Raw genomic sequence first — 112,066 nt, forward strand, 5'->3', positions numbered from 1 at the left:
TCAGCACCGTCATCAGCATGATGAGCTGGATGGCCTTGCCGGTCAGCGACCCGTCGCCCAGGCTGACGGTCGCGCCCTGCGCCAGCGCGGCGGCGGGGGTCAGCAACAGGGCCAGCGCTATGACATAGGCGGTCGGACGCACGATGCGGCGGTGCAGACGGGGGGGCAGGCGGTCAGCCACGATACCATTCCCCGTCCAGATTGGCGCACAGCGTCAGGTCCCGCGGCTGGGGCACGGATTCCTCGTCGCGGACGATGCGCGTTTCCAGCACTTCGGCGCGTTCCGGGGTCAGGACGAACAGATGCTCGCGATCGTCGCGGCGCAGCAGCACCACCGACCGTTTGGCGTCGATCGTGATCCGCTCGACCAGCTGGACGCGGCGGCCGGCGGCGGCGCTCAAGCGGCCGGGCAGCGCCAGGTCGAAGCGGCGCACGACCCACAATGCGCCGCCGAGCAGGCCCAGCACCACGGCCAGCCCGCCCATCGACCGCATCAAGGCGACCAGGTCCATCAGCCCTGTCCCTTGCGCACGACATGGTTGATCTCGATCGACATCTGGTCCTCGTTGACCAGCACCGTCCCCTTCGCGACCAGCTTGCCGTTGACATAGAGCAGGGTGGGGTCGTCATGGCCGCAGTCCAGCGCGATCATCGCGCCGCGCCCCATGCGCAGGATCTGCGAGATCGGGATCTGGGCCGAACCCAGCACGATGGATACGTCGATGGTAATATCGTCAATGGCGGACATGGGACGTCGCTCCTTTGCCTCCATTGTAGGAAGAATCTGCCGGGCCCCGACCGCGCCGGGCAATATTTGCCTAGAAAGGAGGGGAGGGCGCCAAAGACGGCGTCCGTCGGAGACGAACCATGGACCTCACCACGTCGATGCGCGTGTCCGCATCCGGCCTCAGGGCGCAATCGCTCCGGATGCGGATCATCGCCGAGAATCTCGCCAATGCGGACTCGGTGGCGGCCACGCCCGGTGGCGATCCCTATCGCCGACGCGTGGCCAGCTTCCGCGCGACGCTGGACAAGGATGGCGGCACCGGCGTGCAGGTCCGTGACATCGAACCCGACAAGTCTGCGTTCACCCGCGTGTACCAACCGGGCAGCCCGGCGGCGGACGCCAAGGGTTATGTGCTGACCCCCAATGTGAATTCGCTGATCGAGACCGCCGACATGAAGGCGGCACAGCGGTCCTACGAAGCCAATCTGAACGCCATCGAAGCGGCCAAGGGCCTGACGATGCGCACCATCGACCTCTTGAAATAAGGAATTTCCATCATGTCCATCGGAGCTTTGGATGCGGCCGGCGCCTATGGCCGCGCGCTTGGGGTCGGCCGGGACCCGACCGGTCGGGCCGGTCTCGTCCCCTCGACCCCCAAGACCGGCGAGACCGGATTCGGCGGGATGGTCGAATCGCTGGTCGGCAATGCCGCCTCGACGATGCACGCCGCCGAGGCCGCCAGCGCCAAGCAGATCGCCGGCAAGGGCGACCTGATCGACGTCGTCACCGCCATGGGCGCGGCGGAAACCGCGCTCGACACGGTGGTGGCGGTGCGCGACCGCGTGGTGTCGGCCTATTCCGACCTGATGCGGATGCAGATCTGACCGCCATGACGCCCGAGGACGTCATGGAGATCGCGCATGCCGCGATGATCGTGGTGCTGACCATCTGCGGGCCGCTGCTGCTCGCCTCGCTGGTGATCGGCATCGCGGTCGGCCTGCTCCAGGCCCTGACCCAGATTCAGGAGCAGACGCTCACCTTCGTCCCCAAGCTGATGGTGATGGGCGTGGTGCTGCTCCTGTCCATGCCGATGATCGGTCGGGCGATGGCGGATTTCACGCGGATCGTCGCCGATCACATCGTCCACCCCTGATCCCCACGAGGCGATTTCCCCCATGGATGCGCAGATGCTGCAGGCCCTGCCGGTGGAGGCGAGCGCCTTTTTCATTCTCTTCGCCCGGATCGGGGCGGTGCTGATGCTGTTACCGGTCTTTTCCGACGACGCGATACCGCAGCGGATCCGGCTGATGATCGCGTTCGGCATGACCGTCGCGCTGTGGGGCCTGTTGTCGCCCCCGGCGCTGGTCGCGGCGCGCGACGGCGATCGCCTGGTCGGCACCCTGTTGTCGGAAATGGTGGTCGGGCTGGCGCTGGGCAGCCTGGTCAGGATGATGTTCGCCGCGGTGCAGATGGCCGGATCGATCATCAGCCTCCAGATCGGCCTGACCTCGGTGCTGGTCGCCGACGCCTCGCAGGGCGGTCAGGCGATGCTGCTGTCCAAGTTCGTCGGCGTCGCCGCCTCGGTGATGTGCATGGCGATGCTGGTCCATCACCTGTGGATCGTCGCGATCGTCAAATCCTATGCCAGCTTCCCGATCGGCGGGATGCCGGCGGCGGGCGATTTCGCGCAGATCGCGCTCGCCACGGCGGGACGGTCGATGACGCTGGCGATCAGCCTGTCGGCGCCGATGCTGGTCTATGGCATCGTCTTCAACGTCGCGCTCGGCCTGTGCGCGCGATTGGCCCCGGCCCTCCAGATCTTCTTCGTCGCGCAGCCGCTCAACCTGCTGCTCGGCCTGGCGCTGTTCGCGACGATCGTCGGCGCGCTGCTCAGCGGCTTCGCCACCGCCATGGGCCAGTGGGTTCAGTCGGGCTGGGCGGGCTGAGCCATGGCGGACCAGGACAAGGACCAGAAGACACACGATCCGACGCACAAGCGGATCGAGGATGCGCGCAAGCGTGGCGACACGCCGAGCGCGCCGGAAATGCGCCACGCGGCGATCTTCGTCGCGATCCTGGTCGCCCTAGGCGGTGTCGGTATCCACACCTTCGCGTTGCTCGCGGGCACGCTGACCTCGATCTGGAGCCATGCCGAAGATGTGACCCTGACCGGCAGCGGCACCCAGTCGATGATGACCGGGCTGTTCGGCCGGCTGGCCGTGGTGCTGTCGCCGGTCTTCGCGGCCACCATCGCGCTGGCGCTGGTCGGCGGCATGGTCCAGGGCCTGCCAACCCTGTCCTGGTCGCGGGTCGCGCCCAAATGGAACAAGCTGTCGCCGATGGCGGGGGCCAAGCGCCTGTTCGGCAAGGACGCCTTTGTCGAATTCCTGAAGACCCTGGCCAAGCTGGCGGTGGTCATGACGATCGCGATCTGGACGATCTGGCCCCATGCGGTCGGCATCGCCGCGACGGTCGGTGCCGATCCCGCCCAGATCGTCCGCGCCACTGGCGCGATGGTCGTCGCGCTGGTCAAGGCGGTGGCGATGCCGGTCGCGGCGATCGCCGGCTTCGATTTCGTCTATCAGCGGCGCAAATGGTTCTCGAAGCTCAAGATGTCGCTTCAGGAGATCAAGGACGAGCATAAGGATTCGGAGGGCGATCCGAAGATCAAGGCCAAGATCAAGGCGATCGCGATGCAACGCTCGCGCCGCCGGATGATGGCCGCCGTGCCCGGCGCCAGCGTCGTCATCACCAACCCGACCCATTATGCCATCGCGCTGCGCTACGAGCATGGCCAGATGGGCGCACCGGTGGTGGTGGCCAAGGGCGTCGACGCCGTCGCGCTCAAGATCCGCGCGCTTGCCACCGAATCCGGTGTGCCGATCGTCGAGAACCGGCCGCTGGCCCGCGCGCTGCACGCCTCGGTCGAGATCGATCACTCGATCCCGATCGAACATTATGCGGCGGTGGCGGAGATCATCGGCTATGTCATGCGCCTCGCCAAGGGGCGGGCTTAGAATGCGGGCGCCCGCGCCTCAGCGACCGGCTTCGTGCTTCGCCAGCTCGACCTCGACCCGCAGCGCGATGTCGCGCGCCAGCGCGGCGAGATGGGGATCGTCGGGCACCTCGAACCCCTCCAGCCATTCGGAGAGCGCCTGGAGCGAGGCGGCATCGGCCTCGCCCGCCACCACGGCGCGGTGGAGCTTGTCGAGCAGGTGGACGCCGCGCGCGCTGTCCGACGCCATGCGGGCGCGGCGATCGCGCTGCGGGTCGGCGGAGGCCATCGCCATCAGCATCGCCACCGTGGTCGGGGCCTGCGCCAGGCCGGGGCTGACCGGCGGCGACGAGGGCGGCGGCGGCGGCGGCGGCGCGGCGGCGGGCGTGGGCAGGCCACGGTCGGACGCACCGGCCGCGGACTGGCGCTGCGGCCGGATCACTGGGCCAAGACGATCGATTTCCATGATTTCCGCCTTTCCCCCGGCACAAGACATGCTGGCATATCCTATAAGTAACCAACGGTCCACTGGCGTGGACCCTATCCCGGAACCTCGACCATGCGTCTGACCGCCTCATTGTTCGCCCTCCTTGCCCCTGGCCGCGCCCGTCGCGGCCCAGGCCGGGGCACGCGTCAAGGACATCGTCGATGTCGAGAATGTGCGCCCCAACCAACTGGTCGGCTATGGCCTGGTGGTCGGCCTGCCCGGCACCGGCGACCGCACCAACAACGCGCCCTTCACCGAGGAATCGCTTCAGGCGATGCTGGAGCGGATGGGCGTCAACGTCCGCGACGCCAAGATGAAGCCGCAGAACGTCGCCGCCGTCTCCGTCACCGCGACCATGCCCGCCTTCGCGCGCGCCGGCTCGACCATCGACGTGCAGGTCTCGGCGCTGGGCGATGCCACCAGCCTGCAGGGCGGCACGCTGCTGGTCTCGTCGCTGCGCGCGCTGGACGGGGAGATTTATGCGGTGGCGCAGGGACCGGTCGCCGTCTCCGGCTTCAAGGCGCAAGGGGCGGGGGCCAGCGTCAGTCGCGGCGTGTCGACCTCGGCCCGGATCGCCGGCGGCGCGATCATCGAGCGCGAGGTGCCCTATGCGCTGCGTTCGGCGACCAGCCTGAAACTGGCACTGAAGAATCCCGACCTGGCGACCGCGCGGCATATCGCGGCGGCGGTCAACGGCCTGTACGCGGGCACCGCCAGCGTGCTTGATCCGGGCACCGTGCAACTCACGCCCGGCGCCGGCTATCGCGGCAACATCGTCGACCTGCTCGGCGATGTCGAGAATCTGCCCGTGTCGGTCGACCAGGCGGCGCGCATCGTCATCAACGAGGCGTCGGGCACCGTGGTCATGAGCGCCGATGTGCGGATCAGCCCGGTCGCGATCGCGCAGGGCGGCCTGACGATCAGCGTCAGCGAGACCCCGGTCGCCTCGCAGCCCGCGCCCCTGTCGCAGGGGCAGACGGCGGTGCTGCCGCGCACCCGCGTCGCGGTGGACGATGGCGGCAACGCCTCGCTCGCGATGGTGGAGGGCGCGTCGCTGCGCTCGCTGGTCGCCGGTCTCAACACGCTCGGCGTCTCGCCGCGCGACCTCATCACCATCCTCCAGGCGATCAAGACCGCCGGAGCGCTGCAAGCGGAGATCGCGGTCCAATGATCGATCGAATGAGCCCCCTATCGCCGTCCGGCCAGGCCGCGGCCGTGGAAAGAGCCGATCCCGCCGCCGCCAAGGCCGCCCATCAGTTCGAGGCCGTGTTCATCGGCCAGATGACCAAGATCATGATGGAGACGGTGCAGAGCGACGGCCCCTTTTCCGGCGGGCATGGCGAGGAGATGTTCCGCGGCATGCTCGGCGAACAACTCGGCACGGTCATCAGCGCGCGCGGCGGCATCGGCCTTGCCCCGGCGGTGATGGACCAGATCATCAAGCTGCAGGGAGGCGGCAACGCATGACGGCGACACTGATCGACGCGCTGGCCTCGCTGGCCCAGATCGTCGACGAGGAAAATGACCGGCTGACCCGGCCGATCCATCATCCCGAACTGCCCGCCCTGGTCGAGGCCAAGACGCGGCTGGCGGCGACGGTCGAGGTCGAGATCGCGCGGCTGGCGCGCGAGCGGCCGGACTGGATCAACAGCGTCGAGGGCGAAGGCCGCGCCGCGCTGACCCAGGCGGTGGAGGTGCTGACCCGCCGGCTGGCGGTCAACAGCAAGCTGATCGAGCGGCGGATCGAACTCTGCGACGAAATCATGGAGGCGGTGGCCGACGAGGCCCGCCGGCTGAGCGGCGCGCGCAGCGCCGTCTATGGCGTCCATGGCACCCTGTCGCGCAGCGACCAGGCCGCGCCGATCGCGGTCAACAGCCGGATCTGATCGCCCCTTTCCGCCCCTCGTCCGACCCGCCGCCCGGATTGCCCATGCCGCATCACGACATCATCCGCGAACGCCCGTTCTCCCAGGAGATCGACGCCCGGCCGCGATCGGTACCGGCGGCGATCATGCGGATGGAGGGGCGGACAGGCGGCGCGGTTCACGGTCGGGCGTCGCGTTGCTCCCGCCATGCACCGGCACCCCGCGGCACGACCGGCACGCCGGTCCGCACATTACGGAATCGAATCGCCGCCTGACCTGTAAGTTTCCGATCGGAAACGATGGCCGTCACTGACCACCGCCACATCGGATCGTCTACATAGTTTGACGGCTCTCTCTGAGGGATATGATATGCAGTGGTTTACCGAGAATTCTCCGATCCGGAAGAAAATGGCCGTCGTCACGGCGGCGATGGTCGGCTTTTCGGTCCTGGCCATGCTGACGGGCGCGCTGGTCGCGGAGGTCGCCCCCCTATGGGTGGCCCTGCTGGCCGGCCTGGTGCCGGTCGGCGGCGCCTTCGTCGCGGCGCGGCTGATGAGCACGGGCGTCGTCGTCCCCTATGTCGCGACGGTGGAGCGCATGGAGGCGCTGGCGCGCGGCGACACGGACAGCCCGATCAACTATACCCATTTCACCGACTGTATCGGTCGGCTGACCAAGGCGATGTTCACCTTTCGCGAGACCGCGATCTCGCAGCGCAAGGTGGTGGTCGAGCAGCAGGCGATCGTCGATGAGATGAACACCAGCCTGCTCCGCCTGTCGGAAGGCGACATGACGCGCACGATCACCACCGATTTCCCCAGCGAATATGCCTCGCTCAAGACCAACTTCAACCAGGCGGTGCTCAACCTGCGCAACCTGATCGGATCGGTGTCCGAAAGCGCGGCGACCATCCGCACCGGCTCGGACGAGATCGCCCAGGCCTCGGAGGATCTGGCGCGCCGGACCGAGGCCAATGCCGCCTCGCTCGAACATACCGCGTCCTCGGTCACCCAGATGGACAGCCGGCTGAAGGCCTCGGCCTCGGCGGCGGCGCGTACCGTCGAGCGGGCCGATCAGGCGATCTCCACCGTCGGCGGCGGTCGCGCGGTGGCGGACGAGGCGGTGCAGGCGATGGGCCGCGTCGCCGACAGCGCCAAGGGCATCGACTCGGTGATCGAGGGGCTCGACAAGATCGCGTTCCAGACCCGCGTGCTGGCGATGAACGCAGCGGTCGAGGCGGGGCGCGCGGGCGATGCCGGGCGTGGCTTCGCGGTGGTCGCCGATCTGGTGTCGGCGCTCGCCATGCGGTCCGAGGAGGAGGCGAAGCGCGCGCGCGAGCAGCTGACCGCGACCCAGACCGATATCGTCACTGCCGTCCAGGCCGTGCAGAAGGTGGACGGCGCGCTGTCCGCGATCTCGGGCGACGTGGCGCAGGTGCACGAGCTGCTCGCCACCATGGCCACCGACAATATGGCGCAGTCGACGGCGATCACCCAGATCTCCAGCGCGGTCGGCAGCATGGACCGCGCGACCCAGCAGAATGCGGCGATGGTCGAGGAAACCTCGGCGGCGGCACGCAACCTGGCCAATGAAGTCGGGACGCTCGCGGAAAAGGCGTCGCACTTCAAGACCGACGCCCGACGTGGCGACGACCAGCGACCGGCGGTGCGCAAGATCGACATTGCGAGCTTCAACCAGCCGATCAGGCCGCTGCCCGCCGCCGCCGTCATGGCGCTGACGCCGAGCGGCGCCGACGACGACTGGAAGGAGTTCTGATCGCCCCGCCGTCCGTCACGCTGACGCCGGGAGGGCGGCGCGAGCGGACGGCGGGTCGATCCGATCGACGGAAGGATGACGGGACGGGCGTCGACGGACAGGCAAAGGCCGTCCCGATCGCCCCGCACCGTCACCGATAGGCGGGCACCCACATGCTGGCGGCCAGCGCCTCGGTCTCGTCCGCCTCGGCCGGGGGCGCGACCCCCTCGGCCCGGGCCTGGTCGGCCACTGCCAGCGCGACCTGCAGGGCCACGTCGCGGAGCGCCAGGATCGGCGGCAACAGGCCATCGTCCGGCCCGGCCAGTTCGCCCAGCTTGCGCGCGGCGGCCATGAACATGCCCTCCGTCACCCGCGTCGCCTTCGCGGACAGCGCACCCAGACCGACGCCGGGAAAGATATAGACGTTGTTCACCTGCGCCAGCGCCTGGGGCGTGCCCGACAGGTGCGGATAGGGGCTGCCGGTGCCGACGATCGCGCGACCCTCGGTCCAGGCGATCAGGTCGGCGGGGTTGGCCTCCGATCGCGAGGTCGGGTTGGACAGCGGGAAGATCACGGGATGCTCGACCGCCGCCGCCATGCGCCGCACGATCGGTTCGGCAAAGGCGCCGGGTTGGCCGGACACGCCGATCAGCACGCCGGGGCCGACCCGGTCGACCACCTCCGCCAGCGTGATCGCGCCCGGCGCCGACCAGCCGGCCAGCTCCTTCGGGTCGCGCGCCAGCGCCGCCTGGCCATCGCTCAGGCCCGCCATGCCGCGCACCACCAAGCCGAAGCGGTCGATCGCCCAGATTCGGCCGCGCGCCTCGATCTCGGTCAGGCCATCGGCGACCAGCAGCCGCACCAGCATGTCGGCGATGCCGCAGCCCGCCGCGCCCGCGCCGTACAGCACGAAGCGCTGCTCAGTCAGCGCATGACCGGTGCGGCGCACCGCCGACAACAGGGTGCCGACCGCGGTGGCGGCGGTGCCCTGGATATCGTCGTTGAAGCTCAGCAGCCGGTCGCGATAGCGATCGAGCAGGCGATAGGCATTGGTGCCGGCGAAATCCTCCCATTGCAGCAGGACATCGGGCCAGCGCGCCTGCACCGCCGCCACGAACTGCTCGACAAAGGCGTCATAGTCGGCGCCGCGCACGCGCGCGTGTCGCCAGCCGACATAGAGCGGGTCGTCGCGCCGGGCTTCGTTGTCGGTGCCGACATCGAGCAGGATCGGCAGCACCTCGGACGGGTGGATGCCGGCGCAGGCGGTGTAGAGCGCCAGCTTGCCGATCGGGATGCCCATGCCGCCCGCGCCCTGGTCGCCCAGGCCCAGGATGCGTTCGCCATCCGACACCACGATCACCTTGACCCGGTCCAGCGCCGGATCGGCGAGGATCTGGTCCATGTGATCGCGATTGGGCCAGGACAGGAACAGGCCACGGGGCTTGCGCCAGATCTCGCTGAACCGCTCACACCCCTCGCCGACCGTCGGCGTATAGACCAGCGGCAGGAAGCGCGGCAGGTCGCTCGCCACCAGCGCGTGGAACAGCACCTCGTTGCTGTCCTGCAATTCGCGCAGGAACGCGTAGCGAGCGAAATCGTCGGGCAACCGTTCCAGCGCCCGCCGCCGCCGCTCGATCTGGCTGTCGAGCGTGCCGACATGCGGCGGCAACAGGCCGTGCAGGCCGAAGGCGTCGCGCTCCGCCTCGGTGAAGGCGGTGCCCTTGTTGGTCAGCGGATCGGCAAGGAGCGCGCGGGCGGCGATATGCGAACTGGCGATGGGATGGTCTCCGTCAGGTCAGAACCGCAGGCTGAGCCAGCCTGCGAGGAAGTCCGAGCTCTTGTACCCGGCATTGGTCAGCGCCGGCCCGGCCATCAGATGCTCGTAGCGGCCGGTCAGGCTGACGCGTGGCGATACCGTGTAGACCGCCTGCAACCGCGCGGTGTCGGCGATCTTGCGCCCGGCGACCAGCTGCGTGCCGGCGAAGGCGGTGCCGTTGGCGCGGTAGACCGCGTCGGTCACCGTATCGCGCCAGCTCAGCTGATATTCGGCCGACACGCGCAGCTTGGAGAGGGGCGTGAAGGTGAAGGTCGGCGCGAAGGCGATCAGGTTGGTCGGCGTCGCATAGAGCTGGTAGCTGTAATAGATGTTGTTGCCGAACGGCGCGAGCGCGTTGCGCAGCTTGCCGGTGCCATAGGCGCCGCCGCCGGACGCATAGTCGAAGTGGAAGCCGACGCGCGGTGCGCCCTTGCTCTTGCCGATGCGGTAGTTCTGCGCGAGCAGCACCAGCCAGGCGTCGATCGAGCGGCCGTTGTAATTGCCGCCCTGGTAGTTGACCGTCCAGTCGAGATTGACCGGGCCGACATCGCCCAGCGTGTGCAGGCCGTAGAAGAACCGCTCCTCGCGCACGGTGGTCCGCCCCCAGGTGGCGTTGTCGTTGCGCAGACGCCACAGGAACGGGTCGAGGAACAGCTTCGAGCCGCCGAACAGCGTCTTGGGCAGGACGATCCCGCCCGAGATGCCCGAGAAGCGGCGGCCGCGCTCGCTGATGTCGTCGCCGGTGCCGCCGACGCCCAGCCGCGTGGTGCGGAAGTCGAACAGGTCGACGCGCACCGACTTGGCCCGCGCCCAGGCGCGCGTGCCGTTATAGACGAAGAAGATCGTGTTGTTGTCGCGCGGCACGACCATCAGGTTCGGGCCGTCGGCGAAGGTCTGGCGGCCATAGCGGACGCCGACATCGGCCTGGGCGACCGTACCGGTCACGTCGACGAACGATTGCTGCACGACCAGGTCGTTGCGCATCTGCGGCGTGATCGTGCCCAGGTTGCGGCCGGCGAGACCAGCATGGGCCAGCTCGCCGAACAGGCGGACATGGCGCCCCAGATGCAGGTCGGCGCCGCCGACGATGCGGGTGATGTCCTGGCGCTGCGCCTCCGCGTCGCGCAGGTTCGGGTTGGTCGTCTGGTTGACGCGCAGCCGCAGCTCGCCCGACAGCGTCAGATAGATATTGCCGTTGGCGTCGAAGGGGATGAACTTCAGCCGGTCGAGCGGGTCGTTGCGCTTGGCGGGATCGCGATAGCGGGTCCAGTCCTCGGCCCAGCGCGACTGGTTATAGCCGCCCGCCGTGTTCCCGTCGCCGACCGCCTCGGCCGGATAGGCCTCCTGCACGGGGGAGGCGATGGTCTGGTTGCCGCGCTCCTTGGGGCCCAGCGCCTGCGGCGTGGCGGGAGCGGCATCGGCGGGAGCAGCATCGGCGGTCGTGGCAGGGGCCGGGGCCGGCGGCGTTTCCGCCAGCGCCGGCGCGGCGGCGATCAGGGCAAGCGGGGCGGTGGCGAGGGCGAGGCGCGTTCGGGTCGGCATGGTCGTTACTTTCACTTGTCTGGCGGTGGCGGCGCAAGGCCGCCCCATGGAGGTCACGTGCCCGCATCACTCAGCGGGGACGGCACCAATCCCCATCTGATCCACGCGCAGGCTCTCTCCCTTCATAGCGCGATCGAGCTGTGCATGGTCGAGCACGCCCTCCCAGCGCGATACGACGATCGTCGCGACCGCATTGCCGATGAAGTTGGTCAGGCTGCGGCACTCGCTCATGAACCGGTCGACGCCCAGGATCAGCGCCATGCCCGCGACCGGCACGGTCGGCACGATCGACAGCGTCGCGGCCAGGGTGATGAAGCCCGCGCCGGTCACGCCCGCCGCGCCCTTGGACGACAGCATCGCCACCGACAGCAGCAGCAGCTGCTGGCCCAGCGTCAGGTCGACATTGCACGCCTGGGCGATGAACAGCGCCGCCAGCGTCATGTAGATGTTGGTGCCGTCCAGGTTGAAGGAATAGCCGGTCGGCACGACCAGCCCGACCACCGACTTCGGACAGCCGGCGCGCTCCATCTTCTCGATCAGGGCGGGCAGCGCGCTTTCCGACGAGGAGGTGCCCAGCACCAGGAGCAGTTCGGTCTTGAGATAGGAGATCAGGCGGAAGATCGAGAAGCCGCACAGCCGCGCGACCACGCCCAGCACCACGATGACGAACAGCAGCGCGGTCAGGTAGAAGGTGCCGACCAGCATCGCCAGATTGGCGAGCGTGCCGACGCCGTACTTGCCGATGGTGAAGGCCATTGCGCCGAACGCGCCGATCGGGGCGGCCTTCATGACGATGGCGACGACCTTGAACACGGCGGTCGACAGTTCCTCCAGCGCGGCGGTGATGCGCTCGCCGCGCTCGCCGATCATCGCCAGGCCGATGCCGAACAGGATGGCGACGAACAGCACCTGGAGGATGTTGCCCTCGGTCAGCGCCGACAGGAAGGTGTCGGGGATGATGCCGGTCAGGAAGCCGGTGATCGTCGTCTCATGTGCCTTTTCGGCGAACTCGGTCACCTTGCTGGTGTCGAGCGAGGCGGGGTCGATGTTCAGCCCCGCGCCCGGCTGCACCACATTGGCGACGATCAGGCCGACGATCAGCGCCAGCGTCGAGAAGAACAGGAAATAGATGAAGGCCTTGCCCGCAACCCGGCCGACCGAGGCGAGATCGCGCATCCCGGCGATGCCGGTGACGATGGTCAGGAAGATGACCGGGGCGATGATCATCTTCACCAGCTTGATGAAGGCATCGCCGACCGGCTTCAGCGCCGCGCCCGTGGTGGGATAGAAATGGCCGAGCAGCACGCCGGCGGTGATCGCGATCAGCACCTGGACATAGAGGTGGCTGTACCACGGCTTGGCAGCCGGGGGCAGGGCAGGTTGGGCGGCGATGTGCATAGCTTGAGCCTTTCATCCTCTCGAACGCGCTGCCGTATTCGGCTGGTGCGATAGGTTATCGAGGCCAGCATCCGCTTTCGGGACGGGCGATGCAATGCGCGGTCAAAGCCGTGGAAATCCGCCATTCCGCAATCGAATCGCAACAAATGTGAGTGAAATCCCGCACACGGTTCCGCCGGGCTTGGGCGGATGTCCGCCGCGGGGCACCCGTGATCCGTTTGGGTGGGGCGGGGGGCAGGGGGAGAAGGAATGTTCCCGTGGGTGCCGACGGTGGCGACCACCGGCCTGGCACGTCTTCGTCGGGCCGGCCGCCTGCCACCTGCCCGGAATGGCTTCCCGCTATTCCGCCCGGCGAAATGCGTCGAGCGACAGGCCGTGGCGCGCGACCTTGTCGTAGAAGGTCTTGCGGGGGATGCCGAGCCGTTCCAGTGCGGAGCGGACATCGCCCTGCACCTCCTCCAGCACAGTGCGGATGACATCGCCCTCGAACCGCTCGACTCGCAAGGGAAGCGGCTCCATCTCCGGGGCGGTCGCGGCCTGGTCGGCCAGGCCCAGCGTCACGCGCTGCGCATAGTTGCGCAATTCGCGGACGTTGCCGGGCCAGTCATGCGTGTCGAGCCGCGCGCTGATACCCGCATCGATGCTCGGCACCGGCCGCCCGAATCGCTCCGCCGCCTCGCGCAGGAAGGCCGCGAACAGCAGCGGCACGTCGCCGCGCCGTTCGCGAAGGGGCGGTACGCGCAGCCGCACCGCATCCAGCCGATAGAGCAGGTCGGCGCGGAACCGCCCGGCCGCCACCGCCTCGGCCAGGTCGGTCTTGGCGGCGGCGACGATGCGCAGGTCGACGACGCGCGGACCCTCGCCGCCGCCGCGCACCTCGCGCTCCTCGACGACGCGGAGCAGCTTGCCCTGGAGCGCGGGCGACATGCTGTCGATCTCGTCGAGGAACAATGTGCCGCGATCGGCGGCGATGATCCGCCCTTCCTGGCCGCGCCGACCGGCGGAGGGGCCCAGGCCGAACAGCTCCTCCTCCGCCACCGCATCGGGCAGGGCGGCGCAGTCGATCGCGACGAAGGGGCGGGCGCGGCGCGCGCTGGCGCGGTGGAGCAGGCGGGCGACCAGTTCCTTGCCAGTGCCCGTCTCGCCCTCGACCAGCACATCGACCTCGGCGGGCGCGACCTGGCGGATGGTGGCGCGCAACCGCTCGATCGCGGGCGACTGGCCGATCAGCGGCGAGGCATGGTCGGCATCCTCCGCCAATTGCCGCAGCCGTCGATTCTCCAGCACCAGCCGGCGCAGCTCCAGCGCGCGGTTGGCGCTGGCGACGAGCTGTTCGGGGGCGAAGGGCTTGGCGATGAAGTCGAACGCGCCGTCCTTCAGCATCGCGACCGCCATCGCGACATCGCCATGCCCGGTCATCAGCAGCACCGGGATCTCGCTGTCGATCGCGGCGGTGCGATGAAACAGCTCGGTGCCGGTCATGCCCGGCATCCGGATGTCGGTGACGAGGATGCCGGGAAAGTCCGCGCTCAACCGCGTGAGCGCGGTGCGCGGATCGGCATGGGCCTCCACCTCCAGCCCGGCCAGCTCGAATGTCTGGACCAGCGCGGTGCGCAAGCCGTCATCGTCATCGACCAGCAGGATCTGAAGCTCGCTCATGCGCGCGGCAATATCATGCGAAAGGCCGCCCCGCCCAGAGGCGAGGGGATCAGGTCGAGCGTGCCGCCGAATTCCACCACGATGTCGCGCGCGATGCCCAGGCCCAGGCCGAGCCCGTCGGGTCGGCCGGTGACGAAGGGGGTGAAGATCTCGCAGGCGCGATCCTCGGCGATGCCCGGGCCATTGTCGGCGACGGTCAGCGCCACGGTGTCCGCCGCGGTGGCGACGATCAGCGCGACGCGCGGGGCCGCCTGGCCAGCAAGCGCATCTAGCGCGTTGGTGAGGAGATTGACCAGCACCTGTTCCAGCCGCACCCGGCCCGCCACCACCATCGGCAAGTCGTCCGGATCGGGCAGGTCGAGCGCGACGCCGGCCGCGCGCAGCCGGTCGCCGACCAGCAGCATCGTCCCCTCGATCACCTCGGTCAGCGGGATCGGCCCCAGGCTGCGGCTGCCGCGCCGGGCGAAGCGGCGCATCTCGCTGACGATGCTGCCGATCCGCTCGGTCAGCGCGGCGATGGTGGCGAGGTTCTCGGCGGTGCGTTCGGGCCGGGCGCGGTCCAGGAACAGGCGGCCATTCTCCGCCAGCGTGCGGATCGTCGCCACCGGCTGGTTGATCTCATGCGCGATGCCGGCGGTGATCTGTCCCAGAGAGCCGAGCCGGTTGGCCTGGGCCAGTTCCTCGCGCGCGGCGCGGAAGCGCTGGTCGGCGGCCATCCGCTCGGTGATCTCGACGCGGAGCCGGTCATTGGCGAGGCGCAGGTCGCCGGTGCGCGCGGCGATCTCCGCCTCCAGCGCCTCGCGCCGGGCGGCGGCGCGCTCGCCCCGGCTGGTGCGCCACAGCCAGCCGGTGGCCAGCCCCGCCGCGATCAGCGCGAAGGCGAGCGTCGCGGTGTGCGACCAGGTGTCGGCCGTGCGCAGGGCCGGGGCCAGCGGCTCGACGTGCAGCAGGTGCCAGCCGGGCAGCGGCGCGGCCAGCGTCGCGCTCGCCATCGCCGCGCGCGCAGCCGTCCCCTCGCGCCAGCGCGCCAGGGGCAGGGGCTGGTCGGCGAACTGGCGGTGGATGCGGATCACCTGCCGCTCGGTCGCGGTGAGCGGGCGCAGGGTGGTGAATCGCTGCGTGGGGTCGCTCGCCACCACCACCACGCCGGTCGCGTCGGTGAGCAGCGTCATGCCCGCATCGCCGCGCCAGGCGCGCGCCAGGCGATCGAACTCCATCTTCACCACGATCACGCCGTCCGGGTTCGCCGCCAAGCCGATCCGGCGCGCCAGGAACAGGCCGGCCCGGCCGCTGGTCGTGCCGATCGCGAAATATTCCGCTGCGCCGTCGCGCTTGGCCCGGAGGAAATAGGGGCGGAAATCGTAGCGCTGGCCGGCGAAGCTGTCCGGCCGGTCGGCATTGGAGGCGGCGACGGCCAGGCCGTTGCGGTCGATCAGGTAGATGACGGGCGCGCCGGTCCGCTCGGCCAGCAGCTTCAGTTTGCCGTCGAGCCGCTCCGCCGCCGCGTCGCCGTCCGAGGCCAGCGCCGGGCGCAGTTCGGCGAATTCGCGCAGCACGATCGGCAACAGGCGGAACTTCTGCAACTCACTGTCGAGCAGCCGCATCTGCTGGCGGGCGGTCCGCTCCACCTCGACCGCCAGCGACGCACGCGCTTGGTCGCGGGCATAGCGGCCGGCGATCAGCGCGAAGATGATCGTCGCCGCCGTGACCAGCAGCACCGCGACGACCGCGCGACGGGCGGCGGGGCTGGCGAACGGGCTGGCGGGGACGGGCACCTGTGCGGATTGCCGCAAGGCTGGGCGGCTTGGCAAGCGAATCCCCGCACGCTCGATTGGCGCCTGTCCGCCGCGCGACCTTGGGAAATCCTTGCAACCGCTTGGCTGCGGCCTGAAAAAACGTGCCGCTTGCCGGGCGCGTCGATCCGGGGGAGCATGACGCGTCCCTGTCCGAATACGGCAGAAAAGAAACAAGGAGAGACATGATGGCCGGTGCCGTTTCCCGTGATCCGATCCAGATGGCGGGCGCGCCTCCGACATCCTCCACCGCCGGCCGGCTGAAATCGATCATCGGCGGATCGACCGGCAACCTGGTCGAATGGTTCGACTGGTATGTCTATTCGGCCTTCACCCTGTATTTCGCGCCGCATTTCTTCCCCAGCACCGACCGCACCGCGCAGTTGCTGAGCGCGGCGGCGGTGTTCGCGGTCGGGTTCGTCATGCGGCCGATCGGCGCGTGGATCATGGGCATCTATGCCGACCGGCGCGGGCGCAAGGCGGGGCTGACCCTGTCGGTGACGCTGATGTGCGCGGGCTCGCTGATCATCGCGGTGACGCCCGGCTTCGAGACGATCGGTCTGGCCGCGCCCGCGCTGCTGGTGCTCGCCCGGCTGATGCAGGGCCTGTCGGTCGGCGGCGAATATGGCGCCAGCGCCACCTATCTGTCGGAGATGGCGGGCAAGGGGCGGCGCGGCTTCTTCTCGTCCTTCCAATATGTCACGCTGATCTCGGGACAGTTGCTGGCGATCTGCGTGCTCCTGATCCTGCAATCCACGCTGAGCGAGGCGGATCTCGACGCCTGGGGCTGGCGCATCCCGTTCGCGGTCGGCGCGCTGCTCGCGGTGGTCGTCTTCTATCTGCGGCGCGGGCTGGCGGAGACGGAAAGCTTCAAGAACGCCAAGCAGGAGGGAGCGCCCAAGTCCGGCTTCTGGCAGCTCATCCGCCATCACCCGCGCGAGACGGCGACGGTGATGCTGCTGACCGCGGGCGGTACGCTCGCCTTCTATGCCTATTCGATCTACATGCAGAAGTTCCTGGTCAACACCTCCGGTTTCAGCCGCGAGGTGGCGAGCCAGATCAACGCGGCGACCCTGTTCGTCTTCATGCTGCTGCAACCGGTGGTCGGCGGCCTCAGCGACCGGATCGGGCGCAAGCCGATCATGGTGGCGTTCGGCATCGGCGGGCTGCTGTTCACCTATCCGATCTTCTCGACGCTGGCGACGGTGCGCGATCCGCTGACCGCCGGCCTGCTGGTCATGGCGGCGCTGATCATCGTCACCGGCTATACGTCGATCAACGCGGTGGTGAAGGCCGAACTCTTCCCCGCCCATATCCGCGCGCTGGGCGTCGCCTTGCCCTATGCGCTGGCGAACACGATCTTCGGCGGCACCGCCGAATATGTCGCGCTGAAGTTCAAGGCGGCGGGCTGGGAACAGGGCTTCTACTGGTATGTCACCGCGATGATCGGCGTGTCGCTGATCGTCTATCTGCGGATGCGCGACACCGCGCGGCACAGCCAGATCATCGAGGACTGAACGCGATCGGGGCGGGGGATCGCTCCCTCGCCCCGACGGTCCTGCGGCCGGCGCGACGGCGGTTCAGGCCGTGGCGGTCGCCCGGCGGGCGCGGCGGCGCAGGCCGACACCCATCATGCCGAAGCCGCCCAGCATCATCACCCAGCTCGACGGCTCGGGTACGGCGCTGGCGAGATAGGCGTTGATGAAGCCGGTATATGGCTTGACCCAGGTATCGCCCGTCAGCTCGCCGACCGAGGAGTTGGTGCAGTTGCCGCTCGCGGAGGCATAGGGATCGATGCTGCCCGTCCGGCCGCAGCCGCCGCCGAACACCGCGCCGGTCACGCCGAACGAGGTGATGCCGGCGATCTTGCCGTCGATGAAGATGGGGCCGCCCGAATCCCCCGGCGAGGAGGAGCTTTCTCCGTCGATGCCGGTCTGCGACGTGCCCATGCCGCGACCAAAGGCGTCATGCGTCGCCGTGCCGTCGTCGAAGTCGGACAGCAGGATGTTGTGCTGGGCGTCGCTGAACACGTCGTCGCCGTAGAATTCGTAGAGGTTCTTGCCCTCGCGCTGCTTATAGTCGTTGCTGACGCCGCCCGTGCCGGTGCCGGCGGGGCCGCCGACCGTGCCGGTGCCGACGCGCGTGAAGTCGCGCAGCGGATTGCCGTCATAGATGCCATAGACGTCATGGCCGGTCGCCGCCCGCGACAGCGAGAACAGCGCGATGTCGTTGCCCGCGCCGATGTCGGTCGCGTCGTAATCCTCATGGACCTTCCACGAGCCGGCGACGGCGGTGAAGGTGTTGGCGGCGGTGCGCTCGCCACGAGAGGGCAGGTAGAAGGTGACCGACGTCACCTTGTCCATCGAGCCGTCCTGCTTGTAGTCGGACAGGCAATGGGCGGCGGTCAGCACCGCGCCGCTCGACACCAGCGCGCCGGTGCACAGCGAGCCGAAACCCGTCGTCGCGGTCGATTCGAAGCTGATGAACAGCGAGCCGACGCCGGTATAGGACCCACCGGTCAGGCCAGCCGCGACCTTGTCGGCGGTGGTGTAGGTCATGGTCGGTACGGCCTGGCCGCCCAGCGTATAGGCCGCCTGCGCCGGCATCGCGCCAGCCACCATCGCCAGCGTCGCCGCGGCGAGCATGGTCCACGTCTTCGTCATTTTCCCCCCTGTTTTTGCTCAGTGCAAAAGACCGGCGCACCACGCTCGGGCGGTCGGCCCGGCGGCAAACGTGTCTTGTTTCGATGGGCTTAGCAAGATGGTGGTTAATGGAATATTATTCATGACCGAATAGTCATCTTGCCGATGCTGGCATGATCGACGCCATCCGTGCCGCGGATGCTGAAATATGCTTCCGGTATCAATATATATCATTGCAAATCAGCATGTTGTTGATGAACTTGGTCGAGACGCCGAACCGTCATCGATGTGAGACATGCGCGTCACAGGCCGATGCTAACCCGTCCTGATCCGGGACAGGGAAGAGCCATATGCGGATTGCGATCGTCACCGACGCCTGGACGCCGCAGGTCAACGGAGTCGTCCGAACGCTGCGCGCGACGCGGGCGCAACTGGAGTCGATGGGCCATCAGGTGATGGTCGTCTCGCCCGACCGGTTCCTGTCGCTACCCTGCCCGGGCTATGCCGAGATCCGGCTGGCGCTGGCGGGGTCGCGCCGGGTCGGACGGATGATCGCCGACTTCGCGCCCGAGGCGGTGCATATCGCCACCGAGGGGCCGATCGGCTGGGCGGCGCGCGCCTGGTGCCTGCGGCAGGGGCTGCCCTTCACCACCGCCTATCACACCCGCTTTCCCGAATATGTCGCCGCGCGCACGCCGCTCCGGGCCGAGCGGGTGTGGACGATCATCCGGCGCTTCCATGCCCCCGCCCATGCGATCCTGGCCGCGAGCGCCGGTGTCGAGGCGGTGCTGGCGGACCATGGCCTGACCCAGGCGCGGCGCTGGGGACGGGGCGTCGACCTGGAGCAGTTCGATGCGATCGGGCCGATCGACCAGGCGATCCGGTCGCTGGCGGGACCGGGCCGGCCGGTGCTGCTCTATGTCGGGCGAGTCGCGGTGGAGAAGAATGTCGCCGCCTTCCTGTCCAGCCACCATCCGGGCGTCCGCATCGTGGTCGGCGACGGACCAGCGCGTGCGGCACTGGAGCGGCGGTTTCCGGACGCGCATTTCCTGGGCGCGCGGCACGGTGCGGCGCTGGCCGCCGCCTATCGCGCCGCCGATGTGCTGGTCTTCCCCAGCCTGACCGACACGTTCGGGCTGGTGATGGTCGAGGCGCTGGCCTGCGGCACGCCGGTCGCGGCCTTTCCGGTGACGGGGCCGGTCGACGTGCTGGTGCCGGGCGTGGGCGGGATGCACGACGATCTGGACCGGGCGATCGCCATGGCGCTGCCCTGCGATCCCGCCGCCTGCGCCGCCTATGGCAAGGGGTTCAACTGGGCGGCGAGCGCCCGGCAATTCCTGTCCGCGCTCGCTCCGATCCCCGCCGAGCGGCGGTCCGCGACCATGGTTCCGGCGCTCGCCTGACGATTCGGCATGGACCCGGAGCCTCTGCGCCCTTAAGCGGCGCGCGGACAGCGAAGGAAGAACTGTGGCGAACGTAGCGGTCATCGGCGCGCAATGGGGCGACGAGGGCAAGGGCAAGATCGTCGACTGGCTGGCAAGCCGAGCCGACATGGTCGTGCGATTCCAGGGCGGGCACAACGCCGGGCACACGCTGGTGGTGGGTGACAAGACCTATAAATTGTCGCTCCTCCCCTCCGGCCTGGTGCGCGGCACCCCGTCGGTGATCGGCAATGGCGTGGTGCTGGACCCCTGGGCGCTCAAGGCGGAGATCGAGCGGCTGGGCGAGCAGGGCGTGGTCGCCACGCCCGAGACGCTGCGCATCGCCGATACCTGCCCCCTGATCCTGCCCTTCCACCGCGACCTGGACGGGTTGCGCGAGGATGCGAGCGGCGCGGGCAAGATCGGCACGACGCGGCGCGGCATCGGCCCAGCCTATGAGGACAAGGTCGGCCGCCGCGCCATCCGGGTGTGCGACCTCGCGCATCTGGGTTCGCTGGAGCCGCAGCTCGACCGGCTGCTGGCGCATCACGATGCGCTGCGGGCCGGTTTCGGCGTCGACCCGATCGACCGCGCGGCGTTGATCGCCGAGCTGGAAGAGATTGCGGGCTTCGTCCTGCCCTTCGCCAAGCCGGTGTGGCGCGACCTCAACGAGGCGCGGAGCGCGGGCAAGCGCATCCTGTTCGAGGGCGCGCAGGGCGTGCTGCTGGATGTCGACCACGGCACCTATCCGTTCGTCACCTCGTCCAACACCATCGCCGGGGCGGCGGCGGGCGGTTCGGGCCTGGGGCCCTCGGCGGTCGGCTTCGTGCTGGGCATCGCCAAGGCCTATACGACCCGCGTCGGCTCCGGCCCGTTCCCCACCGAGCTGGAGAACGAGACGGGCGAGCGGCTGGGCATGCGCGGCCATGAGTTCGGCACGGTCACCGGCCGCAAGCGGCGCTGCGGCTGGTTCGATTCGGTGCTGGTGCGCCAGTCGGCGGCGGTGGGCGGCATCACCGGCATCGCGCTGACCAAGATCGACGTGCTCGACGGGTTCGAGGAGGTGCAGATCTGCACCGGCTATCGTCTGCGCGGCGAGGTGCTGGACTATTTCCCCTCGCACGCCGCCGATCAGGCGCTGGTCGAGCCGGTCTATGAAACGATGGAAGGCTGGAGCGAGTCGACGGCGGGCGCGCGCAGCTGGGCCGACCTGCCGGCGCAGGCGATCAAATATATCCGCCGCATCGAGGAGCTGATCCGCTGCCCGGTCGCGCTGGTCTCGACCAGCCCGGAGCGGCTCGACACGATCCTGGTCCGCGATCCCTTCGCGGATTGACGACCCTCGGGGGCGGGGCGGCAGGGTGCCGCTCCGCCCCCGGCGACGACGGGATTCGGCTCCGCTCACGCTACGACGACGCTAGGTAGGTTCCGGCGCAATCCGCGCGCCTGAGGCTCCGGATCGTTTCGCTGCGCTCGCCATGACGATCCCGAATCCCAATCATGTCATCGGGTTCTCAAGTTCCGTCTCCGCCTCCCTGAGATCGGGGAAGCTGTAGCGCGACGGCGGATCGTCGCTCGTGCCGCGGGCGAACACGGCGATGTCGCCCGGCACGACGGCCTCTCTGGCCCAGACGTCCCAGCCGATATGAATGAAGTCCGGCGTTCCGAACACGCGGACGGCGCTGTAATATTCGTCACCCCGGAATGCGACGAAATGGACCGCCCGTCGCGGGGGCGGGGCACCCGCATGTGTCATGCTGGGTGCCTCCGTCGCGACGGAGTGGCAAGCCCGTCCGCCATGTCCATCTCGCTTATTGGTAGCCGCCGTTTTCCTCGCGCTCCTCGGCCGCGTCCTCCTGCACCTTCTCCATCTCTTCGGCTTCGTCCTGGTCCTGCGTGGTGTCGGGATCGATCATGATGCTCTCCTTCGCGGTAGGATCAACGCGAGATCCCGCCGGTCGGGCGCATGGTGATCGTCGAGGCGATCCATGAGGCATCATCATGCGTTGACCCGGCACCCAAGCCAACCGGCCGACCTTTGGAGATCATCATGCGGTTCGTTCAGATCGACATCCTTCCGTCCGGCAAGGCGCTGGTCGACATCGACAAGCTGACCCATGCCGTACCGGAGGGCGAAGGGTCGCGCCTGTTCCTGGGGGCGCAGCATCTCGACGTGCCGCATACGCTCGGCGAACTGGAGAATGTGCTGGCGGGGGCGCGATCGCACCGACAATGGCGAGCATAGCCGAGCCGGCTTCGGCACGGGCTGAACGCGATCTCCGCGCGCATGCCCCGATCGGAAACCACTTCAGAAATCCGCCGTCACGCTCGCGATGACGCGGCGGCCGGGCAGCAGCGTGTAACCGCCACCGCCCGACACCCGCCAGCCGAACGTATCGGCGACGTTGCGCACCTGTACCCGGAGCAACGTCGGCACATGGCCGATGCGGCTGCGATAGCGCGCGCCGAGATCGAGGATCGCACGCGCCGGAAGCGAGGCGGTGTTCGCGGCATTGGCGGTCCGTCGCGCTTCATAGGTGGCATGGGCGTCGACCGAAAAGCCGGAGAGGCCCGGAATCCGGTAGTCGGCGCTGGCATCGACGAGCAGCGGTGTTCGGCCGATCGGGCGCGGGCCGATCCGCCCGTCGTCGACCGCCTGGCCCGTCACGCGGGGACGCAGCCAGACCATGCCGACGATCATGCTGAGCCCCTCCAGCGGACTCCCGGACAGTGATGCCTCGGCCCCGCGATGGGTGACGGTGCCCAGCTGGCGAAACGCGCCGTCCCGCCGATCGAGGTCGAAATAGGGCTTGGCGATGTCGAACACCGCCGTCGTCGCGCGCCAGCCGCCGGGAAAGGCGTAGCGGGCACCCGCCTCATATTGCCGCGTCCGCAGCGCGGGCAGCGCCGCGCCGGGATTGCTCGCATTGCCCGGCGCGATGCCGCTTTCCTCCAGCCCGCGCGTCGTCGCGGCGTAGAGCGTCAGGCGTTCGGTCGGCAGCAGCGCGAGGGCGGCGTTCCATAGCCAGGGGCGATCGCGTTCCAGGACGACGGCCGCGCCCGGCACCGCGACCCCCTTGCGATAGTCGGTGCGCGTCAGGCCCAGATTGAGTTCGAGCAGCCTGGTCCAGCGCAATTCATAGCCGACCGCATAGCTGGTCTGCCGCACATCGTCGCGCGTCCGCTGGCCGAATACCAGTGTTGGTTGGGGGCGGGGGGTCGGGAACGCCGATCGTCGCGAGTCCCAGATCGGCGGTGGCCAGCCCGCCATAGCGCGCCGCCACATCGCGGGCCCGCACCGACACGAGCAGCCGGTGGCGACGCGGGCCGTCCTCGATCAGACGGCTGAGGCGCAGTTCGCCCGAGGTGGAGGCGGTCGTCTGATCCTCGCCCGCCAGCACGAAGGAACGGCCGACCCCGTTCGCATCGACGCCGCGATAGAAGGCGGTGTGATATTCGTCGCGGGCGAAGCGGCTGCGGAACGCGCCGGCAGCGACCTGCCACCGGCCGAGCGTCGCCTTGGCCAGCGCGCCATAGTTGAAGGCCTGTCCCGCCCAGTCGGCCCAGTCCTGTCCGAAGAAGCGGCGGCGCACGATGGGCTGCGGTACCCGGCCATCGGCGGTGAAGATCGTCGGCGCCTGTTCCTCGTCCGCGAAGCTGTAGCCGCCATAGAAGCCGGTCAGCTCGACCCCGTCGACCGGACGCAGGCGCGCGATCCCGCCATAGCTCAGGAACCGGCCACTGGCCCCGCTGACATATTGGTCGTCGTACAATCCCGCATCTAGGTTGATGCCGATCCGGTCGCCGATGGGGATCGCCGCATCGACGACCAGGTCGGTTCCCAGATAATCGCCGCTGTTCACCTGGACGCTGACGACCGGCTTGGGTCCCGCGCGACGCATCTCATGGTCGATGATCCCGGTCGGCGCGGGCAGCGGGTAGCCGAAGGCGCTGAGGCCGACGCGGGTCGTCGTCTCGCGGGTGATGACGCTGCTCAGCGTGGCCGCGCGATCCCAATATATGCCCTCGATCCGGTTGTTGCCCGCCTCGGTCGCGCTGAACCCGCGCACCTCGCCGCTGGCGTAGATGCCGATCGACTCGCTGCCCACGCTCTTGCCGAAGCCGTCCTCCGCCTCGCGCACCGTATTCTCGGTCGTGCGCTGGGCGGCAGCGGGCACCTGCCAGCCACCGGCGGCCAGCACCAGCCCCCATGCCAGCCGCTTCACAGCGCGAGGGCGATCCGGGCGCGGATCGTGCGCGGCGTGCCGGGCGTGATCCACACGTTCGAATAGCTGCTTTCGAGATAATAGGCGTCGAACAGATTCTCGCCATCGAGATGCGCCGACAGCCCCTTTGTCAGCCGGTAGGACAGGTTGAGGCGCGCGGTGGCATAGCCCGGCAAGCGGAACCCGCTGGCGACGTCGTCGCCCGGCCGCGAGCCGACATAGGTCACGCCCGCGCCGATGCCGACCGATCCCGGTCGCGTCCCGCGGGACTGCCAGAAGGCATAGGCCGCGCCGCTGTGATGCGGGATGTTCGACAGGGCGCTGCCGGTCAGGCCCGGCCGCGTATCGCGCGTCACCTTCGCATCGGTACAGGCATAGACGCCGGTCAGCGTCAGCCGCTCGCCGACGCGATAATTGGCGTCGGCTTCCACCCCGCGACTGCGCGCCTCGCCGGTCGCGATCGAGAAACCGGGATTGGCGGGATCGTTGACCAGGATGTTGCGCTTGGTGATCTGGAAGAGCGAGACGGTGCCGGTCAGCCGCTTGTCCAGCGCCGCGATCTTCACGCCGCCCTCCCATGCCTCGCCGCGTTCGGGGGCGAAGGGGGCGGCGGCGGCGTCGACGCCCTGGTTGAAGCGGAACGACCGGCCCCAGCTGATATAGGTCGAGACATGCGCGCTCGGCGCGATGGTGAAGGCGGCGCGGGGGCTGGTCGCCTGTGGGCGCTGCCGGTCGGTGCGGCCGGTCCGATAGTTCAGATTGTCCTGGCGTATCCAGTCGTGGCGGAGGCCGAGCAGCAGCGAGACGCGATCGTCGAACGTCAGCAGGTCCTGCGCATAGACGCTGTGCCCGCCCAGCCGTTCGAGCAGATTCTGGTTGAGCGGCGCGACCGGCTTGGGCTGGCCATAGACCGGCTTGGCGATGTCGATGGCATAGGGCTGCGCCGCGGTCGGGTTGAACCGGTAGAAGATGCGTCGCTGGTCGTAATCGAAGGCGTCGGCCCCGACGCGCATCTGATGACCGATGCCGAGCAGCGTGCGATTGGCGCTCAGTTCGATCCGCCCCGACAGATCCTGCCAGCGGTAATCGTGGATGCGCAACTGCCGCCACAATTGCGTGCCGACCAGTCGGCTATTGTGCGTCGACTGCCCCAGCAGCGCGCCGTCGCGATATTGGACGCCGCCCTCCAAAGCGACGCCGGGGCCGAGATCGACATAGGCGGTCGCCTGATGCTGCGACGTGCGCTGGGTCATCTGCCCGTCGTTCGGCTCGCCCAGGAACCGGCTGCGCGGCAGCGCGCGGCCATTGCCGTTCACCGCCACCAGCCCGCGATCATGGGTGAAGCCCACCAGATTATATTCGAGCTGGTAGAGCAGCCGCACCCGGTCGTTCAGCCGCCAGCCGATCGACGGCGCGAACAGCAGCCGGTCGTTATGCACGAAGTCGCGGAAACTGCCGCCGTCCTGATAGACTCCGATGACCCGCGTCGACAGGCCGTTGCCGACCGGGCCGCCGATATCGAAGCTGCCGCGCCACGTATCGAAGCTGGCATAGCCCAGCTCGCCGCCGGCATGGACATGGTCGAGCGGGGCCTTGGTCACGATGTTGATCGATCCGCCCGGCTCGCCCTTGCCCGATAGCGCCGAGGCCGGGCCCTTCAGCACCTGGAAGCTTTCGACCGTCGCCACGTCGCGGCGCGCATTGAAGCCGCGATTGGCGCTGAAGCGATTGACCAGCAGGTCCGGCCCCTGATTGATATCGCCGGAAAATCCCCGGATCGCATAGGCATCCCAGGCGCCGCCGAAGCTGTTCTGCCGCGACATGCCGCCCGCCAGATCGAAGAGCTGCGACAGGTCGGTGAAGCCCGCCCGCTCGATCAGCTGGTCGTCGAGCAGGCGGACATTCTGCGGCAGCAGTTGCGGGTCGATGTCGAGTCCGTTGATGCTGGCATTGGCGCTGCGCGACCCGGTGATGACGATGTCGTCGGTCGTTTCCTCGACCGACGATGTCTTGGGCTCCGCGCCTTCGTTCGCCCGCGCGGCGGTCGCGCTGGCCAGCGGCACGAGCATCAGGGCCGGCGCAAGCCGGCGCAAACAGATCGACATAAGGTTCCCCCCAAATGCGGATGACGTGAAATTTTACGCGCTCCAACCCGATCCACAAAAGCCTGTCAATGGAATGATACATCATCGCCCTTGACGATGGCGTTCGCCGGAGGGCAGTGGGCGGATATGTCGATGACGCACCAACCGCCCGCCGGCCTGCCCGAAATCGCCATTGACGGCGCCATCCTCCATTATGGCGCGCACCGCGTGCTCAATGGCCTGTCGCTCTCGGTGGCGAGCGGCGAGATCTATGCGCTGCTCGGTGGCAATGGCGCGGGCAAGTCGACGACGCTGTCGGCCCTGCTCGGCTTCGTCCGGGTCGACGGGGGCAGCGTGCGGGTCGGCGGGATCGACGCGGCCGCCGATCCCGACGCGGCCCGGCGGCGCATCGCCTATCTGCCGGAGAATGTCGCGCTGTACGAACATCTGAGCGCGGTCGAGAACGCCGATTATCTGCTCGCCCTGTCGGGTACGCCGCGCGACCGGCCGGCGATTGTCGAAGCCCTGGCGGCGGCGGGCCTGCAGGAGCGGGCGTTCGACCAGCGGCTCGGCGGCTTTTCCAAGGGGATGCGACAGAAGGTCGCCATCGCCGTGGCGCTGTTGCGCGAAGTCCCGGTGCTGCTGCTCGACGAGCCGACCTCCGGCCTCGATCCGCGCGCGACGGCCGATTTCAACAGGCTGCTCCATGCGGTGCGGGCGCGGGGCACCGCCGTGCTGATGGTGACGCACGACCTGCTCAGCGCCGCCGATGTCGCCGACCGTATCGGCTTTCTGGAGGGCGGACGCATCGTCGCGGCGGTCGCGGCGGAGGGCGAGGCCCGCTTCGACGTGCGCGCCCTGCATGACCGGTTCGCGGGGGCGGCGGCGGCATGAGCGCGATCTCGCTCATCGCGCGCGACGAGTGGCGGCTGATGCGGCGCAACCGCGTCGCGGTGACCGCCATCCTGCTGCTGCTGGTCCTGACGCTGGTCGCTGTCGCCACCGCCTGGACGCATCAACAGGGCATCGCCGACCATCGCGCGCGCAACCAGGCGGAGGCGAACCATGCGTTCGAGGCGCAGCCCGACCGCCACCCGCATCGCGTCGTCCATTATGGGCATTTCATCTTCCGCCCGCTGGGGCCGCTCGCCGCCTTCGATCCGGGCGTCGACGCCTTTACCGGCAACACCATGTTCCTCGAAGGACATCGGCAGAATACCAGCAATTTCGGCGATGTGCGGCAAAGCTCGGCGCTGGTCCGCTTCGGCCAGCTGACCCCGGCCTTCGTCCTTCAGGTGGTGGCGCCGCTGCTGTTGATCTTCCTCGGTTATGGCGCGGTCGCGCGCGAGACCGAGGGGGGAACGCTGCGCCCGCTGATGGTGCAGGGAGCCTCGGCACGATCGATCGTGCTGGGCAAGCTCGCCGCGCTGGGCGTGGTCGCGCTGCTGGTCGGGCTTCCGGCGATGATCGGCTTCGTGCTGATCGCCGGCCAGCCGGGCGCCTTTGCCGGGCCGATGATGGCCATCGCCCTGGGCTATGCCGCCTATCTGGCATTGTGGGTGGTGGCCATCATCCTCGTGTCGATGCTGGTCCGTCGCCGCCGTGATGCCCTGCTCGCCTTGCTGGCGGTGTGGGCGGTGACGGTGGTGCTGCTGCCGCGCGTCGCGCCCGACATGGCGAGCGCGGCCTATCCGCTCACCAACCGCCTGCAGACCGATGTCGCCATCGCCCGCGACCTGCGCCGGATGGGCGACAGCCATGATCCCGACGATCCGCATTTCGCCCGGTTCAAGGCGGACGTGCTGAAACGCTATGGCGTGGCCCGCGTCGAGGATCTGCCGGTCAACTATAAGGGCCTGCTCGCGCTGGAAGGCGAAGCGCTGACCAGCAAGTTGTTCGACCGTTATGCCACGGCCAGCTTCGCGACGCAGGCGCGGCAGAATGCTTGGGTCACCGGGATCGGCCTGCTCAGCCCGACCATCGCGCTGCGCCAGGCGTCGATGGCGGCGGCGGGCACCGATTTCGCCGGCCATCGCCGCTTCCTCGAACAGGCGGAGGCCTATCGCTACGCCCTCGTGCAGCAGTTGAACCGCTTGCAGGCCGAGGCGGTCCGCTATGCCGACGATGTCGCCAAGGACGCCGGCGCCGACCGGCGCAAGCGGATCGGCGCCGACCATTGGCGGGGGATTCCCAAATTCGCCTTCGTCCCGCCCGATGCGGCGACCTTGGTGCGGGCGAGCCTGCCGGGGGTGACCATCATCCTGGGCTGGCTGGTGGTGGTCGGGGCCGCGCTGGCATGGGCGACCCGCCGGCTGGGAGCGAAGTGATGGCACTGTGGAAGCATGAGCTACGGCTGCTGCTGCGGTCGCGCATGGCGAGCATCGCGCTGGTCCTGCTGGCGGTGCTCAGCGCCGCCGCCGTCGCCGCCGGGATGACCGAGATGGCACGGCAGCGCGCCGCCATCGATGCGATCTCCACCGCGCAGGCGGAGGATGTCGAGGCGATCGCCCGCTATGTCGACCGGGAGAAGGACGCCGGGAGCGCCGCCTATTATACCTTCCACCCCACCTGGGACGCGCCCGCGCCGCTCGCCTTCGCCGCGATCGGCATGCGCGATGTCGCACCCTATATCCTGCGCGTCCGGGCGTTGGGGCTGGAGGCGCAGATCTATGACGGCGATACCTTCAATCCCGAACTGGCGCTGCCGGGGCGGTTCGATTTCGCCTTCGTGCTGGTGTTCCTGGCGCCGCTGTTCGTCATCGCGCTGTTCCACGACCTGAAGTCGGGTGAGCGCGAGGCGGGACGCGCCCGGATGCTGGGCGCGCTGCCGGGGGCGGGGCGGCTGTGGCTGCGACGTGGGCTGCTGCGGTTCGCGCTGTTGCTGGCGGCCCTGGCGGTGCCGTTCATGATCGGTGCGCTTCTGTCTGGGGTCGAAGCCTGGGCGATGCTGCTGGTCGTCGCGGTGGCGGGTGCGTATCTGTTGTTCTGGATCGGCCTGGCCGGGCTGGTGTCGCGGCTGGGCCATGGATCGACCGCCAATGCCGCGACGCTCGCCGGACTGTGGCTGGTGCTCGTGCTGGTCATTCCGACGCTCGCCAATGTCGTCATCAATCGCGCCATTCCGGTCGACGAAGGTGCCCGGATCGCGCTGGCGCAGCGCGAGAATGTCCACCATGCCTGGGAAATCCCGCGCGAGGACACGATGCGGCGCTTCTATGCCCGCCATCCCGAATGGGCGGACTCGCCACCGCTGCCCGAGGGTTTCCATTACAAATGGTATTTCGCCTTCCACCAGAATGGCGACGACAGCGTGGCCGATCGGGTCAAGGCCTATCGTGAGCGGCTGGAGCGCCGCGCCAGCGCCGCCGACGCGCTCGGCTGGCTGCTTCCGTCGGTGGGCGTTCAGGCGCTGCTGACGCGGCTGGCGCATACCGACCTGACGGCGCAACTCGCCTATCAGGACCGTATCCGCGCCTTTCACCGTCGGCTGCGCGACTTCTATTACGGCTATATCTTCCGCGACCGGCCCTTCGGCAAGGCGGACTTCGCCAAGGCCCCCGGCTACTGAGCCCATGTCCGGGGATGCGGCGCGCGACATGCGACGTATCCGGACGGGCCTGAGTGATGGCCACAATGGTGCGTGACGGCGTCGCCGACGCGTCCGTGCTTGCGATGCTTGCCGAGCGGGTCATCGGGCGGGGCCCGTCCGTGCAAATCTCGTCGGACCAGGGCAGGCATGACTATCCGGGCGAAAAGAACCGGTTTTCCTATAAAACCGGACCAGAATTGTTTCGAGATTCGGCAAAGACCGATTGGCGCTTAGCGTATTCGCCAAATTATGATAGTAAGACCTATCGTCGACAGCCTCTCTCGAAGCGTCGACGGCTGAGAGACATCGTGCTCCCGCTTCCACATGCCGGGAATTATCATGTCCGATAGTGCATTAGATTATCGTTCGCGCGCGGCCGATTGCCGGCGCACGGCTGGCGCCGCCATCTTGGAAAATGTCCGCCTGCGCTGGGAATCGTCCGCCTTGAACTGGGACGCACTCGCCGAACGGGCCGATCGCACGGATGCCGAGCGTGACAGGATCAAGGCCGATCGCATCACTGCGATGGCGCGAACCTAGCCATGGCCGCCTCGCCATGCCCGGTGCTGGTGAGGGTGCATGGAACGGGCGGCGGTTGCGGGAAGCCCCGCGGCATCACCGCTCGTGAACTCGCGCCTTCCGTGGCGGAGTAGGGGCCGACCGTAGCCGGCCCCGACAGGCTTTAGGCGAACGCCAGCTTGCGACGACGCATCGCATAGCCAACCATGCCGAAGCCGGCGAGCATCAGCGCCCAGGTGGACGGCTCGGGGACATCCATGGGCTCGAAGCTGGCCTGGCCGCCATAGGCACCGTTGCCGCGCGAGAAGCCGGTCACGGTGATCGTGTTGAGCTGTCCGGCGGTGATGGGGATCAGATTCTGGAAGGCCGATTCGAACACGCCGCCGCCCGCGACGAAGATCTGCGCAGCCACACCGTTGATCAGGACGGACGTGAAATCGAGATCGTTCGCGTTACCGAGGAAGTTCGCGCTCGTCGTCACCGTGCCGCTGCCGAAGCCATTGGCGGGGATCGTGAAGGTGAAGGTGTCGGTGAACGCACCCGACGCGATGCCCGTGTTGAAAAAGGCACCGGCGAAGGTACCGTTCGGGCCAGCGGAGGCCTTGAAATTGGCACTGCCCACCGGGAAGGTTGCCGCTTGCGCCGACGAAGCGGCAATAAGGCCGCTCGTCGCAATCGCTGCGGCGAGTAAAACCGTTTTCATCTCAATTGTCCCTGTTGGCGAAACTGCCGCACGGCCTGTGCGCGTAAAGTCTCTGATAACCAAGGGAAATTTGCATAGTTAATCGTAGGTTAATGTAATTTTGGGTGTGTCGTCCGACACCCTGCGCCGTGTCTGGTAAGGATGTGTTGCGGCCTGTACGCGACGAATGGCTGATCCGTACCGCCGTCAAACCCCGTAGCGCTTGTTCCCGTTGCTGGTGATGCAATATCGGCCGCCGCGCGGGCCGACACAGACATTGCCGCCATTGCACGGGCATTCACCGCTTGTCGTGCCACGCAACGGCGTGAAGGTGCGGGCGCGTACACTGTGCTTCCGGCTCTTATACGTCGACGATCGGCGGGCGTCACTCGGCACCGTGCCGACCGCCAGCATCGAAAGGGCGGCACAACCGAGAATCACCATGCGTCTCATAGACGTCCCCCTGTCGGGGCACCTAATCTCCCGAGACGGGCCGCGTCCACGACTCCTTGGTCGGTTCTGGATGTATCCGCTGCCGAAAAGTCACCGGCGAACAGGCTGTTAGTCGGCTCGACGGAGCCTTCACCGCACGATGGCGTTGCGCGCCTGCAACGATAGGGGATTCGCCATGACCGGACTATGGGCCGCCGGCTTCTGGGGGCTGGTGGGAGGATCGGCGTTGGTCCTCGGCGCGGTCGTGGCGTGGTTCGCGACCCTGCCGCAGCGCTTGATCGCCGCCGTGATGGCGGTCGGCGCGGGCGTGCTGATCTCCGCCGTCGCCTTCGACCTGATGGATGAGGCGTTCCACCAGGGCGGCTTCGATGCCACGGCGATCGGCTTTCTCGGCGGAGCGATCGCCTATACGGCGGCGAACATCATCGTCTCCAGGCGCGGAGCCCGTCACCGCAAGCGGTCGGGCTCCAACCCCGACGAACGCCAGTCCGATGCGCACAGCGACTCCGGTGCCGCCATCGCGATCGGCGCGCTGCTCGACGGCATTCCGGAATCGGTCGTCATCGGCGTCAGCCTGCTCGGCGGCGGCGGCGTGAGCGCGGTGACGGTGGCGGCCGTGTTCCTGTCGAATGTGCCGGAGGGCTTATCGAGCGCGGCCGGCATGAAGGCGGCCGGCCGCTCGCCCCAATATGTGTTCGGCGTCTGGGGCGGCATCGCCATCGCCTCCGCGATCGCCGCGATGATCGGCAATGTGGCGCTGGCCGGCAGCAGCCCGGACCTGATCGCGGGCGTCACGGCGGTCGCAGCCGGCGCGATCCTCGCCATGCTGGTGGACACGATGATCCCGGAGGCCACCGAAGCCACGCATGACTATTCCGGCCTGATCGCGGTCGTCGGGTTCCTGCTGGCCTTCATCCTGACGAAAAGCGGTTGAAACCGATCGAGCGACCGCATCCAGAAACTTGCATCCGGCAGAACCGCCGGCGCGGCCGGGGGACCGTCAGACCGGCACCGGCAAACGGTAAAAGGCCGCTAGCCTTTCGGCCGGCGGCCTTTCTTGAAGCCGTACAGAGATGGAAGTTCAGGCTTCAAACCGGATATGGGTTTACGCCAGGGCGATCTTGGTCGACCGGCGGCGATAGCGGGCTGCGGCTCCGACCATCGCAAAACCGACCAGCATCATCGCCCAGGTCGTGGGCTCGGGAACCGCCGCCACCGTCAGCTGCGCGACCTTGAAGAAGTCGTTGCGATCGTCCGGCCCGTTGAACGAACCGCCCACGATCCAGACGTTCGACGCTTTGGCCAGCGGCAGGGCATAGGTCTGGAGAGCGGTCTTGTAGGCGTCGCTGTTGCTGTTGAAGCCACCGAGGCGGGTGTCGAACAGCTTCGCGGCATCCGTGCCCGTCAGCGCCGTGCCGAGGCCGAGCGTCGAGGAGTTCCAGCCGATAAAGGCGTCATTGTCGGTATAGTTGCGGTCGTCGATGCCGAAGCTGTTCAGCTTTGCCGATTGCAGCGTCACGGCCTCGCTGAACTGGAGGACGAGGAATTCCCAACCATTGATGTTGTCGATCTGGTGATAGCCGCCGTCGCGACGTTCACCCTGCTGGTAGATGCCGAGACCGTCCGAGCCGAAAGACGCGATCTCGCCGGCCGTGAAGCGCACCATCGAAGCCACGCGACCAACCGGTCGCCTTCATCGTGATCGACCGCGACCCGTCGCTGCCGGAGTAAGTGAAAGCATTGCCGTAGCCCGAGCCGGTAACTTTACCGGAATTGACCGTGTTGAACACGAAATCTGCGGCCTGCGCCGACCCGGCGCTAGCAAAGGCTCCAAATGCTGCCGTTGCGGCGATGATCTTCTTCATGTCGTTCCCCGTAATCTGATGAACAATCTCCTAATGTGGATTTCCGTTATCGCGCAACAGGTTGTTGAGGGCAGCTTTGTGTCAATATGAAGCCCGTCATGGTTAATCACTATATTAACCATGATTTGCGGGTGCTGTGATCGTGCTGGATGCACTCTGCACTTATAGGGTTTCGTGCGGTTTGAGGATTTGATTCGACGCTGGAACATCATTGGCGATGTCGGCGACGACGCCTATCGCGTCGCGGTTCGCGACCAAAAGGTGCGGATCACGAAGCACGACGCTATGCTGGAACGCGCGATCAGGGCGTCCCGGCAGCCCGGTGCGGCAGTGTGCAAATCTGAATGGAAATGGCGCACCCGACAGGATTCGAACCTGTGGCCTCTGCCTTCGGAGGGCAGCGCTCTATCCAGCTGAGCTACGGGTGCCTGGAGGGCTCGCCTAGCAAAGCCTTTGGCGGAGCGCCAGCCCTAACGTGCAGGGAATCGTCGCGTCGGCGTCAGGGTGACGGGCTGGAAGGGGGCCAGGCCGCAGGCGGCGCCGGTCTGGATCGGCGCGCTGGTGATGACCGTCAGGATGTCGGTCGAGCAGAGCCGGTTGCCGATCGGGCGGTAGCTGATCCGCCGCTCATAGCCGAGGCCAGGACAGGCCTGCGCCAGGATGGTCCGGAAGACGCGGCGGTCGCGCATCAGGAAATCGATCACCCGGTCGCTGCGGACCTGGCTCTCGCGGATCAGATGGGCCGGGATGCAGTCCACCGCCGCGCCCGTCGGCTCGGCCGGGGGCGGGGTGCCATGATCGCGGTCCCTGGCGGAGGCGGCGAAGGCGGGGGCGATCGCCAGCAGCAGGAAGAATCGTTGCCAGGATCGCGTCATCGCCTCGCCTCCGTCAGGCCGCCCGCACCGCCTTGGTGGCGGGCGGCGGGGTCTTGGGCTTGAACGCACAGAGATCGGCGACGATGCAGCGCCAGCATTCGGGCCGGCGCGCCTTGCACACATAGCGGCCGTGCAGGATCAGCCAGTGATGGGCGTGCTGGCGGAACGGCGCGGGCGTCGCCTTGTCCAGCTTCAGTTCGACCGCCAGTGGCGTCTTGCCGGGGGCGAGGCCGGTGCGGTTGCAGACCCGGAAGATATGCGTGTCGACCGCGAAGGTCTCCGCGCCGAACGCGACGTTGAGCACGACATTGGCGGTCTTGCGGCCGACGCCGGGCAGCCGCTCCAGCGCCTCGCGCGTGGCGGGCACCTCGCCGCCGAACGCATCGATCAGCATCTGCGACAGGGCGATGACGTTCTTCGCCTTGGCATTGTACAGGCCGATCGTCTTGATATGCTGTTTCAGCCCTTCCTCGCCGAGCGCCACCATCTTCTCGGGCGTGTCGACCGTCTCGAACAGCGCGCGGGTCGCCTTGTTGACCGACACGTCGGTCGCCTGCGCCGACAGCGCCACCGCCACGACCAGCGTGAAGGGGTTGCGATAGTCCAGTTCGGTGACCGGATGCGGGTCCGCCTCCGCCAGCCGATGATAGAAATCAAGGACGTCGGCGCGTTTCACGCTCAGAGGCCCAGCACGTCGCCCATGCGATAGCGGCCGGCGGGTTGCCGGGCGAGCCACAGGGCCGCCTTCACCGCGCCGCGTGCGAAGATGCTGCGATCCTGCGCTAGGTGGCTGAGTTCGATCCGCTCGCCCTCCGCCGCCAGGATCACGCTGTGATCGCCGACCACCGATCCCCCGCGCAGCGCCGCCAGGCCGATCGTGCCCTCGCTGCGCGCCCCGGTCAGTCCGACGCGGCTGTCGACGCGCAGCTCCGACAGCGTCGAGCCGCGCCCCGCCGCCGCCGCCTCGCCCAGCAGCAGCGCGGTGCCGGAGGGGGCATCGACCTTGTGGCGATGGTGCATCTCGACGATCTCGATGTCCCAATCGGGTCCGAGCCGGGCGGCGGCCTCCTGCACCAGCATCGCCAGCAGCGTGACGCCGAGCGAGGTGTTGCCGGTCTGGAGGATGGCGATGCGGGTGGCGGCGGCGTCGATCGCCGCATGGTGCGCGAGCGACAGGCCGGTGGTGCCGATCACGATCGGCGTATTCGCTGCGACCGCCGCGTCGAGATGCGCCTCCAGGGCGGAGGGGGTGGAGAAGTCGACCAGCACGTCGGCGGCGCGGGCGACGATCGCGGGATCGTCCTTCGCCTCCGACCCGCCGGCGAGCCGTGCGCCCGCCTCGACCAGCGCGTCGGCGATGGCGCGGCCCATGCGGCCGGCACTGCCATAGATGCCGATGGCGGTCATGCGAGCGGGTTCCGATATTGGGGGTGCGGCATGCGCTTCCCTTGGCACGAAGCGCGTTCGGCCGGAACCGGGAATCGGAGCGTTTGGCAGGGGGCGGGCGGTAAATGGAGGAAAGCCGCCGGCCCTGCGATCGACGGCTTTGCTGCGTCCGGGGGTCGGACCCGTCATCCGTTCCAGGCGAAGCGGACGGCCGTGTTGCAACGACGGTGGCGTGTCGTGCCGGTGACCATGCCGAAGGCGAGCCGCATCTGAGTCGATCAGGCTTTATCGTCAGCCATGGTGAAGTTCAGGCGTGCATGCGGCTTTCGCCTGTTCACCCGTCGGCGATGCTTCTATCCAGGCCGGCATGGAACGGCCTCGCGCGATCGTCATCCTGACCGGAGCGGGAATCTCCGCCGAATCGGGGATCGCCACCTTTCGGGGGCCCGGCGGCTTGTGGGAGGGCCACCGGGTCGAGCATGTGTGTACGCCGGAGGCGCTGGCGGCGGACCCGGCGCTGGTGCATCGCTTCTACGACCTGCGGCGCGCGGGTTTGGCGGAGGTCGCGCCCAATGTCGCGCATATGGCGCTGGCGCGGCTGGACCGCCACTGGCCGGGCGAATTGCTGATCGTGACGCAGAATGTCGACGACCTGCACGAGCGGGCGGGCGCGCGCCGGCTGCTGCACATGCATGGTGAACTGATGTCGGCCCTGTGCGCCGCCTGCGGGGCGCGGGCGCCGCATCCGGGGCCGCTGCCGCCGGGCGAACACTGTGCGGCGTGCGGGGCGGCGGCGCTGCGGCCGGACATCGTCTTCTTCGGCGAGTTCCCGTACCGGATGGACCGGATCGAGGCGGCGCTGACGGCCTGCGACCTGTTCGTGTCGATCGGCACGTCGGGCGCGGTCTATCCGGCGGCGGGGTTCGTCGCGCAGGCCGCCGCCTATGGCGCGCGCACGCTGGAACTCAATCTGGAGCCATCGGCGGGCAGCCGCCGGTTCAGCGAGACGCGGCTCGGCCCCGCCAGCCGGCTGGTGCCCGAATGGGTCGAGGAGCTGCTTCAGTCGACCCAGTCGAGCCCGATGTCGCGATAGAGCGTCCGGTCCTCGTCCCAGCCGGGGCGGACCTTGACGTGGAGATAGAGGTGCACCGGCCGGTCGAGCAGTACCGCCAGTTCGGTGCGCGCGCGCGCGCCGATCTCGCGGATGCGGCTGCCGCCCTTGCCCAGCACGATGGCGCGCTGGGTCGGGCGCTCGACCAGGATCTGCTGGTGGATCTCGACCGATCCGTCCTCGCGCTCCTTGAACGCTTCGGTCTCGATCGCGCTGGCATAGGGCAGCTCGGCATGGAGCTGGAGATAGAGCTGCTCGCGCGTCACCTCGGCGGCCATGGCGCGCTCGGTCGCGTCGGACACCTGGTCCTCGGGATAATGCCAGGGGCCGACCGGCATCGCCCCGGCTAGGGCGCGCTTCAACTCGGGCAGGCCGTCGCCGGTCTGGGCGGAGACGAACCAGGTCTCGGCAAAGGGCAGCAGCGCGTTCAGGCGCTCGGCATGGATCAGCAGCTTGGCCTTGTCGGCCAGGTCGACCTTGTTGAGGATCAGGTGCTTGGGCTCGGGCCGGTCGCGCAGGCTTTCGGCGATGTCGGTCACCTTGCTGCCCAGGCCGCCCTTGGCGTCGACGACCAGCGCGAGCACATCGGCCCCCTCGGTTCCGCCCCAGGCGGCGGCGACCATCGCGCGGTCCAGCCGGCGCTGCGGCTCGAAGATGCCGGGCGTGTCGACCAGCAGCAGCTGCGCCTCCTCCTCGATCGCGACGCCCATCAGGCGCGCGCGCGTCGTCTGCGCCTTGGGGCTGACGATCGCCACCTTCTGCCCGACCAGGGCATTGACCAGGGTGGACTTGCCCGCATTGGGCGCGCCGAGGACGGCGACGAGGCCGCAACGTTGTTCGCTCATCTGCCTCGCCTAGAAGCGGGACGGGGGGCGGGGCAAGCCCTGAGCATCGTAAGGTGGTGCGCGCGAAGCCGCGAGGCCCTGAAGAGAAGGAAGCCGCGCGTCGGCGCGTGACCATCAAAGGCGCGTCGGATCAGGATCATCGGCGCGAAACGGGCGATCGCCCCCTCCCCGGACAGGGGAGGGGGCGAAGGTCTTACAGGAAGCGGTTGATGAGGTTCTCGATCCGCTCCTGCTGGCCGGACCGTGGGCGAGGATCGATGTCGCGCTCCACCGCCAGTTCGGCGATGCCCGCGAGATCGAGGCCGCCGACCTGCTGGCCGAACGCACCCTCCCAGCCGGCATAGCGCTCCGCCTTGATCGAATCGAGGCGTCCGTCCTCGATGATCGCCGCGGCGTTGAGCAGGCCCTTGGCGACGACGTCGATGCCGCCGACATGGCCGTAGAACAGGTCGACCGGCGCCATCGACTGGCGACGCACCTTGGCGTCGAAGTTGAAGCCGCCGGTGGTGAAGCCGCCCGCGCGGATGATCTCGATCATCGCCAGCGTCAATTCCTCGACCGAGTTGGGGAATTGGTCCGTGTCCCAACCATTCTGCGGATCGCCGCGATTGGCGTCGATCGAGCCGAACACGCCCAGCGCCGCCGCCGTCGCGATCTCATGCTCGAAGGTGTGGCCCGACAACGTGGCGTGGTTCGCCTCGATATTGACCTTGACCTCATTCTCCAGGCCATAGCGCTTGAGGAAGCCGTACACGGTCGCGGTGTCGAAGTCGTACTGGTGCTTGGTCGGCTCGTGCGGCTTGGGCTCGATCAGGATCGTGCCGGTGAAGCCGATCTTGTGCTTGTGCTCGACCACCAGGCTGAGGAAGCGACCGAAATTGTCCAGCTCCCGCTTCAGGTCGGTGTTGTGTAGCGTCTCATAGCCCTCGCGGCCGCCCCACAGCACATAGTTGCTGCCGCCCAGGCGATGCGTCGCCTCCAGCGCGTCGCGGACCTGGAGCGCGCCGAACGCATAGACCTCCGGATCGGGATTGGTCGCGCCGCCGGCGGCGAAGCGCGGATGGCTGAACAGATTGGCGGTGCCCCAGAGCAGCTTGCGGCCCGACGAGGCCTGGAGCGTTTCCAGATGGTCGACGGCCTCGGCGAAATAGCGGCGATGCTCGGTGACGTTGGCGGCGTCCGCCATCACGTCCACGTCATGGAAGCAGTAGTAGGGCACGTCGAGCTTCTGGAAGAAGTCGAACGCGACCTCGCGCTTCTCGGCGGCGGCGGCGCTGTCGTTCGCGCCGCGATGCCAGGGGCGGTTGAAGGTGCCGCCGCCGAACACGTCGGAGCCGGGCCAGCAGAAGGTGTGCCAGAAACAGGCGGCGAAGCGGAGATGCTCCTCCATCGTCTTGCCCATCACGACGCGGTTCTTGTCGTAATAGCGATAGGCCAGCTCGTTGGTCGAATCGGGACCTTCGTAGCGGATCTGGGGAATGTCGGCGAAGAAATCGGACATCAGGCGTTCCTGTCGAGAGGGGTGGGGGTGATGCGGGGATAGGCGTCGCGGAAGGCGGCCTTCTTGGCGGCGAGCCGGTCGACCAGTTCGGGTTCGGGGGCGATGCTGCGCGCGACCGGCGGGGCGGCGCAGACGGTGGCGGGATCGCCGCCATCGACGGCAAGCTGCGCGAGGCGGGCGGCGCCCAGCGCCGGGCCGACCTCGCCGCCCTGGAGATAGACCAGCTCGACCTCCATCGCGCTGGCGAGGATGCGGCCCCAATAGCCGGAGCGCGCACCGCCGCCGATCACCGCCATGCGGTCGACCCGCGTGCCGGCATCCTTCAGGGCGTCGAGCCCGTCGGCCAGCGCGAAGGCGACGCCTTCCAAGACCGCCTGCGCCAGCCGGCCGCCGTCCGTGTCATGGTCGAGGCGGAGGAAGGCGCCGCGCACCTCGGCATCGTTGTGCGGCGTCCGCTCGCCCGACAGATAGGGGAGGAAGAGTTCGGGGCCGCAGGCGGGGCCCGCCGCCTCGGCACGGGCGAACAGTTCCGCCGCGCCGCCGGCGGCCGTGATCCGCGCCACCCAGTCGATGCACGAGGCGGCGGACAGGTGGACGGACATCTGGTGCCACAGGCCGGGCAGGGCGTGGCAGAAGGCATGGACGGCGCGCGCCGGATTGGGGCGGAATTCCTTCGTCGCGACGAAGATCACGCCCGAGGTGCCGAGCGACAGCAGCGCGTCGCCATCCTGCACCACGCCGACGCCGACCGCGCCCGCCGCATTGTCGCCGCCGCCCGCCGCGACCGGCACTTGGGGCACGCCCCACAGTTCCGCGACGTCCGCCAGCAGCGTGCCGGTGACGGCCGATCCCTCGTGCAGGCTGGGCATCTGCGCCTCGCTCAGCCCGCAGGCGTCGAGCACCGCATCGCTCCACCGCCGGCCGGCGACGTCCAGCCAGATGGTGCCGGCGCTGTCCGACAGGTCGGACGCCTTGTCGCCGGTCATCTTCAGCCGGACATAGTCCTTGGGCAGCAGCACGGTGCGGATCGCGGCGAACACGTCCGGCTCATGGTCGCGGACCCATAGCAGCTTGGGCGCGGTGAAGCCGGGCATCGCCAGATTGCCGGTGATCGCATGGAGATCGGGCACCGCCGCCTCCAGCGCGCGGCACTCGGCGGCGCTGCGCCCGTCATTCCACAAAATGGCGGGGCGCAAGGGGCGGTCGTCCGCCCCCAACAGGGTCGCGCCGTGCATCTGCCCGGCGAGACCGATGCCGCGCACCGCGCGCCGCACCGCCGGGTCGATCGCCTGGACGGCGGCGGTCGTCGCCTTCCACCAGGCGTCGGGGTCCTGTTCCGACCAGAGCGGATGGGGGCGCTGCACGGTCAGCGCCGCCGTCCCCTGTCCGGCGACCGCGCCGCTGTCGTCGAGCACCACCGCCTTGACGCCGGAAGTGCCGATATCGATGCCGAGAAACATGGGGGGATCAGTCCTTGAACGGGTTGATCGTCTGGATCGTGCCGTCGGGGTTGAAGCGCAGCTCGGTCATCTTGGCGGAACGCAGGTGGTTCTTCCCGGACAATTGCGTGTCATGGTAGAAGAGATACCAGCGACCCTTGAAGTCGATGATCGAGTGGTGCGTCGTCCAGCCCTGCACCGGCTCCATGATCCGGCCGGTATAGCGGAACGGGCCATAGGGCGTGTTACCGATGGCATAGGCCAGGTAATGCGTGTCGCCGGTCGAATAGGTGAAGTAATATTTCCCGTTCCGCTTGAAGAGCCAGCTCGCCTCGAAGAAGCGGCGGTCATGGTCGCCGCCCAGGATCGGCTTGCCCTGGTCGTCGACGATCTGCACGTCGCGCGGGGCCTCGGCGAAGCTCTTCATATCGGGGGACAGGCGGGCGATCTTGGCCGACAGCGCCGGCTGGTCGTCGCGCTTCAGGTCGGTGTCGCCGCCGTTCGCGTCATAGCGGCCGGTCGCCCAGCGCTGGAGCTGACCGCCCCAGATGCCGCCGAAATACATGTAGCTCTGGCCATTGGTGTCGGTGAACACCGCCGGATCGATCGAATAGCTGCCGGCGATCGGCGTCGGTTCGGCCTTGAACGGGCCGGTCGGCGACTTGGAGGTGGCGACGCCGATCCGGAACACGCCCTGTTTGTCGCGCGCCGGGATATAGAGATAATAGGTGCCGTTCTTGTACGCGGCATCGGGAGCCCAGGTCTGCTTGGACGCCCAGGGGATGTCCTTCACGTCGATCGCGACCGGGTTCACCGTCACCGGGCCGCCGGGCCGGTCCATGCTCAGCACCTGATAGTCGTGCATCGCATATTGGTTGCCGAGATCGTCGTCGGGAATGCCGGCATCGACGTCATGGCTGGGATAGACGTAGATCTTGCCGTTGAAGACATGCGCGGACGGGTCGGCGAAGAACTGGTTCCGGACCAGCGGCTGGGCCAGATAGCGCTTGCCGTCCGGGCTGCGCGGCTCGGCCGCCGCCTTGGCGGGCGCGGTCTTGGGCTGTTGCGCGATCGCATAGCCCCCGCCGGCGAGCGCCAGCGTGGCGGCCGCGAGAAGGGTGGAGAAATGGCGTGGCACGACCTTCCGATCCTTTCCTGTCTTTTTAGAGCCTTCTGCTGAGGCATTTGCGCGGCGGGAACCGCATCGATAGCGCTACCATATGGAAGCGGAGGGGCGGGGGCAAGCGTCGCCGCGCGTAAATCACCGCATCCACCGAAATGGATTGCGATCGCAGGCTCTTAACCTTCCCCTAAGGCCCGTCGGCCTAGGATTTCGCCAGCTTCGCAACGGACCTCTGGCTTGCTGTCATCCCCCTCTCGCTCCACGACCGGCCGGCCGCGCTCCGAACGGTACAAGATGGCGGTCGCCATCGCGGTCTTCGGCACCATCGTCGGCGGCTATGTCGCGGTCGCACAGGTGCAGGCGGCGCGCGCGCCGCTGCCCGACGCGGACCAGCCGACGGGGGCGTGCAGTCTGTGGTTCATCGGCTCGTCGACCGTTTTCAAATGGCGGACGCTGGCACGCGACATGGTGCCGTGGCAGGCGCATAATCGCGGCATCGACGGCGCGGTCATCCCGCGCATCGTCCAGGCCTTCCGCCACGAACCTCCTGGCCCGGCCCCGGCCGGCATCGTCTATTATTCGGGCGAGAACGACATCGCGCGCGGCGCCACCGCCGGGCAGGCCATGGCCGATTTCCGCGATTTCCTGGCGGCGAAAACGCAACGTTATGGCGCACTGCCGGTCATCGTCCTCGCGCTCAAGCCCAGTCCCACGCGCTGGAGCAATCTGCCCGCACAGACCGCGTTCAACGACGATCTGCGCCGGCTGGCGACGACGCGGCGCGATCTCCATTATCTCGACCTGCGATCCCTGCTGCTGGTCGATGGCCGGCCCGGTCCCTATTATGTGGAAGACGGCGTGCACCTGAACGCGCAGGGCTATGCCCGCTGGTCCGCCCGGCTGCGGCCGGCCCTGGCGCAACTGCTGCCGGCCGTGCGGGTTCGATACTGCGTCGGCGCGCAGCCGGCGTGACCCCGTCCCCCGCTCAGCCGATCGGGTTCGGCGGTGAGGGCCCGGATCGAGGGGCTGTCCCTGTGGCGGGCGCTGCTGATGCTGGCCGGCATCGCGCTGCACGCGACGATGGGGCGGGAGGACTATCCCCCCTTCGCCGCGATCAACATCGCCTCCGCCGCGTTCCGCATGGGCACCTTCTTCACGATCTCCGGCCTGTTGACCGGCTTCGCCCTGTTGCGGCGGTCGGACTCCCGGCCCTGGCTGAGGACCAGGCTGGTCCGGCTCGGCGTGCCGCTGATCGTGGGGCTGGGGCTGATCTTCCCGGCCATGGCGCTGGTCACCGGTGCCGGGCTGGGCCGGCTGTGGACGTGTAACCCGCACCATCTCTGGTTCCTGATTGCGCTGATCCTCTACACGCTGGCGGGTCACGCCCTGTGGCGGAGCAAGCGGGTTTCGCGCCTGTTCGACCGGATCGAGCGGCACGTGGCAGGCGGCGGGCACCTGCAGGCGCGTCTGGTGCTGCTGGCGGGATTGCTGTCCTTCCTGCTGATCATGCTGGTCATGCCCATCCGGATGCGCGTGCCGCCCGAGTGGCAGCCGCTGGCCCGGTCGCTGCCGCTGGTCGCGGGCTATGCGCCCTTGTTCCTGCTGGGGCTGGCGATGGCGCGCGCGCCGGTGCTACGCCGCGCGCTGGTCGGTGACCGGCGACTGCCCGTCGCGATCCTGCTGGGGGGCGCGGCGATCACCATGGCCTGGCACTGGGGTCTCTGGCCCGCCATGTCGGACACGCGGCTGTTCTGGTGGGGTGGTCTGATCGAACTGGCCTGCGCGGCCTGGTGCCCGCCCGCCGCCACCGCGCTGATCCTGCGCTCCGCCCTCGCGATCCGGCGCGTGCCGCCGCTGCTCGCGCAACTGGGCGAGGCCTCGTTCACCATGTACCTGCTGCATTATCCCATCATCCTGGCGGTCAAGACGGTGGCGCACCCCTGGCATATCGGCCCCTGGATCGAGTTCGACCTGGCGCTGATCGTCGGCGGCGGCCTGTCCTATCTGGTCCATCGCCTGGGGGTGGAGCGGTCGGCGACGCTGGCCTGGCTGTTGAACGGCCGGGGGATGCCAACCCGCCCGGCGGCCGGTCCGGCGGTCATGGCGAAACCGGTCTAGCCCTTCCCCAAGCGACGGCGAGCGCGTACCGACAGCATCATGGCTGCCGAACCTCCTTCGCCGATTGCTGTCTCCACTCCGCCCAAGCCGTCCACCCGCACCGCCCGCCGCGTCCGGTCCGCGCCGACGATCAGCGACGTGGCGCGCCATGCCGGCGTGTCGCCGATGACGGTGTCGCGCGTCATCAACGGCGAGGCGAGCGTCCGCCCCTCGACGCGGGAGACGGTGAAGGCGGCGATCGCCGCGCTCAACTATGCGCCGAACCCGGCCGCGCGCAGCCTGGCCGGCGCGCGCCAGTTGCGTGTCGCGATGCTCTACAGCAACCCGTCCGCCGGCTATCTCAGCGAGTTCCTGCTCGGCAGCCTCGACCAGGCGTCGCGATCGGACGTGCAGATCGTGGTCGAGAAATGCGAGCTGGGCGATCATGAGATGGAGGTCGCCGCGCAGGTGGTCGCCAGCGGCATCGACGGTGTCGTCCTGCCGCCGCCGCTGTGCGAATCGGAGCCGCTGCTCGACCTGTTCGCCAAGGCCGGCGTGCCGACCGTCTCGGTCGCAACCGGCCGGCCCGCCGCCGACATGCTGGCGATCCGCATCGACGACCGCGCCGCCGCGCTGACCATGACCCGGCACATCATGTCGCTGGGCCATCGCCGCATCGGCTTCATCATGGGCAATCCCAATCTGACCGCCTCCGCGCGTCGCTTCTCCGGCTACAAGGCGGCGCTGGAGGAAGCGGGGATCACGGTGGACCCGGAACTGATCGTCCAGGGACTCTATACCTATCGATCGGGTCTGGATGCGGCGGAGCAACTGCTCGACCGGGCCGATCCGCCGACCGCGATCTTCTCGTCCAACGACGACATGGCCGCCGCCACCGTCGCGGTCGCGCATCGGCGCGGGCTGGACGTACCGGGCGACCTGACGGTCTGCGGCTTCGACGACACTACCCTGTCGACCGCGATCTGGCCGGAGCTGACCACCATCCATCAGCCGATCGCCGACATGGCGCGCGCGGCGGTCGAGCTGCTGGTCGCGGTGCTGCGCCACAAGGATGGCGAGGTGGCGGACCGGCACCTGTTGCTCGACTATACTTTCATTCGGCGTCAATCGGATGCGCCGCCCCGGATGCGGCCGAAGGTGCTTCCGGCTTGACCGCCAACGGTTAACTGATAGCGATAACAATATTGGGGCGGGCCGGTCGTCGGCGACGCGTCATCAGGAGAGGGTCCCATGACCGATAAGATGCGGGGGACGGGAAGTGCGGGCGAAGCCGCCACCGTCAACCATGGTTTCATCGCCGCGATCGTCGCCGTCGCGACCATCGGCGGCTTCATGTTCGGCTATGATTCGGGCGTCATCAACGGGACGCAAAAGGGGCTGGAGGCGGCCTTCGACCTCGGCCGGCTCGGCATCGGCGTCAATGTCGGCGCGATCCTGGTCGGCTCGGCGATCGGTGCGTTCGGTGCGGGCCGGCTGGCCGACCGGATCGGCCGTCGCAACACCATGATGCTGGCGGCGGCGCTGTTCCTCGTCTCCGCGCTGCTCGCGGGCGCGGCGACCAGTTCGGCGATCTTCATCATGGCGCGCATCATCGGCGGCCTGGGCGTCGGCGCGGCGAGCGTCATCTCGCCCGTCTATATCTCCGAGGTCACCCCGGCCTCGATCCGCGGACGTCTCACCAGCGTGCAGCAGGTGATGATCATCACCGGCCTGACCGGCGCGTTCGTCGCCAATTTCGCGCTGGCCCGCTATGCCGGCGGCTCGACCGCGCCGTTCTGGCTCGACTATCCGGCCTGGCGCTGGATGTTCTGGCTCCAGGCGATCCCGGCGTTCATCTATCTCGTCGCGCTGTTCGTCATCCCGGAAAGCCCGCGCTTCCTGGTCGCCAAGGGCCGCGATGCGGAGGCGCACGTCGTGTTGACCCGCCTATTCGGCCGCGCCGAGGCGGACCGCAAGGTCGTCGAGATCCGCAACTCGCTCGCCGTCGACCATCACAAGCCCAAGCTGTCCGACCTGGTCGACAAGACCACCGGCAAGATCCGTCCCATCCTGTGGGCGGGCATCGGCCTCGCCATCTTCCAGCAGCTGGTCGGCATCAACGTCGTCTTCTATTACGGCGCGACCTTGTGGGAGGCGGTCGGCTTCTCGGAGGATTATGCGCTCCAGACCAACATCCTGTCGGGCGTGCTGTCGATCGCGGCCTGCCTGTTCACGATCGCGACCGTCGACAAGATCGGCCGCAAGCCGCTGCTGCTGATCGGTTCGGCCGGCATGGCGGTGACGCTGGCGCTGGTTGCCTATGCCTTCTCCACCGCCGTGACCGGCGCCAACGGAGCGGTGTCGCTGCCGGGCAATAACGGCATCCTGGCGCTGGTGTCGGCGAATCTCTACGTCATCTTCTTCAACGCCAGCTGGGGCCCGGTCATGTGGGTGATGCTGGGCGAGATGTTCCCAAACCAGATCCGCGGTTCGGGCCTGGCGGTGTCGGGCTTTGCGCAGTGGATCGCCAACGCCGCCATCTCGGTCAGCTTCCCGGCGCTCGCCGTGTCGCCCGGCCTGGCGGTGACCTATACCGGCTACGCCTTCTTCGCGGCGATCTCGTTCTTCTTCGTCAAGGCGCTGGTCAACGAGACCAAGGGCCGCGAGCTGGAGGACATGGCCGGCTGATCCCCAGTCCGTCAGCGACGCAAAAGAGAAACGGCGCGGGGAGCGATCCCCGCGCCGTTTCTCTTTGTGCTGTTGCGAAGACGCTTATTGGCAGAGCCCGGCCAGCGGTCCCTTGAGCACGGCCGGCCCGTTCAGCGTCGCGGTCGGCCCCGGCCGACGCGGGTCGAGCGCGGCGGCGTAGAAGGGGTCGGCCTCCGCCTGGGCCAGCGTGGTGAAGCGGAAGCCCATCGCGCGATATTGCGCCAGGATGCGGGGCAGGAGCCGCGCGTCGAGCGCCCCGACATGCATCAGCAGCACATAGGGGATGTCGTGCCCGACCTGCGCCTGCGCCCGCGACCGGGCGGCAAGCGCCGCCACCCTGGCATCCGCCAGCATCCCGGTTTCCAGCCGTGCGATCGCGGCCTTGTCGCCCTTGGCGGCGCAGGCGGCATAGACGGGGTTCCAGGCGAAATCGTCGAAGCTCATCGTCACGCCGGCGATGCGATAGCCGTCCGCCGCCAGCCGGGCGCGGACCGCATCGCGCGCCGCCGGATCGCGCCCCTCCGCCAGGAAGGGATAGCGGAACCAGTGCCAGTCGCTCCGCCCCGCCGCCATCGCCAGCGGCCCCTCGTTCCTCTTCACCGAAGCGAGGAAGGCGTCCGCGCCGACCTGGTCGAGATTCTCATGCGCATAGCTGTGGTTGCCGAGCGGAAAACCTGCCGACCGCCACGCCCGGATCGCCGCCGCCGAGGTCGGGTCGTCCAGCCCGAACCCGGCATTGAGGAAGCCATGGGCCGGTGCGCCCGCGGCGCGCAGCGCGGCGGTGATGCGGCGGATCACCTCCAGCCGGGTCATGCCGGGCGGCAGGGGGCCGTGCGCGGGAATATCGTCGAAGGTGATCGCGATCGTCGGTGCCGGCGCGGGCGCGACCGGCACCGGGGCCAGCGCCGCCGCGACCGCGACCGGCCGCGGCCGGGCACTGAACAGCGTCAGCGGCACCGCATCGCCCATCGCCTTGTAACCTGCCTCGGACGGGTGGAGATGGTCGCCCGAATCATAGGCGGGCCGCAGCCGGTCGGGATGCGCCGGGTCGCGCAGCAGCCGGTCGAAATCGACCACCGCGTCGAACGTCCCGCTGGTGCGGATGAAGGCGTTGATCGCCTGCCGGTCCGCTTCCGTCTCCGGCCCCGGATGATAATAGCCGTTGCCGCCAAAGGGCGTGATCGTGCCGCCGATCAGCGTGATGCCATGCGCATGGGCGCGGTCGGCGAGCTGCGCATAGGCGGCGGTGATGTGCTGCACGATCGCGCGGTGCGCGGCCGGGGTGGCGGGCGCCTCGCGAGTCAGCACGCCGAGATCGTTGACCCCCTCCAGCAGGATCGCCCAGCGCACATCGGTGCGCGCGATCACGTCGCGGTCGAAGCGCGCCATCAGATTGGGGCCGTTGCCGTCGAGCAGCACGCGCCCGCCGCCGATGCCGGCATTGACCATGCCGATCCCGCGCGTCGCCGCATCGGCCCGCAGCCGCCCGGCCAAGATATCGGACCAGCGCGTGTTGCGGTTGCCGGTGACGCCATAGCCGTCGGTGATCGAGTCGCCGATCGCGACCAGCGTCCCTCGCGTCGCCGGCCCCGCCACCTCGACATCGGCGATGCCGTACCAGCGGGTCATGGTCGTCGCATCGGCCAGCTCGGGGTCGGCGACATGGTTGCCGGCGACCAGGAAATTCGCACCCCGTGCGCCGGGATGGCCAGTCTGCACGCCCGGTATGTCGGGCCAGTAGAGGCTGATTGCCAGGTCCGCGCCGGGCGGCAGCGGCAGGGCGACGGGATCGGACCAGATTTCCGCGCCGGGCGGAATCACCGCCTGCGCCTGTCCGGCGAAGCGGAGCGGCCGGCTGGTCCCGATCCGCGCGGTGCCGGGGGCGAGCGCGGGCGCGACGCTGGCCGCGCCGATGGTCAGCGGCGTGGTGCCGAACAGGTTGGAGAAGCGGACGCGCAACCGCTCGCCCCCCGCCGACAGCCGGACGATCTGGCGCAGCGTCACCGCCTTGCCCCGATCGGCCGGCAGGGCATTGTCGCCATCCGCCACCAGTTGCGCCGACCCCCAGCTGCCGACCCAATGGGCGGTGCGGTCCCGGGCGGGTACGGCGGCGGTGAGGGCGGTGGCGGCGAGCAGGGCGGCGAGGGTCGCGAAGGGACGCATGATCGTCAGCTCCGTTGGGCGGCGGAAAAGGCGGCGGCGAGGCTGTCGCGCATAGGCTTGGGGTTGAAGCGATCGTCATAGGGGCAGGGGCGGCGACGCGCGCCGTCCTTGCGCGGCTCGAACCTCTCGATCCAGCTATAGCGGTCGCTCATGCCCCAGGCGAGCACGTCGCGAAGCTGGGGATAGCTGAACATCAGATCGCAATAGGCACGGGTATAGTCCGCCACCGCGCGGTCGCGCACCTTCGGGTCGGCGGGCAGATTATTGTCGCGCACGTCCAGTTCGGTGATGACCAGGCCATATCCCATGGCCGTCACCGCATCCAGGAAGCGCCGCCACTCCGCCTCGCGCTTCGTCGCGTCGCTGCCCGCCGGCTGGGTCATGATATGCGACTGCACGCCCAGCGCGTCGACGGGCACGCCCCGCGCCTTGAACCCCTCGAGCAGTGTCAGCACGCCCGCCCGGTGGCGGTCGTTGCCGGGCTCCCAGCTCATATAGTCGTTATAGACGAGCTGGGCGTGCGGGGCGGCGGCGCGCGCGGTGCGGAAGGCGAGGTCGAGCGTCGGCTCCGCGCCACCGATCGCCCTGGACAGGGCGGTGTCGTAGAGCGCGCCGGTCGCGGGCGTCACCGCCTCGTTGACCACGTCATAGCTGCGGATGCGCGTGCCGTAGCGGCGGCACACCGTCTCGATATGGCGGACCAGCATCTGTTCGCCGGCCTTGCGCGCACCGGTGCCGAAGTCATGCGTCGCCATCCAGCGCGGCAGCCATTTGTCCTGGTGCCACAGCAGATTATGCCCGCGCATCTCGAGATGCTGGCGATCCGCCCAGTCGATCATCGCGTCGAACCGCGCGAAGTCGAACCGGTCGGGCGCGGGGCGCAGCGCCTGCCACTTCATCTCGTTCTCGGCGACGACCAGCCCGCACTCGCCGGTCAGGAGCGCGGCATAGGCCGGGTTGGCCCAGGAACCGCTGTCGGTCCCCGCCGGCCGGCCATTGACCGCCGAGCCGAAGCGCATCCCCCTGGCCTTGGCCAGCGTGTCGAGCGAGGGGCCGGTCGCGACCGCCGCCGCCGCGCCCGTGCCGACCAGCGGGGCGCTCCCCATCGCGGCCAGGCCAGCCAGCATCGTCCTGCGTGTCAGATGATCGGTCATTGCGGGTTCCCCGGTGCGAACGGAAAGCGTTGTTGCTTGTACCAGTCGAGATCATGCGCTGGCGGTGCCATGCCGGTGGGCAGCGGCAGATGGTTGACCGACATCCAGTAGGACAGGCTGGCGTCGCGCCACCAGCGCGCCTCGCGCTCCTGCACGGCGAGGAAGGTCGCGGTCTTCGCCCAGCGCTGCGGATCGACGCGCCCGCGTAACGCCTCCCATTCGCGGCGCATCGCGGCCACCGTGTCGACGCCCCGGTCGTAGCGCCGCGCCAGCGTCTCCCACAATGTCTGCCCCGAGGCCATGCGATAGTCCCAGGGCAGGTGATGAAACCACAGCAGCTCGCTCTCCGGCGTGGTGCGCGGATCGGCCAGCCTGGCGGCGAGCGCCGGCGCATATTGCGCGACGGCGTTGCTGCCCGTCTTCGTCCGGTCGAAGCCGATGCCGCCCCGGTCGGCGCGGTGGTAATAGACCGGGTTCCATTCGGGCCGCTTGAGGTCCGAAACCCAGGGGGCGGGGCCGTAATGGTGACCGGTGGCCATCAGATGGGCGAGGCCCAGCGCGCCGGTATAGTCGACCACGGCTTCGCGCGATCGCATCAGCATGTCGGTGACGGTCCGCATCACCTGGGGATCGCGGCCGAAACTCTGGGCGGTCCATTCGCGGGCGATCGCCTCCGGCGTCAGGCCGGGGTCCCAGGCGAGCCGGCCGAAGGCGTACCAGTTGGCCTGGTTGAACGGCGACCCGGTCCAGTCGCGACTGTCGCCGATATTGGCGACGCCGGCCATGCCGGTCAGCCTGTGCCCCTCCAGCGAGCCGTCGACGACCCGCGCCACGGTCGCGCCGGGCGCGGTGCGGGTCTGGGCGTCCAGCGTCTCGGCGAACAGGGGGGCGAGATAGGCGAGGTGGGTGGCGAAGCCCAGATATTCCTTGGTGATCTGGAATTCGATCATCAGCGGCGTCCGGGGCATCGCCCCGAACAGCGGATGGAAGGGCTCGCGCGGCTGGAAGTCGATCGCGCCGTTCTTCACCTGCACCACAACATTGTCGGCGAAACGACCGTCGAGCGGCTTGAACTCGTCATAGGCCTGTTTCGCGCGATCGTCGGGATCGGTATCGGCATAGACGAAGGCGCGCCACATCACGATGCCGCCATGCGGCTTGACCGCCGCCGCCAGCATGTTGGCGCCGTCCGCATGGGTCGCGCCATAGTCGCGGGGGCCCGGCTGCCCCTCGCTGTTCGCCTTGACCAGGAAGCCGCCGAAATCGGGGATGGCGCGGTAGATCTCGTCCGCCTTGGCGCGCCACCAGCGCCCCACGGCGGGATTGCGCGGGTCGGCGGTCTTCAGCCCGCCCAATTCGATCGGCGCGGAGAAGCGCGCCGACAGATAGACCTTGATGCCATAGGGGCGGAAGATATCCGCCAGCGCCGCCGCCTTGGCGATATAGGGCGCGGTCAGGCTTTCCGCCTTGGCGTTGACGTTGTTGAGGACGGTGCCGTTGATCCCGATCGCGGCATTGGCGCGCGCATAGTCGGTGTAGCGCGGGTCCTTATAGTCGGGCAGCGTCCACCAGTCCCACAGCGACTTACCCGCATAGCCGCGCTCGACCACGCCATCCAAATTGTCCCAATGGTCGAGGACGCGCAAGGCGACGCGCGGGCGCGAGCGAAGGTCGATGGCGGCGGAGGCGCCGTCCGTCGCCACCTGCCGCAGCAGCGCGAAGGCCCCGTAGAGCACCCCGCGTTCGTCATCGCCGGTGACGACGACGGTCGCCCGCCCGCCGATGCTGGCGCGGCGGACGACATAGCCCTCCGGCCCCGGCGAGGGCAGGCGTAGCGCCTGGATGTGCGGGTCGCCGGCGGTGGCGAGGAGGACCGGGCCGAAGCCGGCGGGCAGGCCGCGGCGCAGTTCGGCAGCGGCGGCATCGAGCGTGGCGGAGCGGCCCCGGACCGTCACCGCATCCGGCGCGATGGTCCGGGCGGGATAGCGCATCCACAGGCGATAGCCGTCGTCGGGCGCAAGCTGGTCGCTGGCGGCAGGGGCCGTGCCCGATTGCGCGAGCAGCGGAGTCGAGGCTCCGCCCAACAGCAGAAACAAACCCAGCCGCAACGCCTTGGCACGCATCCTTCTCTCCCGATCGGGCGGCGGCTGCGAGTTGACAGTCCGGGTTCGCCCTCTTCATGATACCGCTATCACCTGAACGGCGTCGGTAGCAACGCCGGACCAGGGGTACGGGAGAGATTTGATATGACACGCCGATCCGCCGCCCAGACTGGGGCGACCCGCCGCGATTGCCTGCGCTGGTCGGGCGTTTCGCTGCTGGCGCTGATGCCGGCCCCGCTCCTCGCCGCGACGCGGTCGGCCGCCCCGCTCTACAAGGATGCCCGCGCGCCGATCGACCTGCGCATCCGCGACCTGATGGCGCGGATGACGCTGGACGAGAAGGTCGCGCAGATGATCGCGCTATGGGCGACCAAGGCGCAGGTGATGGTGGAGGGCGGGCTCGACTTCGACCCCGCCAGGGCGACCCAGGCCTATCCCAACGGCTTCGGCCAGATCACCCGGCCCTCCGACAGGCGCGGCGGCCCGCGCGTGGCGGAGGTGGCGGGCGGCACCGGCGCGCAATATCGCGACGGCGCCTCGACCATCCGCTTCGTCAACGCGATCCAGCGCTGGGCGCGCGAGGAGACCCGGCTCGGCATCCCCGTGCTGTTCCACGAGGAGTCGCTCCACGGCTATATGGCGCCGGGCGCGACCATGTTCCCCCAGGCGATCGGCATGGCCGGCAGCTTCGACCGCGACCTAGTGGAGCGGTGCCAGTCGGTGATCGGGCGCGAGGTGCGCGCGCATGGCAGCCAGCTGGCGCTGTCGCCCGTGGTCGACATCGCCCGCGATCCCCGCTGGGGCCGGATCGAGGAGACGTTCGGCGAGGACCCCTATCTCTGCGGCGAGATGGGCGTGGCGGCGGTGCGCGGGTTGCAGGGCGACAGCGCGACGCTGCAACCCGGCAAGGTGTTCGCGACGCTGAAGCACATGACCGGCCATGGCCAGCCCCAGGCCGGCAACAATATCGCACCCGCGCCGATCGCGATCCGCGAGTTGCGCGAATCCTTCTTCCCGCCGTTCCGCGCGGTGGTGGAGCGGACCAAGATCGCCGCCGTCATGCCCTCGTACAACGAGATCGACGGCGTGCCGAGCCATGCCAATCGCTGGCTGCTGGGGCAGGTGCTGCGCGGCGAATGGGGCTTCGACGGCGCGATCGTCAGCGATTACGGCGCGGTCGAGGAACTGGCGACGATCCACCATGTCGCCGCCGATCGGCCGGCGGCGGCGCGGGCGGCGCTGGCGGCGGGGGTCGACAGCGAACTGCCCGACGGCACCGCCTATCGCACGCTCGCCGATCAGGTCCGCGCCGGCACCGTGTCGCAGGCGGCGGTCGACCGGGCCTGTGCACGCATCCTGACGCTCAAGTTCCGCGCCGGCCTGTTCGACGCGGGCCCGACCGATCCCGCCATCGCCCAGCGGCTGACCGGCAATGCGGAGGCGTGCGCGCTGGCGCTGGAGGCGGCGCGCAAGTCGCTGTGCCTGCTGACCAATGACGGCACGCTGCCGCTGAAGCCGGCGGGGCGGATCGCGGTGATCGGCCCCAATGCGGCGATCGCGCGACTGGGCGGCTATTCCGCGCCGCCACGCCGGAGCGTCAGCCTGCTCGACGGCATCCGGGCGCTGGTCGGCGGATCGGCACAGATCGTCCATGCGCAGGGGGTGCGGATCACCCAGAGCGAGGACCGCTCTGCCGACGAGGTCCTGCTGGGCGACCCGGCGGAGAATCGCCGCCTGATCGCCGAGGCGGTGGCGGCGGCGCGCGAGGCCGATGTGATCGTGCTCGCGATCGGCGATACCGAACAGACCAGCCGCGAGGGGTTCGCGCGCAACCATCTGGGCGACCGTACCACGCTGGACCTGGTCGGCGACCAAAATGCGCTGTTCGACGCGCTCCATGCGCTGGGCAAGCCGGTGGTGGTCGCCGCCATCGCCGGTCGTCCGCCGAGCTGGCCGAACGTGATCGCGCGCGCCCATGCGGTGCTGCTCTGCTGGTATCCGGGGCAGGAGGGCGGCACCGCCATGGCGGAGGCGCTGTTCGGCCGGATCAATCCGGGCGCCAAGCTGCCGGTGACGGTGGTGCGCGAGGTGGGGCAGGTGCCGATCTACTATAATGCCAAGCCGTCGACCGGGCGCGGCTATCTGTTCGCGGACGGCACGCCCTTGTTCCCGTTCGGCCATGGGCTGAGCTACACCCGCTTCGAGATCGGCGCGCCGCGCCTGTCCGCCCCGACGATCGGCCGTGCCGGCACGGTGACGGTCGAGGTCGATGTCGCCAATATCGGCGCGCGGGCGGGGGACGAGGTGGTGCAGCTCTACGTCCATGATCAGGTCGCCTCGGTCGCGCGGCCGGTCAAGGAGCTGAAGGGGTTCGAGCGGGTGACGCTGGCCCCGGGCGAGCGGCGCACGCTCCGCTTCGTGCTGGGGCCGGAGGCATTCCGGATGATCGACGCCGACCTGCGCGAGGTGGTGGAGCCGGGCCGCTTCACGATCATGGCGGGCGGCAATTCGGTCGAGCTGAAGACGGCGGAACTCGACATCGTCTGACCCCGCCGCCGGCCATGCAGAAGCCGCCGCCGGGTGATCCCCGATGGCGGCCTCCATCGACCCTGGGGGCTGCAGGATCAGGCGAGGCGGAGCGTGGTCGCGACCCAGCCGCCCATCGCCATGTTTTTCCGTGATCCTGCCGACCTGCGGATTTCCCTTTTCGGTACGGGTGGAAAGAGATGCTCGCATAATCAACGATATGGCGATGGTCGCCGCGACGCGCCGGTCGCCGCCGCTTCAGGCCCGGTTCACCCGTATGTCGCCAAGCGCCATGCCCGTTGATCCCCCATGGTTTTTCGCGGATAGCTGCCCCTATGAAGCGTCCCACCGCTCGCCTGGCCGCGCTGGCCGCCGCGCTCCTCGTCTGGGTGCAGCCGGCGGCCGCACAATCGATCCTGCGCGATGCCGAGACCGAGGCTATGTTCCACGACATGTCGGCGGATATCGTCAAGGCCGCCGGCCTCAACCCGCGCGACGTGCAGATCGTCCTGATCAACGACGGGTCGATCAACGCCTTCGTCGCGGGCGGGCAGATCGTCTATATCCATTCCGGCCTGATCGAGGCGGCGAGCAACGCCAATGAGGTGCAGGGCGTGATCGCGCACGAGGTCGGCCATATCGCCGATGGCCATGTCCTGTCGGGCGAGGCGGCGATGAAGCCGGCGATGGGCATGACCATCCTGTCGATGGTGCTGGGCCTGGCGGCGATGGCGGCCGGATCGGGCGATGCGGGGGCCGGCATCATGGCGATGGGCCAGCAGGCGGCGATGGGCAAATATCTGTCGTTCAGCCGCACCCAGGAATCGACCGCCGACGCCTCCGCCGTCCGCTATCTCGACACCGCCGGGGTCAGCGGCAAGGGGATGCTGACCTTCTTCAAGAAGCTGGCGAATCAGGAATATCGCTACGGCACCGCCAATATCGACCCGTTCATGCAGACCCACCCGCTGTCGGGCGAGCGCATCGCCAACCTGACCGCCGACATCCAGAAGTCCAAGTCCTATAACGCCAAGCCCGACGCGGCGCTGGAGGAGCGGTTCCGCCGGGTGAAGGCCAAGCTGCTCGGCTATGTCGCGGAACCGTCGCGGACGCTGGCCGAATATCCGGAGACCGACCAGTCGCTCTACGCGCATTATGCGCGCGCCTATGCCTATCACAAGGGCGGCTATCCCGACAAAGCCGATGCCGAGGCGGCGGCGCTGATCGTCGCGCAACCGCACGACCCCTATTTCCAGGAGATCCAAGGCCAAATCCTGCTGGAGGCGGGCAAGCCGCGCCTGGCGCTCGGACCCTTGCGGGCCGCGACCGAGGGATCGCGCAACAATCCGCTGATCGCCACCACCTATGGCCATGCGCTGATCGCGACCGAGGACAAGGCGAACCTGCCCGAGGCGATCCGCGTGCTGCGCATCGCCACGCAGCGCGACGACGACAATCCCTGGGCGTGGATGCAACTCGGCACCGCCTATGAACAGAGCGGCGATTCGGCGCGGGCCGCGCTCGCCACCGCCGAACGCGCGCAAATGACCGGCGACCAGCGAACCGCCGTGCAATCCGCGCGTTACGCCATGGCCAATATCCCCGCCAACACGCCCGACTGGATCCGCGCGCAAGATATTGCGATGACCTCCGGCGACGCGATGGCCAGCGACAGGAAGAAGAAAAAACGATGAGGATCCTGACGCTCGCGCTGGTGGCAGTGGCCGGCGGGCTGATCGGTGGCGGCGCGGTGCATGTGCTGGACGCGCGCGACGGCGCCGCGTCGGGCGAGGCGGTGCGGACCTATCTGCTCGCGCATCCCGAGGTGCTGCCCGAGGCGATGGCGAAGCTGCAGGCACAGGAATCGGGCAAGTCGGTCGCCGCGAACCGCGCCGCGATCACCACGCCGTTCGGCAGCGCCTATGCCGGCAATCCGCGCGGCGATGTGACACTGGTCGAATATTACGACTATAATTGCGGCTATTGCCGCGCCAGCCTGCCCGCAATCCGCCAGTTGGTCGCGAACGATCCTAAGCTGCGCGTGGTGTTCCGCGAACTGCCGATCCTGGCGCCCACCAGCCGGGATGCGGCGCGGATGAGCCTGCTCGCCGCCGCGCAGGGCAAGTTCGCCGCCTTTCACGACGCGCTCTATGGCGGTGGCCGGGTGACGCCCGACAGCATCGCCGCCGCCGCCGCCAAGGCCGGGGTCGACACCCGCCAGCTCGCCGCGCTGACGCCGAAGCTGGATGCGGAGATCGCCGGCAATCTGGAGATGGCCGGGCGGCTGGGCTTCACCGGCACGCCGTCTTGGGTGGTCGGCGACCAGGTGCTGTCGGGCGCGCTGCCGCCCGAGGAACTTGCCAAGGCGATCGCCGCCGCGCGCAAAGCGGCATGACCGACTCCATCCTGCGCCTGTCGGGCATTTCCAAACACTATCGCGACGGGCCGACCGCGCTGCATGCGGTCGATCTCGACATCAGACGGGGCGAGATTTTCGCGCTGCTCGGGCCGAACGGCGCGGGCAAGACGACGCTGATCTCGATCGTCTGCGGCATCGTCACCCCGTCCTCGGGCACGATCTTGGTCGACGGGCATGACGCGCTGGTCGATTACAAGGCGGCGCGGCGGCGGATCGGGCTGGTGCCGCAGGAACTGGCGACCGACGCGTTCGAGACGGTACTCGCCACCGTTTCCTTCTCGCGCCGGCTGTTCGGCCGCGCTGCCGACCCCGCCTATGTCGAGCGGCTGCTGCGCGACCTGTCGCTGTGGGAGAAGCGGTCCGCCAAGATCAAGGACCTGTCGGGCGGGATGAAGCGGCGCGTGCTGATCGCCAAGGCGCTGGCGCACGAGCCCGAACTGCTGTTCCTCGACGAACCCTCGGCCGGCGTCGACGTGGCGCTGCGCCGCGACATGTGGACGTTGGTGCGGTCGCTGCGCGAGCGCGGCGTGACGATCATCCTGACCACCCATTATATCGAGGAGGCCGAGGAAATGGCCGACCGGGTCGGCGTGATCGCCAAGGGCCGGCTGCTGCTGGTCGAGGACAAGGTCGCGCTGATGCAGAAGCTGGGCAAGCGCGAGCTGGACCTGACCCTGGTCGAGCCGCTCGACGCGGTGCCGCCGGAACTGGCCGAGTGGAACCCGACGCTGGTGCATGACGGCCATGTGCTCCGCTATGTCTTCAACGCCACCGACGAGCGGACCGGCATCCCCGGCTTCCTCCGCCGGGTCGGCGATCTCGGCATCCATTTCAAGGATCTGGAAACCGCCAAGTCGAGCCTGGAGGACATCTTCGTCGACCTGGTGGAGCGCGAACGGTGAGGGCGGCCATGCCCGCGACGACCCCTCCGTCTCCTCCTGCCACCCCATTCCATCCCGGAGCCCATCCATGAATCTCCACGGCATCTGGGCCATCTACCGCTTCGAGATGGCGCGGTTCGGGCGGACGATCTGGACCAGCCTGGCGGTGCCGGTCATCACCACCTCGCTCTATTTCATCGTCTTTGGCTCGGCCATCGGATCGCAGATGCGCGAGGTGTCGGGTGTGCCCTATGGCGCGTTCATCGTGCCGGGGCTGATGCTGCTCGCGATCTTCTCGGAAAGCATCCTCAACGCGTCGCTGGGCATCTACATGCCCAAATTCACCGGCACCATCTACGAGATCCTGTCCGCGCCGCTGTCGCCGATCGAGACGGTGATGGGCTATGTCGGCGCGGCGACGACCAAGTCGCTGCTGATCGGCCTGATCATCTTCGCCACCGCGCATCTGTTCGTCGACCTGCCGGTCGCGCATCCCTTCCTGATGCTGCTCTACCTGGTGCTGGTCGCGGCGGCCTTCTGCCTGTTCGGCTTCGCGATCGGCATCCTGGCCAATGGCTTCGAGCAGTTGCAGGTCGTGCCGCTCCTGATCGTCACGCCGATGACCTTCCTGGGCGGGGCCTTCTACTCGGTGCAGATCCTGCCCGAGCCGTGGCGGACGATCACGCTGTTCAACCCGGTCGTCTATCTGATCAACGGTTTCCGCTGGACGTTCTTCGGGCAGAGCGATGTCGGCGTCGGGATCAGCCTGGGCGTCTCCTTCGCCTTTCTCTGTGCGTGCCTGGCTTTCGTCACGATCATCTTCCGGACGGGATGGCGTCTGAAGGCCTGAGGGCGGGCCAGATCACCAGCCCGTTCAGGTCGACCAGCATGTGGAGCAGCACGACCAGCCACAGCGCCCCGCTCGCCAGATAGACCCAGGCCATGACCGCGCCGAACAGGGTCGTCGCGACCATGCCGCGCCAGCCCTGATAGCGGTGCATCGCCCCGAAGATCAGCGTCGCCAGGCCGAACCCGACCCAGGCGCTGCCCGTGGCGAGCGTGATGAGCAGCGGCAGGAGCAGGCGGAAGAACGGCTCCTCGCTCGCCCCCGCGACGATCGCGACGACGATGCCCCAGGGCAGTTCGCGCCGGTCGCGCGGCATCAGCGCGCCGGGCCGCCCGATAGGCCGTCCGCCGGTCCGCGCGCGCCACGCCGCGACCGCCAGACCCAGCACCGTGCCGCCAAGGGCACCCGCGACGATCTCGCCGGGGGCGAATCCCGGCAGGGCGTCTCGCACCGGCTGGAACACCAAAGGCAAGCCGGTCAGCACTCTCCAGCCGTCCAGCACCGCCAGCGACACCAGAACCGGCAGCCAGAACGCCGCCAGCGCCCGCATCACCCAGGCCCGGTACATCGCGTCGCGATCCCGGGCGCGGTCCTTGGGGCGCACGAACCAGCCCGCCGCCGCCAGCGATCCGGCCAGCAGCAGCAGCGCGAGCAGCCGGCTCACCCCAGGCGATGCTCGCCCTTGACCCAGCGCACCGTACCGGAGGAGGCGCGCATCACCACGCTCTCGGTGGTCATCATCCCGCCCTTGCGCTTGACGCCCGCCAGCAGCGATCCGTCGGTCACGCCGGTCGCGGCGAAGATGCAGTCGCCCTTGGCCAGATCGGTCAGGTCATATTGGCGGTCGAGATCGGTCACGCCCCATTTGGCGGCGCGGGCGCGCTCGTCGTCGTTGCGGAACAGCAGCCGGCCCTTGAACTGCCCGCCGACGCAGCGCAGCGCCGCACAGGCCAGCACCCCCTCCGGCGCGCCGCCCGAGCCCATATAGATGTCGATCGTCGTGTCCGGATTGGTCGTCGCGATCACGCCCGCCACGTCGCCATCGCCGATCAGCACCACGCCGCAGCCGATCGACCGCAGCTCGGCGATCAGCGCCTCGTGCCGGGGCCGGTCGAGCACGCAGGCGACGATGTCGCTGGGCTTCACGCCCTTGGCGGCGGCGACGGCGGTGACATTCTCGGTCACCGACTTGTCCAGGTCGATGATATTGTCGGGCAGGCCCGGGCCGACCGCGATCTTGTCCATATAGACGTCGGGCGCGTTGAGCAGGCCGCCGCGCTCGGCGATCGCCAGCACCGCCAGGCTGTTCGGCCCGGCCTTGGCGCAGATCGTCGTCCCCTCCAGCGGGTCGAGCGCGATGTCGATCTCCGGCCCGGTGCCGGTGCCGACCTTCTCGCCGATATAGAGCATCGGCGCCTCGTCGCGCTCGCCCTCGCCGATCACCACCGTGCCGTCCATGTCCAGTTCGTTGAGCGCGGCGCGCATCGCCTCCACGGCGGCGGCATCGGCGGCCTTCTCGTCGCCGCGCCCGACCAGCGTCGATGCGGCCACCGCCGCCGCCTCGGTCACCCGGACCATTTCGAGGACGAGCACGCGGTCGAGGACGTTGCTGGCAGTCGCGATCATTGGGGTCTCCGTGGCGGACGATGCGTTGAACACGTTAAACACGGGAATAGCCCGGCTGGTTGCGACGGGCAAGGGCAGTGCGTGCGCGGATCATGCGCGGGCTGTTTTCGCGGGCGGTTTGGCGGGGACGAAGAGTATGTGGGAACCGCCATCCACCCCGGCGAAGGCCGGGGTCCAGTAACGGAATGTTCTGAAGAGATTGTGACGGTCACCCCGCTGGATTTCGGCCTTCGCAGGGCCTCCACAAAAGTTGGGCAACAGGGGCGACAGGCCCGTGCTCCTGCGAAAGCAGGAGCCCAGAGTCCGATGCCATGACTTGGGTTCGTCATTGCGAACAGAGCGAAACAATCCACGGCCGCGCGCGTGACGCTATGGATTGCTTCGCTGCGCTCGCAATGACGGCTCGGGGTGATCCGCTGTCCTCCGGCTTGAGAGTCCAGCCAAGCAACGTCTTGTGGGTATCGGCAACCCTGGGCTCCTGCGTCCGCCGGAGCATGGTGGCGACCTTCGCGAAGGGCCCATCTTTGCCGGAACGGTCATCGGGGCTCATGCTTCGGGCGCACAAAAAATCCCGGCGACGATGCGGTGAAGCATCATCGCCGGGACGGTTCGTCTGGTGATCGGCCGCCCCACGCCGGAAAGGGCGGGGCGGCCGGATCGGGTCAGGCGCCGAAGGTGCGCTGCCACCAGCCGCGACGCGGGGCGTCGCCCGATGCGGGGGCGGCTTCGGCCTCCGGAGCTTCCGCGACCGGCTCTTCCGCCACCGCTTCCGGCTCAGGAGCGGGCGCAGGCGCCTCGGCCTCGACCTTCTTCTTGCGGACGCGCTTGGGCTTGGCCGGCACCTCCTCCGCGACCGGTTCGACGACCGGGGCGGGGGCTTCGGTCTCGACCTTCTTCTTGCGGACGCGCTTGGGCTTGGCGGGGGCCTCGGCCTCCGCCTCGACCGCCGGTGCCGGTGCCGGTGCCGGTGCCGGTGTCGGCTGCGGCGCGACAGCCACTTCGGCGGGAGCCGGTGCCGCCGTCTCGGCGACCGCCGCGCGCGCACGCGGACGACGACGCGTCTTCGGCGCGGGCGCGGCCTCCTCGACCGGGGCTGCCGGTACGTCGGCCTCGACCTCGGGCTCGACGATGGCGAGCGCGATCGGATCGGTCACCGGGCCCGAATCGCCCGCATCGGCGGCTTCCTCGACCTCGACCGCCTGGTCGGTCGATCCCTGCGTCTCGACACCGTCCTGGCGACGGCCACCGCGACGACCGCGGCGACCGCGACGACGACGGCGACCGCCTTCGCCCTCGGCATCGCCCTGCGCCTGGGGCTCGTCGGCCTCGGTCGTCTCGGCATCGCTATCGGTCTCGTCCTCGACCGACTCCGGCTCGACGCCGTTCTCGTCGGTTTCCTCCTCGGACTCGGCACCGGTCTCGTTCGAGTCCTCGCCCTCGTCGCCCCGATTGCCACGACGCCCGCGACGACGACGGCGGCGCTTGCCGCGACCCTCACCCTCGCTGTCGTTGCGCGCCGGACGCGGAGCGGGCTCGGCCTCTTCCAGCTCCTCCTCTTCCTCGATCTCCTCCTCCTCGATGAACTCCTCCTCGTCTTCCTCGACGACGAGTTCATCGATGCGCGGCGCATAGGCCGGCGGCGGGCCGGAGACGTCGACCGTCATCCGCGCGCCCTCTTCCTCGCGATCGGGCAGCACCTCGATCGAGACGCCATAGCGCTCCTCGACCTCGGCGATGTCGGCGCGCTTGCGGTTGAGGACGTAGATCGCCGCCTCCTGCGACGCGCGCAGCGTCAGCAGCGAGCCACGGCCGCGCGCCGCCTCTTCCTCCAGCAGGCGCAGCGCCGACAGGCCCGCCGACGAAGCGGTGCGGACCAGCCCGGTGCCCTCGCAATGCGGGCAGGCGCGGGTCGACGCTTCCAGCACGCCGGTGCGCAGGCGCTGGCGGCTCATCTCCATCAGGCCGAAGCTGGAGATACGGCCGACCTGGATGCGCGCGCGATCGTTCTTCAGCGCCTCCTTCATCGCCTTCTCGACCTTCCGGACGTTGGACGAATGGTCCATGTCGATGAAGTCGATGACGACCAGGCCCGCCATGTCGCGCAGGCGGAGCTGGCGCGCGATCTCCTGCGCCGCTTCCAGATTGGTCGCGGTCGCGGTCTGCTCGATATTATGCTCGCGGGTCGAACGGCCGGAGTTGATGTCGATCGACACCAAAGCCTCGGTCGGGTTGATGACCAGATAGCCGCCCGACTTCAGCTGGACGACCGGATTGTACATCGCGGCCAGCTGGTCCTCGACATGCGCGCGCTGGAACAGCGGCACGGCGTCGGCATATTGCTTCACCTTGCGCGCATGGGCCGGCATCAGCAGCCGCATGAAGTCCTTGGCGTGGCGATAGCCTTCCTCGCCCTCGACGATGACTTCGTCGATGTCCTTGTTGTAGATGTCGCGGATCGCGCGCTTGATCAGGTCGCTGTCGCCATAGACCAAAGCGGGCGCGGAAGAGGTCAGCGTCTTGTCGCGGATCTCGTCCCACAGGCGCGCCAGATAGTCGAAGTCTCGCTTGATCTCGACCTTGGTGCGCTGCAGCCCGGCGGTGCGGACGATGCAGCCCATCGACGAGGGTAGCTGCAGATCGGCCATGATCGACTTCAGCCGCTTGCGATCGGCGGCGTTCGAAATCTTGCGGCTGATGCCGCCGCCATGCGACGTGTTGGGCATCAGCACGCAATAGCGGCCGGCCAGCGAGAGATAGGTGGTCAGCGCCGCGCCCTTGTTGCCGCGCTCTTCCTTGACGACCTGGACCAGCAGCACCTGGCGGCGGCGGATCACGTCCTGGATCTTGTAGCGGCGGCGCAGGTTCATGCGACGCTGGCGCAGCGCCTCGACCTGATCGTCATTGGCGCCACCCTTGGCGGGACGGCGGCGCGGGCGCTCGGCCGACTCGCCGCCCTCTTCGTCCTCGGACTCGGACGAGTCGTCGTCATAGCCCGACTCGTCGTCGAACTCCTCGTCCTCGTCATGATCGTCGTCGTCATGCGCATCCTGCTCGGCGCGCAGCGCGGCTTCCTCGGCGGCGTGCTCGGCCTCTTCGCGCAGCAGCGCGTCGCGATCCTCCTTGGGGATCTGGTAATAATCCGGATGGATTTCGGAAAAGGCCAGGAAGCCGTGGCGGTTGCCGCCATAGTCGACGAACGCCGCCTGCAGCGACGGCTCGACGCGCGTCACCTTGGCGAGGTAGATATTGCCCTTGAGCTGCTTGCGCTCGGCGGATTCGAAATCGAACTCTTCGATCCGGTTACCTTGTACGACGGCGACCCGGGTCTCCTCCCGGTGGCGTGCGTCGATCAGCATACGCGTGGTCATCAAACGGTCTCCACGTGCGCGTCGGGCCGGGCCCTCGCGCGCGATGATAATGCGCGCCCGGGCCGATGGCGGCGGGGGCGCGAAGGTGGCGATAAAGCGCGTCTGCTCGCTTGGCTTGCCGGGGCATCTGGCCCTGCGGCGGGCCCGCCACCGCGACGCCGCCGGCAAAAGCCGGGCGGATCAGCGGGAACGGGAATTGCATCATGCGAGCGTCAACCTGGATTGGCCCGTCGGGATCGACGGGCGGGCACGCCGGTGGCGCTCAACGGGTTGCGAGACGACACACGGGTACGGTACAGACGCTAGCATCGCGCGGCGCGCTTCGCAACCGGTCGTATCCTGCGTTACTCCGGGGTCGACAGGGGTCTTCAGGCCGGGTTAACGCCGGTCGGTCGATGGGGCGCAACGCTCGCAAAATATTAAGCATATCCATCACAGGGATGGAATGGTGCGGCGCATCGCCGCAGCGCCCTTCATCAGGCAAGGGCCGGTGACGAAAGGGGTTTGGTGACGATGGTTTTGCGCTGGACCTCGGCAGGCGGGATGCTGGCGATGGCGACGCTCGGCTGGCATGCGCTGCCGGTGCACGCCGCCCCGCCGCCCGGCGCGCGCGTGTCGGTGACGCTGCCCAAGGTCCATGCCGCGCCGCTGCCCAAGGTGCGCGGCGAGGCGGGACGGCCGCTGGTGGTGATCGATGCGGGTCATGGCGGCGTCGATCCCGGCGCGATCAACCGCGCCAACGGCCTGCGCGAGAAGGACGTGACGCTGAAGATCGCCAAGGCGATCCGCGACGAACTGCTCGACAGCGGCCGGGTGCGGGTGGCGCTGACCCGGGACGACGATCATTATCTGGTGCTGCGCGAACGCTATGGCATCGCCCGCCGGCTGCGCGCCGACCTGTTCATCTCGATCCATTGCGACAGCGTCGGCGTGGGCGATGCCACCGGCGCCTCGGTCTATACCCTGTCCGAGGTGGCGTCCGACAAGGAAGCGGCGCGGCTGGCGGCGCGCGAGAACAAGGCGGACGTGATCGCCGGCGTCAATCTGGGCGAGGCGGGCGAGGACGTGTCCTCGATCCTGATCGACCTGACCCAGCGGGAGACGATGAACGCCTCCGCCAATTTCGCCCGGCTGTTGGGTCGCGAGGCCAAGCCGCTGGTGCCGATGAAACCCAATTTCCACCGCATGGCCAGCCTGATGGTGCTGAAGGCGCCGGACATGCCGTCGATCCTGTTCGAGACGGGCTATATCTCCAACCCCGTCGACGCCGCCTTTCTCGACAGTAGCGAGGGGCGGCAGCGCATCGCCGAGGGGGTGCGCCGCGCGGTGGAGGTGCATTTCGCGCGGCGGATGGTCACGCGCTGATCCCTATCACCGGCGGACGGCTGGCGTTCAGGTGGAAAGCGCGATTATGCTGTCCGCTTGAGCGGATGGGGATTGGGATATGGACGGCAATCGGCGCGCGCTTCTGACGGGCGCGGGCGCGCTGGGACTGACGGCGGTGCTGCCGCGTGGTCTGGCGCGGGCGCAGGGGACGGCGGCGGCGGCACCGGGCGATGCGGAGGCGGAGACGCTGCTCGCCGGCCTGGCGGAGGAACTGCTGGCCGACTGGCCCGAGGCGGCGCTGAGCCTGGGGCTGGACCGCGACGCGCGCGCGCCGCTCCGCGCGAAGCTGGCGGATCGCAGCGCGGCGGCGGACGCGGCGCGACGCGACCGCTGCACCGCGCATCTGGCGCAGCTTCGCCGGATCGACCGCCGCCGGCTGTCGCCCTCGGTCGCGATCGATGTCGACACCACCGACACCGCCTATGCGCTGGCGCAGGAGGGCTGGCGGACGATGCCGGTCGGCGAGGTGGCGGTGCTCGACCCCTCCGCCAGTTTCCGCAGCACGCCCTATATCGTCTCGCAGCTTGGCGGCGCCTATGCCGATGTGCCCGACCTGCTGGAGACCAAGCATGACGTGGCCAGCGCAGCAGATGCGGAGGCCTATTGCGACCGGCTGACCGCCTATGCCCGTGCGGTGGACGGCGAGACCGGCCGCATCCGCGCCGATGCCGCGCGCGGCGCGATCCCGCCCGTCTTGGTCATCGACCTGACCGCCGGACAGTTGAAGGGCATCCGCGCGACGCCGGCCGCCCAATGGGGGATCGTCACCAGCTTCGCCGCCAAATGCGCCAAGGCCGGCCTGCCGCCGCGCCATGCCGAACGCGCCGCGCGGCTCTGCGCCGAGATGGTGGCGCCGGCGCTCGACCGGCAGATCGCCGCCTTCGCCGCGCTCCGCCCCCAGGCGAGTCCGGAGCCCGGCCTGTGGCAACGGCCGCATGGCGAGGATTATTACCGCTGGCTGGTCCGCGCCGGCACCACCACCACCGAGACGCCGGAGGCGATCCATGCCCTCGGCCTGGAGCAGAACCGCGCGATCAATGCCGAGATCGACACGCTCCTCAAGGCGCAGGGCCTGTCCAAGGGCACGGTCGGCGAGCGGCTGACCGCGCTCAGCCACCGGCCCGACCTGCTGTTCAGCAATGACGATGCCGGGCGCGCCAAGCTGCTCGCCTATCTGAACGGCCGCATCGCCGATGTGCGCACGCGCCTGCCCCGCGCGTTCGGCACGCTAGTGAAGGGCAATCTGGTGATCCGCCGCGTGCCGCCCGCGATCCAGGACGGCGCGCCCAACGGCTATGCCGGCCCGGGCTCGATGGACGGGTCGCAGCCCGGCATCTATTACATCAACCTGAAATCGACCGCGACCTGGCCGCGCTATTCGCTGCCGACGCTCTGCTATCATGAGGGGATACCCGGCCATGTCTGGCAGGGCGAATATAGCTATCGCCTGCCGCTGATCCGCTCGCTGCTCGCCTTCAACGCCTATTCGGAAGGCTGGGCGCTTTATGCCGAGCAGCTGGCCAGCGAGCTGGGCGTCTATGACGACGATCCGCTGGGCAGGATCGGCTATCTCCAGTCGATGAACTTCCGCGCGTGCCGGCTGGTGGTTGATACCGGCCTCCATGCCAAGCGCTGGAGCTTCGACCGGGCGGTGTCCTGGTTCCAGGGCGCGACGGGGATGCCGGTCGGCCAGCTCACCGCCGAGGTGCAGCGCTATTGCGCGATGCCGGGCCAGGCCTGCGGCTACAAGATGGGGCATAACGAGATCAACCGGCTGCGCGCCAAGGCGCAAGCCGCGCTGGGGCCGCGCTACGACCTCAAGGCGTTCGACGATGTCGTGGTCGGCACCGGCAATGTGCCGCTGACCCTGCTGGAGCGGGTGGTCGATCGCTACATCGCGTCGGCGCGCGCCTGATCAGTAGAAGCGCCGGAGCACCAGCTTGCGGGGGCGGCCGCTACACGGCGTCAGCATCACGACCGTGCCCGGCGCCCCCGCCGACCAGCGGGCGAGCGGGCTGCTGGTGTAGTCGGGCCCGATCGGCTGGCCGTCGACCGCGCAGATCGTGTCGCCGATCGCCCAGCCGCTCGTCTCCGCCGGGCCGCCGCGCATGACGTGCAGCACCTTCAGCCGGTCGCGCTCCAGCCCGAGCAGCAGGCCGCTGGTCGAGCGCAGCACCGGCGGCATGTCGGGCCGGGGATTGAGCACCATCCGGCCCGCGCGCGGGTCGAGCAGCACGCGGTAGCGCGACAGGAAGCCGGTGCCGATCCGCCCGGCGACGCCGATCGTCTCCGAAAAGCCGCCCGCCGGCTCGATCCGCATCTCGACATCCTGCGCGTTCAGCTCGCCCAGCCGGACCGAGGGGACGATCGCCAGCCCCGTCACCACCGGTCCTGCCAGGCCGAAGGCGATGGCGGTGGTGCGGGGCAGCTTGGCCAGGCCGGCGCTGCGCCACTCGCCCTCGGTGATGGTCATCGACGATCCGTCGCCGGTATCGACGATCATCGGTGAGAAGCGCTTCGTCCCCAGCGTGATCGCGCTTTCATAGACGTTGCGCGCGGGCGAGATCGACAGCGGCGCGATCTTGCCGGGAAAGGGCATCCGCCCCGACCGGATCAGGCGGAAGCGGTTGGCGGCATAGTCGATGTCGAGCGCCTGCCCCGCCAGCAGGTCGCGCCCGACCAGCAGATCGACCGATTCGGCGCTGCCGGTGGCGAGCGCGGGCAGGGTGGCGACCGCCAGCCCGCCGCCGCGCCGGGTCAGGCCGCCGAGCGTCAGCGACCGGGTCGGCATCCAGCCGATCGGCACCGCGCCGCCGATCGCGCTCGCCTGACCGCCCGGTGCGATCGTCGTGCCGCGCGTGACGGGCGACGTCCGCGACAGCAGCGAGAAGGACACGCCAGTGTCGAGGATCGCGGTCACCGGCCGGCCGTTCACCGTCATGCGGAAGCGGATCTGGTTGCCGGGCGTCAGCGTGAAGTCGACCCAGCGGGCCTGCGCATCCGCCGCCAGCCGCACTACGCCGGGATCGCGCGAGGCGACGGGGACCGGGGCATCGGCGAGCAGCAGCAGCGCGGCAAGGGCTAGGATACGCATGGACGGCCGCTCCTATCGCAGCCGGCGGGCGGCGTCGTGGCGAAAATCATGGGATGGGGGGCGTTCGGCGAGCCTTTCCCTCCTTGCTGTACCCCGGCGAAGGCCGGGGCCCAGTTGGGGGACGATCATGACGACGGGCAGCGCTCCGTTACTTCAGCCTTCCCAACTGGGCCCCGGCCTTCGCCGGGGTACAGGAAGGGGAGCCGGCAATAGGAAACAGTCCCGGCTCCGTCCTACAGGCACGCCTCCAAAAACGCCTGGTCGAACCCGAACTGCCGCGCCTTGTCGAGCGTATAGGGACGCAGGCCCATCGAGCGATATTCGCCGATGATCTTCCCCTCGGCCGATTCGTCCAGATATTCGAACTTGAACAGTTCCTGCGTGACGATCACCGGCCCTTCCATGCCGATCACCTCGGTGACGTTGGTGACGCGGCGCGAACCGTCGCGCAGGCGCTTCACCTGGATGATCAGGTCGACCGAATCGGCGATCTGGCGGCTGATCGCCTCCTTGGGCACCTTGATGTCCGACATCATCACCATGTTCTCCATCCGCGCCAGCGCCTCGCGCGGGGAGTTGGAGTGGAGCGTGCACATCGAGCCGTCATGGCCGGTGTTCATCGCCGCCAGCATGTCGAAACATTCCGAGCCGCGGATTTCGCCCAGGATGATCCGGTCGGGCCGCATACGCAGCGCGTTCTTCACCAGGTCGCGGATCGAGATCTCGCCCTGGCCCTCCAGATTGGCGGGGCGCGTCTCCAGCGGCAGCCAGTGCGGCTGTTGCAGGCGAAGCTCGGCGGCGTCTTCGATGGTCAGCACGCGCTCGCCCGGGTCGATCATCTTCGACAGGGCGTTGAGCATCGTCGTCTTGCCCGAACCGGTGCCGCCGGAGATGACGATGTTGAACCGGCTGGCCCCCGCGATCTTCAGCGCGGTCGCCATCTTGGGGCTCATGCTGCCGAAGCCGGCCATCATGTCGAGCGTGATCGGCTTGGCGGAGAATTTGCGGATCGAGATGGCGGTGCCGCGCAACGACAGCGGCGGCACGATGACGTTGACGCGGCTGCCGTCCTTCAGGCGCGCGTCGGCGAGCGGCGTGGTCTGGTCGACGCGGCGGCCGACCGAATTGACGATGCGCTGCGCGATCTGGAACAGATGCTCCTCGTCGCGGAACTGGATCGGCGCGATCTCCAGCCGGCCCTTGCGCTCGACATAGGTCTGCTCGGGGCCGTTGACCATGATGTCGGAGATGTTGGGATCGGCGAGCAGCTCCTCCAGCGGCCCCAGGCCCAGCAGCTCGTCGACCAGCACCTTTTCAAGCGCGAACTGCTCGCGTCGGTTGAGCGTCAGCTTCAGCTCGGCCAGCACCTCGCCGATGATCGGGCGGAATTCCTCCGCCAGCTCGTCCTTGCCCAGGGTCGCGGCGGCCTCGGGGTCGACGCGCTCCAGCAGGCGCGGCAGCACCTGTTCCTTGATCTTGTGGACCGAGGCCTCGAACCCCTCGACCCGGCTGGTGCCGGCATCGCCCGACGCGGCCTGGCGGTCAGCGAGTCGTTGCAGCGCGTCCGCCTGTGCGGCGGGGACGGTGGCGGTGCCCTCGGCCTCGCCACCGGCAGGGGGCAGCGAATCGAGCGGCGGGAATTGCGCGCCGCCCTCGCCCGTGCCGGCCGGATCGCGGACGGGCGCGCCGCCCTGCATGGGCCGCGCCACGCCAAAGGCCGGGCGTGCCGGCTGGCCGATCCCGTTACGACGCCCGAACGCGCTCATGCAGCCTGGTCCCTCATGCTTCCGAACGACTTAGGCGCAAGAATTTACCATTCTCCTAACCACGCCGCCCGACGACACGGCTCAACCGGCATCGCGTTCGCGTGCGAGCAGCGCCGCCTTGCGCGCCGTGCCATAGGCATAGCCGCCCACGCCGCCGTCGCTGCGCACCACCCGGTGGCAGGGGATGGCGATGGCGATGCCGTTCGCGCCGCAGGCCGATCCCGCCGCCCGCGTCGCCCCCGGCGCGCCGGCCAGCGCGGCGAGTTCGGCATAGCTGCACGTCTCGCCCGGCGGGATGGTGCGCAGCGCCTGCCAGATCGCCTCCTGAAAGGCGGTGCCGCGCAAATCGAGCGGCAGGTCCGCGTCGCAGCCCGGCGTCTCCACCAGCGCGACGACACGTGCGGCGAGATCGGCGAGGGCAGGGCCGCCGGGCAGCAGCTCGGCATGGGGGAAGCGGGCGCCGAGGGCCGCCCCGTCCTCGTCGAAGGCGACGCGGCACAGCCCGCGCGCCGTGGCGGCGATCAGCAACGGGCCGAGACTGGTCGCGGCCAGCGTCCAGTGGATGGTGACGCCGCGCCCGCCCTTGGCCCAGGCGCTGGGCGCCATGCCCAGGCGCGTCGCCGCGTCGTAGAAGCGGCTGGGGGCGGCATAGCCGGCGGCATAGAGCGCGTCCGTCACCGTCGCGCCCCGGGTCAGGGCGGCGCCCGCGCGCTCCAGCCGTTTCGCGCGGGCATAGGCGGCGGGCGTCAGCCCGGTCGCGCGCTTGAACAGCCGGTGGAAATGATGCGGCGCATAGCCGACCGCCTGGGCCAGCGCCTCCAGCCGGGGCGGGGCCTCCGCCGCGTCGATCCGCGCGATCGCCTCCGCCACCGCCGCCCGGTCGCGGGCGACCGCGTCGGGTCGGCAGCGCAGGCAGGCGCGGAAACCGGCGGCGCGTGCCGCGGCGCCATCGGCATGGAAGCTGACCTGTTCGCGCCGGGGATGGCGCGCCGGGCAGCTCGGCTTGCAATAGATGCCGGTCGATCGCACCCCGACGACGAAGCGGCCATCGGCGGAACGGTCGCGCGCCTCGAAGGCGGCCCAGGCGGCATCGGGATCGATCATGGTCATGCCGCCATCCTGCCCGCCAGCCGCGCGCGGCGCATCCCGAAGCTTGCGGTCAAAGCGGCGCCATATGCTTCACATCCTCGGCCCCCGCGGCGAGCGCCGCGACCCGTTCCAGGCCCCGGCTGATCGCATCGCCCGCCCGGGGCGCGAAGACGCGGGCGCGGGTGTAGAGCGCCGTCGCCTCCGCATAGCGGCCGGCCGCCTCCGCGCAGAGCGCCTGGTTGAACAACGTGGGCCCGTGATCGGGTGCCGCCGCGCCGATCGCCGCGAAGCGGGCGCAGGCTCCCTGTTCGTCCGGCCTGGTCTGGTGGACAGCGCTGCGGAATTGCTCGGCCAGGTCGGGCGGCAGGCCGTCGCGCTCCTCGCGGATGCGCACCTTGTAGTGTTCGCGGTGCGGCGCGAGGTCGAGCCGGACCTGGTCGGCGATCGATTCGACCATCGACTGGACCGCCAGGTCCGCGCCCAGGCCGCCCGCCTCGTCCTCGCACCAGCTGCTGGTGTCGCTGCGCGTCGGCATCCACGCGTATAGGATGCGCTCGTCGCGCTGCCGGGTCAGGCGCAGGTCCGCATGGAGCGTCACCGTGCGCTGGATGCAGGGCACCGTGTAGCGCACGCGGCGCACGCATTTGTCGTCCTTCTTCTCGACGCAGCGCTCGCGACTTTCGGTATAGCCCGCCTGGTCGACCGAGGACGCGGCGCGGCCCGACACCAGGCCGTCGGGGCGCAGCGACGGGGCGACGAGCTGGGCATGGGGCACGCCGTCCCGGCCGAGCGTCGCCAGCCGCCGCTCGATCGCCACGCCCAGCGCGTCGCCGGCCGGCCCGTCGAACAGGTCGACGCCGATCGTCGGTAACAGGCTCGCCTCGCGCGATCCGGCCGCGAAAATGCCCTCGACATGGATCACCTCGGCGGCGGCGGGGGCGGCGCAGACCATCGCGACGACCGCCACCAGCACCCATTCGCGCATCCAGCCGTCCCTCCTGTCGAACGGAGCATCGGTACGTCGCCGATCCTGAACCGGACATGCCTGAACATCCGGTAAAGGAAAGTGACAGGATGGACAGGTTCGCTTGCATCCTCTGCACCCTCATGCTAGCCGCCCGAAAGCCCAGCGACAGGCGCGGTTCCGCGCCCCGTTCCCTATGGGCTACCCGTTTTGAAATGCTGAGGGACATAACGCTCCGTGGAGACATCCGGCGGTATTCAGGCCAGCTTAAGTGGGCGCTACGCGCTCGCCCTGTTCGAGTTGGCGCGCGACGCCCGCAGCATCGACGCGGTGGAGGCGAGCCTCGCCACGGTGCGTGACGCCCTGCGGGATTCGGACGATCTGCGCTCGCTGATCGGCAGCCCGGTGGTGGCGCGCGGCGCCGCGACCAAGGCGGTGCTGGCCGTCGCCGATCATCTCGGGCTGGACCCGGCGACGCGCAGCTTCCTGGGCGTGCTCGCCGAGAACCGCCGCCTGGGCGCGCTGCCGGCGATCATCCGCGCCTATCGCACCCTGGCGTCGCGCCATCGCGGCGAACTGACCGCCGAGGTGACGAGCGCGCATCCGCTGACCGAGGATCAGGTCGGCGAATTGAAGCAGCAGCTCCGCCAGCGCGTCGGTCGCGAGGTGACGGTCGACCTGTCGGTCGATCCGGCGCTGCTCGGCGGGCTGGTCGTCCGCATCGGTTCCCAGATGATCGATTCGTCGATCCGCACCCGTTTGAACGCGCTCGCGCACGCAATGAAAGGCTGACAGCGAACGCTGTTGGGAAAAGGCTGAAGTGATGGACATCCGCGCCGCAGAAATCTCCAAGGTCATCAAGGACCAGATCGCCAATTTCGGCACCGAGGCCCAGGTTTCGGAAACCGGCCAGGTGCTGTCGGTCGGCGACGGCATCGCGCGCATCTATGGCCTCGACAACGTCCAGGCGGGCGAGATGGTCGAGTTCGCCAATGGCGTGCAGGGCATGGCGCTGAACCTCGAGGCCGACAATGTCGGCGTCGTGATCTTCGGGTCGGACTCGGAGATCCGCGAGGGCGATACCGTCAAGCGCACCGGCACCATCGTCGACGTGCCGGTCGGCAAGGGCCTGCTCGGCCGCGTGGTCGATGGCCTCGGCAACCCGATCGACGGCAAGGGTCCGATCGCCAGCGACCAGCGCAGCCGCGTCGAGGTCAAGGCCCCCGGCATCATCCCGCGCCAGGGCGTGTCGGAGCCGATGCAGACCGGCCTGAAGGCGATCGACGCGCTGGTGCCCGTCGGCCGTGGCCAGCGCGAGCTGATCATCGGCGACCGTCAGACCGGCAAGTCGGCCGTCGCGATCGACACCTTCATCAACCAGAAGACGGTCAACGCCGGCACCGACGAGTCGAAGAAGCTCTACTGCGTCTATGTCGCGGTCGGCCAGAAGCGCTCGACCGTCGCGCAGCTCGTCCGCACGCTGGAGGAGAATGGCGCGATGGAATATTCCATCGTCGTCGCCGCCACCGCCTCGGACCCCGCGCCGCTCCAGTTCCTCGCGCCCTATACCGGCACCGCGATGGGCGAGTATTTCCGTGACAACGGGATGCACGCGCTGATCGTGTTCGACGATCTGTCGAAGCAGGCGGTCGCCTATCGCCAGATGTCGCTGCTGCTGCGCCGTCCGCCGGGCCGCGAAGCCTATCCGGGCGACGTCTTCTATCTCCACTCGCGCCTGCTGGAGCGCGCCGCGAAGATGTCGGATGCGAATGGCGGCGGCTCGCTGACCGCGCTGCCGATCATCGAGACGCAGGCGGGCGACGTGTCGGCCTATATCCCGACCAACGTGATCTCGATCACCGACGGCCAGATCTTCCTGGAGACGGACCTGTTCTTCGCGGGCATCCGCCCGGCGATCAACGTCGGCCTGTCGGTCAGCCGCGTCGGCTCGGCCGCGCAGACCAAGGCGATGAAGAAGGTGTCCGGCTCGATCAAGCTGGAGCTGGCCCAGTATCGCGAGATGGCGGCGTTCGCGCAGTTCGGCTCGGACCTCGACGCCTCGACCCAGCGCCTGCTGAACCGCGGCGCGCGGCTGACCGAGCTGCTCAAGCAGGCGCAGTTCAACCCGATGCCCTTCGAGGAGCAGACGGCGTCGATCTTCGCGGGCACCAACGGCTATCTCGACACGATCGCGGTGCAGGACGTGGTGCGCTACGAGAGCGCGATGCTCGCCGATCTGCGCGCGAACCATTCGGGCGTGCTCGCCAAGATCCGCGACACGCGCGACCTGGGCGACGAGGCCAAGGCGGGGCTGAAGGCCGCGCTGGACAAGTTCGCGAAGACCTTCGCCTGAGGACGGGCCTTGCCCCGGCCGATGGTCGGGGCAGGGCGATAACGGGGAGACCCCGGTTCCGGCCGGGGTGACGATAGGAAGAAGATGGCGTCACTCAAGGCCCTCAAGATCCGCATCGGCTCGGTGAAGTCGACGCAGAAGATCACCAAGGCGATGAAGATGGTCGCCGCCGCCAAGCTGCGCCGGGCGCAGGACGCGGCGCAGAACGGCCGTCCCTATGCCGAGCGGCTGGAGCGGGTGATGGCCAGCCTGGCGACCCGCGCCGGCGGCCCCGGCGCGTCGCCGCTGCTGGCGGGCACCGGCAAGGACCAGGTCCACCTGCTGGTCGTCGCGACCTCCGAGCGCGGCCTGGCGGGCGCGTTCAACTCGAACATCGTCCGCGCCGCGCGCCGCAAGGCCGAGGATCTGTCGGCGCAGGGCAAGACCGTGCGCTTCTACATCGCCGGCAAGAAGGGGCGCGTGCTGAAGCGCTTCTTCCCCGATGCCATCCTGGCGGACCGCGACATGTCGGCGATGAAGGTCGCCGGCTTCGACGATGCCAAGGCGATCGCCGACGACCTGATCGCGCGCTTCACCGCGGGCGAGTTCGACGTGGCGCATCTGTTCTTCTCCAAGTTCCAGTCGGCGCTGGCGCAGGTGCCGACCGGCATCCAGATCATCCCGGTGCCGCTGGCCGAGCAGGTCGTGCTCAAGGATGCGGCTCCGGCCGCCGCCGCCGTCACCGAATATGAGCCCGACGAGGAATCGATCCTCGCCGAACTGCTGCCGCGCAACATCGCGGTGCAGATCTTCCGCGCGCTGCTGGAAAATGCGGCGTCGGAGCAGGGCAGCCGCATGACCGCGATGGACAATGCCACGCGCAATGCCGGCGACATGATCAAGCGGCTGAGCATCCAGTACAACCGCGCGCGTCAGGCCGCGATCACGACCGAGCTGGTCGAGATCATCTCGGGCGCGGAAGCGCTCTAAAAGTTTCGAAGCAGGAAGAATCGCAATGGCAACCGCCGCTGAAGACATCCGCCCGACCCAGTCGACGGGCAACACCAACACGGTCGGCCGGATCGCGCAGGTCATCGGCGCGGTCGTCGACGTGCATTTCGACCAGCAGCTGCCGGCGATCCTGTCGGCGCTGGAGACCGACAATAATGGCACCCGCCTGGTGCTGGAGGTCGCGCAGCATCTGGGCGAGAACACGGTCCGCACGATCGCGATGGACTCGACCGAGGGCCTGACCCGCGGCCAGACCGTCCGCGACACCGGCGCGCAGATCTCCGTGCCGGTCGGCCCGGCGACGCTCGGCCGCATCCTCAACGTCATCGGCGAGCCGATCGACGAGCGTGGTCCGGTCGCCACCGACCTGCGCGCGCCGATCCACGCCGCCGCGCCGCTGTTCGTCGACCAGTCGACCGAGAGCGCGATCCTGGTCACCGGCATCAAGGTCATCGACCTGCTCGCCCCCTATGCCAAGGGCGGCAAGATCGGCCTGTTCGGCGGCGCCGGCGTCGGCAAGACCGTGCTGATCCAGGAGCTGATCAACAACATCGCCAAGGGCCATGGCGGCACCTCGGTGTTCGCCGGCGTGGGTGAGCGCACCCGCGAGGGCAACGACCTGTATCACGAGTTCCTCGACGCGGGCGTCATCGCCAAGGATGCCGAGGGCAATGCCATCAGCGAGGGGTCGAAGGTCGCGCTGGTCTATGGCCAGATGAACGAGCCGCCGGGCGCCCGTGCGCGCGTCGCGCTGTCGGGTCTGACGATCGCCGAATATTTCCGCGACCAGGAGGGCCAGGACGTGCTCTTCTTCGTCGACAACATCTTCCGCTTCACCCAGGCGGGCGCGGAAGTGTCGGCGCTGCTCGGCCGCATCCCCTCGGCCGTGGGCTATCAGCCGACCCTGTCGACCGACATGGGCGCGCTGCAGGAGCGGATCACCTCGACCAACAAGGGCTCGATCACCTCGGTCCAGGCCGTGTACGTGCCCGCCGACGACTTGACCGATCCGGCCCCGGCGACCTCGTTCGCCCATTTGGACGCGACGACGGTGCTCAACCGCGCCATCTCGGAGCTGGGCATCTATCCGGCGGTCGACCCGCTCGACTCCACCAGCCGCGTGCTGGAGCCGCGCATCGTCGGGCAGGAGCATTACGAGACGGCGCGCGCCGTCCAGTCGCTGCTCCAGCGCTACAAGTCGCTGCAGGACATCATCGCGATCCTGGGCATGGACGAGCTGTCCGAAGAGGATAAGCTGACCGTGACCCGCGCGCGCAAGATCCAGCGCTTCCTGTCGCAGCCCTTCCACGTCGCCGAGGTCTTCACCGGCATCTCGGGCAAGTTCGTGCAGATCGAGGACACGATCCGCAGCTTCAAGGGCGTGGTGAACGGCGATTACGACCACCTGCCCGAAGCGGCCTTCTACATGGTCGGCGGCATCGACGAAGCGGTCGCCAAGGCCGAGAAGATGGCCAAGGAGGCGTAATGGCGCTCCACTTCGAGCTGGTCACTCCCGAGCGGCTGGTCCGCTCGGAGTCGGTCCACATGGTCACCGTTCCCGGCACCGAGGGTGACTTCGCGGTGCTGGAGGGCCATGCCCCCTTCATGTCGACGATCCGCGACGGCATCCTCTCGGTCTATACCAGCGCCAATGGCCAGCCCGAGACGATCGCGATCCGCGGCGGCTTCGCCGAGGTCAATGCGCAAGGCTTAACCGTCCTCGCCGAGCATATCAGCTGATCTTCCCGGCGGCGGGGCGGTGATCCGCTCCGCCGCCGTTTCGCTTTTGCTGGACCGACGCGCGGCCACCGGGCAAGGAGGCGGCGGAAATCGGCCCTTTTCAGCCGATTGCGTTCGACGAACGGGAGATCGGCTTGGCCTTGTCGCTCAAGATCACGCGCAAGCTGGCGCATCTGCTGCCCCGGCGCGATCCACATTATCGCAGCACGCCCGCGCCGCAGGGCCGGCCGAAGGTGCTGGTGGTCGGCGTCTATGTCGGCAACAAGCCCAGCCTGATCGACCATATCGTCGAACAGCTCGCCACCGCCACGCAGGTCGATCTGGTCCAGCGCTGGGCCGCGATCGGCGGTGCGTCGCCCAGTCCGGCGGTGGATGCGGTCACCGTCGAGCGGATCCAGGGCTATGAGCCGAAATGGCTGCTGCTCGAACGACTGGTGCGCGATGCGCCCGACCAGGGCTTCGACTATGTGCTGTTCTGCGACGACGATATCTGGATGGGCCGGGGGTTCCTGGATGCGCTGATCGGCCTGCAACAGGCGCATGGCTTTGCGATCGCGCAGCCGGCGCGAACCTGGCGCAGCTATACCGACTGGCCGATCGTGCGTCGCCGCCTGGGGCTGACCGCGCGGCAGACCGGCTTCATCGAGAGCGGGCCGGTGGTCAGCATGAGCCATGCATTCTTCGACCTGGCGACGCCGTTCAGCACCGACAGCCCGATGGGCTGGGGATATGATCTGGTCTGGCCGAAGACGGCGGAGAAGGCCGGCCTGACGATGGGAATCATCGACGCGGTGCCCGTCGACCACAGCTTCCGCCCGCGCAGTCAGCTCTATAGCTATGACAAGGAGATCGCACGGATGGCCGACTATCTGTCGACCCGCGATCATATCCGCGAGCATGTGACCTACCGGAAGATCCGGTAGCAACGGGGCGGGATTCGCATTTCTGACGGCTGAGTCCGGCCTCCGCAGGGGTTTCTTAAAGATCGAGCAGACAGAGCCGTGCTCCTGCGAAAGCAGGAGCCCAGAGCCAGGCAAGGGGCACTTGCAACCCTGGGCTCCTGCGTCCGCAGAAGCACGTTAGCGATTTCTGCAACTGTCTTGCCTCCGCCGGGGCGGAGCGTGACGGACGGGTAAGGTCGTCTTTCCGACCGTCTCACCAAAGCGGCGGCGTCGATATGGCCGGCCGGTCGATCGGCGTCAGACGGTCAACCGTTCCGCATCGCCATCCGCCGCCAACAGGTGCAGCACACCGGGGCAGGGACGTGCCACCGCCGTCACGCCGAGCGCGATCAGCTTCGTATCCTCCACCCCGCCAGCCTCCCGCAGCGCCACGCGCAGGCGGCCGCCATGGACGCTGGCCCGCTCGACATTGGCTTCGCCGCCCAGCGCGCTCAGCAGCGGTGCAGGAAGCCGTACCGGCTTGGCGGTCGCATCCGCCACGGCGGCGACCGGCGCGGCCGTCACGCCGCCCTGGGCCAGCGCGTCGCGGATCTCGACCGCCACGACATCGGCGATCGGCCCCAGCACCACTTGCAGCGCGGTGGCGGAGGGGCGGATCAGCCCGCGCGCGCCGAGCGCCTTGAGCGCCGCCTCGTCGACCGCCGCCTGGTCCTTGACGACCAGCCGCAACCGGGTGGTGCAGGCCCCGACCGTGGTCAGGTTCGCGCCGCCGCCCAGCGCCCGGGCGAAGGCCGCGCCCCGCTCCGCCACCGGCGTCGCTGCCCCGGTCGCGGGGACGGCGTCGTCGCGGCCCGGCGTCTTCAGGTCGAATCGGCGGATGAAGACGCGGAACACCGTGTAATAGACCGCCGCATAGACCAGCCCGACCGGGATCAGCAGCAGCGGCCGCGTCGCCTTGCCGAAGTTCAGCACATAGTCGAGCAGGCCGGCGGAGAAGCCGAAGCCCAGCTTCACGCCCAGAAGCGACATCAGCGTCATCGACAGGCCGGTCAGCACCGCATGGATGGCGTAGAGGACGGGGGCGAGGAACATGAAGCTGAATTCGATCGGCTCGGTCACGCCGGTCAGTGCCGAGGTCAGCGCCAGGCTGAACAACAGGCCGCCGACCGCCTTGCGCCGGTCGGGCAGCGCCTCGTGATACATGGCGAGGCAGGCGGCGGGCAGGCCGAACATCATCACCGGGAAGAATCCGGCCATGAACGCGCCGGCATTGGGATCGCCCGCGAAGAAGCGGCGCAGGTCGCCGGTCGCGCCGTGATAGTCGCCGACCACGAACCAGGCGATGTTGTTGAGCAGATGGTGCAGCCCGGTGACGAGCAGCAACCGGTTGAGCAGGCCGAACACGAACAGCCCCGCGCCGCCCGCCCCGATGATCGCATAGCTGAGCTGGTCGATGCCCGCGTTGATGCTGGCGAAGCCGAGACCCGCAATGGCGGCCAGCACCAGCCCGGCCAGCCCAGCGACGATCGGCACGAATCGCCGTCCGCCGAAAAAGGCGAGATATTCGGGTAGCTTGATCGCCGAGAAGCGGTTGTAGAACAGGCCGCCGACCAGACCGGACAATATGCCGAGCGGCACGTCGAGCCGCGCCATCGCCTTCGCCTTCCACGCCGCCTTGGCGAGGTCGAGGCTGGCGGGGGCCAGGCCGGCGCCGATATCGCCGGGCACCGTCATCAGCGTCTTGCCCGCCTCGGTCGCGATCAAGAAGCAGGTGACGCCGGCCAGGCAGGCCGCGCCATTGCCGTCGCGCGCGAAGCCGGTGGCGACGCCGATCGCGAAGAGCAGGCCCAGATGGGTGAAGATCGCATCGCCCGCCGCCGAGACGAAGCCGATGTCGAGCAGGTCGGGCTGGCCGAGCCGCAGCAACAGGCCCGCGATCGGCAGCACCGCGATCGGCAGCATCAGCGCGCGGCCGAGCGGCTGGAGCGCTCCGAGGATCGACTTCATGCGGCAAACTCCCGGGCGAGGCGGCGGACTTGGGCGGCGCTGGAACAAGCGAGCGCGGCCTGGGCATGGGCGCGGGCGGCGGGCAGGGTCAGCCCGGCGACCAGCGCCTTGATATCGGGGACGACCGCCGGGGCGGCGGAGAGTTCGGTGACGCCCAGGCCGATCAGGATCGGCACCGCCAGCGGGTCGGAGGCCAGGCCGCCGCACACGCCGGTCCAGCGGCCATGCGCCGCGCCGCCCCGGCACGTCTCGCCGATCAGGCGCAGCACCGCCGGGTGCAGGCCGTCGAGCGCGCTGGCGACGCTGGCATTGCCGCGATCCATGGCGAGCGCATATTGGGTCAGGTCGTTGGTGCCGATCGACAGGAAGTCCGCCTCGCGCGCCAGCAGATCGGCGGTGATCGCCGCCGCCGGCGTCTCGACCATCACGCCGAGCGGCACGCGGTCGGTGCGCCCCAGTTCGGTGCAGAGCCGGTCGAGCACGGTGCGGACCTGGCGCAGTTCGTCCAGGCTGGCGATCATCGGCACCATGATCTTGCACTGTTCGACCGGGCGCACCGACAGGATCGCGCGGAGCTGGTCTTCCAGGATTTCGGGCCGGGCGAGGCCGACGCGGATGCCGCGCAGGCCGAGCGCCGGATTCTCCTCGGCGGGAATGGGGAGGTAGGGGGCGGGCTTGTCGCCGCCGATATCGAGCAGGCGGATGATGAGCGGGCGGCCCGCCAGCGTATCGGCGATCGCCTGGTAATCGGCGGTCTGCTCGGCCACGTCGGGCGCGGTCTCGCGCTCCAGGAATAGGAATTCGGTCCGCAACAGGCCCGAACCCTCCGCGCCGTTCGCCATCGCCAGCGTGGCGTCGGCGACCGAGCCGAGATTGGCGAAGACCTCGATCCGCTGCCCGTCCTGGGTGTGGCAGGGGGCGTGGCCGCGCGCCAGCGCCTCGGCGCGGCGGGCGGCGGTGGCGGCGATCCTGGCCTCGGCCGCCGCGATCTTCTCGTGCGGCGGGTCGAGATGGAGCAGAGCCTCGCTCGCGTCGAGGATCACCCGTGTACCCTCCGCCACGTCGCGCAGGGCCGGACCGATCGCGACCAGCGCGGGCAGGCCCAGCGTCGCCGCCAGGATCGCGACATGCGAGGTCGGGCCGCCACGCTCCACCGCGATGCCGGCGATGGTCGCGGTGTCGAGGCCGAGCAGCTGCGAGGGGAGCAGATCGTCAGCGAGCAGGATCGTGCCGGGCGCGAACACCGGGGCGGTGGTTTCCAGCCCCATCAGCCGGGCGATCAGCTGCCGCTCCAGGTCGCGCATGTCGTCGGCGCGTTCGGCCAGCCGCGCATCGCCGGTTGCGCGCAATGCCTCGCCCTGGGGCCGGATCGCGGCGCGCCAGGCGGCGGCGGCGCTGGCCCCGCGCGCGATGCCGTGGCGGGTCGCCTCCAGCAGCGCCGGATCGTCGAGCATCGCGGCATGGGCCTCGACGATCGCACGCTCGGCCCCGTGCGCGATTCGCGCGCGGGTGGTGAGGGCGGTCGCCAGATCATGGCGGGCGGCGTCGAATGCCGCTTCCTCGGCGGCGATGCCGCACCCCTCGGCCGGGACGTCGCAGTCCGTCGCGCGCAGCCATCCGACGGGTCCGACCGCCAGCCCCGGCGCGGCGGTGACGCCGGCCAGCGCGCCCTCGACCGCCACGGGGGCGGCGGGCGGCGGGGCGGGAGCGGGGGCAGGGGCGGCGGCGTCCGCGCCTTCGCCCATGCCGCTCAGGATCAGCGCGGCGACCGCGTCGACCGCGGCCTCGGCCTGTGCGCCGGTGGCGGCGACGGTGACGGTCGAGCCATGGGTGATCCCGAGCGTCAGCACGCCGATCGGGCTGCGCACGCTGCTCGACCGGCCGTCCTTCTCCAGCAGCACCTCGGCGTCGAAGCTCCTGGCGCATTCGGCGATTCGCGCGGCGGGGCGGGCATGGATGCCATGCGCCAGCGGCACGACGATGTCGCGCGCCCGACGCTCGCCCTCGCTCGCGGCGGTCGTCACCTCCCCGTCCCGTGCCACCAGCGTCATCAGCGGCGCGCCGACCGCGACCAATCCCTCGGCCCGGTGTTCGATCGCGAAGCGGTCGCCATTGGTGACCAGGATCGGGGTGATGACCGCGCGGGCCTCCTGCACCAGCAGGTCGAGGTCGAAGCGGATCAGCGCGTCACCCGTCGCCACCCGGTCGCCGACACGTACGACGGGCGTGAAGCCGCGCCCGTCCAGCGCCACCGTGTCCAGCCCGATATGGATCAGCAGTTCCGCCCCGGCGTCGCTGCGCAGCGTGATGGCATGGCCGGTCGGCTGCACCCCGATCACCTCCGCGGCGCAGGGCGCGTGCAGCGTGTCGCCGGTCGGGTCGATGGCGATCCCGTCGCCCAGCATCCGCTCCGCGAACACCGCGTCCGCGACCTTGTCCAATGCACAAGCCCAGCCCTGCATCGGCACGGTCAGCACGGTGTTCGCCATGGCGGTTCCTTCATGGGGCGGGCCGGGGAAGGGGAGCGGCCCGGTAGAGGTCAGGTCAGGTCGGGTCGGTGTCGCCGCCGATCGTGGTGGCGACCGGCCGCAAGTCGGCGGACAGCTGCACCCAGTCGGCGCGCTGACCCACGGCCAGGCGGCCGCGCTCGTGCGACAGGCCCAGAAAGGCGGCCGGGCTGGTCGCCGCCATCGCCATCGCGGCCTCGGGCGCCAGGCCCAGCCGCTCGACGGCATTGCGCACCGCACCGGTCATGTCGAGGTCGGAGCCGGCCAGCGTCCCGTCGACGCCGACGCAGCGGCCATCCGCGACCCGGATCGCCTGGCCCTGGAGCACGAAGTCCTTATCGACCGCGCCGACACAGGGCATCGCGTCGGTCACCAGCATGAACCGGTCGTGCGGCCGCGCGCGCAGCGCCACGCGCAGCGCCGCGTCGTCGACATGGAAGCCGTCGACGATGATCCCGCACCAGGCCGTCTGGTCGTCCAGCGCCGCGCCGACCACGCCGGGCTTGCGATGGACCAGCGGCGACATGGCGTTGAACAGATGCGTCACGCCGGTCGCGCCCGCCGCGAAGGCGGCGGTGGCGGTGGCGTAATCCGCCTCGGTATGGCCCAGGCAGACGCGCACGCCCGCCGCCGCCAGCGCGCGGATGCTGTCCATCGGCACCTGTTCGGGCGCCAGCGTCACCATCACCACGCCGCGACGGGGGCGGGTCAGCAGTTCGAGCAGGTCGTCGTCCAGCAGGCGGAAGCGTCCGGCATCATGGATGCCCTTGCGCGCGGTGTTGATCACCGGCCCCTCGACATGGATGCCGACCACGCCGGGCACGCCGGCCTCGATCGCGGCATCGATCGCGTCGAGCGCCACCGCGATCACATCGGCGGTGTCGCTGATCAGCGTCGGCATCATCGCGGTGGTGCCATAGGGGCGATGCGCGGCGGCGATCGCCGCGATCCCCTCGACGGTCGGCGTGTCGTTGAGCAGTACGCCGCCGCCGCCATTGACCTGCGTGTCGATGAAGCCGGGCGACAGCCAGCCGCCGTCCAGGTCGATCGCATCGGCGTCGGCGGTCGGTTCCATCGCGACGATGACGCCGCCCTCGACCGTGATCGTCGCCTGCGTCCATACGCCGTCCGCCGTGGCGATATGGCCGTTGGTGAAGCCGTGGCGGGTCATAGCGTCTGGGTCACCTTCTTGAGGTGGAGCGGAGTGTCCGGGTTCAGGCCGCGCTCGGCCGACAGGCGGTTGGCCATGCGGTAGAAGCTCTGGATCATCAGGATCGGCTCGATCGCCGGATGCGCGGTCAGCGCCGGTACATGGCCGCCGCCGTCGAGCACCGCATCGGCCAGGCAGACCGTCGCGCCGCGCCCGGCGAACTCGGCCGCCGCCGCGCGCACATCGTCGCCCGCGACATCGGAGGTGGCGAGCGCGATCAGCGGGAAATCCTTGCCGACGATCGCCATCGGGCCGTGCCGCACCTCGGCCGAGCTGAACGCCTCGGCATGGAGCGCACAGGTCTCCTTGAGCTTCAGCGCCGCTTCCTGCGCGATGCCCAGACCCAGGCCGCGACCGATCACGAACAGGTTGTTCGCGCCCTTCAGTGCCTTGACCACCGGCGTCCAGTCGAGCGCCCAGGCGCGCGCCAGATCGTCCGGCAGCGTCTCGATCGCCTGGGCCAGCTTGGCATCCTGGGTCCAGGCGGCGGCGATCGCGGCGAGGCCGGCGAGCGCGGCGATATAGGATTTGGTCGCCGCCACCGACGTCTCCGGCCCCGCCATCAGCGGCACCAGCGTGTCGGCCAGCCCGGCGAGCGGCGAGCCGGCATCGTTGACCAGGGCGACGACATGCGCGCCCGCCGCGCGCTGCGCGGTGACGGTGGCGAGCAGGTCGGGGCTGCGGCCGCTCTGCGAGATGGCGATGCAGAGCGTCGCGCGGGCGGTGGCCGGGGCCTTGTAGACCGAAGCGACCGAGGGGGCGGCGGAGGCGACCGGTACGCCGGTCATCGTCTCGATCAGATATTTGCCATAGGTGGCGGCATGGTCGGACGAGCCGCGCGCACAGGTGACGACCACCGCCGGCGGCGACTGGCGCAACCGCTCGCCCAGCTCGGCGATGACGCGGGCATTGGCGGAGAGCAGCCGGCGAACCGCCTCGCCCGCCTCGGCCGCCTCGCGGTGCATCAGGGTGGCTTCGACGGCGGGTGCCGCCTGAAGGTCGTTGTCGGTCACGCTGCCCATGTCCTCTTCCCCCGCTGACGCGAGCCGGCCCCGCGGCTCTCTGATGGCGTCTTTATTAGGTAATAAATTGGTATTATTCAAGCGAGGCATTGGCACGAAGGTCACGGACCAGTCCGGCGACCGTCTCGACATCGGTGCCGCCGATCTGCGGACCGATGAAGCCGAACCGGCGTTCCGGCGAATCATCAGGAACGGCAAGGGTTTGTCGGCACGAGGCATGGACTTCGCCGATGCCGGTGGCGAGCAGCGCGGGCAGCGTCGCGCGATTGACGCCGCTGCCCGCCAGGATCGTGATCCGGCCATCGGCCCGTCGGTGCAGCCGTTCCAGCATCGCTGCGCCATCGACCGCGCGGGGCGCGCCGCCCGAGGTCAGCACCCGGTCGAATCCGAGCAGGATCGCATCCTCCAGCGCCGCCGACAGGTCGGGGCACAGGTCGAAGGCGCGGTGGAGCGTCAGCGACAGCGGCGCGCCACGCTCCGCGCCCAGCACGCGCGCCTGGCCCACCCATTGCGCAAGCAATCCGACGTCCAGCCGCCGCTGCCGGTCGCTCGCGCCGATCACCACGCCGGCCAGACCCGCCTCGGCGGCAGTTCGGATATCCTCCGCGACCAGCATCGCCTCCACCCGCGAATAGACGAAATCGCCCTCGCGCGGGCGGGCGAGCAGATGGACGGGCAGGGGGGAGGCGGCCGCGACTCGGATCAGCGAGACGGGCGGGGTCAGCCCGCCCACCGCCAGCGCGGCGCAGAGTTCGATCCGGTCCGCGCCGCCCGCCGCCGCGGCGGCGATGCCGCCGACATCCTCGACGCAGACCTCCAGCCTGCGCGGCATCACGCCCGGAACAGCGACGGCGCGGGCAGCACCCGGGTCCGTCCCGCCGTGTCGGTGACCGCATAGGTGAAGCCCGGCAACAGGCAGAAGGCGCCCACCCGCCCCCGGGGATCGAGCGCGAGGAAGCCGACCTGCACGCCCTTGATCGCGTCGCCGCGCAGCGCCGCGATATGCTTCACCACCTCTTCGCACGCCGCCTGGGGCGACAGGCCGGCGCGCATCGACGCGACGACGCGGGCGCTGCCCGACACGCGCGTCACCTCCTCGCCCAGCCCGGTCGAGGTCGCGCCGCCGACGCCCGCCTCGACATAGAGCCCCGCGCCGACCTGGGGCGAATCGCCGACCCGGCCCCGCATCTTGAACGCCATGCCCGATGTGGTGCACGCCCCCGCCAGATGCCCGGCCGGGTCACGCGCGAGCAGGCCGATCGTGTCATGGTCGGGCGCGCCGCCGCGCGGCAGTCGTGTCGATCCGGCATTCTCGCTATTGGCGACCGGCTGGTACTTGGCGGTCTTCAGCCAGTCGCGCCACGCCTTCTCGGCAGCGGGGGTGAGCAGGTCGACCTTGGGGAAGCCCTGGTCGCGCGCGAAGCGGGTCGCGCCCTCGCCGACGATCAGCGTATGCGGCGTCTTCTCCATCACCCGCCGGGCGACGGAGATGGCGTGGACGGTATCCTCCAGCGCCGCGACCGCGCCGACATCGCCCCGGTCGTCCATGATGACCGCGTCCAGCGTGACATGGCCGTCGCGGTCGGGATAGCCGCCATAGCCGACCGAGTGGTTCTCCGGGTCCGCCTCCGGCACCATCGCGCCCGCCTCGACCGCGTCGAGCAGCGATCCGCCCGCCTTCATCCGGGCGAAGGCGGCCTCATTGGCGGCCGCGCCGAAATCCCAGGTCGACACGATCAGGGCCGGGGCTGCCGCCGTCGCCTGCGCCCTGGCCGCCGTGGCGAAGGGCATTGCGCCGCCGATCGCGCCCAGCGCCGCCATCACATCCCGTCTGCTCGTCATTGCCGGTCCTTCCGCCCCCTCGGTTCCGGCCATCATGCCATGGCAAAGGTCATGTGCAAGTCATGGTTCGGTATTGCGCCATTATGGACCTTGGAGCCGGTCGGATGGCGGCGTGGCCGCGCGCATGACGCCCTGGATCGCTTCGCTCCGCTCGCAAGGACGATGCCGGTCGAGGTCATGTCATTGAGCTCAAAGGCGTTGCTTTGCTTGGCCCTGGGCTCCTGCGTTCGCAGGAGAACAGGCTTTTCCGGCCTGTGTGTCCGATTTTTGCGAAGGTCGTGGCCTTGGCCGGGGTGATGGAGGGGGCGTGGCAATCCCCTCAGGGAAGCGCGATCACCGCGTGAGCCGTTCGCCGGCAATTCCCTGATTCGGCCGGCCGGTCCTGATGCGCTGCCCCCTGAACGGCAAAAAGGGGACGCGCCGGTCCATCGGCGCATCCCCCTTTCCGGCATCGCGACGACGCGGGCGATGGCCGCCCGCGCCGGTCGGACGTCACGCCTTGACGTGCGCCGAGATGTACTTGTTCATTTCGAACATGGTCACCTTGTCCTTGCCGAACACCTTCTTCAGGTTGTCGTCGGCCAGGATCTCGCGCTTGTTCTCGGGATTCTGCAGGTTGTGGGCCTTGATATACTCCCACACCTTGCTGATCACCTCGCTGCGGGGCAGCTTGTCGTTGCCGACGACGGCGCCGAGTTCCGGCGAAGGCTGAACCGGCGCGTGGATGCCGGTGCCGGCCTTGGTCTGCTTGGTGGCGGCCTTTGCGGCGCCGGCTTCCTGCTTGGCAGTGGCCATGTCTGTCCTTCCTGTGAATCGTCATGCCCCCGGCTACGAGGGACTCACGCCTTCTTGAGCGCTGACGCCTTGTGCGCCGCCTTTCCGCCGTTGTCACTCTCTACGAGATATTGCGGATCGTCCTTTGACGCGCGGACCTTATGGCCCTTGATGCTGGTGTCGCTGGTCAGCGTCTTCTCGACCTCGCCATGCGCGGTGCCGCCATGCGAATTCCAGCTCACCTTGTCGCCCTTCTTCAGATCGGCCATCGCATCCTCCTTAACTTGTGGCACCAAGCGCCCGACATGCGGGTTGGTTGCAGGAGATGACGATGTGTGACGGCGGAACCCCGGCGGATGGCGACCTGGTCGCGGCGGATGGCAAGATCGCCGTGCCCCCCCATGTCGCGGCCGCGATCCGCACCCTGATCGAATGGGCGGGCGACGATCCCACGCGCGAGGGGCTGGTCGACACGCCCCGCCGCGTGGCGCGGGCGTGGAAGGAATATTGCGCCGGCTATGGCGAGGACCCCGCCGTCCATCTCGGCCGCGTGTTCGAGGAAGTGGGCGGCTATGACGAGATCGTGCTGCTGAAGGACATCCCCTTCCAGTCGCATTGCGAGCATCACATGGCCCCGATCATCGGCAAGGCGCATATCGCCTATCTGCCGCGCGACCATGTGGTCGGCATCTCCAAGCTGGCGCGCGTGCTGCACGGCTATGCCCGGCGGCTCCAGGTGCAGGAGCGGCTGACCGCCGAGGTCGCCGACTGTATCTGGACCGGGTTGAGGCCGCTGGGCGTCGCGGTGGTGATCGAGGCCAGCCATGCCTGCATGACCGCGCGCGGCGTCCGCACCCCCGGCGTGGCGATGACGACCAGTCGGATGATGGGCGTGTTCCGCGACGACGATCGCAGCCGCAAGGAAGTGCTGGCGCTGATGGGGCTGGGCGGATGATCGTTCTGGTCACGGGCGCGGCCCGACGGATCGGCGCGGCGATCGCGCGCGGGGTGGCTGGTGCGGGGCACCGGGTGGTGATCCATTACCACCGGTCGCGCGACGAGGCGGAGGCGCTGGCCCGCGCGCTCGATGGCTGGACGGTGCAGGGCGACCTGGCCGACACCGCGTCGCTGCCGGCGCTGTTTGCGCGGGCGCGCGACGTGGCGGGCGCGCCGATCGGGGCGCTGGTCAACAGCGCGTCGCTGTTCGAATATGATTCGCCCGGCACGGTCGATCCGGTGCTGGCGGCCAGGCTCCATGCGGTGAACTGCACCGCGCCGACCGTGCTGGCGAGCGCGCTGGCGACGCAGCCGGATCTGGCGGACGGGGCGGTGGTCAATCTGCTCGACCAGAAACTGGCCAATCCCAATCCCGATTTCTTCTCCTACACCCTGTCCAAGGCGGCGCTGGCGGCGGCGGGCGAACTGATGGCCCAGGCTTTCGCGCCGCGCCTGCGGGTCAATGCGGTCGCACCCGGCCTGACCCTGCCCAGCGGCGACCAGAGCGAGGAGGAATTCCACCGGGTCGCGACGCAGAACCTGCTCCGGCGGCCGGTCGGCGCCGGCGCGGTGGCGGAGGCGGTGGTCTATCTGCTCGGCGCGCGCAGCGTGACGGGGCAGACGCTGTACGTCGATTCGGGCCAGCGTTTCCTGCGATCGGACCGCGACGTGATGTTCGAGGGGCGCGCCGATGGCTGACTATGCCATCCTGATCGACGATTTCGATGTGGCGATCCGGCTGGGTATCCACCCGCATGAGGCGGCGCCCCAGCGGGTGCGGCTGTCGATCCGGCTCGACCTCAGTTATCCGGCCGCGCCGATGGCCGACCGGATCGACGAGGTGTTCGACTATGACCAGGTCCGCGCCGCGGTGCTGGCGCTGGCGGCGGGGCCGGGCTTCGCCTTGCAGGAAAGCCTGTGCGATTCGATCGCCGTCATCTGCCTGGCCGATGCGCGGGTGCGGTCGGTCCGGGTGCGGTCGATGAAGCTCGACATCTATCCGGATGCCACCGTCGGTTGCGAGGTGATGCGCGGCCGGTAAAGCCATCCCTCCCCGGGCGGGGGAGGGATGATCCGGGTCAGCCCCGATTGGCGGCGCTGAGGACGGCGCGCACGCTGGCGGTGGCGATGTCGGTGTCGAGCCCGACGCCGAACACCGTGCGCCCGTCGGCCAGCCGGCATTCGACATAGGCCGCCGCCTGTGCGTCGGCGCCGTGGCCGATCGCATGTTCGGAATAATCCACCACCTCCAGCGCCGGACCCGTCGAGCCGGCGAGCGCGTCGATCACGCCCGAGATCAGGCCGTTGCCACGACCCGAGATCGACCGCTCCTCGCCATCCACCGCGACCCGGCCGACGAAGACGCGCTGCCCCGCCTGGCCCGTCTCCTCATAGTCGCGCAGCATGAACCGGTCACCGGCGCGGGGCAGATAGGTCGCCTCGAACCGGCCCCAGATGTCGGCGGCGTTCAGTTCGCGGCTGGTCTCGTCCGCCAGCGCCTGGACGTGGCGGCTGAAATCGGCCTGGAGCCGCTTGGGCAGCTTCAGCCCCTTGTCCTGCTCGATCACCCAGGCGACGCCGCCCTTGCCGCTCTGCGAGTTGACGCGGATCACCGCCTCGTAGCTGCGGCCGAGATCGGCGGGGTCGATCGGCAGATAGGGCACCTCCCACAGGCCGTCATTGCGCTGCGATTGCGCGGTGAACCCCTTCTTGATCGCGTCCTGATGGCTGCCGGAAAAGGCGGTGAAGACCAGGTCGCCGGCATAGGGGGTGCGCGGATGGACGGGCAGGTTGGTGCAATATTGGATGGTGTTCACCATCGAATCGATGTCCGACAGGTCGAGGCGGGGATCGACCCCTTGCGTGTACATGTTGAGCGCGACGGTCACGAGATCGCAATTGCCGGTCCGCTCGCCATTGCCGAGCAGGCAGCCCTCGACCCGGTCCGCGCCCGCCATCAGCCCCAGCTCGGCCGCCGCGACGCCGGTGCCGCGATCGTTATGCGTGTGGAGCGAGATCACCACCGAATCGCGGTTGCGGATGTGGCGGCCGAACCATTCGATCTGGTCGGCATAGACATTGGGCGTCGCGCATTCGACGGTGGCGGGCAGGTTGAGGATGATCGGCTGGTCCGGCGTGGGGCACAGCACCTCCATCACCGCCTCGCAGACCTCGACCGAGAAATCGAGCTCGGCGGTGGAGAAGGTCTCGGGCGAATATTCGAACTGCCAGCGCGTGTCGGGCTGCTTCGCCGCCTCGTCGCGCAGCACCTTCGCGCCCTCGACCGCGATCCGCTTCACCTCGTCGCGGGTCATGCCGAACACGATCTTGCGCCAGGCGGGCGAGACGGCGTTGTAGAGATGGACGATCGCGGTGCGCGCGCCCTTCAGGCTGGCGAAGCTGGTTTCGATCAGGTCGCGGCGCGACTGGGTCAGCACCTGCACCGTCACATCGTCCGGAATCCGATCCTGCCGGACCAGGCCGGAGATGAAGTCGAACTCGGTCGCGCCGGCGCTGGGGAAGCCGACCTCGATCTCCTTCAGCCCGACCTTGCAGAGCAGCTCGAACAGCCGCGTCTTCTTTTCGGCATCCATCGGATCGATCAGCGCCTGGTTGCCGTCGCGCAGGTCGGTCGACAGCCAGCGCGGCGCCTGGGTGATCGTCCTGGACGGCCAGCGGCGATCGGGCAGGGCGATGGTGGGGAAGGGGCGGTATTTGGTCGACGGATCGCGCAACATGGCTCTTCACTCTCGTCTTGGCAGGGCGGCGGGCAGACCGCCGGATCGGGGGAGGTCGGTCGATCGGGCCCTTAGGCGCGGCGCACGCCACGGGCGCACGAGCGGAATGACGCGCCTAAGGGCGCGTAAGTCGCAGGGGAAGGCGTGCGGTCCGCATCATCGCCGCCTTCCTAGGCGTTGCGGCGGCGACTTGTCCAGAAGGCACGGAAATCCTGACACAGATTAGCGCGCGTCCGTGGGCAGGCTCTAAGGGAGCAAGCCCTTGAAAGGGTGTCGATGCGTCAAATTCTCTATATCAGTTCGAAAACGCCGGGGCAGGAAATCAGCGTCGGCAACATCCTGATCCAGTCGCGCCGCAACAACGATGCGGCGGGCGTGACCGGCCTGCTCTACACCGACGGCACGCGCTTCCTCCAGGTGCTGGAGGGCGAGGCGGCGGCCGTCACCGCGACGTTCGATCGAATCCGGGCCGACGCCCGGCATCATGCGGTGGTGGTGCTGTCCGACATGGTGGTGACGGAGCGGAGCTTCGGTCGCTGGGCGATGGCGCACCGCCTGCCGACCGATCCCGCCGACGAGTTCGACGCGCGGGTGACGCGGATGCTGGCCGGGGCGTCGGACAGCGTGCGCGGCACCTTCCAGGGATTGATCGCGGTGCGACGCTGACGGGCTGATCCGATCAAGTCTATAGGAAGATTAGCCATTGCCTGGCGCGGTTTCGCGGCGTTCATGATTGGCTAAGCCTGTCACCTGATCGAACCTTAATAGGATAGCCCTATCCTGGACCCATCATTGATCCAGAAAGGGGTACGGATAGTTGCGCCAGATCATCTATGTCAGCACGCTGCGCCAGGGGGTGGTTCCGGACACGGCGGCGATCGTCGCGACCTCGCGGCGGCGCAATGCCGAACACCGGCTGACCAGCATGTTGTTCTTCGACGGCAACCGCTTCCTCCAGGCCCTGGAGGGGGAAGCCGGGGCGGTCGAGGCGACCTTCGCCCGCATCGCCGCCGATCCGCGCCATCATGCGCTGATCCAATTGGCCAACCGGCGGATCGACCGGCGCGAGTTCGGGACGGAGGGCATGGCCTATCGCGCACCGCTCCAGGCCGATCTGGCGGTGATGGCGCGGATGGCGATCCTGGCGGCACATAGCGGCCCGGCGGGGGAGGCGGGCTTCGCCAGCTTCGCGGCCCCCCTGATCCGCGCGGCCTGAACGGACGACGCCGCGCCGGGTGATGATCCCGGCGCGGCGCCTGCCGTGATGGAAGGCCTCAGTTGGCGGCGAAGGCGGCGTTGATCGTCAGGTCGACCTTGTCCGACACGACCGGCACCGCCATGCCCAGGCCGAAATCGCTGCGGTTGATCGCGCCGGTCGCGCGGAAGCCGAAGTTCAGCTTCTTGTTCATCGGGTTCGTGCCGGCACCAACGAAGGTCGCCTTCAGCGTCACCGGCTTGGTGACGTTCTTGATCGTCAGGTTGCCGGTGATCGTCGCGCTGTTGCCCGACGCCTGGACCGAGGTGGAGACGAAGCGCGCGGTCGGATAGGTCGCCGCGTCGAAAAAGTCCTTCGACTTCAGATGGTGGGCGAAGGGCTCCGCGGTGACCGACAGCTTGTCGACCGGGAAGGTCACGTCGACCTTGGTGGCGTTAGGCTTGGCCGGGTCGATGGTGATCGAACCCTCGGACGCGCCGAACTGCCCCTCCAGCATCGAGAAGCCCATATGGTTGACCTGCCAGGTCACCTGGCTGTGGTTGGGGTCGAGCGGATAGGTGCCGGCCTTGACCAGCGCCTTGTTCGGGCTGCCCGGCAGGCCCTGCGCCAGCACGGGCGCGGCGGCGGGGGCGAGGGTGGCGAGCATCAGGACGGCGGCGTAGATGGGGCGCATGGTGGTTCTCCCTGTGGATGCGCCATGGGTGCCGCGTGGCGGCGGCCGCGTCAAACCGCCAAGGCGGCAACGGATCGTTTCGCAGGCTGCGCCCAGGGACTTGGATGCGTTGGGAAAAAAGGCCGCCGATCCGATGATCGACGGCCCTCTTCCGATAGCTTGCGCGGACGGGTCAGGCGGCGCGCAGGGTCGTGGCGCGGCGGCGATAGCGGGTCGCGCCGCCGACCATCGCGAAGCCGACCAGCATCAGCCCCCAGGTCGCCGGCTCCGGCACCATGCCGACCGCGCGATAGATGTCGGCGGTGGTCTCGCGATAGCCGCTGTTGGTCAGGGCATCGAAGCTTGTGGTCCAGCCGATCGCGTCGAAGGCGGCGATGTCGAGCGCGGTCACGTCCTGCATCTGGCCACGGCCGGAGGTGGGGTCCATCACGCCGGTCTGCGGCACGCCGGCCGGGCTGTCCTTGAAGTGCGAGGCCTGGCGGCCGTCGCCGTTGCGCACGCCGGTGGCGAAGCGCGAGTCGCCGAACAGCTGCGTCTGGCCGCCATCGATCGAGAAATAGGGCACGCCCTGGGTCGACCAGTCGAGCTCCCCTTCCTGGCCGTAGCGGAACAGGTCGAGCGGCGTGGCGATGTTGATGAAATTCTCCAGCGAGCGAAGGCCGGTGCCCGACGCCCCCGGCGCGGTCGCGGCATCGTAGGAATCGACGCCGCTGCGGAAGCCCAGCGCATGCCCGATCTCGTGGATCGCGACGCCGACGAAATCGAAGGCATCGGCGGCGATGCCGTCGGTCGGGTCGAAATCGAATGTGAAGGCGTCGCTGAAGGTGATGCTGCCGTCGACCCGGCCATAGTCGATCGCATTGCCACGCCAGTCGGTGGTGATGCCCAGCGCCTTGAGGACCGAACTGTTGACCGCCAGGCCACGATTATTGGCGGATTCGTCATTGTCGACCCGCGTCGCGGTATCGACATAGCCGACGCCATTGGCGGCCAGCGCGTTCGTGCGAACGGTCAGCGCCCCCGCCGAGGACAGCGGACGGAGCGACGCGACCGCCGCCTGGTCGACGCTGGACGTCACGCTGTTCCCCAGGGCCGTGTAGAAGGCCGGGTTGAGGATCGCGGAGGTGGTGCTGCCGGTCGAGCCCAGGACGCCGGTGCCGAGCGTCGAATAGCCGATGTTCAGCTTGATCGTGATGTCGTTGGTCAGGACCGACGACCAATAGGCGGCGGCGGCCTCGAACCCGGCGCGGGCCTGGGTGCCGACGGCGGTGCCGGCACCGGTGCTGACCAGATCGAAGACGACGGCATGGGCCGGAGCGGATGCCAGGCCGGCCGCAACAGCGGCGCCGAGAAGCAGCGAACGAATCGTCAAAACCTCACCCTTTTCCCTGATCCGCGCTCCCGCACCGTGTCGGCGTCAGGATGGACGGATTAAGAGGAGGTTAATCAACTTTCCTCACTTGGGTAGGGAAAAGTGAAGGCTGCATGACGCAAATGTCATGACCACACCGGTGCCGGCGGTGCTTGGCGTAAGGAAATTCTTACCGGATCGTGCGACAGGTCGGACCTGAGCCGAAGGGAAGCGGAGGAGAAGGCCGAGATGCAGGCACGTCGATCGTCCAACGACAATCGCCGCGAGCCCCGGTTGCCGGTCGCCTGTCGGGCGACCGCGCGGATCGCCTTGTCGGTCGAGGTGCTGGATGCCTCGCGCTCGGGGTGCCGGGTGCGCATCTCGATGCCGCTGCCGGTCGGCACCACGCTCAAGATCGCGCTGCCCGGCGGCACCGAACGCCATGCGCGCATCGCCTGGGTGCAAGACGATGTCTTTGGCTGCGAGTTCATGGCGCCGCTGGGCAAGCCCGATTTGGCGTCGCTGGTGGTGGCCACACCCGTGGCGCTCCCCTGTAGCTGACGGCGTTCGGGCTTCTGCGTCCACGGCATCGCCGGAAAACCCCGTCCGCCGAACGGCAAAACGCCACCCCGACCTCCGCCGGGGTGGCGCTTCAGCTTGCCGCTATCGCGTCAGGCGTCAGTTCTTGGCCTTGTCGACCAGCTTGTTCGCACCGATCCAGGGCATCATCGCGCGCAGCTCGTTGCCGACCTTCTCGATCGGATGCGCCGCCGCCGCCTTGCGCGCGGCCTTCAGCTCGGGCTGGCCAGCGCGGTTGTCGAGCACGAAGTTCTTGACGAAGCGGCCGCCCTGGATGTCGGCGAGCACGCGCTTCATCTCCTTCTTCGTCTCCTCGGTGATGATCCGCGGGCCGGTGACGATGTCGCCATATTCGGCGGTGTTGGAGATCGAATAGCGCATGTTGGCGATGCCGCCCTCATAGAGCAGGTCGACGATCAGCTTGGTCTCGTGCAGGCACTCGAAATAGGCCATTTCCGGCGCATAGCCGGCCTCGACCAGCGTCTCGAACCCGGCCTGGATCAGATGGGTGATGCCGCCGCACAGCACGGCCTGCTCGCCGAACAGGTCGGTCTCGCACTCTTCCTTGAAGTTGGTCTCGATGATGCCCGAGCGGCCGCCGCCGACGCCCGACGCATAGGCGAGGGCGACGTCATGCGCGTTGCCGCTGGCGTCCTGATGGATCGCGATCAGGCAGGGCACGCCGCCGCCGCGCACATATTCGCTGCGCACCGTATGGCCGGGACCCTTGGGCGCGATCATGATGACGTCGATGTCCGCCGGCGGCTCGATCAGGCCGAAATGCACGTTGAGGCCGTGCGCGAAGGCGAGCGCGCTGCCCGGCTTCATATTGCCCTTCAGGTCGGCGTCCCAGATCGCCGCCTGATGCTCGTCGGGGGCCAGGATCATGACGATGTCCGCCCAGCCGGCCGCCGCCTGGTTCGACATGACCTGGAAGCCGGCATCGAGCGCCTTCTTGGCGGTCGGCGAGCCGTCGCGCAGCGCGATCGCGACCTGCTTCACACCCGAATCGCGCAGGTTCTGCGCATGGGCATGGCCCTGCGAGCCATAGCCGATGATCGCGATCTTCTTGTCGGTGATCAGGTTCAGATCGGCGTCGCGATCGTAATAGACACGCATGGGAGACTCTTCCTTGGCTTGATAATCGATAAAGGAGTGGCGGAAACCGGGTCAGGCGGCGTCGCGGCCGCGCGCGATGGCGACGATGCCGGTGCGGGCGACCTCGATCAGTCCGACCTCGCCCATCAATTCGACGAACTTGTCGATCTTCTCGATCCCGCCGGTCACCTCGAACACGAAGCTGGTGGTGGTCGCATCGACGACGCGGGCGCGATAGACATCGGCCAGCCGCAGCGCTTCGATCCGGTGGTCGCCGGTGCCCTGCACCTTGACCAGCGCCAGCTCGCGCTCGACATGCGGGCCCTCGGCGGTCAGGTCGCGGACCTTGTGGACGGGGATCAGCCGGTCAAGCTGCGCCACGATCTGCTCCAGGATCGCCGGGCTGGCGCTGGTCACGATGGTGATGCGGCTGACCGTCTTGTCGGCGGTCACCTCCGACACGGTCAGGCTTTCGATATTATAGCCGCGCGCGGTGAACAGGCCGGCGATGCGGGCGAGGATGCCCGGTTCGTTGTCGACGATCACCGCCAGCGTGTGGCGTTCGGCCTTTTCTTCACGGATATGCACGTTCGCGTCACCCCGGCGGCGGCCGGGGGCTCCCTGTTGAGATGGTGTCCTGGGGCCGTCCGCCCCGACCGGGGCCGGGGCGGGGGGACGGGTCAGACCAGCGCCTTGGCCTCGTCGTCCATCGTGCCCGACACCTCGTTCGCCTGCAGGATCATGTCGGTATGCGCCGCCCCGCTGGGAATCATCGGGAAGCAGTTGGCGAGCTTCGCCACCCGGCAGTCGACGATCACCGGGCCATCATGGTCCAGCATCGCGGCGATGCTCGAGTCCAGATCGTCCGGCTCCTCGATGCGGATGCCCTTCCAGCCATAGGCCTCGCCCAGCTTCACGAAATCGGGCAGCGCGTCCGAATAGCTTTCGGCATAGCGGCTCTCATAGGTCAGCTCCTGCCACTGGCGGACCATGCCCATATATTCGTTGTTCAGGATGAAGATCTTGACCGGCAGGCGATATTGCGTCGCCGTCGCCAGCTCCTGGATGTTCATCTGGATCGAGGCTTCGCCGGCGATGTCGATGACCAGCGCGCGCGGGTTGCCGAGTTGCGCGCCGATCGCGGCGGGCAGGCCATAGCCCATCGTGCCGAGCCCACCCGAGGTCAGCCACTTGTTCGGCGATTCGAAGCCGAAATGCTGCGCGGCCCACATCTGGTGCTGCCCAACCTCGGTGGTGATGATCGGGTTGCGGGCGTGCGTCGCCTGCCACAGCGCGCGGATCGCGCGTTGCGGCATGATCTCGGTGGTCGATTCGGGGAAAGACAGGCAGGCCTTGGCGCGCCACTGCTCGATCCGGTTCCACCAGTCGCGCGTGTCGGGCTTGGGATGCTGGCGCGCCTTCCACACACGGACCATGTCCTCCAGCGCATGGCCGACATCGGCGACGATCGGCAGGTCGATCCGCACCGTCTTGTTGATCGACGAGCGATCGATATCGACATGGACCTTGCGGCTGTTCGGGCTGAACGCGTCGAGCCGGCCGGTGACCCGGTCGTCGAACCGGCTGCCCAGCGCGATCACCAGATCGGCCTGGTTCATCGCGTGATTGGCCTCATAGGTGCCGTGCATCCCCAGCATCCCCAGCCATTGCGGCGAAGAGGCGGGAAAGGCGCCCAGGCCCATCAGCGTCGAGGTGACGGGCGCGCCGGTGATCCGCGCCAGCTCGCGCAGCAGCTGCGACGCGGCCGGACCCGAATTGATGACGCCGCCGCCGGTATATAGGACCGGGCGCTCGGCGGCGGCGAGCATGTCGACCACCTGCTCGATCGCGCGCGGATCGGCCTTCACCGTCGGGCGATAGGTCTTGTGCTGGATCGGGCCGGGCTTGGCATAGCGGGCGGTGGCGACCTGCACGTCCTTGGGGATATCGACGACGACCGGGCCGGGGCGGCCGGAGGTGGCGATATGGAACGCCTCATGGATCACCGGGCCCAGCTTGGCCGGGTCCTTCACCAGATAGTTGTGCTTGCTGCAATGGCGCGTGATGCCGACCGTATCCGCCTCCTGAAAGGCGTCGGTGCCGATCAGCGCGGTCGGCACCTGGCCGGTGATGACCACCATCGGGATCGAGTCGAGCAGCGCGTCGGTGATGCCGGTGACCGCATTGGTCGCGCCGGGGCCGGAGGTGACGAGCACGACGCCCGGCTTGCCGGTCGAGCGCGCATAGCCCTCCGCGGCATGGGTGGCGGCCTGCTCGTGACGGACGAGGATGTGCCGGATGCGGCGACCATCGCGCGCGGCCCGGAACAGAGCGTCGTAGATCGGCAGGACGGCACCGCCCGGATAGCCGAACACGACCTCCACGCCGAGATCGCACAGCGCCTCGACCAGAATGTCGGCTCCGCTCTTCTCGGTCACGTCTCGTCTCCTCAATGTCGGGGGAAGTGGGGTGCCGCTACCGAAGCTGCTGCACTGCGTCAACCCAAAAGACAGATTATTTCTTCGAAATCGCTTTCGGAGAAACTTTCTTTTCTAGTCCAGGCGGCGGGGGGCTGGTGGCGGAACCAGGTATATTGCCGCTTGGCATAGCGGCGGGTGGCCAGCCGGGCCTGATCCAGTGCTTGGGCGCGCGAGAGGCTGCCGTCCAGCATCGCCGCGATTTCGGGCACGCCGATCGCACGGCGGACCGGGGCATCCGGGGGGACGTCGGCGCGGGCGAGCAGCGCGGCGACCTCCTCGATCGCGCCGTCATCGAACATCGCGGCGAGCCGCGCGTCGCAGCGTTCGATCAGTTTCGCCTTGTCCGGTAACAATATAGCGGCGGACAGCGCGATCCGGTCACCGATCCCGCCATGGCGCTCGGCCTGCCAGTCGCGAAGCGGGCGGCCGGTCGATCGCACCACCTCCAGCGCGCGCGCGACGCGGGTCGTGTCGGCGGGGGCGAGGCGGGCGGCGGCCTCGGGGTCTTCCTGCGCCAGCGCCCGATGCGCCTCGGCGACGGGCAGGGCGCGCACCGAGTCGCGGATGGCGGGGTCGATCGGCGGCACCGGCGCGATGCCGTCGATCAGCGTGCGCAGGTACAGGCCGGTGCCGCCGACCAGGATCGGCAGACGACCCGCCGCATGGGCCCGGTCGATCTCCGCCGCCGCATCCGCCGCCCAGCGTGCGGCGGAGCAGGACTCCGCGCCGTCGACATGGCCGAACAGGCGGTGAGGCACGCGCGCCTCGTCTTGGTGGGAAGGGCGGGCGGACAGGATGTGCAGGTCGCGATAGACCTGGCTGGCATCCGCGTTGATCACGATGCCATCGGTGCGTTCGGCCAGACGGATCGCCAAAGCCGACTTGCCGCTGGCGGTCGGCCCTGCGATGAGCGCGACCCTTGGCAGGGGAGTAGAGATGTTCACCGCGACGCTGATAGCAGATGGGCGCCTGCCCGCCGACCTTTCCGTGGCCGTCGAGGCGCTGAAACGCGCGGGATGCGACCCCGCGCCGGCGCGCTGGATCGATGACGCCAGTGCCGCCGATATCGACTTCGCGACCGATCCCGCCGCCGCGCGCGCCGCGCTGGAGGGGCTGGTGCCGGCGACCGATGTGGTCGTGCAGCCGAGCGAGGGGCGCGAGAAGCGGCTGCTGATCGCCGATATGGATTCGACCATGATCACCGTCGAATGCATCGACGAACTGGCCGATTATGCCGGCATCAAGGCGCAGGTCGCCGCCGTCACCGAGGCGGCGATGCGCGGCGAACTGAACTTCGAGGGCGCGCTTGATGCGCGGGTGGCGTTGCTCGCCGGGTTGGACGAGGGCGCGATCGACCGCTGCCTGGCCGAGCGGGTGACGATCATGCCGGGGGCCAAGGCGTTGGTCCGCACGATGCGGGCGCGGGGCGCGCGCTGCGTGCTGGTATCGGGCGGCTTCACCCGTTTCGCCGAGCCGGTGGGGGCGGAGATCGGCTTCGACCGGGTGATCGCCAACCGGCTGCTGGTCGAGGGCGGCACGCTGACCGGCGCGGTCGCGCGGCCGATCGTCGGTGCGGCGACCAAGGAGGCGACGTTGCGCGAAGAGGCCGGGGCGCTGCCGCTGGCGCGGACGCTGGCGGTGGGCGACGGTGCCAACGACCTGCCGATGATCCGCGCGGCGGGGCTGGGCGTCGCCTATCATGCCAAGCCGGTGGTGGCGGCGGCGGCGGCGGCGCGGATCGAACATGGCGATCTGTCCGCCCTGCTCTGGGCGCAGGGCATCGCGCGGGGTGAATGGGTGACGGGCTGATCCATTCGCGCGTCTCGAGGGTTGTCGGGGAGATGATGCCCTTTTTTGGCCATGGCCCGTTTGGGGATGCGGGGATGATGCGAGGGGGGGGAGTGCCCGCCGGATCATGGGAATCCTGTTCCCCGGCGGAGGCCAGGGAATACTGGCAGGGGGCGTGTCGCAACGAACACGCCGCATCCCGAGCGGCGTGGGTTTTGGGATACAGGCCGGGCGCTGATCGGCCTCTTCCATGATCGACCGGCGTGGCCTGCTGATCGGTGGTGGCGCGGGGCTGGGGCTGACGGTCGCCTGGGGAGTGTGGCCGCGCGACTATCCGGCACGCTTGCCGACCGCGCCCGGCGAGCAGGCGTTCGGCGGCTGGCTGACGATCGCCGGCGACGGGCGGGTGATGGTCGCCTTGCCGCAGACCGAGATGGGGCAGGGTAGCTGGACCGCGCTGGCGCAGATCGTCGCCGACGAACTGGGCGCGGACTGGCGCACGGTGGGGGCGATGCCGGCGCCGATCACGCCCTTCTACGCCAATCCGATCGGCCTCGACTCGCTGCTGGAGGGGATGCCCGCCGTACTGCCTGCCGCTTGGCGTGACGGAGTCGGCGCGGACCCGGCACCGATGCTGACCGCCGGGTCGAGCAGCATCCGCATGTTCGAGGAGCCGGCCCGCGCCGCCGCCGCGACCGCCCGCGCGCTCCTGTGCCAGGCGGCGGCGGCGCGCTGGTCGGTGGCGGCGGCGGACTGCACGACCCGCGACGGCTTCGTGGTGCACGGTCCGCGCCGCCTGCGCTTCGCCGAACTGGCGGAGGCCGCCGCGCACCAGGCCCCGCCCGCCCGGCCACCGATCGGACAGGGCGGCGCGGGTCGGCTGATGGGCCAGCCGCTGCCCCGGCTCGATGCGCCGGCCAAGGTCGATGGCGCCGCTAATTTCACCGCCGACATCCGCCTGCCCGACATGGTCCATGCCGCGATCCGCCAGGGACCGATCGGCGACAGCCATCTGGTCGCGATCGACCGGGCGGCGGGCATGGCGGTGCGCGGCGTCGTCGCGATCGTCGAGGAGCCCGACACGGAACGGCCCCGCTGGGTGGCGGCGGTCGCGGCGACCGGCTGGGCGGCGCAGCGGGCGCTGGATGCGCTCAAACCGCGCTTCGCCACCACGGGGCCACGGATCGACGATGCGGCGGTCGCCACGGCGTTAACCGAGGCGCTGGCGGACACGGGCCGCCGGATCGCGGGGGAGGGCGATCCCGACGACGTGCCGGCGGCCGCGCGGACGCTGACCGCCGACTACCGGGTCGCGGCGGGCGTCCATGCCGCGATCGAGACGCCGGCGGCGGTCGCCGCCTATGCCGATGGCCGGCTGCAATGCTGGGTACAGACCCAGGCGCCCGGCCTGGCCCGGCGCGTCGCGGCCCGCGCCGCCGGCCTGTCCGAGCGACAGGTGGTGATCCATGTCATGCCGGTCGGCGGCGGCTTCGGCGCGGGGCTGGACCATGACGTCGTGGCACAGGCCGTGGTGCTGGCGATGCGGCTGAAACGACCGGTCAATTTGATGTGGTCGCGCGGCGAGGGGCTGCTCCACGACCGCTATCGCCCGCCCGCCGCCGCCCGGATGACCGCGCGACTGGGCGCGGGGGCGGCGATCTTGGGCTGGCGGGCGAGCATCGCGACGCCGCCGGTCGGCGCGGGGCTGGTCGAGCGGCTTCGGCCCGGTGGCCTGTCGGCGCTGGCGTTGCGGCTCGACCCGGCGGATCGCTATGCCGTGGCGGGGGCCGCGCCGCCCTATCGCCTGCCGGCCTGGGCGGTCGATCATCATGTCGCCGACCTGCCGCTGCCGACCGGGCATCTGCGCGGCGGCGCGCACGGCTATACCTGTTTCTTCACCGAATGTTTCCTGGACGAGATCGCGCATGAGGCGGGCGTCGAGCCGCTGTCCTGGCGGATCGGGATGCTCGGGCAGAATCCGCGCCTGGCCCGCTGCCTGTCGACCGCCGCGTCGCTCGGCGGCTGGGAGGGGGGCATCGCGGGCAGTGGACAGGGGATCGCCGCCCATGCCTTTCGCGGCAGTTCGATCGCGGTGATGGCGGAGGCGCATTGGCGTGAGGGCCGCCCGGTGGTCGACCGGCTGGTCGCGGCGGTGGATTGCGGCCGGATCGTCAATCCCGACCTGGTCCGCCAGCAGGTCGAGGGCGGGCTGATCTTCGGCCTGGCCCATGCGCTGGGCGCGGCCACCGGATTCGAGCGCAACCTTGCGACCGTCCGGGGGTTCGACCGGCTGGGGCTGCCCCGGCTGGCCGATACGCCCGACCTGACGGTCGAGCTGATCCGGTCGGACGAGGCCCCCGGCGGCGTGTCCGAACTGGCGGTGCCCCCCGTCGCCCCCGCTATCGCCAACGCGCTCGCCGCCTTGACCGGGCTGCGCGCCCGCACCTTGCCGTTAAGGAGTGAAGGATGATCCCGCCCGGCCACCCCGCCGTCCCGGCCCCCCGTATCGGGGTGCTGCTCACCAATCTCGGCACGCCCGACGCCGCCGACGCGCCGAGCGTGCGCCGCTATCTGGCGGAGTTCCTGTCCGACCGTCGCGTCGTCGAGATCCCGCCGATCGCGTGGCAGCCGATCCTGCGCGGCATCATCCTGCGCACGCGGCCGAAGAAATCGGCGCACGCCTATCAACAGGTGTGGCGCGACGACGGCTCGCCGCTCGCCGCCTTCACTAGGCTGCAGGCGAAGAAGCTGGCGGGCGCGTTCGGCGACGGGGTGATGGTCGACTGGGCGATGCGCTATGGCCGGCCGGCGATCGCCGAGCGGTTGCAGGCGATGAAGGATGCCGGCTGCGAGCGCATCCTGATCGCGCCGCTCTATCCGCAATATTGCGCGGCGACGACCGCCACCGCCAATGACAAGGCGTTCGCGCATCTGGCGACGATGCGCTGGCAGCCGGCGGTGCGGACCCTGCCGCCCTATTATGACGATCCCGCCTATATCGCCGCGCTGAAGGATTCGATCGAGGCCTCGCTGGCGCAGCTCGACTTCACGCCCGATGCGATCGTCACCAGCTTCCACGGCATGCCGGAGCGGACGCTGGAGAAGGGCGATCCCTATCACTGCCATTGCCGCAAGACCGCGCGACTGCTGGGCGAGGCGATGGGTCGCGAGCTGATCGTCGCCTTCCAGTCGCGCTTCGGCCGCGCCAAATGGCTGGAGCCGGCGACCGACACGACGCTGGAGGCCCTGCCCGGCAAGGGCGTGCGCAAGGTCGCGATCGTCGCGCCGGGCTTCTCCGCCGATTGCCTGGAGACGCTGGAGGAACTGGCGATCCGCGGGCGGGAGAGCTTCGAGGCGGCGGGCGGCACGCACTTCGCCTATCTGCCCTGCCTCAACGACGAACCCGGCAGCATCGCGATGCTGCGCAGCATCTTGGCACGGGAGCTTGAAGGCTGGGTTAGGGTGCCGTAGCGTCACCGCCATTACATGGGAGAGGCTGAATGGCACGGGTTGCGATCGTGACGGGTGGTACGCGCGGAATCGGCGAGGCGATCAGCCTTGCCTTGAAGGAGGCCGGCGTCTCCGTCGCGGCCAGCTATGCCGGCAATGCACAGCGCGCGGCGGAGTTTACGGAACGGACAGGAATTCCCGCTTATCAATGGGATGTTGCGGATTATGACGCCTGTCAGGCGGGCTGCGCGCAGGTAGCGGCGGACCTGGGCCCGGTCGATATCGTCGTCAACAATGCCGGCATTACGCGCGACGGCACCATCCTGAAGCTGACCTATCAGGCGTGGAAGGAAGTCATCGACACGAATCTGGGCGGCTGCTTCAACATGGCCAAGGCGACCTTTCCGGGAATGCGCGAGCGGAAATGGGGCCGAATCGTCAATATCGGCTCGATCAACGGCCAGGCGGGCCAATATGGCCAGGTTAACTATGCCGCGGCCAAGTCGGGTATCCACGGCTTCACCAAGGCGCTGGCGCAGGAGGGCGCGCGGGCCGGCGTGACCGTCAACGCGATCGCCCCCGGCTATATCGACACGGACATGGTCGCGGCGGTTCCGGCGGACGTATTGGAGAAGATCGTCGCCAAGATCCCGGTCGGACGGCTGGGCCAGGCGCACGAGATCGCGCGCGGCGTCGCCTTTCTCTGCTCGGAGGATGGCGGGTTCGTCACCGGCTCGACCCTGTCGATCAACGGCGGCCAGCATATGTATTGAGGATCGGGGTGGGGAGGGCGTTCCCTCCCCATTTCGTTCTTGTGCTTGGCAGAGAAGCACGGAGATCGTGCAGATGGCCGCTTAGGCGGATAAATCCATCGATAGAGCGTCAGGAACGACACCCCGTCGTCTTGGCGTCCTCCGTACGAACCAGTCTCCGGATTCGGAAACGGCTAGAATACCGGCTGCAACGCCCGGCGCATGTCGGCCGTGGTATAGGGCTTGGGCACGAAGATGCCGCCTTCCGGCAGGTCGCTATCGCAGACTTCGCGTGTGCCGGAAGTAATGACCATCCGCATGTCCGGGCGCACCCGGCGCAGGGCCGCCGCCAGATCAAGACCACAATGCTCACCCGGCAGATCGATGTCGGTGAACAGGGCGGCGATGTCGGGACGGGCAGCAGCGGTCTTGAGGGCGGTTGCGGCATCGCTGACACCGATCACCTCATAGCCCTCATCCTCCAGCGTCATTGTCGCATGGAGGAGGATGAGTTGATCGTCCTCGACGACGAGCAGGACGGGTTTGGCTGCCATGCCCGGTGAAACGGGCGGCGTTTCCACAGGTTCCAATTTTTAACCTTGTTTCATCAACGCTTTGCCGCGCCGATGGTTCAGTGGGCGGAACGGCCGACGGCACATGGGGACCGGCATCCTCGGACACCGGCCCCCCGCCCTCGATACGCTACGCGAGGGAACTCGTAAGATGGTCAGCGGCGGCAATAGCCCGGCCGGTCGGAGCGATCGATCGCGCGGCCCGCCAGGGCGCCGGCTCCCGCGCCGACCAGCGTGCCGACGGTGCGGTCGCCGCGCGTATCGATGGTCCGGCCGAGCAGACCACCGGCGATGGCGCCGATGATCGCGCCGCCGGTGCCGTCCTTGCACTTGCGCTGGGCGCGATAGTCGCGCTCGCCATTATAATAGCCGCGGTCATAGGCATCGCCGCGATAGTGACGATAGCGCTGGGCATCCGCCGCGCTGACCGGAACCAGGGCCGACGCGCTCATCGCCAAGGCCGCTGCGGCGAGGGAAAAGGTCTTCATCATCGTTGGTCTCCCGATTGCGAGGCGCGGCGGGCCGGGGCTCGTCGTCCGATGACCTGTAACTGCCTGATTCGGTTTGACCGGACTCTGAATGCGCTCGTTATCGGCGGTTCAGGCTTTCCGCCGCCGATATGGTGCGCCAAGGGGCGGCAATGATCCGTCCGTCGACCCTCGCCCTCCTCGCCGGTCTGTCGCTGTTGTTGAGCTGGTCGGGCGAGAACGGGATCGAGCGGGTCGCACCGACGGCGCGGGTCACCGCCATGCCGGTGCCGCTGATGGCGGCGGATCGCAGCCGGCAGCGGGTCGGGGCGCTCACCTATCTGGGTGGCATCCGATTGACCGCCGACGATCCGGGCTTTGGCGGCTATTCCTCGCTGACGGTCGCGGGCGACCGCTTCACCCTGCTCAGCGATCTGGGCGGGGTGCTGGATTTCACCCTGGGGGCGGATTGGCGACCCCGCGCGGTGCGGTTCGGCGAGCTGCCGGCCGGTCCGCGCACCGGCTGGACCAAGCGCGACCGCGACAGCGAATCGATGACGGTCGATCCGGCGACGGGCCAAGTCTGGGTCGGGTTCGAGCAGTTCAACCAGATCTGGCGCTATGGACCGGGCTTCGCACCCCCGGCGCACGGCGTCGCGCCGACCGCCATGGCGGGGTGGAAGGAGAATGGCGGCATCGAATCGATGGTGCGGCTGCACGACGGGCGGTTCGTGGTGATCAGCGAAACCACCCGTCCACCGGGCGGCCGAGCGGGGCGCGATGCGCTGCTCTGGGCGGGTGATCTGGTGGCGCAGCCCCGGCCGGCCTTCCGATTCGTCTATCGACCGGCGCCCGGCTTCAATCCCTCGGACATGACGCAATTGCCCGATGGCCGGTTACTGGTGCTGGAGCGGCGGTTCCAACTGCCGTTCCGCTGGTCGAATCGGCTGGTGCTGGTCGATCCGGCCGCGATCCGGCCGGGGGCGGAGGTCGCAGGCCGGGAAATCGCGGTGCTGAAGGCCCCGCTGATCCACGACAATTTCGAGGGGGTCGCCGCGGTGCGGGAGAATGGCGCGACGATCCTGTGGCTGGTCTCCGACGACAATCAGCTGCCGATCCAGCGGACCCCGTTGCTCAAGTTCCGGCTGGAGGGGTGAGCTGTCAGGCGGGAGCGGCGGCTTCCCGATCCGGCGCCGATCGCTTCACGACGTACGCGATGACGGCGCGATACAAAGTCGTGTCCCCCGACTCCAAACCTTGCATCCGCCTTGCAGGTCACGAACGCGAAAAGCCCGCCGGGCCATGGGGCCGGGCGGGCGATTCGATCGGTTCGGGCGAACCCTTAGGCCGCGGCGGCCTCGGTCGCGGCGCGCTTCTTGACGATGTCGCGCTTCAGGCGGCGGCAGCGCAGCGACAGCTTGTCGTCGCTGGTCTTGACCAGCCAGTTGTCGAGACCGCCATTATGCTCGACCGAGCGCAGGCCGTGCGTCGAGACGCGCAGCTTCACACCGGTTTCGAGGGCGTCGGAGAGCAGCGTCACATTCTGCAGGTTGGGCAGGAAGGTACGCTTGGTCTTGTTGTTGGCGTGCGAAACGTTGTTTCCCACCTGCCGGCCCTTGCCGGTCAGCTCGCAGATGCGCGACATGATCGAATATCCTGGTTTCGGGGTTGCCCGGAAAGGCCGCGCGATTACGGGACGGCGGCGATTGAGTCAACCGAAAGCTGCATTCCGCCCCCGTGGCGACGGTCGACCAGCGATGCAACGCTGGTCTTCTGGCGGCGTTGTTACGCGCACGATATCCATCACGAAAGGGTTTTCGATGCGCGCTCTGCTGGTCCTGCTTGCTCTGGTCGCGCTGATCGTCGCGGCGCTGATGTATTTCGGCATCATTTCGATCGACCAGACGCGCCCTGCCGTGGTTCAGGCCCCCGCCTTCCAGGCCGATGTCGCCAAGGTCACCGTCGGCACGGAGAATAAGACGGTCGCGGTGCCGACCATCAATGTCGAGAAGCCGGCCAACAGCCAGGCGCCGAACTGAGTCGCAGCCGGCGCTTTACGCGCGGCCGACCGGTGGGGCAGGGGGAGGCATGATCCCCTTGCCCGAGCCGATGCGCCAGGCGCTCGCCGCCGCCGCCGCCGCCGCCCAGGCCGGCGAAGTGCCGGTCGGGGCCGTCATCATGCTGGGACGCGAACTGGTCGCCGTCTCCGCCAATGCCCCGCGCGCGCTGCACGACCCCACCGCCCATGCGGAGATGCGGGTGATCCGCGACGCGGCGGCGCGGCTGGGGCGCGAGCGGCTGGAGGATTGCGACCTGGTGGGTGACGCTGGAGCCGTGCGCGATGTGCGCGGGGGCGATCGCCCATGCCCGGATCGGCCGGCTCTATTATGCCGCCGCCGATCCCAAGGGTGGCGCGGTGGAGCATGGGCCCCGCCTGTTCGGCCAGCCGACCTGCCACCACCGACCCGAAATCTATGCCGGGATCGGCGAGGGGGCCGCCGCCACGTTGCTCCGCGACTTCTTCGCGGCGCGACGATAGCGGCGGCCTCTCCTGGTCAGAAAAACAGCTTGCGGATCGACAGCCGCACCGATCGGCCCAGCGGATCGAGATAACCGGGCTGGTAGCTGACCGGTGTCGTCCCGTCCGCGTCGCGCACCCGCTGGCGCTGGTTGAACAGGTTGCCGACCGACAGCGTGACCCGTGCGCCCCGCATCCAGGGATGCGCCCTGACCCAATCGAGCCGCCCGCCCAGATCGGCGAAGAGTCGAAGGTCGAGCGTGGTCAGGTCGGAAAAGGCGAGCGTGTCGGCCGAGGTCAGGCCGTTGACGCGGGTCGGGCTCTGATAGTTGAGCGACAGGCGCGCACCCAGGCCGTTGTTCACATAACCGGCCTGGCCCTCGACCTCGTGCCGCGACTGGCCGCCCGAGGCGCTGATCGCGTCGCCGTTCAACAGGTCGAGCGACGGCCCACCATTCGCCACCAGCAGGCGGTTGGTGAAGTTCCAGGTATGATAGACCGCGAACTGGAGCCGGCCGCCACCCTGGCCCCGGCCACCGAAGCCGCCGCCGCCGCGATACCCGCCGCCGCCGAAACCGCGTCCGCCGCCGCCCGGACCGCCAGGACCGCCCCCATCCGGGCCACCGGGCGGCGGACCATCGCCACCCGCCCGTCGCTCGCCGCCGCCGCCGCCGCCGGGCGGACGCAGGCCGGCAAAGGGATTGGGGCCGGTGCCGTTGCGATAGGCCTCCAGCTCACGTTGCACCCTGGATTTGAGTGCGTGGGAGAAATTGATGCCCCAGCGCAGCTGGCTGCTCTCGGCCCGTGCGAAATTGACCGGCCGCGTATCGATGCGGAGCAGGGTGCCGTCGGCATCGCGGGTGAGGCGGTCGGGAAAGGCGGCCTCGATCGCGGCGGTCGCGACCGGGAAGCCCTGGATGGGATTGTCGGTCCGGCTGTCCACATAATTGGCGGTCAGCGTCAGGTCGGTCGCCGCCCAGGGCTTCACCGTCACGCCGATCTTCTTCACATGGCGTTCGTTGGACACCAAGGCGGGATTGCCGCCGGTCACCGTCGTCACCGTGGCGGTGGTGCCGCGCACATAGTCGAAGATACGCACTCCGGGCGTGGCGATGGTCGGGTTGCCCAGCTGCTGCGCGGTCGGCGCATTCTCCTGGTCGGTGGCGGAGGCGATGATCCGCACCGCCGGGATCGGGGCCCAGTTGACCCCGTAGCCGGTGGTCAGCAACGTGCCGAAGTCGGACAGGTGATTGACCGACAGATTGCCATTGAGCGACAGATTGCCGATCGCGCCCAGCACGCCGCGCGACTTGCTGGCGATGGGCAGGTCGATATTGGCCTGGCCGTTGGCGCTGTCGCGCGAGACTCCGCCGCTGCTCGACACGCCGTTCCGGAAGCTGTCGGCGCTGAAGTCGCTGGTATTCGCCCCGGCGCGCAGGCTGGTCGTCACCTCGCCCGCCGGCAGGCGGAACGGGCTGCCGGTGACGAGCAGGTCGCCGCCGCCCTGGCTGGAGACGGAGCGCGCGCGATTGGCGGCGAAGGCGTTGAGGTCGCCGGGCCGGAAGGGGTCGTCGACCCCCGCCGCGCCCGCATCCAGCCGCGCCTGGAAGCCGCTGGGGTCCAGCCCGGTATCGGTCAGCGTGGTCGACACCACCCGGTCGTAATTGCCGGTGAACGACCAGTTCCACCCTCCGCCCAGCAGGCCGTTCAACGTGCTGCCCAGATGCGTGGTCGCGCTGGTCGACCGCTGCGCCAGCGGCAGGACGCTGCCGTCATCGACATAGCGGGTCACCGCCGTGCCGTCCGGCGCGGTCAGGGCGATGCCGGGCAGGCCGAACTGGCTGGTCGAATCGCTCAGCTCGTACCGGCCGTTGAGCGTCGCGGAGACACCCAGCACCGGCCGCGCGACGATGCCGTTGGCGCTGAAGTTGCGCGTCGAGGACAGCAGGGTGCGATAGGGCGTCTGGTCGAAATTGGTCGCGCCCGGATCGTCGCTGGCGCGCGGGTCGATGCCGCGTTCCGCCTCGGTCAGCGGGGTGGCGCGCTCATATTCCAGATGCAGGTTGGTGCGCGTGTCGCGCCGGATCGCGAGCAGGTCGGCCTCGCCCTGCGCGTCGTTGCGGCCGCCGGCGGTCGGCACGCGGTCGGCCGCCTCCAGCGTCGCGGCGCGGAAGCGGCGACGCAGGACGATGTTCACCACCTTCTGGTCGGCGCTATAGCCGTATTTCAGCGACACTTCCTCGGGCAGGATCTCGACGCGCTGGATCGCCTCGGTCGGGATGTCGCGGATTTCCTGGAAGCCGGAAATGCGTCGGCCGTTGAGCAGCACCACCGGCGCGCCGCCCTGGCCGCGCCCGCTGGTCGTCTGCGGCGACAATTCGTTGAGCAGGTCCGATACCGAGCTGACGCCATAGGAGCGGATGTCGGCCGCGCCCAGGGTCTGGTCGGGGGGAATGTCGCCGATCACCGATCCGGGCAGCTTGCGCGATCCGGTGACAACGATGTCCTCGCCGGCATCGTCCGCCTCTGGTTCCGCCTCTTGGCTGCCGGCGGTCGGCGTCGGCGTCGAAGTCGGCACGCCGGCCGGCGGCGCGGCCTGCTGGGCGCGGACCGGGTTGGGAATTGCGAGGATCGCGAGGGACGCTGCCCACCATTTGTTCATGGCTGCGGCCGCTAGCCGCCAATTGTCGCAGGATTATGCCGAATCGTGATCGCGCGTCGTCCAAGCTGCCGCCGCACCCGCCAGCACCAGTGCCCAACCCCAGCCGCGTCCACGCCGCAGGGCTCCCAGGCCCCCCGCCGTGACGACCGAGGCGAACAGCCCGGCCCGGCCGGCGATCCGGTCCGCCACGACGAAGTCGCCGACACCGGTCGACGGCGCGGCGGGGGCGGGGGCAGGGGCCGGCGCTGCCGCTTCGGCCAGCCCGCCGGTCTTGGGCGCGCCGGCGACGCTGCGCTCCAGCCCGGCGATCAGTTCCGCGCCGAGCAGCACGACATAGGCCGACAGCCATAGCCAGGTCAGCATCACCACGATCGCGCCGAGCGACCCATAGGTCGCGTCATAGCTGCCGAAATTCGCGACATAGAGGCCGAAGCCGACCGTCATCGCCAGCCAGCACAAGGTCGCGACCACCGATCCCGGCGTCAGCCAGGCCCAATGCGCCGCCTGACGGTCCGGCCCGAAGCGATAGAGCGTCGTCGCCCCGCCGATCGCCATCCCCGCCAGCACCACATAGGAGGCGAGCGCGAGCAGGCGCGGCACGATGCTGGGGGACCAGGGGGCCAGCGTGCCCAGCCAGGTCGCCAGCGCGATCGTCGCCATCGCGCCCAGCATCAGCAGCACCGCGCCCGCCGTGATCGCCAGCGCCAGCGCATATTGGCGGACGATCCCGCGCGTCTCCGGCACCTCGAACGCAACGTTGAGCGCGGTGACCACCGCCCCCGCGCCCTTCATCGCGCCATAGAGCGCCAGACCCAGGGCGAGGATCAGGCCGAAACCCTTCTTGCCGCCCGACGCCTCCACCACGGTCAGCAACTGTTCGCCGATCAGCTTGGCGACTTCGCGCGGCATCACGTCGGTCAGCGCCGCGATGCTCTTGCCGACCGTCTGCGGATCGGCGGCGAGGCCGTAGGTCAGCACCACCGCACCCAGCAACGGCACGATCGACAGGAAGGCGTAGAAAGCGACGCCCGCCGCGATCAGCGAGATATTGTCGAGCCCCGATGCCGCCCAGACCTGCTTCAGCACATCCCACCAGCCACCGGGCGGCCGTGCCCATAGCGCGGCGATCCGCGACGTCGTTCGATCCATGTCGTTCCTTCCGAATCGTCCTGACGTTGCCCGATCAAACCGGCGGGGGGCCGGGAGCGTTCCGAAGCGGTTGCGTATACCTGCGGCAAGGCGCATAACCATCGCTACGTCAGTCGCGGCGTGCGCCGACCGCCCCTGCCTCTCCCCTCTCGATCCGGAGCCTGACCATGGCCGACGACGCCCAATTCTACCGTGCCCGCGCCGAGCAGGAGCGCGCCAACGCCCAGGCCGCGCGGCTGGA

General features: G+C 69.0%; 102 protein-coding genes, 1 tRNA gene and 4 pseudogenes (2 of these 107 running past the window's edge). 50 read left to right on the forward strand and 57 right to left on the reverse strand.

All coding sequences use genetic code 11. The features are described 5' to 3' along the window. The 3 genes in view from fliP to QE452_RS00310 are tightly spaced (at most 28 nt apart) and all read right to left on the reverse strand, a layout consistent with a single transcriptional unit that may run on beyond the window. Nucleotides 1-145, reverse strand: partial view of a flagellar type III secretion system pore protein FliP gene (fliP, locus tag QE452_RS00300; protein WP_405052783.1) — the 5' end (the start) only. It extends 578 nt beyond the left edge of the window; 145 of the gene's 723 nt are visible here — the first part of the coding sequence; the start codon lies at nucleotides 143-145; its stop codon lies off the left edge, out of view. A 28-nt stretch (nucleotides 146-173) separates the two neighbouring features. Then, the gene (locus tag QE452_RS00305) at nucleotides 174-512 is read right to left on the reverse strand and encodes a flagellar biosynthetic protein FliO (protein WP_125995854.1); all 339 of its coding nucleotides are present in this window, start codon (nucleotides 510-512) and stop codon (nucleotides 174-176) included. Further along, entirely contained in the window at nucleotides 512-748 is a 237-nt protein-coding gene (locus tag QE452_RS00310) for a FliM/FliN family flagellar motor switch protein (RefSeq protein WP_309729442.1), read from the reverse strand. Before QE452_RS00310 ends, QE452_RS00305 begins: the two co-directional genes overlap by 1 nt. 119 nt (nucleotides 749-867) lie before the next feature. On the opposite strand from QE452_RS00310, the gene flgC reads away from it, so the two are divergent. The 5 genes from flgC to flhB are packed head-to-tail and all read left to right on the forward strand — an operon-like array spanning nucleotide 868 to nucleotide 3,744. Continuing rightward, nucleotides 868-1,272, forward strand: a complete 405-nt coding sequence (gene flgC / locus QE452_RS00315) for a flagellar basal body rod protein FlgC (protein ID WP_309658190.1) — start codon at nucleotides 868-870, stop codon at nucleotides 1,270-1,272. Nucleotides 1,273-1,284: 12 nt separating this feature from the next. Beyond that, nucleotides 1,285-1,611, forward strand: a complete 327-nt coding sequence (locus QE452_RS00320) for a flagellar hook-basal body complex protein FliE (protein WP_125995851.1) — start codon at nucleotides 1,285-1,287, stop codon at nucleotides 1,609-1,611. Between the two features lie 5 nt (nucleotides 1,612-1,616). Then, nucleotides 1,617-1,880, forward strand: a complete 264-nt coding sequence (locus QE452_RS00325) for a flagellar biosynthetic protein FliQ (protein ID WP_309658191.1) — start codon at nucleotides 1,617-1,619, stop codon at nucleotides 1,878-1,880. 34 nt (nucleotides 1,881-1,914) lie between these two features. Further along, the gene (gene fliR, locus QE452_RS00330) at nucleotides 1,915-2,673 is read left to right on the forward strand and encodes a flagellar biosynthetic protein FliR (RefSeq protein ID WP_309658192.1); all 759 of its coding nucleotides are present in this window, start codon (nucleotides 1,915-1,917) and stop codon (nucleotides 2,671-2,673) included. 3 nt (nucleotides 2,674-2,676) lie between these two features. After that, on the forward strand, nucleotides 2,677-3,744 hold the full coding sequence (gene flhB, locus QE452_RS00335) for a flagellar biosynthesis protein FlhB (RefSeq protein ID WP_309658193.1): 1,068 nt from the start codon (nucleotides 2,677-2,679) through the stop codon (nucleotides 3,742-3,744). Between the two features lie 18 nt (nucleotides 3,745-3,762). On the opposite strand, the gene QE452_RS00340 is transcribed toward flhB, so the two are convergent. Then, complete coding sequence (locus QE452_RS00340; protein WP_309658194.1) at nucleotides 3,763-4,188, reverse strand: flagellar assembly protein FliX; 426 nt, start codon at nucleotides 4,186-4,188, stop codon at nucleotides 3,763-3,765. Nucleotides 4,189-4,312: 124 nt separating this feature from the next. On the opposite strand from QE452_RS00340, the gene QE452_RS00345 reads away from it, so the two are divergent. The 4 genes from QE452_RS00345 to QE452_RS00360 all read left to right on the forward strand — a co-directional run bounded on the left by QE452_RS00345 (nucleotide 4,313) and on the right by QE452_RS00360 (nucleotide 7,850). Beyond that, on the forward strand, nucleotides 4,313-5,380 hold the full coding sequence (locus QE452_RS00345) for a flagellar basal body P-ring protein FlgI (protein WP_309729445.1): 1,068 nt from the start codon (nucleotides 4,313-4,315) through the stop codon (nucleotides 5,378-5,380). Between the two features lie 8 nt (nucleotides 5,381-5,388). Beyond that, nucleotides 5,389-5,676 carry a rod-binding protein gene (locus tag QE452_RS00350; protein ID WP_309658196.1) on the forward strand — a complete coding sequence of 96 codons (288 nt, stop codon included), beginning with the start codon at nucleotides 5,389-5,391 and terminating at the stop codon, nucleotides 5,674-5,676. Then, nucleotides 5,673-6,095, forward strand: a complete 423-nt coding sequence (locus tag QE452_RS00355) for a hypothetical protein (protein WP_309658197.1) — start codon at nucleotides 5,673-5,675, stop codon at nucleotides 6,093-6,095. The genes QE452_RS00350 and QE452_RS00355 overlap by 4 nt, the downstream gene beginning before the upstream one ends. A 387-nt stretch (nucleotides 6,096-6,482) precedes the next feature. Beyond that, nucleotides 6,483-7,850, forward strand: coding sequence for a methyl-accepting chemotaxis protein (locus QE452_RS00360; RefSeq protein WP_309658198.1), 1,368 nt, complete (start codon nucleotides 6,483-6,485; stop codon nucleotides 7,848-7,850). 130 nt (nucleotides 7,851-7,980) lie between these two features. On the opposite strand, the gene QE452_RS00365 is transcribed toward QE452_RS00360, so the two are convergent. From QE452_RS00365 to QE452_RS00385, 5 genes are all read right to left on the reverse strand, one after another. Beyond that, nucleotides 7,981-9,606 (reverse strand): NAD-dependent malic enzyme, encoded by a 1,626-nt coding sequence (locus QE452_RS00365; RefSeq protein WP_309658607.1) that lies wholly within the window; start codon nucleotides 9,604-9,606, stop codon nucleotides 7,981-7,983. Nucleotides 9,607-9,624: 18 nt separating this feature from the next. After that, nucleotides 9,625-11,187, reverse strand: coding sequence for an alginate export family protein (locus tag QE452_RS00370; protein ID WP_309658199.1), 1,563 nt, complete (start codon nucleotides 11,185-11,187; stop codon nucleotides 9,625-9,627). A 66-nt stretch (nucleotides 11,188-11,253) separates the two neighbouring features. Next, nucleotides 11,254-12,585: a dicarboxylate/amino acid:cation symporter gene (locus QE452_RS00375; protein WP_309658200.1), complete on the reverse strand. Its 1,332-nt coding sequence runs from the start codon at nucleotides 12,583-12,585 to the stop codon at nucleotides 11,254-11,256. Nucleotides 12,586-12,924: 339 nt separating this feature from the next. Further along, nucleotides 12,925-14,244 carry a sigma-54 dependent transcriptional regulator gene (locus QE452_RS00380; RefSeq protein ID WP_309658201.1) on the reverse strand — a complete coding sequence of 440 codons (1,320 nt, stop codon included), beginning with the start codon at nucleotides 14,242-14,244 and terminating at the stop codon, nucleotides 12,925-12,927. Beyond that, entirely contained in the window at nucleotides 14,241-16,055 is a 1,815-nt protein-coding gene (locus QE452_RS00385) for an ATP-binding protein (protein WP_309658202.1), read from the reverse strand. Before QE452_RS00385 ends, QE452_RS00380 begins: the two co-directional genes overlap by 4 nt. Nucleotides 16,056-16,258: 203 nt before the next feature. Between QE452_RS00385 and QE452_RS00390 the strand changes: the two genes are divergently transcribed. Then, on the forward strand, nucleotides 16,259-17,554 hold the full coding sequence (locus tag QE452_RS00390) for an MFS transporter (protein ID WP_309658608.1): 1,296 nt from the start codon (nucleotides 16,259-16,261) through the stop codon (nucleotides 17,552-17,554). 63 nt (nucleotides 17,555-17,617) lie between these two features. Here QE452_RS00390 and QE452_RS00395 read toward each other — a convergent pair whose 3' ends face one another. Continuing rightward, nucleotides 17,618-18,700, reverse strand: a complete 1,083-nt coding sequence (locus tag QE452_RS00395; RefSeq protein WP_309658203.1) for a trypsin-like serine protease — start codon at nucleotides 18,698-18,700, stop codon at nucleotides 17,618-17,620. A gap of 329 nt (nucleotides 18,701-19,029) precedes the next feature. Between QE452_RS00395 and QE452_RS00400 the strand changes: the two genes are divergently transcribed. Continuing rightward, complete coding sequence (locus QE452_RS00400) at nucleotides 19,030-20,082, forward strand: glycosyltransferase family 1 protein (RefSeq protein ID WP_309658204.1); 1,053 nt, start codon at nucleotides 19,030-19,032, stop codon at nucleotides 20,080-20,082. 64 nt (nucleotides 20,083-20,146) lie between these two features. Next, nucleotides 20,147-21,436 carry an adenylosuccinate synthase gene (locus tag QE452_RS00405; RefSeq protein WP_125995553.1) on the forward strand — a complete coding sequence of 430 codons (1,290 nt, stop codon included), beginning with the start codon at nucleotides 20,147-20,149 and terminating at the stop codon, nucleotides 21,434-21,436. 162 nt (nucleotides 21,437-21,598) lie between these two features. On the opposite strand, the gene QE452_RS00410 is transcribed toward QE452_RS00405, so the two are convergent. Then, the gene (locus tag QE452_RS00410) at nucleotides 21,599-21,856 is read right to left on the reverse strand and encodes a hypothetical protein (RefSeq protein ID WP_309658205.1); all 258 of its coding nucleotides are present in this window, start codon (nucleotides 21,854-21,856) and stop codon (nucleotides 21,599-21,601) included. A 294-nt stretch (nucleotides 21,857-22,150) separates the two neighbouring features. Here QE452_RS00410 and QE452_RS00415 point away from each other — a divergent pair, with 294 nt between their 5' ends. Continuing rightward, nucleotides 22,151-22,345 (forward strand): hypothetical protein, encoded by a 195-nt coding sequence (locus QE452_RS00415; protein ID WP_309729447.1) that lies wholly within the window; start codon nucleotides 22,151-22,153, stop codon nucleotides 22,343-22,345. 63 nt (nucleotides 22,346-22,408) lie between these two features. On the opposite strand, the gene QE452_RS00420 is transcribed toward QE452_RS00415, so the two are convergent. The 3 genes from QE452_RS00420 to QE452_RS00430 are packed head-to-tail and all read right to left on the reverse strand — an operon-like array spanning nucleotide 22,409 to nucleotide 26,431. Next, nucleotides 22,409-23,269 (reverse strand): TonB-dependent receptor domain-containing protein, encoded by an 861-nt coding sequence (locus QE452_RS00420; RefSeq protein WP_309729450.1) that lies wholly within the window; start codon nucleotides 23,267-23,269, stop codon nucleotides 22,409-22,411. Further along, nucleotides 23,238-24,326: a hypothetical protein gene (locus QE452_RS00425; RefSeq protein ID WP_309729453.1), complete on the reverse strand. Its 1,089-nt coding sequence runs from the start codon at nucleotides 24,324-24,326 to the stop codon at nucleotides 23,238-23,240. Before QE452_RS00425 ends, QE452_RS00420 begins: the two co-directional genes overlap by 32 nt. Next, complete coding sequence (locus tag QE452_RS00430; protein WP_309658208.1) at nucleotides 24,323-26,431, reverse strand: TonB-dependent siderophore receptor; 2,109 nt, start codon at nucleotides 26,429-26,431, stop codon at nucleotides 24,323-24,325. The genes QE452_RS00425 and QE452_RS00430 overlap by 4 nt, the downstream gene beginning before the upstream one ends. Before the next feature lie 132 nt (nucleotides 26,432-26,563). Between QE452_RS00430 and QE452_RS00435 the strand changes: the two genes are divergently transcribed. The 4 genes from QE452_RS00435 to QE452_RS00450 all read left to right on the forward strand — a co-directional run bounded on the left by QE452_RS00435 (nucleotide 26,564) and on the right by QE452_RS00450 (nucleotide 30,539). Then, a complete protein-coding gene (locus tag QE452_RS00435) occupies nucleotides 26,564-27,304 on the forward strand; it encodes an ABC transporter ATP-binding protein (RefSeq protein ID WP_309658209.1) in 741 nt (246 codons plus the stop codon). Further along, a complete protein-coding gene (locus QE452_RS00440; RefSeq protein ID WP_309658210.1) occupies nucleotides 27,301-28,737 on the forward strand; it encodes a DUF3526 domain-containing protein in 1,437 nt (478 codons plus the stop codon). The genes QE452_RS00435 and QE452_RS00440 overlap by 4 nt, the downstream gene beginning before the upstream one ends. Next, complete coding sequence (locus tag QE452_RS00445; RefSeq protein WP_309658211.1) at nucleotides 28,737-29,978, forward strand: DUF3526 domain-containing protein; 1,242 nt, start codon at nucleotides 28,737-28,739, stop codon at nucleotides 29,976-29,978. The genes QE452_RS00440 and QE452_RS00445 overlap by 1 nt, the downstream gene beginning before the upstream one ends. Before the next feature lie 360 nt (nucleotides 29,979-30,338). After that, nucleotides 30,339-30,539, forward strand: coding sequence for a hypothetical protein (locus tag QE452_RS00450; protein ID WP_125995560.1), 201 nt, complete (start codon nucleotides 30,339-30,341; stop codon nucleotides 30,537-30,539). A gap of 142 nt (nucleotides 30,540-30,681) precedes the next feature. On the opposite strand, the gene QE452_RS00455 is transcribed toward QE452_RS00450, so the two are convergent. Beyond that, nucleotides 30,682-31,284: an FxDxF family PEP-CTERM protein gene (locus QE452_RS00455; protein WP_309658212.1), complete on the reverse strand. Its 603-nt coding sequence runs from the start codon at nucleotides 31,282-31,284 to the stop codon at nucleotides 30,682-30,684. Nucleotides 31,285-31,828: 544 nt separating this feature from the next. On the opposite strand from QE452_RS00455, the gene QE452_RS00460 reads away from it, so the two are divergent. Continuing rightward, entirely contained in the window at nucleotides 31,829-32,587 is a 759-nt protein-coding gene (locus tag QE452_RS00460; RefSeq protein ID WP_309658213.1) for a ZIP family zinc transporter, read from the forward strand. A 171-nt stretch (nucleotides 32,588-32,758) separates the two neighbouring features. On the opposite strand, the gene QE452_RS00465 is transcribed toward QE452_RS00460, so the two are convergent. From QE452_RS00465 to dapB, 6 genes are all read right to left on the reverse strand, one after another. After that, nucleotides 32,759-33,319, reverse strand: a complete 561-nt coding sequence (locus tag QE452_RS00465; protein ID WP_309729455.1) for a PEPxxWA-CTERM sorting domain-containing protein — start codon at nucleotides 33,317-33,319, stop codon at nucleotides 32,759-32,761. Then, nucleotides 33,249-33,518 (reverse strand): hypothetical protein, encoded by a 270-nt coding sequence (locus tag QE452_RS00470; protein WP_309729458.1) that lies wholly within the window; start codon nucleotides 33,516-33,518, stop codon nucleotides 33,249-33,251. The genes QE452_RS00465 and QE452_RS00470 overlap by 71 nt, the downstream gene beginning before the upstream one ends. A 351-nt stretch (nucleotides 33,519-33,869) precedes the next feature. After that, nucleotides 33,870-33,946: transfer RNA gene (locus tag QE452_RS00475), tRNA-Arg, on the reverse strand. A 42-nt stretch (nucleotides 33,947-33,988) separates the two neighbouring features. Continuing rightward, nucleotides 33,989-34,393, reverse strand: a complete 405-nt coding sequence (locus QE452_RS00480; RefSeq protein ID WP_309658215.1) for a hypothetical protein — start codon at nucleotides 34,391-34,393, stop codon at nucleotides 33,989-33,991. A gap of 13 nt (nucleotides 34,394-34,406) precedes the next feature. After that, nucleotides 34,407-35,069 carry an endonuclease III gene (gene nth, locus QE452_RS00485; RefSeq protein ID WP_309658216.1) on the reverse strand — a complete coding sequence of 221 codons (663 nt, stop codon included), beginning with the start codon at nucleotides 35,067-35,069 and terminating at the stop codon, nucleotides 34,407-34,409. A 2-nt stretch (nucleotides 35,070-35,071) separates the two neighbouring features. After that, the gene (dapB, locus tag QE452_RS00490; RefSeq protein ID WP_309658217.1) at nucleotides 35,072-35,800 is read right to left on the reverse strand and encodes a 4-hydroxy-tetrahydrodipicolinate reductase; all 729 of its coding nucleotides are present in this window, start codon (nucleotides 35,798-35,800) and stop codon (nucleotides 35,072-35,074) included. 346 nt (nucleotides 35,801-36,146) lie between these two features. Here dapB and QE452_RS00495 point away from each other — a divergent pair, with 346 nt between their 5' ends. Then, nucleotides 36,147-36,872, forward strand: coding sequence for an NAD-dependent deacylase (locus tag QE452_RS00495; RefSeq protein ID WP_309658218.1), 726 nt, complete (start codon nucleotides 36,147-36,149; stop codon nucleotides 36,870-36,872). Here the strand turns inward: QE452_RS00495 and era are convergent. The 4 genes from era to QE452_RS00515 all read right to left on the reverse strand — a co-directional run bounded on the left by era (nucleotide 36,839) and on the right by QE452_RS00515 (nucleotide 41,813). Continuing rightward, a complete protein-coding gene (gene era, locus QE452_RS00500; protein WP_125995567.1) occupies nucleotides 36,839-37,735 on the reverse strand; it encodes a GTPase Era in 897 nt (298 codons plus the stop codon). The genes QE452_RS00495 and era overlap by 34 nt on opposite strands. Nucleotides 37,736-37,928: 193 nt before the next feature. Next, the gene (gene xylA, locus QE452_RS00505; protein WP_405052784.1) at nucleotides 37,929-39,239 is read right to left on the reverse strand and encodes a xylose isomerase; all 1,311 of its coding nucleotides are present in this window, start codon (nucleotides 39,237-39,239) and stop codon (nucleotides 37,929-37,931) included. After that, on the reverse strand, nucleotides 39,236-40,696 hold the full coding sequence (gene xylB / locus QE452_RS00510) for a xylulokinase (protein WP_309658220.1): 1,461 nt from the start codon (nucleotides 40,694-40,696) through the stop codon (nucleotides 39,236-39,238). The genes xylA and xylB overlap by 4 nt, the downstream gene beginning before the upstream one ends. A gap of 7 nt (nucleotides 40,697-40,703) precedes the next feature. Then, complete coding sequence (locus QE452_RS00515) at nucleotides 40,704-41,813, reverse strand: glycoside hydrolase family 43 protein (protein ID WP_405052712.1); 1,110 nt, start codon at nucleotides 41,811-41,813, stop codon at nucleotides 40,704-40,706. Nucleotides 41,814-42,092: 279 nt separating this feature from the next. Between QE452_RS00515 and QE452_RS00520 the strand changes: the two genes are divergently transcribed. From QE452_RS00520 to QE452_RS00535, 4 genes are all read left to right on the forward strand, one after another. Further along, nucleotides 42,093-42,770: a GDSL-type esterase/lipase family protein gene (locus QE452_RS00520; RefSeq protein ID WP_309658221.1), complete on the forward strand. Its 678-nt coding sequence runs from the start codon at nucleotides 42,093-42,095 to the stop codon at nucleotides 42,768-42,770. A 33-nt stretch (nucleotides 42,771-42,803) separates the two neighbouring features. Beyond that, nucleotides 42,804-43,916 carry an acyltransferase family protein gene (locus QE452_RS00525; protein ID WP_309729461.1) on the forward strand — a complete coding sequence of 371 codons (1,113 nt, stop codon included), beginning with the start codon at nucleotides 42,804-42,806 and terminating at the stop codon, nucleotides 43,914-43,916. Nucleotides 43,917-43,955: 39 nt separating this feature from the next. Next, on the forward strand, nucleotides 43,956-45,068 hold the full coding sequence (locus QE452_RS00530) for a LacI family DNA-binding transcriptional regulator (protein WP_309658223.1): 1,113 nt from the start codon (nucleotides 43,956-43,958) through the stop codon (nucleotides 45,066-45,068). Between the two features lie 78 nt (nucleotides 45,069-45,146). After that, nucleotides 45,147-46,583: a sugar porter family MFS transporter gene (locus QE452_RS00535; RefSeq protein ID WP_309658224.1), complete on the forward strand. Its 1,437-nt coding sequence runs from the start codon at nucleotides 45,147-45,149 to the stop codon at nucleotides 46,581-46,583. Nucleotides 46,584-46,667: 84 nt separating this feature from the next. Here the strand turns inward: QE452_RS00535 and QE452_RS00540 are convergent, their stop codons facing one another. From QE452_RS00540 to QE452_RS00550, 3 genes are read right to left on the reverse strand one after another with little or no spacing between them, the layout of a single operon-like run. Next, nucleotides 46,668-48,767: a GDSL-type esterase/lipase family protein gene (locus QE452_RS00540; RefSeq protein ID WP_309658225.1), complete on the reverse strand. Its 2,100-nt coding sequence runs from the start codon at nucleotides 48,765-48,767 to the stop codon at nucleotides 46,668-46,670. A 5-nt stretch (nucleotides 48,768-48,772) separates the two neighbouring features. Then, nucleotides 48,773-49,921: an endo-1,4-beta-xylanase gene (locus QE452_RS00545; protein ID WP_309729463.1), complete on the reverse strand. Its 1,149-nt coding sequence runs from the start codon at nucleotides 49,919-49,921 to the stop codon at nucleotides 48,773-48,775. Next, nucleotides 49,918-52,044 (reverse strand): alpha-glucuronidase family glycosyl hydrolase, encoded by a 2,127-nt coding sequence (locus QE452_RS00550; protein ID WP_309658227.1) that lies wholly within the window; start codon nucleotides 52,042-52,044, stop codon nucleotides 49,918-49,920. The genes QE452_RS00545 and QE452_RS00550 overlap by 4 nt, the downstream gene beginning before the upstream one ends. A gap of 123 nt (nucleotides 52,045-52,167) precedes the next feature. Between QE452_RS00550 and QE452_RS00555 the strand changes: the two genes are divergently transcribed. The 5 genes from QE452_RS00555 to QE452_RS00575 all read left to right on the forward strand — a co-directional run bounded on the left by QE452_RS00555 (nucleotide 52,168) and on the right by QE452_RS00575 (nucleotide 58,699). Beyond that, the gene (locus tag QE452_RS00555) at nucleotides 52,168-54,570 is read left to right on the forward strand and encodes a glycoside hydrolase family 3 N-terminal domain-containing protein (protein ID WP_405052714.1); all 2,403 of its coding nucleotides are present in this window, start codon (nucleotides 52,168-52,170) and stop codon (nucleotides 54,568-54,570) included. A gap of 314 nt (nucleotides 54,571-54,884) precedes the next feature. Further along, a complete protein-coding gene (locus tag QE452_RS00560) occupies nucleotides 54,885-56,243 on the forward strand; it encodes a M48 family metalloprotease (protein WP_309658228.1) in 1,359 nt (452 codons plus the stop codon). Beyond that, a complete protein-coding gene (locus QE452_RS00565; protein WP_309658229.1) occupies nucleotides 56,240-56,944 on the forward strand; it encodes a DsbA family protein in 705 nt (234 codons plus the stop codon). Before QE452_RS00560 ends, QE452_RS00565 begins: the two co-directional genes overlap by 4 nt. After that, nucleotides 56,941-57,870: an ABC transporter ATP-binding protein gene (locus QE452_RS00570; RefSeq protein WP_309658230.1), complete on the forward strand. Its 930-nt coding sequence runs from the start codon at nucleotides 56,941-56,943 to the stop codon at nucleotides 57,868-57,870. The genes QE452_RS00565 and QE452_RS00570 overlap by 4 nt, the downstream gene beginning before the upstream one ends. A gap of 67 nt (nucleotides 57,871-57,937) precedes the next feature. Continuing rightward, nucleotides 57,938-58,699 (forward strand): ABC transporter permease, encoded by a 762-nt coding sequence (locus tag QE452_RS00575; protein ID WP_125995579.1) that lies wholly within the window; start codon nucleotides 57,938-57,940, stop codon nucleotides 58,697-58,699. On the opposite strand, the gene QE452_RS00580 is transcribed toward QE452_RS00575, so the two are convergent. The 3 genes from QE452_RS00580 to QE452_RS00590 form a co-directional block, all read right to left on the reverse strand. Further along, nucleotides 58,665-59,360: a type II CAAX endopeptidase family protein gene (locus tag QE452_RS00580; protein ID WP_309658231.1), complete on the reverse strand. Its 696-nt coding sequence runs from the start codon at nucleotides 59,358-59,360 to the stop codon at nucleotides 58,665-58,667. The two genes, QE452_RS00575 and QE452_RS00580, sit on opposite strands and share 35 nt — an antisense overlap. Beyond that, nucleotides 59,357-60,322, reverse strand: a complete 966-nt coding sequence (gene glpX / locus QE452_RS00585; RefSeq protein ID WP_309658232.1) for a class II fructose-bisphosphatase — start codon at nucleotides 60,320-60,322, stop codon at nucleotides 59,357-59,359. Before glpX ends, QE452_RS00580 begins: the two co-directional genes overlap by 4 nt. Nucleotides 60,323-60,984: 662 nt before the next feature. Next, nucleotides 60,985-63,690, reverse strand: a complete 2,706-nt coding sequence (locus tag QE452_RS00590) for a ribonuclease E/G (RefSeq protein WP_309658233.1) — start codon at nucleotides 63,688-63,690, stop codon at nucleotides 60,985-60,987. Between the two features lie 672 nt (nucleotides 63,691-64,362). Between QE452_RS00590 and QE452_RS00595 the strand changes: the two are divergent. Beyond that, nucleotides 64,363-65,055 (forward strand): annotated as a pseudogene (locus QE452_RS00595) (N-acetylmuramoyl-L-alanine amidase); the annotation flags it as partial. Nucleotides 65,056-65,134: 79 nt separating this feature from the next. Further along, a complete protein-coding gene (locus QE452_RS00600) occupies nucleotides 65,135-66,991 on the forward strand; it encodes a DUF885 family protein (RefSeq protein WP_309658234.1) in 1,857 nt (618 codons plus the stop codon). Here QE452_RS00600 and QE452_RS00605 read toward each other — a convergent pair whose 3' ends face one another. The 4 genes from QE452_RS00605 to QE452_RS00620 all read right to left on the reverse strand — a co-directional run bounded on the left by QE452_RS00605 (nucleotide 66,992) and on the right by QE452_RS00620 (nucleotide 72,010). Then, the gene (locus QE452_RS00605; protein WP_309658235.1) at nucleotides 66,992-68,170 is read right to left on the reverse strand and encodes an aspartyl protease family protein; all 1,179 of its coding nucleotides are present in this window, start codon (nucleotides 68,168-68,170) and stop codon (nucleotides 66,992-66,994) included. It lies immediately after the preceding gene. Between the two features lie 233 nt (nucleotides 68,171-68,403). Further along, nucleotides 68,404-69,936, reverse strand: coding sequence for a CpaF family protein (locus QE452_RS00610; protein ID WP_309658236.1), 1,533 nt, complete (start codon nucleotides 69,934-69,936; stop codon nucleotides 68,404-68,406). 81 nt (nucleotides 69,937-70,017) lie between these two features. Beyond that, nucleotides 70,018-71,046 (reverse strand): bifunctional DNA-binding transcriptional regulator/O6-methylguanine-DNA methyltransferase Ada, encoded by a 1,029-nt coding sequence (gene ada / locus QE452_RS00615; protein ID WP_309658237.1) that lies wholly within the window; start codon nucleotides 71,044-71,046, stop codon nucleotides 70,018-70,020. A gap of 49 nt (nucleotides 71,047-71,095) precedes the next feature. Beyond that, nucleotides 71,096-72,010, reverse strand: a complete 915-nt coding sequence (locus tag QE452_RS00620) for a hypothetical protein (protein WP_309658238.1) — start codon at nucleotides 72,008-72,010, stop codon at nucleotides 71,096-71,098. A 216-nt stretch (nucleotides 72,011-72,226) separates the two neighbouring features. On the opposite strand from QE452_RS00620, the gene QE452_RS00625 reads away from it, so the two are divergent. From QE452_RS00625 to QE452_RS00650, 6 genes are all read left to right on the forward strand, one after another. Next, nucleotides 72,227-72,781: a F0F1 ATP synthase subunit delta gene (locus QE452_RS00625; protein ID WP_309658239.1), complete on the forward strand. Its 555-nt coding sequence runs from the start codon at nucleotides 72,227-72,229 to the stop codon at nucleotides 72,779-72,781. Between the two features lie 31 nt (nucleotides 72,782-72,812). Further along, nucleotides 72,813-74,342: a F0F1 ATP synthase subunit alpha gene (gene atpA / locus QE452_RS00630; RefSeq protein WP_309658240.1), complete on the forward strand. Its 1,530-nt coding sequence runs from the start codon at nucleotides 72,813-72,815 to the stop codon at nucleotides 74,340-74,342. Between the two features lie 84 nt (nucleotides 74,343-74,426). Then, nucleotides 74,427-75,311, forward strand: coding sequence for a F0F1 ATP synthase subunit gamma (locus QE452_RS00635; RefSeq protein WP_125995589.1), 885 nt, complete (start codon nucleotides 74,427-74,429; stop codon nucleotides 75,309-75,311). Nucleotides 75,312-75,336: 25 nt separating this feature from the next. Beyond that, nucleotides 75,337-76,818, forward strand: a complete 1,482-nt coding sequence (atpD, locus tag QE452_RS00640; RefSeq protein ID WP_125995590.1) for a F0F1 ATP synthase subunit beta — start codon at nucleotides 75,337-75,339, stop codon at nucleotides 76,816-76,818. Next, nucleotides 76,818-77,072, forward strand: coding sequence for an ATP synthase F1 subunit epsilon (locus QE452_RS00645; RefSeq protein WP_309658241.1), 255 nt, complete (start codon nucleotides 76,818-76,820; stop codon nucleotides 77,070-77,072). Before atpD ends, QE452_RS00645 begins: the two co-directional genes overlap by 1 nt. Before the next feature lie 134 nt (nucleotides 77,073-77,206). Then, nucleotides 77,207-77,995 (forward strand): hypothetical protein, encoded by a 789-nt coding sequence (locus QE452_RS00650; protein WP_309658242.1) that lies wholly within the window; start codon nucleotides 77,207-77,209, stop codon nucleotides 77,993-77,995. Nucleotides 77,996-78,271: 276 nt separating this feature from the next. Here the strand turns inward: QE452_RS00650 and nagE are convergent, their stop codons facing one another. The 8 genes from nagE to QE452_RS00690 all read right to left on the reverse strand — a co-directional run bounded on the left by nagE (nucleotide 78,272) and on the right by QE452_RS00690 (nucleotide 87,605). Continuing rightward, nucleotides 78,272-79,981 (reverse strand): N-acetylglucosamine-specific PTS transporter subunit IIBC, encoded by a 1,710-nt coding sequence (gene nagE, locus QE452_RS00655; protein WP_309658243.1) that lies wholly within the window; start codon nucleotides 79,979-79,981, stop codon nucleotides 78,272-78,274. After that, complete coding sequence (gene ptsP / locus QE452_RS00660) at nucleotides 79,978-82,470, reverse strand: phosphoenolpyruvate--protein phosphotransferase (RefSeq protein ID WP_309658244.1); 2,493 nt, start codon at nucleotides 82,468-82,470, stop codon at nucleotides 79,978-79,980. Before ptsP ends, nagE begins: the two co-directional genes overlap by 4 nt. Nucleotides 82,471-82,525: 55 nt before the next feature. Continuing rightward, nucleotides 82,526-83,659 (reverse strand): N-acetylglucosamine-6-phosphate deacetylase, encoded by a 1,134-nt coding sequence (nagA, locus tag QE452_RS00665; RefSeq protein WP_309658245.1) that lies wholly within the window; start codon nucleotides 83,657-83,659, stop codon nucleotides 82,526-82,528. Next, on the reverse strand, nucleotides 83,656-84,663 hold the full coding sequence (locus QE452_RS00670) for an SIS domain-containing protein (protein ID WP_309658611.1): 1,008 nt from the start codon (nucleotides 84,661-84,663) through the stop codon (nucleotides 83,656-83,658). The genes nagA and QE452_RS00670 overlap by 4 nt, the downstream gene beginning before the upstream one ends. 130 nt (nucleotides 84,664-84,793) lie before the next feature. Further along, nucleotides 84,794-85,552: a copper homeostasis protein CutC gene (locus QE452_RS00675; protein ID WP_309658246.1), complete on the reverse strand. Its 759-nt coding sequence runs from the start codon at nucleotides 85,550-85,552 to the stop codon at nucleotides 84,794-84,796. After that, nucleotides 85,552-86,562: a N(4)-(beta-N-acetylglucosaminyl)-L-asparaginase gene (locus QE452_RS00680; RefSeq protein WP_309658247.1), complete on the reverse strand. Its 1,011-nt coding sequence runs from the start codon at nucleotides 86,560-86,562 to the stop codon at nucleotides 85,552-85,554. The genes QE452_RS00675 and QE452_RS00680 overlap by 1 nt, the downstream gene beginning before the upstream one ends. Nucleotides 86,563-87,054: 492 nt before the next feature. After that, nucleotides 87,055-87,357: an SWIB/MDM2 domain-containing protein gene (locus tag QE452_RS00685; protein ID WP_309658248.1), complete on the reverse strand. Its 303-nt coding sequence runs from the start codon at nucleotides 87,355-87,357 to the stop codon at nucleotides 87,055-87,057. A 44-nt stretch (nucleotides 87,358-87,401) separates the two neighbouring features. Continuing rightward, nucleotides 87,402-87,605 carry a DUF2945 domain-containing protein gene (locus tag QE452_RS00690; RefSeq protein WP_125996370.1) on the reverse strand — a complete coding sequence of 68 codons (204 nt, stop codon included), beginning with the start codon at nucleotides 87,603-87,605 and terminating at the stop codon, nucleotides 87,402-87,404. A gap of 62 nt (nucleotides 87,606-87,667) precedes the next feature. Between QE452_RS00690 and folE the strand changes: the two genes are divergently transcribed. From folE to QE452_RS00705, 3 genes are read left to right on the forward strand one after another with little or no spacing between them, the layout of a single operon-like run. Further along, nucleotides 87,668-88,291 (forward strand): GTP cyclohydrolase I FolE, encoded by a 624-nt coding sequence (folE, locus tag QE452_RS00695; protein WP_309658249.1) that lies wholly within the window; start codon nucleotides 87,668-87,670, stop codon nucleotides 88,289-88,291. Further along, complete coding sequence (locus QE452_RS00700; RefSeq protein WP_309658250.1) at nucleotides 88,288-89,031, forward strand: SDR family oxidoreductase; 744 nt, start codon at nucleotides 88,288-88,290, stop codon at nucleotides 89,029-89,031. The genes folE and QE452_RS00700 overlap by 4 nt, the downstream gene beginning before the upstream one ends. Next, nucleotides 89,024-89,374, forward strand: a complete 351-nt coding sequence (locus QE452_RS00705; RefSeq protein WP_309658251.1) for a dihydroneopterin aldolase — start codon at nucleotides 89,024-89,026, stop codon at nucleotides 89,372-89,374. Before QE452_RS00700 ends, QE452_RS00705 begins: the two co-directional genes overlap by 8 nt. A gap of 37 nt (nucleotides 89,375-89,411) precedes the next feature. Here the strand turns inward: QE452_RS00705 and leuA are convergent, their stop codons facing one another. Further along, nucleotides 89,412-91,070 carry a 2-isopropylmalate synthase gene (gene leuA, locus QE452_RS00710; protein WP_309658252.1) on the reverse strand — a complete coding sequence of 553 codons (1,659 nt, stop codon included), beginning with the start codon at nucleotides 91,068-91,070 and terminating at the stop codon, nucleotides 89,412-89,414. A gap of 276 nt (nucleotides 91,071-91,346) precedes the next feature. On the opposite strand from leuA, the gene QE452_RS00715 reads away from it, so the two are divergent. Then, nucleotides 91,347-91,736, forward strand: a complete 390-nt coding sequence (locus QE452_RS00715; RefSeq protein WP_309658253.1) for a BLUF domain-containing protein — start codon at nucleotides 91,347-91,349, stop codon at nucleotides 91,734-91,736. Nucleotides 91,737-91,887: 151 nt separating this feature from the next. Next, nucleotides 91,888-92,286, forward strand: coding sequence for a BLUF domain-containing protein (locus QE452_RS00720; protein ID WP_309658254.1), 399 nt, complete (start codon nucleotides 91,888-91,890; stop codon nucleotides 92,284-92,286). A gap of 58 nt (nucleotides 92,287-92,344) precedes the next feature. On the opposite strand, the gene QE452_RS00725 is transcribed toward QE452_RS00720, so the two are convergent. From QE452_RS00725 to QE452_RS00730, 3 genes and pseudogenes are all read right to left on the reverse strand, one after another. After that, on the reverse strand, nucleotides 92,345-92,959 hold the full coding sequence (locus QE452_RS00725) for a YceI family protein (protein ID WP_309658255.1): 615 nt from the start codon (nucleotides 92,957-92,959) through the stop codon (nucleotides 92,345-92,347). A 172-nt stretch (nucleotides 92,960-93,131) separates the two neighbouring features. After that, a pseudogene (locus QE452_RS18995) lies at nucleotides 93,132-93,242 on the reverse strand (PEPxxWA-CTERM sorting domain-containing protein); the annotation flags it as partial. A gap of 75 nt (nucleotides 93,243-93,317) precedes the next feature. After that, nucleotides 93,318-94,331 (reverse strand): annotated as a pseudogene (locus QE452_RS00730) (NF038122 family metalloprotease); the annotation flags it as partial. Nucleotides 94,332-94,559: 228 nt separating this feature from the next. Between QE452_RS00730 and QE452_RS00735 the strand changes: the two are divergent. After that, the gene (locus QE452_RS00735) at nucleotides 94,560-94,871 is read left to right on the forward strand and encodes a PilZ domain-containing protein (protein ID WP_309658257.1); all 312 of its coding nucleotides are present in this window, start codon (nucleotides 94,560-94,562) and stop codon (nucleotides 94,869-94,871) included. A gap of 117 nt (nucleotides 94,872-94,988) precedes the next feature. On the opposite strand, the gene ilvC is transcribed toward QE452_RS00735, so the two are convergent. The 4 genes from ilvC to miaA all read right to left on the reverse strand — a co-directional run bounded on the left by ilvC (nucleotide 94,989) and on the right by miaA (nucleotide 99,411). Beyond that, nucleotides 94,989-96,008: a ketol-acid reductoisomerase gene (gene ilvC, locus QE452_RS00740; protein WP_309658258.1), complete on the reverse strand. Its 1,020-nt coding sequence runs from the start codon at nucleotides 96,006-96,008 to the stop codon at nucleotides 94,989-94,991. A 51-nt stretch (nucleotides 96,009-96,059) separates the two neighbouring features. Continuing rightward, nucleotides 96,060-96,575 carry an acetolactate synthase small subunit gene (ilvN, locus tag QE452_RS00745; protein WP_309658259.1) on the reverse strand — a complete coding sequence of 172 codons (516 nt, stop codon included), beginning with the start codon at nucleotides 96,573-96,575 and terminating at the stop codon, nucleotides 96,060-96,062. A 92-nt stretch (nucleotides 96,576-96,667) separates the two neighbouring features. After that, entirely contained in the window at nucleotides 96,668-98,425 is a 1,758-nt protein-coding gene (locus QE452_RS00750) for an acetolactate synthase 3 large subunit (protein ID WP_309658260.1), read from the reverse strand. A gap of 59 nt (nucleotides 98,426-98,484) precedes the next feature. Then, nucleotides 98,485-99,411 (reverse strand): tRNA (adenosine(37)-N6)-dimethylallyltransferase MiaA, encoded by a 927-nt coding sequence (gene miaA, locus QE452_RS00755; protein ID WP_309658261.1) that lies wholly within the window; start codon nucleotides 99,409-99,411, stop codon nucleotides 98,485-98,487. On the opposite strand from miaA, the gene serB reads away from it, so the two are divergent. The 4 genes from serB (at nucleotide 99,404) to phbB (ending at nucleotide 104,478) form a co-directional block, all read left to right on the forward strand. After that, a complete protein-coding gene (gene serB / locus QE452_RS00760) occupies nucleotides 99,404-100,276 on the forward strand; it encodes a phosphoserine phosphatase SerB (RefSeq protein ID WP_309658262.1) in 873 nt (290 codons plus the stop codon). The two genes, miaA and serB, sit on opposite strands and share 8 nt — an antisense overlap. A gap of 229 nt (nucleotides 100,277-100,505) precedes the next feature. Beyond that, nucleotides 100,506-102,725 carry a molybdopterin cofactor-binding domain-containing protein gene (locus QE452_RS00765; RefSeq protein WP_309658263.1) on the forward strand — a complete coding sequence of 740 codons (2,220 nt, stop codon included), beginning with the start codon at nucleotides 100,506-100,508 and terminating at the stop codon, nucleotides 102,723-102,725. Then, nucleotides 102,722-103,726, forward strand: a complete 1,005-nt coding sequence (gene hemH, locus QE452_RS00770; protein ID WP_309658264.1) for a ferrochelatase — start codon at nucleotides 102,722-102,724, stop codon at nucleotides 103,724-103,726. Before QE452_RS00765 ends, hemH begins: the two co-directional genes overlap by 4 nt. Nucleotides 103,727-103,755: 29 nt before the next feature. Further along, nucleotides 103,756-104,478 carry an acetoacetyl-CoA reductase gene (phbB, locus tag QE452_RS00775; protein ID WP_309658265.1) on the forward strand — a complete coding sequence of 241 codons (723 nt, stop codon included), beginning with the start codon at nucleotides 103,756-103,758 and terminating at the stop codon, nucleotides 104,476-104,478. Between the two features lie 173 nt (nucleotides 104,479-104,651). On the opposite strand, the gene QE452_RS00780 is transcribed toward phbB, so the two are convergent. Together QE452_RS00780 and QE452_RS00785 are read right to left on the reverse strand one after the other, a co-directional pair. Continuing rightward, nucleotides 104,652-105,038, reverse strand: coding sequence for a response regulator (locus tag QE452_RS00780; RefSeq protein WP_309658266.1), 387 nt, complete (start codon nucleotides 105,036-105,038; stop codon nucleotides 104,652-104,654). Between the two features lie 146 nt (nucleotides 105,039-105,184). Further along, nucleotides 105,185-105,520 (reverse strand): glycine zipper 2TM domain-containing protein, encoded by a 336-nt coding sequence (locus QE452_RS00785; RefSeq protein WP_125996352.1) that lies wholly within the window; start codon nucleotides 105,518-105,520, stop codon nucleotides 105,185-105,187. A 149-nt stretch (nucleotides 105,521-105,669) separates the two neighbouring features. On the opposite strand from QE452_RS00785, the gene QE452_RS00790 reads away from it, so the two are divergent. Beyond that, nucleotides 105,670-106,653: an esterase-like activity of phytase family protein gene (locus QE452_RS00790; protein ID WP_309658267.1), complete on the forward strand. Its 984-nt coding sequence runs from the start codon at nucleotides 105,670-105,672 to the stop codon at nucleotides 106,651-106,653. A 185-nt stretch (nucleotides 106,654-106,838) separates the two neighbouring features. Here QE452_RS00790 and rpmB read toward each other — a convergent pair whose 3' ends face one another. Then, nucleotides 106,839-107,141 (reverse strand): 50S ribosomal protein L28, encoded by a 303-nt coding sequence (rpmB, locus tag QE452_RS00795; protein ID WP_125996350.1) that lies wholly within the window; start codon nucleotides 107,139-107,141, stop codon nucleotides 106,839-106,841. 175 nt (nucleotides 107,142-107,316) lie between these two features. On the opposite strand from rpmB, the gene QE452_RS00800 reads away from it, so the two are divergent. Beyond that, nucleotides 107,317-107,535, forward strand: a complete 219-nt coding sequence (locus QE452_RS00800; protein WP_125996349.1) for a hypothetical protein — start codon at nucleotides 107,317-107,319, stop codon at nucleotides 107,533-107,535. A 15-nt stretch (nucleotides 107,536-107,550) separates the two neighbouring features. Here QE452_RS00800 and QE452_RS00805 read toward each other — a convergent pair whose 3' ends face one another. After that, entirely contained in the window at nucleotides 107,551-107,676 is a 126-nt protein-coding gene (locus tag QE452_RS00805; RefSeq protein ID WP_309730575.1) for a hypothetical protein, read from the reverse strand. Here QE452_RS00805 and QE452_RS00810 point away from each other — a divergent pair. After that, nucleotides 107,654-108,035: pseudogene (locus QE452_RS00810) on the forward strand (nucleoside deaminase). The gene QE452_RS00805 and the pseudogene QE452_RS00810 overlap by 23 nt on opposite strands. Nucleotides 108,036-108,051: 16 nt before the next feature. Here the strand turns inward: QE452_RS00810 and QE452_RS00815 are convergent. Both QE452_RS00815 and QE452_RS00820 read right to left on the reverse strand, forming a co-directional pair. Next, nucleotides 108,052-110,676 carry a TonB-dependent receptor plug domain-containing protein gene (locus QE452_RS00815; protein ID WP_309658269.1) on the reverse strand — a complete coding sequence of 875 codons (2,625 nt, stop codon included), beginning with the start codon at nucleotides 110,674-110,676 and terminating at the stop codon, nucleotides 108,052-108,054. A gap of 33 nt (nucleotides 110,677-110,709) precedes the next feature. After that, a complete protein-coding gene (locus QE452_RS00820; protein WP_309658270.1) occupies nucleotides 110,710-111,825 on the reverse strand; it encodes a YihY/virulence factor BrkB family protein in 1,116 nt (371 codons plus the stop codon). Nucleotides 111,826-111,992: 167 nt separating this feature from the next. Between QE452_RS00820 and QE452_RS00825 the strand changes: the two genes are divergently transcribed. Beyond that, nucleotides 111,993-112,066 carry the beginning of a hypothetical protein gene (locus tag QE452_RS00825; RefSeq protein WP_309658271.1) on the forward strand. It continues 136 nt past the right edge of the window, so only the first 74 of its 210 coding nucleotides appear in the window; the start codon lies at nucleotides 111,993-111,995; the stop codon falls past the right edge of the window.

The sequence above is a fragment of the Sphingomonas sp. SORGH_AS_0438 genome, assembly GCF_031453475.1.
Taxonomy (GTDB): Bacteria; Pseudomonadota; Alphaproteobacteria; order Sphingomonadales; family Sphingomonadaceae; genus Sphingomonas.

Excerpts from the sequence above, each read along its gene's own strand:
- QE452_RS00305 (WP_125995854.1), bottom strand. The coding sequence starts at position 512 with ATGGACCTGGTCGCCTTGATGCGGTCGATGGGCGGGCTGGCCGTGGTG.
- QE452_RS00310 (WP_309729442.1), bottom strand. The coding sequence starts at position 748 with ATGTCCGCCATTGACGATATTACCATCGACGTATCCATCGTGCTGGGT.
- flgC (WP_309658190.1), top strand. The coding sequence starts at position 868 with ATGGACCTCACCACGTCGATGCGCGTGTCCGCATCCGGCCTCAGGGCG.
- QE452_RS00320 (WP_125995851.1), top strand. The coding sequence starts at position 1,285 with ATGTCCATCGGAGCTTTGGATGCGGCCGGCGCCTATGGCCGCGCGCTT.
- QE452_RS00325 (WP_309658191.1), top strand. The coding sequence starts at position 1,617 with ATGACGCCCGAGGACGTCATGGAGATCGCGCATGCCGCGATGATCGTG.
- fliR (WP_309658192.1), top strand. The coding sequence starts at position 1,915 with ATGCTGCAGGCCCTGCCGGTGGAGGCGAGCGCCTTTTTCATTCTCTTC.
- flhB (WP_309658193.1), top strand. The coding sequence starts at position 2,677 with ATGGCGGACCAGGACAAGGACCAGAAGACACACGATCCGACGCACAAG.
- QE452_RS00340 (WP_309658194.1), bottom strand. The coding sequence starts at position 4,188 with ATGGAAATCGATCGTCTTGGCCCAGTGATCCGGCCGCAGCGCCAGTCC.
- QE452_RS00350 (WP_309658196.1), top strand. The coding sequence starts at position 5,389 with ATGAGCCCCCTATCGCCGTCCGGCCAGGCCGCGGCCGTGGAAAGAGCC.
- QE452_RS00355 (WP_309658197.1), top strand. The coding sequence starts at position 5,673 with ATGACGGCGACACTGATCGACGCGCTGGCCTCGCTGGCCCAGATCGTC.
- QE452_RS00360 (WP_309658198.1), top strand. The coding sequence starts at position 6,483 with ATGGCCGTCGTCACGGCGGCGATGGTCGGCTTTTCGGTCCTGGCCATG.
- QE452_RS00370 (WP_309658199.1), bottom strand. The coding sequence starts at position 11,187 with ATGCCGACCCGAACGCGCCTCGCCCTCGCCACCGCCCCGCTTGCCCTG.
- QE452_RS00375 (WP_309658200.1), bottom strand. The coding sequence starts at position 12,585 with ATGCACATCGCCGCCCAACCTGCCCTGCCCCCGGCTGCCAAGCCGTGG.
- QE452_RS00380 (WP_309658201.1), bottom strand. The coding sequence starts at position 14,244 with ATGAGCGAGCTTCAGATCCTGCTGGTCGATGACGATGACGGCTTGCGC.
- QE452_RS00390 (WP_309658608.1), top strand. The coding sequence starts at position 16,259 with ATGGCGGGCGCGCCTCCGACATCCTCCACCGCCGGCCGGCTGAAATCG.
- QE452_RS00395 (WP_309658203.1), bottom strand. The coding sequence starts at position 18,700 with ATGACGAAGACGTGGACCATGCTCGCCGCGGCGACGCTGGCGATGGTG.
- QE452_RS00400 (WP_309658204.1), top strand. The coding sequence starts at position 19,030 with ATGCGGATTGCGATCGTCACCGACGCCTGGACGCCGCAGGTCAACGGA.
- QE452_RS00410 (WP_309658205.1), bottom strand. The coding sequence starts at position 21,856 with ATGACACATGCGGGTGCCCCGCCCCCGCGACGGGCGGTCCATTTCGTC.
- QE452_RS00415 (WP_309729447.1), top strand. The coding sequence starts at position 22,151 with ATGCGGTTCGTTCAGATCGACATCCTTCCGTCCGGCAAGGCGCTGGTC.
- QE452_RS00430 (WP_309658208.1), bottom strand. The coding sequence starts at position 26,431 with ATGTCGATCTGTTTGCGCCGGCTTGCGCCGGCCCTGATGCTCGTGCCG.
- QE452_RS00435 (WP_309658209.1), top strand. The coding sequence starts at position 26,564 with ATGACGCACCAACCGCCCGCCGGCCTGCCCGAAATCGCCATTGACGGC.
- QE452_RS00440 (WP_309658210.1), top strand. The coding sequence starts at position 27,301 with ATGAGCGCGATCTCGCTCATCGCGCGCGACGAGTGGCGGCTGATGCGG.
- QE452_RS00445 (WP_309658211.1), top strand. The coding sequence starts at position 28,737 with ATGGCACTGTGGAAGCATGAGCTACGGCTGCTGCTGCGGTCGCGCATG.
- QE452_RS00450 (WP_125995560.1), top strand. The coding sequence starts at position 30,339 with ATGTCCGATAGTGCATTAGATTATCGTTCGCGCGCGGCCGATTGCCGG.
- QE452_RS00460 (WP_309658213.1), top strand. The coding sequence starts at position 31,829 with ATGACCGGACTATGGGCCGCCGGCTTCTGGGGGCTGGTGGGAGGATCG.
- QE452_RS00465 (WP_309729455.1), bottom strand. The coding sequence starts at position 33,319 with ATGGTGCGCTTCACGGCCGGCGAGATCGCGTCTTTCGGCTCGGACGGT.
- QE452_RS00470 (WP_309729458.1), bottom strand. The coding sequence starts at position 33,518 with ATGAAGAAGATCATCGCCGCAACGGCAGCATTTGGAGCCTTTGCTAGC.
- QE452_RS00480 (WP_309658215.1), bottom strand. The coding sequence starts at position 34,393 with ATGACGCGATCCTGGCAACGATTCTTCCTGCTGCTGGCGATCGCCCCC.
- dapB (WP_309658217.1), bottom strand. The coding sequence starts at position 35,800 with ATGACCGCCATCGGCATCTATGGCAGTGCCGGCCGCATGGGCCGCGCC.
- QE452_RS00495 (WP_309658218.1), top strand. The coding sequence starts at position 36,147 with ATGGAACGGCCTCGCGCGATCGTCATCCTGACCGGAGCGGGAATCTCC.
- era (WP_125995567.1), bottom strand. The coding sequence starts at position 37,735 with ATGAGCGAACAACGTTGCGGCCTCGTCGCCGTCCTCGGCGCGCCCAAT.
- xylB (WP_309658220.1), bottom strand. The coding sequence starts at position 40,696 with ATGTTTCTCGGCATCGATATCGGCACTTCCGGCGTCAAGGCGGTGGTG.
- QE452_RS00520 (WP_309658221.1), top strand. The coding sequence starts at position 42,093 with ATGGCGGTCGCCATCGCGGTCTTCGGCACCATCGTCGGCGGCTATGTC.
- QE452_RS00530 (WP_309658223.1), top strand. The coding sequence starts at position 43,956 with ATGGCTGCCGAACCTCCTTCGCCGATTGCTGTCTCCACTCCGCCCAAG.
- QE452_RS00535 (WP_309658224.1), top strand. The coding sequence starts at position 45,147 with ATGACCGATAAGATGCGGGGGACGGGAAGTGCGGGCGAAGCCGCCACC.
- QE452_RS00540 (WP_309658225.1), bottom strand. The coding sequence starts at position 48,767 with ATGCGTCCCTTCGCGACCCTCGCCGCCCTGCTCGCCGCCACCGCCCTC.
- QE452_RS00545 (WP_309729463.1), bottom strand. The coding sequence starts at position 49,921 with ATGACCGATCATCTGACACGCAGGACGATGCTGGCTGGCCTGGCCGCG.
- QE452_RS00550 (WP_309658227.1), bottom strand. The coding sequence starts at position 52,044 with ATGCGTGCCAAGGCGTTGCGGCTGGGTTTGTTTCTGCTGTTGGGCGGA.
- QE452_RS00555 (WP_405052714.1), top strand. The coding sequence starts at position 52,168 with ATGACACGCCGATCCGCCGCCCAGACTGGGGCGACCCGCCGCGATTGC.
- QE452_RS00560 (WP_309658228.1), top strand. The coding sequence starts at position 54,885 with ATGAAGCGTCCCACCGCTCGCCTGGCCGCGCTGGCCGCCGCGCTCCTC.
- QE452_RS00565 (WP_309658229.1), top strand. The coding sequence starts at position 56,240 with ATGAGGATCCTGACGCTCGCGCTGGTGGCAGTGGCCGGCGGGCTGATC.
- QE452_RS00570 (WP_309658230.1), top strand. The coding sequence starts at position 56,941 with ATGACCGACTCCATCCTGCGCCTGTCGGGCATTTCCAAACACTATCGC.
- QE452_RS00575 (WP_125995579.1), top strand. The coding sequence starts at position 57,938 with ATGAATCTCCACGGCATCTGGGCCATCTACCGCTTCGAGATGGCGCGG.
- glpX (WP_309658232.1), bottom strand. The coding sequence starts at position 60,322 with ATGATCGCGACTGCCAGCAACGTCCTCGACCGCGTGCTCGTCCTCGAA.
- QE452_RS00590 (WP_309658233.1), bottom strand. The coding sequence starts at position 63,690 with ATGACCACGCGTATGCTGATCGACGCACGCCACCGGGAGGAGACCCGG.
- QE452_RS00600 (WP_309658234.1), top strand. The coding sequence starts at position 65,135 with ATGGACGGCAATCGGCGCGCGCTTCTGACGGGCGCGGGCGCGCTGGGA.
- QE452_RS00605 (WP_309658235.1), bottom strand. The coding sequence starts at position 68,170 with ATGCGTATCCTAGCCCTTGCCGCGCTGCTGCTGCTCGCCGATGCCCCG.
- QE452_RS00610 (WP_309658236.1), bottom strand. The coding sequence starts at position 69,936 with ATGAGCGCGTTCGGGCGTCGTAACGGGATCGGCCAGCCGGCACGCCCG.
- ada (WP_309658237.1), bottom strand. The coding sequence starts at position 71,046 with ATGACCATGATCGATCCCGATGCCGCCTGGGCCGCCTTCGAGGCGCGC.
- QE452_RS00620 (WP_309658238.1), bottom strand. The coding sequence starts at position 72,010 with ATGCGCGAATGGGTGCTGGTGGCGGTCGTCGCGATGGTCTGCGCCGCC.
- atpA (WP_309658240.1), top strand. The coding sequence starts at position 72,813 with ATGGACATCCGCGCCGCAGAAATCTCCAAGGTCATCAAGGACCAGATC.
- QE452_RS00635 (WP_125995589.1), top strand. The coding sequence starts at position 74,427 with ATGGCGTCACTCAAGGCCCTCAAGATCCGCATCGGCTCGGTGAAGTCG.
- atpD (WP_125995590.1), top strand. The coding sequence starts at position 75,337 with ATGGCAACCGCCGCTGAAGACATCCGCCCGACCCAGTCGACGGGCAAC.
- QE452_RS00645 (WP_309658241.1), top strand. The coding sequence starts at position 76,818 with ATGGCGCTCCACTTCGAGCTGGTCACTCCCGAGCGGCTGGTCCGCTCG.
- nagE (WP_309658243.1), bottom strand. The coding sequence starts at position 79,981 with ATGAAGTCGATCCTCGGAGCGCTCCAGCCGCTCGGCCGCGCGCTGATG.
- ptsP (WP_309658244.1), bottom strand. The coding sequence starts at position 82,470 with ATGGCGAACACCGTGCTGACCGTGCCGATGCAGGGCTGGGCTTGTGCA.
- nagA (WP_309658245.1), bottom strand. The coding sequence starts at position 83,659 with ATGACCCGCCACGGCTTCACCAACGGCCATATCGCCACGGCGGACGGC.
- QE452_RS00670 (WP_309658611.1), bottom strand. The coding sequence starts at position 84,663 with ATGCACCGCGAGGCGGCCGAGGCGGGCGAGGCGGTTCGCCGGCTGCTC.
- QE452_RS00675 (WP_309658246.1), bottom strand. The coding sequence starts at position 85,552 with ATGCCGCGCAGGCTGGAGGTCTGCGTCGAGGATGTCGGCGGCATCGCC.
- QE452_RS00680 (WP_309658247.1), bottom strand. The coding sequence starts at position 86,562 with ATGACGAGCAGACGGGATGTGATGGCGGCGCTGGGCGCGATCGGCGGC.
- QE452_RS00685 (WP_309658248.1), bottom strand. The coding sequence starts at position 87,357 with ATGGCCACTGCCAAGCAGGAAGCCGGCGCCGCAAAGGCCGCCACCAAG.
- QE452_RS00690 (WP_125996370.1), bottom strand. The coding sequence starts at position 87,605 with ATGGCCGATCTGAAGAAGGGCGACAAGGTGAGCTGGAATTCGCATGGC.
- folE (WP_309658249.1), top strand. The coding sequence starts at position 87,668 with ATGTGTGACGGCGGAACCCCGGCGGATGGCGACCTGGTCGCGGCGGAT.
- QE452_RS00700 (WP_309658250.1), top strand. The coding sequence starts at position 88,288 with ATGATCGTTCTGGTCACGGGCGCGGCCCGACGGATCGGCGCGGCGATC.
- QE452_RS00705 (WP_309658251.1), top strand. The coding sequence starts at position 89,024 with ATGGCTGACTATGCCATCCTGATCGACGATTTCGATGTGGCGATCCGG.
- leuA (WP_309658252.1), bottom strand. The coding sequence starts at position 91,070 with ATGTTGCGCGATCCGTCGACCAAATACCGCCCCTTCCCCACCATCGCC.
- QE452_RS00715 (WP_309658253.1), top strand. The coding sequence starts at position 91,347 with ATGCGTCAAATTCTCTATATCAGTTCGAAAACGCCGGGGCAGGAAATC.
- QE452_RS00725 (WP_309658255.1), bottom strand. The coding sequence starts at position 92,959 with ATGCGCCCCATCTACGCCGCCGTCCTGATGCTCGCCACCCTCGCCCCC.
- QE452_RS00735 (WP_309658257.1), top strand. The coding sequence starts at position 94,560 with ATGCAGGCACGTCGATCGTCCAACGACAATCGCCGCGAGCCCCGGTTG.
- ilvC (WP_309658258.1), bottom strand. The coding sequence starts at position 96,008 with ATGCGTGTCTATTACGATCGCGACGCCGATCTGAACCTGATCACCGAC.
- serB (WP_309658262.1), top strand. The coding sequence starts at position 99,404 with ATGTTCACCGCGACGCTGATAGCAGATGGGCGCCTGCCCGCCGACCTT.
- QE452_RS00765 (WP_309658263.1), top strand. The coding sequence starts at position 100,506 with ATGATCGACCGGCGTGGCCTGCTGATCGGTGGTGGCGCGGGGCTGGGG.
- hemH (WP_309658264.1), top strand. The coding sequence starts at position 102,722 with ATGATCCCGCCCGGCCACCCCGCCGTCCCGGCCCCCCGTATCGGGGTG.
- phbB (WP_309658265.1), top strand. The coding sequence starts at position 103,756 with ATGGCACGGGTTGCGATCGTGACGGGTGGTACGCGCGGAATCGGCGAG.
- QE452_RS00785 (WP_125996352.1), bottom strand. The coding sequence starts at position 105,520 with ATGATGAAGACCTTTTCCCTCGCCGCAGCGGCCTTGGCGATGAGCGCG.
- QE452_RS00790 (WP_309658267.1), top strand. The coding sequence starts at position 105,670 with ATGATCCGTCCGTCGACCCTCGCCCTCCTCGCCGGTCTGTCGCTGTTG.
- rpmB (WP_125996350.1), bottom strand. The coding sequence starts at position 107,141 with ATGTCGCGCATCTGCGAGCTGACCGGCAAGGGCCGGCAGGTGGGAAAC.
- QE452_RS00800 (WP_125996349.1), top strand. The coding sequence starts at position 107,317 with ATGCGCGCTCTGCTGGTCCTGCTTGCTCTGGTCGCGCTGATCGTCGCG.
- QE452_RS00805 (WP_309730575.1), bottom strand. The coding sequence starts at position 107,676 with ATGATGACGGCCCCGACCGGCACTTCGCCGGCCTGGGCGGCGGCGGCG.
- QE452_RS00815 (WP_309658269.1), bottom strand. The coding sequence starts at position 110,676 with ATGAACAAATGGTGGGCAGCGTCCCTCGCGATCCTCGCAATTCCCAAC.
- QE452_RS00820 (WP_309658270.1), bottom strand. The coding sequence starts at position 111,825 with ATGGATCGAACGACGTCGCGGATCGCCGCGCTATGGGCACGGCCGCCC.